Below are 115,343 nucleotides of genomic sequence, written 5' to 3'. Positions count from 1 at the left end.
TTTTTATGTTTCCATTTTCATCTGGAAAAAAATCGTTAAACTGCCCCATATAGCTATATAAACGTGGATTCATACCCGCAGAAAGCACTACAGACGAGTTTAATTTACTTTTGGCAAAACCACGTAAGGCAGCATGAGCATCGTTGTATTCTACAGGTAGTTTTTCGCCTTTTTTGTAATTATCCTTGTCTACCTTGGTCATAATATTTACATCAATTGCACCCATAACTAAATTTTGTGATGCCCAAGTTTTTATTTCAGAAAAACTAAAACCTTTGGAGGTTAATTTCTTAAAATCTGCTTTAAGGTTAGAGTTATCAGGAAGCATTTGTATGTATGCCAAAAGCTCATCACCTTTTTTAGAAGTCATCTGCTTTAAATCTTCAAACTTTTTTTCAGCTAAATCGCTTAATAAATTTAAGTATGAAGTTATTCTTTTAGCTCTAAAATCGTCAATCTTTTCAGTAATTTCTTGGTAAGGTATATCGAATTTTTCGCTGTACATTTTTCTGAGTTTCTCTAGTAAAATATCGTCTACTAAAGAAATAACAGAATCCATACCGTATTGCGCTACTTTTAAAGGCGTGTCTATTGTAAAACCAATTCCCATTACTGGAATGTGAAATGAATGTGTTTTTTTCATGTAACAGTTTATATGTTAATCGGCAAATATACCGTGTAGCAAAACTTTATAACATGACATATATCACATAAGCAGTTATTGATATAACATTAACATCTTTAAAATAAAAATTATAAAGAAATGGGGTTAACGCTAATTTTTTTTAATTATTCTTAACTAAAATTCCTTAATGAACAAATATTGACAAAACTTGAAATAGAGTGGTGGATTCACTAAACCTTTAGTATTTTTATACCTAATTTTTACTAAAGCTGAATTATGTCTGTAGAACCAAAGTTAATTAGATTCAATCAATCCGTATTGTCAAAATACCAAATATACAACAGTATATTTATGACATTACCTTTTGATGCCGTAACAAAAACTGGCGTTTTATTGCCGCTATTTCATGAAACTTGTAAAAAGGGATTTGAAGAAGGAGACGACCCTACTACAATTGTAGAAACATTTTTTACAAAATACCAAGCTAGACGCAATAAACAAAGCCAAATAAACCTACTTTTTAGATTTATTCAATACATAGAACGACAAGTGGTATTATTTGATGCCATTGAAGATGCCGCTTTCCCTATTGTAAACAACATGGAAGGTGTTGGTACCCTTAGAAACTTAAAAGGATCTGCCCAGTCTGAAGGAAAGATGGAAGAACTTAAAGAATTTCTTGAGGAGTTTAAAGTTCGCATTGTTTTAACAGCGCACCCTACCCAATTTTACCCCGGATCTGTTTTGGGCATTATAACCTCCTTAACAAAAGCCATAAAAGAAAACGACCTTTCTGAAATAAACAATTTGTTTGGACAATTAGGAAAAACACCTTTCTTTAAGCATAAAAAGCCAACGCCTTACCAAGAGGCCAAAAGCTTAATTTGGTATCTAGAAAACGTATTCTATAAAACTTTTGGTGAAATTTACAACTATATTCAAACCAGTATTTATGCTGATGACAAAAAGCATAACGACATTATAAATATTGGATTTTGGCCTGGTGGCGACAGAGATGGTAACCCATTTGTAAAACCTGAAACCACATTAAAAGTTGCTAAAAAATTAAAAAAAGCTATTCTAAAAAAATACTATCAAGATTTAAGAGACTTAAGAAAAAAGTTAACGTTTAGAGGGGTTGAAGAGCGTATTATTCGCTTAGAAACCATTATGTACGACTATAGCATAAACCTAAAAACCAAAAAAGCCATAAGTGCCAAAGAACTAAGGGCAGAACTTTTAAGCATTAGAGATCTTATTATTGATCAGCACCAATCGCTGTACGTTAATGAAATTAACAATCTCATAAACAGGGTTCATCTTTTTGATTACAGATTTGCCTCTTTAGATATACGACAAGACAGTAGAATACACCATAATGTATTTACTACGGTAATAGACCATTTAATTTCAACTGGTAACTCTTCTTTCCCAGACAACTATCATGATTTATCTGAAGCCGAACAAATTAAAATACTATCAAAAGCTACAGACGATATTGGAGATTTAGATGCCTTTGAAGATGAAATGGTTAGAAATACTTTAAAAACCATAGCCATTATAAAAGATATTCAAAAAAGCAATGGTGAACGCGGTGCAAATAGATATATTATTAGCAACAACCAAACCGCGCTAAATGTAATGCAGTTATTCGCAATGCTTAAAATGGTTGCTTTTAAAGATAAATTAACCGTAGATGTAGCACCATTATTTGAAACCATACCAGATTTAGAAAATGCACCTGGCGTTATGGAACAATTGTACCAAAACCCAGAATATATTGCACATTTAAGAGCTCGCGGAAACAAACAGCACATAATGTTAGGTTTTTCAGACGGTACTAAAGATGGTGGGTACTTAATGGCCAATTGGGGTATTTACAAAGCCAAAGAAAAGCTAACGAAAATGTCTAGAAAATACGATATTACCGCTATATTTTTCGATGGTCGCGGCGGACCACCAGCTCGTGGTGGTGGAAAAACGCATAATTTTTATTCTTCCCTAGGCCCAACTATAGAGGATAAAGAAGTACAAATAACCATACAGGGACAAACAGTAAGTTCTAACTTTGGCACACACGATTCTTCTCAATTTAACTTAGAGCAATTAATTAGTTCGGGGATTAAGAACAGAATTGATGGCGAAAAAAATCGTTTATCTGACGCCGACAGAGCTGTAATGAACGATTTAGCAGAGACAAGTTACCAAACCTATAAAGACTTTAAAAACCACCCTATGTTCATTCCGTATTTGGAGCGCATGAGTACCTTAAAATACTATGCTAAAACCAATATTGGAAGTAGACCATCAAAACGTGGCACCTCAGATAAACTTGTTTTTTCAGATTTAAGAGCCATACCTTTTGTAGGTTCTTGGAGCCAATTAAAACAAAATGTTCCTGGTTTTTATGGTGTTGGTACTGCATTAAAATTATACGAAGACAGAAACGAATGGAACAAAGTAGAACAATTATACACCAACTCTAAATTCTTTAAAACACTTATAGATAATAGTATGATGTCTTTAACAAAGTCGTTCTTCGATTTAACAAAATACATGTCTAAAGACGAAGAGTTTGGCGACTTTTGGAACATTATTTTTGAAGAATATTTAACAACAAAACGTTTGTTATTAAAACTTTCTGGATACGATGAACTTATGGAGAACGAACCAACAAGTAAAGCATCTATTGAAGTTAGAGAACATATTGTATTGCCGTTGTTAACTATTCAACAATATGCTTTGAAGAAAATTCAAGAACTCGAAAAAGCAGGAGCGCCAAACGACGATCCAGACAAAGTTATTTATGAAAAAATAGTAACACGTTCGTTATTTGGTAATATTAACGCAAGTAGAAACTCTGCGTAAAAAGCCTCCTTTATTTAAAATAAAAAACCTCAATTTTCAATTGAAAATTGAGGTTTTTTGATGTTTATTATCTATTTACAAACAAATATTTCCTAAGAATATTAATTAAACTAAGGTTAGTTGTACAATACTAAAAAATGAAATTGTAGCTACATAAAAAACTAATTCAGGTACGCTTAAAATCTACCTCTTTAACAAACAAAAAAATGCCCCACGAAAATCGTGGGGCATTTTTTTACCAACTAAACTAATACACATTAATGCTCATTCAATCTAAAATCTGGATAAGCATCCATTCCATGTTCGTGGGCATCAAGCCCTTCTAATTCCTCTCTTTCAGAAACTCGTATTCCAACAGTTTTCTTAAGTGTAAATATTATTAAGAACGATGTTGCTAAACAAAAAACCGCATAACACACCACTCCCGTTAATTGTATTAAAAATGTATGCTCTGGATTAGTAGAGAAAATACCAACCGCCAAAGTACCCCAAATACCACATATTAAGTGTACTGCAATAGCACCAACAGGATCGTCTAATTTAATAGCATCAATAAAAGCAACAGCAAACACTATTAATGCTCCTGCTATGGCTCCAATAATAATAGCGCTCTCTGGCGTCATTACATCGGCACCTGCCGTAATACCTACCAAGCCTCCTAAAATACCATTTAAAAACATGGTTAAATCTAAATTCTTATACTTTAAAAATGATACCAAGGCGGCAACCACACCACCTGCTGCAGCAGCTAAACAGGTTGTTACCAAGGTTAAGGATGTTAATTCTGGATCGGCAGAAAGTACAGACCCGCCGTTAAAACCAAACCAACCTAACCAGAGAATTAGCACGCCAGCAGTTGCCATAGGAATACTGTGCCCAGGAATAGCTTGTGGCTTACCGTTTTTAAATTTGCCAATACGCGAACCAAGTAACCAAACTGCAACTAAAGCAGCCCAACCACCAACAGAGTGCACTAGGGTAGATCCTGCAAAATCATAGAATCCCATTTGGTCTAAAAATCCACCACCCCATTTCCATGAACCTGCGATTGGATATACTAACCCAACGTATAATATGGTAAACATCATAAATGGACCAATTTTCATACGTTCGGCAACTGCTCCCGAAACTATTGTAGCGGCAGTAGCAGCAAACATACCTTGAAATAAGAAGTCTGTCCACCATGTATAACCTCCATCGGCATACTCTGGTGTCATCCCATTTTCTGGTGGGGCAATACCAAATCCTGCAAAATCAATTATACCGGCAGCTCCTTCTTCAAAACCAGGATACATAAGGTTAAAGCCTGCGATGTAATATAATAACAACCCTACGGTTATGATAAAAATATTTTTAAATAATATGTTAATTGTATTTTTTTGTCTTGTTAGCCCAATTTCTAAAAATGCAAATCCTGTATGCATGAAAAAAACTAGTGCCGTACAGATCATCATCCATACGTTATTTGCTGTAAATAATCCTTCCATAATATCTTATTTATCTATAATGCTTTTTTGGTTATTATTTTAATGTGTCTCCACCTTTTTCTCCTGTTCTTATTCTGTAACACTCGGTTACATCAGACACGAAAATTTTACCATCTCCAACCTCGCCTGTACTTGCAGATTCTAAAATGGTTTTAATAGTTATTTCTTCAAAGTCGTCGTTTACCACTATGGACAAATGTCTACGTTGTATATCGCTAGTACTGTAAGACACACCTCGGTAAACATGCCCTTCTTTCTCATTACCTAAACCGGTTACATCCCAGTAAGAGAAAAAATTAACACCTACAGCATGCAATGCATCTCTAACAGTGCTGTATTTTGACTTTCTAATAATTGCTTCAATTTTTTTCATTGTTTCTTTAAATTTTTATGGTTAGTTTTCAAAAGTAACTAAATTTAAAAAGGTAAATCTTAGTTGTTTTTTTACAATTTTAAATATTCATTTTTCTTTCAAGAATAAGGATGCCAAAGCAAATAGCTTAAGGCATCCTTTATCAAACTAAACTAAATTTATTTATATATTAAAATTTAAGTACATTATAATTATAGGGTTAAGACCTATTAACTCTCAACCTCTCTTTGTCTCTTACCTGGGTAAGCTAAAGCACCGTGTTCAGAAAGATCTAAACCTTCTATTTCTTCTTGCTCGGTAACTCTTAACCCTAGAGTTTTCTTAAGAATTGATAAGAAAATAAACGATGTAACCACTGCCCAAATCGCATAAGATAGCATACCTATTAATTGTGCTATAAATTGAGAAGAACCGCCACCGTTAAATAAACCAATACCGGTATCGCCATCGATTCCCCAAAGGCCAATAACTAAGGTTCCCCAAGCACCAGCAACACCATGTACTGAAAACGCCCCTACAGCATCATCAATTTTTAACTTTTGCTCTACAAATTCCATAGAAAACACAACTATAATACCGCCAATAAAACCAGCAGCAATAGCTCCAAACTCTCCCATGTTACCACAACCAGCAGTAATACTCACCAAACCAGCTAAGGCTCCATTTAGCGTCATATCTAAATTTGGCTTTTTATATCTTGCCCATGATAAGAAAAGTGCACCAAGAGCACCTGCAGAAGCAGCAAGATTAGTTACAAGAACCACCATAGAAGCACCCACGGCATCGTCTCCACCCCAAGCTAATTGAGAACCACCGTTAAAACCGAACCATCCAAACCAAAGGATGAACACACCTAACGTTCCCATTAATTTGTTATGACCTGGAATATTTACAGCCTTACCATTTACATATTTTCCTAATCTTGGACCTACTAAAATGGCAGCTACCAAAGCAGCCCATCCACCTACAGCATGTACAATTGAAGATCCTGCAAAATCTATAAACTCAGCTGGCATAATACCATCGGTATCATTTAGCCAACCACCGTTCCATTCCCATCCACCTGCAATTGGGTAAATAAAAGCAGTTAAAACAACTGAAAATATAATGTATGTAGTATACTTTGTTCTACCAGCAATGGCTCCAGATACTATTGTAGCAGCTGTAGCGCAGAAAACCGTTTGAAAGAACAAATCGGCTGGACCTTGATTGAACATAAAACCACTCCATCCAATCCATCCGCTAGAAGACTCTCCATACATAAGAGAGTATCCAACAAACCAGAATACTAAGGAACCTACAGCGATATCTAGTACGTTTTTCATGGCGATGTTCACCACATTCTTAGAACGTGTCATCCCAGACTCAACCAATGTAAATCCTGCTTGCATAAAGAATACTAGAATACCAGAAATAAGCATCCATAACATTCCCATGTCGCCTTCAATCGCAGCGGTATCTTGCATTATAAGGGGTATGTTTAATAATGACATAATATTTATTTTTAATGGTTAGTAATTAGATAAAGCAAGTTCTCTTTTTTCATAAAGAACTTGCCTTATTCTTTATTTTTTAAAGTGTGTTTTTCTTTTCTAGTGTTAGAATGAGTAGATAGCTGCTAACACGAAAGATCCTAAGCTCTTAGAACCCGCTAAGTCGTTATCTATGAAAGCCTCTTCACTAGCAGAATCCAATCTTATTTCAGGCTTAATTGTAAGGTTATCAATCTCTAAACTACCTGTTAATGTAAGCGCGAATACAGAGCTATCACCGTCTGCATCACTTGCTCCAATTGCACCAAAAAAGTCAGTTTCTGTAAAATACTCTCCTCTTAAACCAATAGTAAAATTGTCAGAAGTAGCTAACTGTGGGTATAAAGCTGCACCTGCAAAAGAACCACCGTCGTCTTCAACAGTTAAATAAGCAGCGTTAATTCCTAAAAAGAAACTATCAGACACATCAAAACCACCTGTAAAATCAATTTCAGTGAAAGAAGGGTCTAATAAAAAGTTTAAGTACTGACCTGAATACCCTAACTGTGCACCAAATGCATAATCTCCTGTTGGGTTAAATTCAGTTAAATCTGTGTCATTAAAAACACCTAGCATTAAGCTAAAGTCATCGCTTAAAGCTATATCGGCTTTCAAACCAGTATGACTAAATGGCCCGTAAGAGAACAAGTAAGACGTACTGTAGTTAAAGTTTGCCGTTGGAGAAATAACCTCATACCCTAAAAAAGTATTAAAATTACCCATTGTTAGAGTTACAGACTCGCTAACATTCCAGTAAGCATATAATTGGTTAACGATATCTCCAGTAGCAGAGTACATTGGAGAAGCAAAAATTGCATCTGTCCCTCTAGGGCCAAATACTAAATCTGCAACAAAACCAACTTTTTCACCTTCGTAAGACATAATAACATTTGCCATACCTAAAGCAAATCCTGGCAAATTAGCAAATGAAGACCCTGGAGCAATAGCATTCTCATCGTTTGGTGCTGTTAAGTTAGCTCTGTAGTATGCATCTATACTACCGCTAATACTAAACTTTGGCTCTACCGCCTCTTCCTGTGCAAAAATTGCAGTAGCCATAAATAGCATTGTAAGGGTAAGTAATTTTTTCATAATGTTTAAATTTTGGTTATTAATTTTTAAAATTTATTTTCCTTAAGACGTGGCTAAACTATTTAAAAAAGATTTACCCCCATAAAAAAACAGGGGTATTCAATTCATTTTTATCATTTTTTAAATTTTACCCCTGTTTTTTTAGGGGTATACTGTTTTTAACGAAATTTTATGAAATATCTACAACCGTATCTTTTGAATAATCGCTAACTATTGTTTCGTTTTAATGTGTTTTATTCTAATAAAACAACCTACACCTTACGATAATTCACAAATTCTTATTTATCCTTAAATTTTACATATTGAATATTTATTAATATATCTCCTTATTATTGATAGAAACCTATTTAAAAGTTCAGTTCAATTAAAAAATCGAAATAATGAAATAGCCCTCATTGGAAATCAAATTCTAGGGCGTATCTTAGCGTTTCAACTCAAATTTTAAACTAATATTCCGTTGATTATGTTGAAGAAACAAGGTTTATATTCCCCCGAATTTGAACATGAAAACTGTGGTGCGGGTTTTATTTGCAATCTTAAAGGAGAACGAACAAACCAGATTATACACGACGCTCTAGAAATTCTAGTAAAACTAGAACATAGAGGTGGTGTAAGCGCTGATGGAAGAACAGGTGATGGTGCAGGTTTATTAATAGATATTCCTCACGATTATTTTAAGCGTGTTTGTGATTTTGAAATTCCAGAACAAAGAGCATATGCCGTTGGTATGGTGTTCTTGCCAAAAGTTGAAAACCAATACAAATATTGCAAGAACATTTTTGAACAAGAAATAAAAGCGCAAGGGCTTACCGTTTTAGGATGGCGTAAGGTACCTGTAGACTCTACGCAACTAGGGCAAATTGCATTAGCTTCCGAACCTAAAATAGAGCAATTATTTGTAGGCAAAACCGAAGAGATAGACGAGGCTACTTTTAAAGCCAAATTATATGCAGCTCGTAAAATTACCGAGCATACTATAAGAAAATCTAAAATTTCAGAAAGCTCTTATTTTTATGTACCTAGCCTTTCAACTACAACCTTGATATACAAAGGCATTATCATGCCAGAAGATATAGGGCCTTACTATACCGATTTACAACAAGAAGATTTAGTAACTAGGTTAGCCTTAGTACACCAACGCTTCTCTACAAACACAATGCCTACTTGGGAATTAGCTCAACCATTCCGCTTTATGTGTCAGAATGGTGAAATCAATACCCTACGTGGAAACGTTAGTCGCATGCGTGTACGCGAAGAGATTATGAGAAGTGACGTTTTTGGTCCTCAAATAGAAAAACTTTTCCCAATTATACTTCCTGGAAAATCAGATTCTGCATCTATGGATATGGTAGTAGAGCTATTAACGCATACCGACCGCTCTCTTCCAGAAATTATGATGATGATGATTCCTGAAGCATGGGAAAAGCACGCCACCATGAGCCAAGATAAAAAGTCGTTTTACGAATACAACGCCTGTATTATGGAACCTTGGGACGGTCCTGCATCGGTACCATTTACAGATGGCGACTACATTGGTGCTTTATTAGACAGAAACGGATTAAGACCTTCAAGATACACCGTTACAAAAAGCGGAAAATTAATTATGGCTTCCGAAGTTGGCGTGGTAGATATTGCACCAGAAGACATACAATCTCACGGTAGGTTAGAGCCAGGAAAAATGTTCTTGGTAGACATGAACGAAGGACGTATTATTGACGATGAAGAAATAAAAACAAAAATTGTAAACCAACGCCCTTACAAACAATGGTTGGACAAAACACGTTTACATTTAAGAGATGTTCCTTACACCAACGAAACCTGCCCAATTGAAACTATCGATATAAAAACCAGACAACGTTTATTCAACTATACGTTTGAAGATATTCAAGAGGTAATTACCCCAATGGCACAAAAAGGTAAAGAAGCCTTGGGCTCTATGGGTATAGACACACCTTTAGCGGTGTTATCAGACAGACCTCAACTTATCTCTAACTATTTTAAACAGTTATTTGCCCAAGTAACAAATCCACCTTTAGATGGAATTCGCGAAGAAATTGTAACTGATATTAGCTTAAATCTCGGTAAAGACAGAAATATTTTCAGCATTACAGAACGTCAGTGTAGAAAATTAAGGATTCAAAACCCTGTAATTTCTAATGCCGATTTAGAAAAAATTAGAACTATTCAAATTGAAAGTTTTAAAGCAGAAACCATTCATATACTTTACCCAAAAGCACAAGGAATGAACGGTTTAGAAGATGCTTTAGACAATATTATCACTCAAATTGAAAAGGCACTAGAGCGCAAAACCAACATTATAATCTTATCCGATAGAGGTGTGAACGAAGAATTTGCGCCAATTCCTGCTTTATTAGCATGTTCTTATGTAAATCACCAATTAAACCGTTTACGTAAGCGTTCTTATTTTGATATTATTATTGAATCTGCAGAACCAAGAGAACCTCACCATTTTGCCACCTTGTTTGGTTACGGTGCAAGTGCTATTAACCCATATATGGTAAATGAAATTATCAGAATGCAAGTTAAAGAAGGCTTTATTACTGATATGGATGAGCAAAAAGCTGTAGATAACTTTAACAAGGCCATCGGTAAGGGTATACTAAAAATTATGAATAAAATTGGCATCTCTACCTTACATTCCTATAGAGGTTCCCAAATTTTTGAAATCGTTGGTTTCAATTCAGAATTTGTAGAAAAATATTTCCCTTATACCGCATCAAGAATTGAAGGTATAGGACTTTATGAAATAGAAAAAGAAATAAACGAGCGCTACAAGCAAGCTTACCCACAAAAACCAATTGATAAAAAATTAGGATTAAATATTGGAGGCGATTACCGCTGGAGACGTAATGGCGAACGCCATATGTTTAACCCTACTACGGTTGCAAAATTACAGCAAGCAGTTAGGTTAAGCGACCAAGCAAGCTATGACGTATATGCCAAAGCCATCAACGAGCAGTCTGAAAACTTAATGACCATTCGCGGTTTATTTGAGTTTGATAATTTAGACCCTATTCCTATTGAAGAAGTAGAACCTTGGACAGAGATTGTAAAACGTTTTAAAACTGGTGCCATGTCTTACGGATCTATTTCTCGTGAAGCACATGAAAACCTAGCCATAGCCATGAACCGTATTGGAGGAAAATCTAATTCTGGTGAAGGCGGTGAAGACAGGAAACGTTTTCACCCAGACGTTAATGGCGATAGCAGAAACTCTGCAATTAAGCAGGTAGCTTCAGGACGTTTTGGTGTAACATCACACTATTTAACAAACGCCAGAGAAATTCAAATAAAAATGGCTCAAGGTGCTAAACCTGGAGAAGGCGGGCAACTTCCTGGAGAAAAAGTTTTACCATGGATTGCCGCAGCAAGAAACTCAACACCTTTTGTGGGATTAATTTCACCACCTCCACATCACGATATTTATTCTATTGAAGATTTAGCTCAGTTAATTTTCGACTTAAAAAATGCAAATCGCGATGCTAGAATTAATGTAAAATTAGTATCTGAAGTTGGTGTTGGTACCATTGCTGCTGGTGTAGCTAAAGCTAAAGCCGATGTGGTATTAATTTCTGGTTACGATGGTGGCACAGGAGCATCTCCTCTTACCTCATTAAAACATGCAGGTTTACCTTGGGAACTTGGTTTATCAGAAGCACAACAAACTTTAGTACTTAACAATTTAAGGAGTAGAATTGTAGTAGAATGCGACGGCCAATTAAAAACGGGGCGCGATGTTGCTATAGCTGCACTTCTTGGTGCTGAGGAATTTGGTTTTGCCACAGCTCCTCTTGTAGCCTCTGGATGTATTATGATGCGTAAATGCCATTTAAACACCTGTCCGGTTGGTATTGCAACACAAGACAAAGAGTTACGTAAAAACTTTAAAGGCACACCAGAACATGTTATTAATTTCTTCTACTATGTAGCTGAAGAATTAAGAGGAATTATGGCGCAATTAGGGTTTAGAACCATGGCTGAAATGGTTGGACAAACCCACAAAATAAACGCCAACAAAGCCATTAAACATTACAAAGCCAAAGGCTTAGATTTATCTAGTATACTACACAGGCCCGCAGCTTACAATAGTTTAGTTGTAAGAAATACAGAAAAGCAAGACCATAACATAGATAATGTATTAGACTTTACAATTTTAAAAGATTCGCATCGAGCTATGTACCGTAAGGAGAAAATGACCTTGCAGTACCCTATTAGCAACATAAACCGAACTGTAGGTGCTATTGTTAGTAACGAAATTTCTAAAATCTATGGGCACTTAGGTTTACCAGAAGATACACTCAACATAAATTTTACGGGTTCTGCTGGACAAAGTTTTGGCGCTTTTGGGGCCTCGGGCTTAACGTTTACTTTAGAAGGCAACACAAACGATTATTTAGGCAAAGGTTTATCTGGCGCTAAATTAATAGTGAAAAAACCAAAAAATGCCGATTTTAAAGCTAATGAAAACATTATTGTTGGTAATGTTTGTTTATTCGGTGCCGTAAATGGTGAAGCTTACATTAATGGTATTGCTGGCGAACGTTTTGCGGTACGTAATTCTGGAGCCACAGCTGTTGTTGAAGGTGTTGGAGACCATTGTTGTGAGTATATGACTGGTGGCCGCGTAATTGTACTTGGTAAAACAGGACGAAACTTTGCAGCTGGAATGAGCGGAGGAATTGCTTATGTTTACGATCCTGAAAACAAGTTTATAAATGGCTTATGTAATACTGAAACTATAGAATTTGAAGATATTACAAATGAGGACGCAGCAGAATTAAAAACATCTGTAGAAAAACATGCACTTTACACAAATAGCGCAACTGCCAACGAATTACTTTCAAACTGGGACAAGAGTTTAAGTAACTTTGTAAAAGTTATGCCTATTGAATACAAACGTGCCTTAAAGCGTTTAGAGACTGAAGAACAAATGGTAGAAGAATTAACAGCTTAGAATCATGGGAAAAGTAACAGGTTTTAAAGAATTTAAAAGACAAAACGAAACATACACGCCTGTAAAAGACCGTGTAAAACATTATAAGGAATTTACAGTACCACTCTCTAACGAGGAAATCACAAAACAAGGGTCGCGCTGTATGGATTGCGGTATACCGTTTTGCCATAGTGGTTGCCCTTTAGGAAACTTAATTCCAGATTTTAATCACATGGTACACCAAGGTGAATGGCAAAAAGCCTCGTGGATTTTGCACTCAACAAACAATTTTCCTGAGTTTACAGGCAGATTGTGTCCTGCACCTTGTGAACAATCATGTGTTTTAGGACTCATAGAAGATCCTGTATCTATAGAAAATATAGAAAAAATGATTGTTGAGCGCGCATTTAAAGAAGGCTGGATAAAACCACAGCCCCCAAAAACAAGAACCGGTAAAACCATTGCCATTGTTGGATCTGGACCTGCTGGTTTAGCTGCTGCTCAACAATTAAACAGAGCAGGCCATACAGTAACTGTTTTTGAACGCGATGATGAAATTGGCGGGCTACTGCGCTATGGTATTCCTAATTTTAAAATGGAGAAAGAAATTATAGATCGCCGTTTAAGAATTTTAGAAGCAGAAGGCATTACGTTTAAAACTAATGTGAATGTTGGCGTTAATTACGATGTTGAAGAATTAAAGGCTTTTAATGCTGTAGTATTATGCGGTGGCGCTACTGAAAGACGCAGTTTACCAACACCTGGTATTGATGCCGATGGTGTAGTACAAGCTATGGATTTCTTAACCCAACAAACTAAAGTATTATTTGGAAAAAAAGTAGAAAACCAAGTATTGGCTACCGATAAGCATGTAATTGTTATAGGTGGTGGAGATACAGGTTCAGATTGCGTGGGAACCTCTAACCGTCAAGGTGCAAAATCGGTAGTAAATTTTGAAATTATGCCAAAACCACCAGGACACCGTTCACCAACCACACCATGGCCTTTTTGGCCTTTACAGTTAAAAACATCGTCTTCGCATGAAGAAGGCGTAGAACGCAACTGGCTTATTAATACTAAAGAGTTTATTACCGACGAGAACAACAAGCTTACAGCTTTAAAAACTGTAAACGTAGAATGGAAAATGGTACCAGGAGAACGCCCCCAATTAATTGAAATTGAAGGTACCGAAAAAACATGGCCTTGTGATTTGGCATTGTTAGCACTTGGTTTTACAGGTCCAGAAAACACATTGGCCGATAGGCTTGGAATAAAAACCGATGCTCGCTCTAATTATAAAGCGGCATACGGAAAGTACCAAACCAATATTCCTAATATTTTTACTGCGGGAGATATGCGTCGCGGACAATCCTTAATTGTTTGGGCAATTTCCGAAGGTAGAGAAGCTGCAAGACAAGTTGATATTTACTTAATGGGAAAATCTGATTTACCAACTAAGGATGAAGCTGGCGATTTAGTTGCTTTGCACTAATACAACACATGTAATCTTATAAAAATGCGAACTTTTCAGTTCGCATTTTTCTTTATGATAACCTGATAAATTTCCTCATAAATTCATCTTTCCGTCTTATAGATACGTCAATAGTTGTATTATCTTTCATAGTAACATATCCGCCTTTTCCTTTGGTGTACTTTTTTACATAAAACAAATTAACCAGATAAGAATTATGAACTCTATAGAAATGATTATTTAAAAGCATCTTCTCAAAAACCTTAAGTGTTTTTGATGTAGTTATCTTATCGCCCTGCTTGGTATAAATATGTGTATAGTTTACATCTGCATTACAGTATAAAATATCTGAAACCTCAACAAAAACATAGCCATCTGGTGTGGCAATACTAATTCTTTTTAAAGCATTTTCTACCTTTAAATTATGAAGTAAAACATCAATTTTATTTTTTAAATAGGTAGTTTCTACCACATTCTTGAGTTTTAATACCGTTGCATGAAAATCGTCCCTATCAATAGGTTTTAACAAATAATCTAGAGCACTAAAACGAAAAGCTTCTACTGCATAAGTTTCGAAAGCTGTTGTGAAAACAACATTAAAGTTTATATTTTCTATTTGTTTTAAAAAATCAAAACCTGTGAGATGATGTATTTTAACATCTAAAAAAACCAATTCTGGTTGTAATTTTTTAGCACCTTCCAAACCCGTTTCAACTGTATTAAAAGTACCTACAATATTGAAAACGTCTGGATAGTTTGAGGTTAATTTTAAAATAGCATCGGTACAATGCTGCTCGTCATCAATTACTATAGTTTTTATCATGGTTAATAGGCGTGTTTTATAGGTAATTTAACTTCTACTCTTAAACCTTGTTCTTTGTCAATTATTTTTAAACTTCCCTTTGTTCTGTTTTGTGCATTTATGATATCTATCCTATTTCTGGTTAAATTTATGCCCAACGATGTGTTTTGTTTGTTATGTTTTACCACTTTCTGCCTCCCCACACCGTTATCATCTACAGCGCAAAATAGCATGTTTTGCTCTTTTTTATATTCGATAATAATATGTCCAGAGTGTTCCATTTGCGCAATACCATGCCATATACTGTTTTCTATAAAAGGTTGTAAAATTAATGGTGGTATCAACGTATTATTAACATCAATAGTATCGTCGACAATTATGTTGTATGTAAAACTATTTTCAAGTCGTTTTTTTTCTATATCTAAATAATTTTCTAAAATTGCAATGTCGTCCTTTAATAAAACCTCCTTTTCTGTCGAACTTTCTAATGTTGTTCTAATCAGCTTAGAAAATTTAGTTAGGTAATTAGTGGCAGCTTCTGTATCATTCTTAAGAATATAACTGTTAATAGAGTTGAGTGAATTGAATATAAAATGAGGGTTCATTTGCGCTTGTAACGCTTTTAATTCTGTTGCTGAGACCTTAGCTAGAAAATCTGATTTTTGTTTTCTTTTGAAAAACAGAAACCCTATTAAAGCTAAAATTAATAAGACAATTCCTGTTAGTATAGCAATTGTTTTTAGGGTTTTTTGGTGATTAGCTTCATTTTGAGCTAACAGCTTTTCTTTATCTGCTTCAAACTGAATTTGTTTTCTTGACACTTCTAATTTTCTGGTATTATTAACAAGACTATCTTTCAAAAAAACAAATTTTGAATGTGCCTTGAGTGCCTTTTCATAGTCTTTTTGTTTTTTATAAAGTTTATATAAAATATTCCAAACGTCTTTTTCAAGACTTGGGTTTTTAGTAGTTTTGATAGAACTTAAAGCCTTTAGTCCATATTTTTTGGCATTATCCAAATCGTTGTTATTTAAATATGCTTCAGATGCATTAAGATATATTGGTGTTCTAACCATCTCTAAACCATAAAGGTCTAATAAATTTATACTTTCTTCAATAGTTTTAGTGGCCTCTAAAGGCTTTTTTATCCTACTTTGTATGACCGCCAAAGTACTTAATGAGTGCGCCAAATATAAATTGTGATTTTTTTTTCTTTCTAATTCTACAGCTTTTTTCAAATAATAAAGTGCAGAATCATTTTTAACTAATTTACTGTACAAACTCCCCAATTGATCGTAAGCCGCTATACTAGGGTATTGATTTATAACCTTTTTAAAATAAGGAATCGCCTTTTTAAACTCTTCCATCTCTGAGTGAATACTACCTACGTAGGTATTTAACTTTATAGACTCTACTTTTAGCGAAGCTTCTGTATCGGCAACAAGTATTGCTTTTTGATAATAATCAAGTGCTTTATATGGATTATAGGAAACATACTGATAATAAACGCCTATAAACTCATACGACTTTGCGATGCCTTTTTTAAAGTCTAATGCTTTTGAAATTTTTAAAGTTTCCAAATAAAAATCAAGTTGTGCTGTATCACTAGGTTTTAAACCAAACATCCATACTGAATAGTTTATGCGTTTATTAACATATGTAGTATCTATTTTTTTATGGTTTTTAACAACATTTAGTAAAGAGTCCAATTTTTCTTGTTGAGAAAATAATATTGTAGGTATTAAAAAAACATAATAGCATAAATATTTTCTCATAAATGAAAAGTTTTAGGAATAAAGAATAAATTTTTAAGATGCTTAAAGATTTAAAAATACAAATTAGAGACAGAACAGCCTTTATTAAAAAATTAAAATAAATAACGAATAATAACAAAATGCCTACAGATAATAATTTAACATAGCAATCTCTAGCTTTAACTGTTAAATTTATGAAAAGCTATTAATTATTACTCAAATGAAATCCCTCAAACTTAAATTTCTATTCGCCATTATTTTCTTTTGTTTTTTATTGCCTTTACAGAGCATTTCGCAAAATAAGAGACAGTCTAAACCTAAACGTCATTCTAAAATTGAAAGCGCAGATACGTTTGTAGATATTACCTACAAACTATACAACAAAGTTTATGTGCACGATAGCCTTACACAAGTAGGTGTAGAAATACCAGTAGATTTAGAAAACGAACTTATTGAAAGCGCCCAAAACGATGTTGACAGCCTATGGCAGATTTTACCGCACGTAATAGACGATATAGCTAATAGCAAAGCCTCTATTATAAGCAAAGGGCGGGCTACTTTAAATTTAAATAAATCTAAAAAAGCTCTAAAATATTGTGCGCTCTACGTAAAACAAATTGTTGTTGGCACCAAAGAAGATAACGAGTAAAACTTGATAAAATGAAACACCTAATAATTATATCAGCAGTTTTATTATATATAAATAGCTATTCGCAAAACTACCAAGAAAGCTATAAAACAGATATTTGCTCGTGTATAGAGACAAATCGAAAAAAAGATACATTCCTAACGGCAGGCAAGATATATAATACTTGTTTTACTAAGCACATGGTAAAATATGCTGCTTTTATAGACGCCGAAATTAAAGAAGAAGATAGAACCAAAAAGTACATTGTAGGACAAAAAATAAGACGGGAATTACAAGAAAAATTCAAATACGAGCTTGTGTATTCATGCAATGCCTACATTGATATTATTGAGACGAAAAGACAAAGTGTTGTACAGCAGTACCGTTCTAAAAAAATAGATTCTAACCAAATTGATAAATTAAACGAAACCGTTGCAATGCAACCGCTTTGGGCTAATTATTACAACAGAGGGCAGTACTTTTATTATATTGGAGACTTGCAAAAAGCATTGCAGGATGTTAAAAAAAGTATTGAAGATAATCCGCTTTTTGATAATTATTTAGCCACTGCACAACAACATATTTTATTGGCTACAATTTACGAAGAGCAAAAAAAGTACGATAAAGCTATAGCTATTTATGATGCTATAAATTCTAAAATCTCAAATCCGGATATTGCCATACTAAAAGCAATTGTAGCTAGAAAAAGAAACGGTTACCGCTTAGCTTCAGAAGTACAACACACAACCTCAATTTTAAATGCAAAATCCCGCGAACCTAATGACAAAACTCTTATTTCTAAAAGAACGAGAGCAATTCAAACAAATAAAACAGATAAAAAACACCAACAGAACAGCAGTGCAGAAAAGCGTAAAGATTCAACAAAATCTTTACGTAGCCTTTTTAAGATGAAAGAATGACAACCCGTTGTAGATTTTGATGAAATTTGTCAGTTTAAATGAATTTCACGATTTAAAAAAACGTGAGGTTTGTGTCGAAAACAACTCAAACTTTCACTGTAACTGTTTTTAAAAAAGCGACTTACCAATACTTAAAAAAAGAGAACACTAGTTGAATATTAATCAAATCCTTTAAAACTTAAATTATGAAAAAGCTTAATGTATTGCTAATATTAACCTTATTATGTCTGGTAAATTGTTCAAATGATGACGAAAAAAATTCAGAAAGCAATGATGTTTCTGGGACCATCCAACTATCTGGTGAAGATACAGCTACCATAGGTACCACTTTAACAGTAGGTAACATAAATCTAGATGGATTAGCAACTACCGGAACTACAAAATCTGTAACCCTATCAGACGAAAATACATCGATTATAGGAGGTGAAGTAGAATCTACAAATTTTTCAAATGCTTTTATTATAGTAGCTAGCGAATTTACTTTTGAAGACAATACTAGTGCACAAAAAGTAATTTCGATGACTATTGTAAGTAACAGTACAGAATTTAGATATGGCTGCCTTACCCCATCCAACAGTTCAGGATTTATAGATTGTGGTGTGGGACTTAAAGTAGATAAAGAAAAAAAGGAAGTGATTTTTCAAGACACCACTGTTGAAAATACAGAAACGGGTGCGATTTTAACTATGAATGGTACTGTAACTTGGAATTAAAAAAGAGGTTATTTTAATTTAAAATAATCTCTTTTTCATTTCAATTTTTTACTGCGCATTCCTCATAAACTCCTCTGCCTTTTCTACCATGTTTTTACTACCACAAATAAATGGTACACGTTGGTGCAGTTCTGTTGGCTCAACATCTAGGGTTCTTGTAAAACCATCACTAGACTTACCGTTAGCCTGTTCTGCTAAAAATGCTATAGGATTACATTCGTATAACAAACGTAATTTCCCATTAGGATTTTTAGAACTTTGCGGATACAGGTAAATACCACCTTTAATCATATTTCTATGAAAATCAGACACTAAAGACCCTATATATCTAGAAGTGTACGGTCTATCGCCCTCTTCTTCTTGGCAGTATTTAATATAATTTTTTACACCCTTAGGAAAGTGAATATAATTGCCCTCGTTTACAGAATAAATAGTGCCATCTTCTGGAAATTGCATATCGGGGTGAGATAAATAAAACGAGCCTATTGCTGGGTTTAGCGTAAACCCATTTACACCGTCGCCAGTAGTATACACCAACATAGTAGATGTACCATAAACCACATAACCTGCCGCTACCTGCTTACTCCCTTTTTGTAAAAAATCTTCAAGTTGAACTGGAGTTCCTACTGGTGTTACCCGCCTGTAAATTGAAAATATGGTCCCTACAGATACATTTACATCAATGTTCGAAGAACCATCTAGTGGATCTATCAATACTACATATTTATTTTGATGATTTTCATCTTGACTGTTTATCGAAATAAAATCATCTTCCTCTTCACTGGCTATACCACAAACAATATTTCTTTTGGTTAACGTTTGGATAAACTTATCATTTGCATAAACATCTAGTTTTTGCTGGTCTTCCCCTTGCACATTAGTATCACCTGCAGCCCCTATAATATCTACTAATCCTGCTTTATTTACTTCGTGATTTACAACTTTTGCTGCTAAACGTATGGAATTTAACAAACTTGATAGCTCTCCTGAAGAATATTTAAACGATGATTGATTTTCAATAATAAATTCTCCTAAGGTTTGTTTTTTATGCGACATGAAGATGGTATTTTAGTTCATGCAAATATCTATAAATTTTAACAAACTACATCGTTTTCGCTCAATTTAAGCCCTCTCAATATTCAACTTTTAAACTATCTTTGAAACAACTTACTTAAAATTATGATGTTTACAATTAGAAACGCAAAAAAAAGCGATATGTCACAAGTATTAACTTTAATAAAGGAGTTAGCTACTTTTGAAAAAGAACCTGATGCTGTTGAAGTTACCGTAGAAGATTTACAAAAAGATGGTTTTGGCCCTCACCCTGCGTTTCATTGCTTTGTAGCAGAAGTTAACTCTAAAATTGAAGGTATTGCTTTAATATATCACCGTTATTCCTCATGGAAAGGCAAGATTTTACACCTTGAAGATTTAATTGTAAGTGAATCTATGCGAGGTAGCGGATTAGGAACAGCACTATTAGATACAGTGGTTAAACACGGACACGATTTGGGAGTTAAGCGTATTAATTGGGAAGTTATAGATTGGAATGAAAACGCCATTGCCTTTTACGAAAAAAAAGGTGCAAGAGTATTGCGCGATTGGGATGTTGTATGGCTAGATGAAACTGGCATTAATAACTATGTAGCAAATTTATAATTAAAATTATACATGCAACATGTGTAACATCCTTATCATATTAAAAATTACAAATAACTGCCCCCTTAAATACAACTAGAACAATATGCAAGTATTCAAATTTGGAGGTGCTTCTATAAAAGATGCAAACGGCGTTAAAAATTTAGCTACCGTTTTACAAAAAATAGGATACAAAAATACTCTAGTTGTAATTTCGGCAATGGGAAAAACCACTAATGCCCTAGAGCTAGTTATAAAAAACTATTTTGAGAATAAAACAGAATTACAAAGTTCGCTACAAGAGGTTAAAAAGTATCACAACGAAATTTTGCTCAATCTGTTTGAAAACGTAAACCATTCCGCTTTTAAAAAAGTAAATGTTTTGTTTGACGAGTTAAATGGCTTTTTAAAAACCAATAAATCGCCAGATTATAATTTTGTATACGACCAAGTAATAGGTTTTGGCGAACTGGTTTCTACAACAATAGTTAGTGCTTACTTAAACACTATTGGGATAAAAAATAACTGGATAGATGTTAGAACACATATAAAAACCGACAGCTATTATAGGCGCGCCAATGTAAACTGGAACGACACACAGCGCTTAATTTCATCAAACCTTAATACTTCGGTTTTAAATATTACACAAGGCTTTCTAGGAAGTGATGCTAATAACTTTACAACCACATTAGGTAGAGAAGGTAGCGATTACACCGCCGCTATTTACGCCTATTGCTTAAATGCAGAACGTGTTACCATTTGGAAAGATGTTCCCGGAGTGTTAAATGCAGACCCGCGTTACTTTGATAATGCACAACTATTGCATCAAATATCATACGAAGAAGCCATAGAACTGGCTTTTTACGGTGCCTCTGTAATTCACCCCAAAACCCTGCAACCATTACAACGCAAAGAAATCCCGCTTTTTGTAAAATCGTTTGCCAACCCTAATAATAGCGGTACTAGAGTTGGCAAGGGCATTACAATAGCTCCTAATATCCCTTGTTTTATAGTAAAAAAGCAACAGGTGCTTATTTCATTGTCTTCATTAGATTTTTCGTATATAGTAGAAGATAACATCAGCGAAATTTTTGCTTTATTACATGCTTACAAAATGAAGGTAGGCCTTATTCAAAATTCCGCTATTAGTTTTTCTGTATGTATAGACAACATATACAACAACTTAGAGGAATTATTACAACACCTAAAAGCTAAATTTAGGGTTGCCTGTAATGAAAACGTTTCATTATACACCATAAGGCATTACAATAATGAAGCTTTAAATAAGTTAGAAGAAAGCAAAACTGTATTACTAAAACAACTAACACAAGAAACCGTACAAATAGTTACTACATAGTTTTATTTATTACTTTTACGCCTATGGGGAAACAACAAGATACTGGTTTAGTAACCGCAAAAGAAGTCGCAAAAGCTATACAATTAGACAAGTATGGGTTTATAGGCACCTTTATAGGCTGGTTGCTTATGAAGGTGCTTAAAATTTCAACACTCAATAAAATTTACAACCGAAACAAACATTTAAGTGAAGTTGACTTTTTGAATGGCATTTTGGGCGATTTTCAGATAAAATTCGAAATTCCTGAAGAAGATTTAAAACGCCTACCTAAAGACGGAGCTTACATTACCGTTTCTAACCACCCACTTGGAGGAATTGATGGTATTTTACTTTTAAAATTAATGTTAGAACAACGTAAGGATTTTAAAATAATTGCAAATTTTTTGTTGCACCGTATCGCACCGCTAAAACCATATATTATGCCTGTTAACCCCTTTGAAGACAGGAAAGACGCAAAATCTAGTGTTGCAGGTTTTAAAAATGCTATTTTACATCTGCGCGAAGGCCACCCTTTAGGTATTTTTCCTGCGGGCGAAGTATCTACCTATCGCGATGGTAAATTGGTGGTAGACAGACCTTGGGAAGAAGCCGCCATGAAATTGATAAAAAAGGCCGAAGTACCTATAGTTCCCATTTATTTTCATGCAAAAAACAGCAAACTATTTTATAAGTTATCAAAAATTAGCGATACGTTTAGAACCGCAAAATTACCTTCGGAACTATTAACGCAAAAAAAACGCACCATTAAAGTACGCATAGGCAAACCTATTTCCGTTACCGATCAAAAAGAGCATGAATCCTTAGAAAGCTTTTCAGAATTTATAAGAAGAAAAACATACATGCTTTCTAATGCTTTTGAGGACAAACCCAAAAGGCTCGAAAATTTTTCTTCAACCTTAAAAACACCAAGAGCCCCTAAAAGTATTGTTACTCCCGTTGATAGCCAATTAATGGTTAAAGAAGTTGAAGCGCTTAGAACAGACAATTCCCGGCTCTTAGAAAGTAAAAATTACGAAGTGTATTTGGCAGAAGCCAAAAAAATACCAAACATACTTAGGGAAATAGGAAGACTAAGAGAAATTACATTTAGGGAAGTGGGCGAAGGCACCAACGAAGCCATAGATTTAGACGCATTTGATAATTATTACCATCATATGTTTTTATGGGATAACGATAGTAAATTAATAGTTGGCGCCTATAGAATGGGGCTTGGTTCTAAAATCTTTAAAAACTATGGCATTAACGGTTTTTATTTACAAGATTTATTTCGTTTTGAGCCCGAACTTTATAAAATGATGAGCGAATCTATAGAAATGGGGCGCGCTTTTATTATAAAAGAATACCAACAAAAACCAATGCCTTTATTTTTACTATGGAAAGGTATTGTGCATACTACGTTGCGTTATCCAGAACACAATTATTTAATTGGCGGGGTAAGTATTAGCAATCAGTTCTCCAACTTTTCTAAGTCGTTAATGATTGAGTTTATGAAATCGCATTATTACGACCCATACATTGCACAATATGTGCGCCCTAAGAAAGAATTTAAGGTGAAGTTGAAAGACGCCGATAAAGATTTTGTTTTTGATGAAACCGAAGCAGATTTAAATAAATTTGATAAAATTATAGACGAAATAGAACCAGGTGCATTGCGTTTACCTGTGCTTTTAAAAAAATATATAAAGCAAAATGCAAAATTGGTGGCGTTTAATGTAGACCCTTTGTTTAACAATTCTGTAGATGGATTAATGTACATTAAAATTGCCGACTTGCCCGAAAGCACCGTTCGTCCTGTTATGGAAGAGTTTCAAGCAGAATTAGAGCGTAAGTTTACGGAAAATAATGACACCTAAACACCTCCTTTTTTTAAGTGTTTTTTTAATTGGCCTATCCTCTTTTGCACAAACAGTTAGAGGTATAGTTTTAGATGCCAAAACCCAAGCACCTATAGAAACAGCCACTGTTTATTTTGATAATACCACCTTGGGCACAATTACTGATGAACATGGTAAATTTTCAATCGCATATTCAAATGCCATACAATCGCCTTTGGTTATTTCCTTTTTGGGCTACAAAACCCAACTCATAACAGATTATAGAAGAAAAAAAAGCATTGAAGTTTTCTTAATTGAAAACCCAGAAGACTTAGGGGAAGTATATATAAGTACTGATGACGGGATGATCAGAAGGCAAAAACTAAAACTTTTTAGAAGGGAGTTTTTAGGAACTTCTGATTTTGGAAAATCCTGTACCATTCTAAACGAAGATGATATTATTGTACGCTATAATAAAAAAGAAAGGTTACTTACGGCCTACTCTAAAGCGCCATTACAAATTGAGAACAAAGCATTGCAGTATTTAATTAGCTATGATGTTACCGCTTTTAAATTACGGTTATATAACTTTTCATTCAATCCTTTTAAAACAAAATCAGTTGGTTTTTATGGCACCACATTTTATAAAAATTTAACTGTTTTTAACAAAAAGAAAGCCTACAAAAATAGGGCAAAAGCTTACCAAGGCTCTAGGTTACAATTTATGAGAGCGCTATATGCTAATAAATTAGAGGAAAGAGGTTATGAGATATTCAGTAGAAAAACTAAAATTTATCCTCAAAATTATTTTAACTATTTTTATTTAGAAAGCAAAAATAATTCTGATATAAAACGTTTGTTTATAAGGCAACAACTAAATGTTCTATATAAAAAATGGGAACAGTCTTCCATAGAGCTTTTAGTGCCTTCTATTTTCATAGATTATTTTGGAAATTACACCAATGTAGATAAAGTTCGCTTTACAGGAGCTATGGGAGAACAGCGTGTTGGAGAGCTATTACCTTTTAATTATGGGTTGTAAATCTTAAACGTTTCATACTATGTTTCTTATCTAAGAAAAGCACCTTATGAATATCAAAAAAAACTAAAAAAAAGTCCAAAAACAAGTATGCTTTTGGACTTAATCTGTTTCTATCATTTTTTTAAAACCAAGGTTTTTTACCAACCTGATAGGTATTATAGAAGTCGGCATCCGATTTGGTTAAGTAAATAATACCTTCTACCAAACCAATTAAACCTGTAACCCAAACTACTAACACACCAATTCCTACGCAGGACAGCACAATACCAATTATAGATACCCCAAGTAAAATTCCGCCTTCTTTATTATAACCTAATATAAACTTATGAATGCCTAACCATCCTACTAAGATTGCCAAAATACCTGCTAATATTTTTTTATTTTCTCCCGATGCAAATGTTTCCTTGGCTGCCTCACTAAATTCTGAAGCGGTTTCTTTTGCTTCGTTAGCAAATTCTTTGGCTTTTTCTTTTGCGCTTTCTGTGGTTTTTTTAGCACTATCTTTAGCATCGCCTAACATATCATCTAGGTCGTCGCTTAAATTTTTTTCGTCTGACATGATTTTTTAATTTTTGATTAGTATTTAAAAGTAATAAAAATCTAATTACATGTAACCAAATGTGTTTAAAATAAAGATTAGCTATTTAATTTAGCGCAATAACATAATAATACCACCTAACGCAGTTACTATAATTATAAACCTGCGATAGTTTACGTTTGATATTAGTTTTACCAAACGCGCTCCTAGAAAAAAACCGATAACCACGGCAGGAACCAATATTAAGTTTAAAGCTAAACTTTCTTTGGTTACTGTCTTCCAAACAAAAAAGTGAAATGGTAGTTTAAACACATTTATTATAAAAAACAACCATGCAGCTGTACCTATAAATTCGTTTTTAGGCAATCGCATGGCTAAAAAATAAATATTAGAAATTGGGCCTGCTAAATTGCCTATCATAGTAGAAAAACCCGCTAAAAATCCAGCTGAATTTGAAAACACTTTATTTTGTGGAATAGCATTGGTTTTACGCTTTTCAAAAAACCACATAATACCTACAGAACCTATAATGATAATAGCCATAATACGCTTAAATAAAAGCTCTGATATAGCATCGCCTACCCATACGCCCACCAAAACACCAATAACCATAGATGGCATTAGCTTTTTAATAAAACGCCATTGGGTATGCCTATTGTAATAACTTACCGCAATAATGTCGGCCGAAATTAACATGGGCAATAAAATGCCTGTAGATGCTTTTTCCCCAAAAACAAAAGCTAAGATTAATATGATAATGATACCAATACCTTTTATTCCAGACTTTGAAAAACCTAAAATAAATGCAGCCAAAAAAACAGCTACCCATTGAAAGATTGATAAGTTGTGATATTGAAGTAATTCCAAATAAGCCAATATATCTTTTTTTGAAGGCGTGAAATTACAAAAAAGCAGCGTCTATTGGTTCCCAAAGCTCTATTTTATTGCCATCATTATCTAAAACCCATCCAAATTTCCCATAATCATATACTTTCATTTCGCCAATAATTGTAACTCCTTCTTCTTTTAAAACCTTTAATAAGACTTCTAAATTCTCAACACGATAATTGAACATGAAGTCTTTTTTTGAGGGTTCAAAATATGTTGTAGCTTTAGGAAACGGGCTCCATTGTGTAGAACACTTATTTCCATCTTCATCTTTCCACCAAAAGGTGCAACCGTAATCGTCGGTATTAAGCCCTAAATGTTTTTTATACCAATCTTTTGTTGCTTTTGGGTTATCTGTTTTAAAAAACAGTCCGCCAATACCTGTAACTCTATGTTTCATGTTTTATTTTTTTATAGCTTTTTCATAAATATCAATCCACTCGTCGCAAGTCATTTTACTGGTAAGTTCTGCAATCAGTTCAAAAGGAATATCATCTAAATATTTAAAACGAATACAACTTTTACCCATATCTAATTTTCGTTTGCAGTGTTTAGGGTACTCGTTTACAAACCAGTCGTATAATTCCTTCTTTGCATAAATACCACTATGGTATAAGTTTACAGAATTTTTTTGCGATGCAAAACTCATAAAAGGCAAAGGTGTTTTAGGGTCGCAATGGTATCCATCTGGATATACTGAATGAGGCACGTAATACCCTATCATTTTATAAATTATTCCTTCCTCAAATCCTTCAGGCAAGTTGTTATTAATAACCTTTCGGAGTTGTTCTAAAATGTCTTGTCGCTCTTCAGGAACTTGACTGATGTAGTCTTCTGGTGATGTAGCTTCGTATGGCATAGTTTGCTTATTTGCGTTGCAGGATTACCCCTGAAATTATAGTTATTATGAATCCGATAACAATTACTAAAGCCAGCATAAACAATGCCCCCATAGTGCTGGTCATTTCAATAACATCGTCTCCTTTCCCCTCGTTTATTAACATTTGGGAATACTCTTTAAAAAAATCTGGGTTTATGTATGCTGTATAGATAAAGTCTGCAATGGCAATACCTACGCCAACTAATACAGAAATTAAAACACCTATTAAGATTGCTTTTCCCAGAGAAACACTGCCATTATTAATTCTATCTCTATAATGCTTTATACCGAAGTATATGAACGAGAGCGACACAACTATTGATACATAGCCTAAAACCTCTAAAGTCCCATAATCTAAACCTTTTCCTAAAGCAAGATGCAGTATAAAAATTAAAAAACCTGTAATTGCACCATAGCTCCCATATGTAATGACCGTATGTTTCATGTTCGCTTTAGTATTGTTGTAATGTTATACGTGTTGATCTATTAAAATAGTGTTGCCATCAGGGTCATACAGTACAATACTTGCAGGACCAGACGTTGTTTCATCTGCATCTCGTTCTAACTTTATACTTTTATTTTTTAAATGTTTTTGAATGTCCCGCACATCATCGTAATCCTTAAGCGGGTTTGCACTTTCGTCCCAACCTGGATTAAAGGTTAAGATGTTTTGCTCAAACATACCTTGAAACAAACCTAACAAGGCGTTGCCATTTTTCATGATAAGATAATTGCTTTTAATATCTCCCGCAAAAACACTAAAGCCCAGTGTTTCGTAAAACGCTTTGGATTTGTGAATATCTTTTACCGACAAGCTAATAGAAAATGCACCTAATTTCATTCTACTTATTTTTTAGATTAATTAATAGATTACAAAGCTAAATTTAGTGCAGAAATAGGGGTCGTACTAAAGTACCAAATTAGCAGTACTTCTGTTAAATGTATGAATTTTATATGATTTGAAGTGATTTAGCTATTTGAAGCGCTTGGGTTCTACGCTTAGCGTTTAGTTTTAGCAATAGGTTAGATACATGCGTTTTTATGGTACTTTCTGAAAGGTATAACTTATCGCCTATTTCTTTATTTGACAACCCTTCTGAAATGGCCTGAAGCACTTCGTATTCTCGTGAGGTAATTTCTAAATCCTTTATTTTTTTATGATTGATTACTTTAGTGTTTACCTGTTGCTTATGTAAACTTTTTTTATTGATATAGCTACCTGTTATAAAAAAAACAACTGCGATAATAGCTATTACAATTTCGGTGTTTAAACTACCTGAATGAATAAAATAGGCACTTAACTGAAACAGTAGTACTAAGGCTAAAATTAGTCCTGAAAAAACGAGAATGGTTTTTTTCATGTTTAAAACTAATAAAAATCTTTAAATGCTTCTTGATACAATTTCGACAAAAAAGCCAAAATCACTCGAATTAACAAAAGGCTATGTACTAAAAACATAGTTAGTTCCAATGGTGCAACGATAGGTATCTCAAACTTCGGGGTATCGAAAACTAATAAAATTTAGCTTTAATTTTGTTTATAATAGTTTGCGCCAGTTTTTCTTTACTTTCAATAGTCCAACCTGCTACATGGGGCGATAACAAAACATTATCGGCTTTAATTAAATATTTAAAAGCTTCTGGCATATCGTTAGAAAACAAACTCTCGAAAGATTTCTTCTCGTATTCCAAAACATCCAATCCCGCACCTAGAATTTTACCCGATTGTAATGCAGCAACCAAATCTTGGGTAACCACACTTTTTCCTCTAGCCGTATTTAGCAACCAAAACGGTTTCTTAAATTGATTGATGAACCTTGAATTCATCATGTTTACAGTTAAAGGCGTTTGCGGTGTATGCAAACTCACAACCTCAACCTGTTCCTGAAATTCTTTTAACGATACTTGTTTTGCATTAACATCGCCTACATGTTCCTTAATGTCGTAACACAACACGGTAACATCAAAACCTCTAAGTTTTTTCGCAAAGGCTTTCCCCATATTGCCATAGCCAATTAACCCAACTGTTCTCCCATCGAGTTCTATTCCTCGGTTGGCTTCTCTTAGCCATTTACCGTGCCTTACTTCTTTATCGGCCTTATTTAATTTATTAAAAAGCGATAACAACATACCTAAAGTATGTTCGCCAACAGCGTTTCGGTTGCCTTCGGGTGCAGAAATAAGATATACACCTTTTTGTTCGGCATATTCACAATCTATATTCTCTAATCCTGCGCCAACGCGACCAATAAATTTTAGATGGGTAGCCGCATCCAGAAATTGCTTATCTATAGTAAATCGGCTTCTGATGATTACACCGTCGTAATTCGCTATTTTGGCCTCTATTTCAGATTTTGAAGAAGTATAATCTTCATGATTTGTACAGCCTAAATCGTTAAGTTGATTGATTAACAGTTCGTGATTTGAGTCTAAGTGTAATATTTTCATATGAGATGGGATGCTGAGTGAAGTTCAGCACGACAATTAAATTTTTGGGTATTCTGTTTGTGTTAGCTTATGCGCTATATTTCCTGTGTGTGCAGTGGTTAATTTCTCGAACAACAACACATGTACTTCTTCATCATTTTTTGTACAAGGGTTATGCGCTACTCCTTTGGGTACTACAATAATTTCGCCTTCGTTAACCACTTCTGTTCTGTCTCTAAATTGCATGTATAATGTGCCTTTTATTACCTGAAACAGTTCGTCTTCATCATCATGACTGTGCCAAACAAATTCGCCTTTTAGTTTTGCTAGAATAACTTGCATATTATCTACTACTGCAATTTGGTGTGGGTGCCAATTTTTACCGAACTTGGAGAGTTTTTCTTTGATATTAATTTTTTCCATGTTGTAAAATTAAGATGTTTTTATATTCTAGCCATTTTAATTTAAAACGGACGGAATTGCGTTAGGGATTGCAGCGGCATCCTTTTTTAAGGCACGAGAAAAAGATATAGCGGAAAGCCCGACCCTTGTGGTAACGCCCAAATATTACTTTTTAAACCAACTTGCATATTTAATATAAGCATCGGCTATACGGTTTATTTCTCCATGTAGGAGTTCCTCGCTTATATCCTTAACTTTTTTGGCGGGTACGCCTGCATAAATACTGCCTGTTTCTACTCGCGTATTTTTTGTGAGTACAGCACCTGCGGCTATAATAGAGTTAGATTCTACAACACAGCCATCCATAATAATACTACCCATACCTACCAATACATTGTCTTGGATAGTGCACCCGTGCACTAGCGCATTATGGCCAATAGATACGTTATTTCCAATAGTTGTGGGTGCGGTTTTGTAAGTACCGTGTATAACTACACCGTCTTGCACATTTACTTTGTTGCCCATTTTTATGTAATTAACATCGCCACGAACTACGGTGCTAAACCATATGCTGCATTGGTTTCCCATGGTGACATCGCCTACTATTGTTGCATTTTCTGCGATAAAACAATCGTTTGGTATTTCTGGTATTTTTCCTCTTACGGTTTGAATTACTGGCATGGTGTAATGACTATTTACTATTGATTATTTTTTATTTAAGACACTCAGGTGGTTTTGCCCTCTGGATGAAACAAACTTATTTAAAATAAGATAATAAATCTGCTTTTTTGGAGGCAGATACCATTATTTCCTTACCGTTGCTTAATACCACGCTGCCGCCTTTTCCCTTTTGGTATTTTACTACTTCGTTAATGTTGACTAAATACGATTTGTGCACTCGGGCAAAACTAGCATCTCTCAACGCTTCTTCAAAATATTTTAGGGTTTTGCTTACTATTTTTCTTTTGTTGTTGTTTAAATAAATTTCGGTGTAATTGTCGTCTGCCTTACAATATAAAATATCGGCAGTGTTTAAAACCTCAAAACCACTTTGTTGCGGAATGGTAATTTTACCATTTACCCCTGATGTTTTTGCAACTAGAACCTCGTCTTGTAAGGCACTTTCTTTTGTTTTTATATCGGTTACATAGTCTACCGCTTTTATAAGCTCGTCTATAGAAATGGGTTTCATTAAATAATAAGACGCATGGGCATTTAGAGCATCTATTGCGTAATGATTGTAGGCGGTTACAAAAATGGTTTCGAAGTTAATATCACCCACTTTTTCCAACAAATCAAAAGCATTACCATAGGGCATTTCTACGTCTAAAAACACAACATCTAATTGGTTATTACGAATTAAAACCAGTGCCTCTTCTATGTTTGCTGCTTCTCCTAAAACCTCAACATTAGGGCAGTACTTTTGCAAATAGTTTTTTAGTATTTGTCTACTGGTTTCTTCGTCTTCTACGATTATCGCTGTTAGTTTCATATTAATCCTTTTTAAGCGTTACTACCACTTTTGTGCCCGTATCTTCTTCGTCTTTAAAATCATCAATAAACACATTAACCTTATCTTTATACATATCGTTTAAAATAGCTACGCGTTTTTTAATATTACCCATACCCTTGGAATTTTGTTTTTTCTGATTTTTAGTCTTTAAAGCTTTAGATTTTTTTCGACCTATACCATCATCGGCAATAGTTATTTTTATCTCATCTTTATACTCTTGTGAAATATTAATATTTAGGTGTCCTTTCTCTTTTTTATAGCGTAACCCGTGCCATACGGCATTTTCTATATAAGGCTGTAAAAGCATTGGCGGAATTACAAAATCCTTAATATTTATTTTCTCATCTACATGAATGGCGTAATCGAATTTATCTTGAAATCTAAAATGTTCTAATTGGGTGTATAACTGTAATAATTCAATTTCATTTTCTAAAGGAATAAAGTCTTCTTCACTATTTTCTAAAACAGCGCGCATGAGTTTAGAGAAATCGGTTAGATATTTATTTGCTGTTCTTTCATCATTTGAAGCAATAAAGCTGTTTACCGAATTTAACGCATTAAAAATAAAGTGCGGGTTCATTTGGCTTCGCAACGATTTTAGCGCTAATAGATTATTTGCCAACCGCTGCTGACGAATATATTTATACATTAAGAAAGCGGTGAGCAACAATAAAAACAAACCACCAATAAGCGAGTAAATAATAATTTTTTGTCTTTTAGATTGCTCTACGGTTAGTTGGTATTTGCTTTCTGAAAGTTCCCTATCGCTTTCCAAACTTGTTATTCTATTTTGTTTTGTTGATAAATCTTTACGAAAACGGGTGGCTTGCGATATTTCCTGTTCCTTTTTGCGATACAATTTATCTACTACATCTACATACTCTTGGTAGGCCGCAAGTGCTTTTGTAAAGTCTCCAGTAGTTTTATAAACTTCTGAAAGCCTTCTTGTGGCATCTTTTTGTACAATTAAATCTTCCTTGGTTTCGGCTTCCTCTTTACTTTCCTCTAAATAATTAATGGCGTTGCTAAAGTCGTTTTGTTGTGCATAAGCATTACCAATTTTATATTTCTGTTTTTGTGATGTTAAGGCACTTTCGTTGTCAATAATAGAATCTTTTTCGGTTTCTATATTGTTTATATCTTCTAAGGCTTGTTTTCGTAATACAATTTCATCTGTAAAATTGTTTACTGTATTTTGAAAATCTGCAACCTTTACACGTTCTTGTACCGCTCTTTTTATATTTTGATTATCGGCAAGTTTTAGAGATTTGTTATAATAGCCTTGTGCTTCTGCAACTTCACCTTTGTTGCTTAACACCTCTGCTATTTTAGAATTTAAATCGGTGATTTTTGGTGTTATTAAATGGTTTTGAGCTTCTAGTAATCCGTCTCTATAAGCTTTAATAGCATTATCGTATTGGTTAATGTTTTTGTACACATCGCCTAAACCTTCGTAAAGTGTTACCAATTGGTAGTTAGAAAGTTCTGTTTTATTAATTGTACTATACTCTTGAATACTTTCTTGGTAATTTTCGTTTAATCTGTAGGCATTGGCTAGTTTTAATCGGGTTTCATTTACACCTTTATTCTGAAGGCTAATTTGGTAATTAGACACTGCTAAATCGTATTGCTTCCAGTACATATAAATATCGCCCAACACCTCGTAAGCATCGCCAGTTTCTTTTTTAGAGTTGCTTAACTCTAAAGCATCGGCAATAAACTGAATACTTTTTTTGGCATCTTTTTTTAAATATACTTCTGCCGAATCTATAAACCAGTTAAATTGAGGTTGCCTAACTTTTTTAGAACGTTTACTAAAGGTTTTATTTTGAGTGTTTGGTGCCACTTCAACCGTAATACGTTCGTTGCTTAAAATGGTGTAATAAATAGTTTCAAAATCTTTGTGACGTATGGTAAGCTCGTCGCCTTTTCTGGCCTCTACCCTAAACTCTCCAAACATATCTGTAGTTGTGTAAGAACCGCCATTTATTTGAATATTTACATTAGGAATAGGGTTTCGTGTATCCTGCTCTAAAACAGCACCTCTAACCGTAAACCTAGGCGAGTTGTCTAGCATATTAACTTGCGCCACTGCAGTTAAGCTTCCAAACGCTACGTAGAAAAATAATAGGTATTTAAAATAAAAATTCATGCCTTATTTAACAGTAGCTAAACTTACGCACTTTCTCTGGTATAATAAAACGGCAAAAACCAAAAAACAACCATTTTACCATTTAAATTTCCCTGTTTACACATTTAACGGTACACTTTACGCATTCAAACATAGGCTTTACGCATTCAATGTTTTTTATAAAATACTTTAGAAATAGATTTACGGTATTAATTAAAAAACGAATCATCATGAAAACATTATTTAAAACAACATTATTATGTGTGGCTATTTTTTGCTTTACCACTGGCTACGCCAACAACAAAAAACAAAACCTTACCATAAATACCAACCAAAACATAAGCCCTACACCCAATAAGCAATTTATAAAAGTGGCGCTTTTATTAGATACTAGCAATAGTATGGATGGGTTAATAGACCAAGCTAAAGCACAACTTTGGGAGATTGTAAATGAATTGTCTTATGCCAAATGCGGTACCGCTAAACCCAATTTGCAAATTGCATTATACGAATATGGTAACGATAGATTAAACAGCGAAGAAGGGCATATACGCCAAGTTTTAGCTTTTAGCGACGACCTAGACGAAATCTCCAAAGAACTATTCTCGTTAACCACAAACGGTGGTAATGAGTATTGCGGGCAGGTAATACAAACCTCATTAAATCAATTAAACTGGGGTACAAATCCTGATGATTTAAAATTGATATTCATTGCTGGTAATGAACCTTTTACCCAAGGAAAAATTAATTACAAAGATGCCGCTACGAATGCTAAAGAAAAAGATGTTACGGTAAATACTATATTTTGTGGCGATTATAACCAAGGTATTTCTACCTATTGGAAAGATGGTGCAGATTTAACCCAAGGCGACTATATGGCTATAAACCACAACAAAGCCACGGTGCATATTGCATCTCCTTATGATGACCTTATTCTTCAACTAAATATAAAACTGAATAAAACATATGTTGCTTATGGACAAAGAGGTAAAGAAAAACGAATGATACAAGCAGAACAAGATATGAATGCGAGTGGTTATAGTAAAGCCAATGCCGTAAGTAGAACTGTGAGTAAAAGTTCTCATCTATACAAAAACTCTACTTGGGATTTAGTAGATGCTGTTGAAGAGGAAAAAGTAAATATAGAAGACCTAAAAAAAGAAACTCTGCCAGATATATTGAAGAATAAATCTTCTGAAGACATCAAAGCTTATATTTTAAAAATGAAAGAAGAGCGTAAATCTATTCAACAACAAATTCAAGACTTGAATGAAAAACGTAGAATTTATATTTCTGAAAAGCAAAGCGCAAATTCAAATGCATTAGAAAACGCCATGACAAAAGCCATTAAAACCCAAGCTAAAAAGAAGAAATATACATGGTAAATAACACCCGTCATTACGAAGGAAGTATGACTGAAGAATCTGGTTACTTTAATTTATAAGATTGCCACGTCGTACCTCCTCGCAATGACAAATCTAATTTTTTAATTCACCGCAGGGCAGTTACATTCATAACGCTTACGTCTACAACTAAAGTTATAGCCTAGAGTAAGTTGATGAAAGCCACCATTGGTAAACACTACCGAGTTTGATTGATATGTATATGTGTAAGCAAACATAAACTGGTTGTAATTTACGCCCACAATTGGTGTAATTTGTTGTAGTTTCTGGCTTCGTATGGTATTTCCATTGCTTATAAACTGGGCCCCATCTAAACTTTGCCGGTATGATAACCCGCCCCAAAGTGTTCCAAACTCCATTTGTTTGTAAACTTTTGCATTAAAATCTACCATAGATTCTTGAGTACCGTCTCTATATTGAAACATTACAGAAGGCTCGTAGCTCCATTCGCTTCCTAACTTACCAAAAACACCACCTACCGATAGTAGATAACGTCTTAAATTGCTTGTTATTAAAACATCGTTATTAATTCCAGAATTTTTAAGCACATTTTTAATAGTACCATGCGCATAAAAATCTAAGTAATGGTAAGAAAATCCAAAATCTATATTAAAGTTTGTAGCACTTTGCACTACACCTTGTACAATTGGGTCTTGTCCATCAAAAGGAAATGTAGTTTCATCGAGTTGGTATTGTATAAATCCGGCACTTAACCCAAAAGAAAGCATATTTAAATCTAACTCGCTTCTAGAAAACATTAAATGGTGCGCGTAAGTTAAATAAGCGCCTGTTTGCGAGTGGTATCCATTTTTATCGGCATATAAAATTCCACCAATTCCAGAAGGAGAATCTCCAATACGTCCGTTAACGCTCAACGTCATTAATCTCGGTGCATCTTCGTGCCCAAACCATTGTTGTCTTCCTGTTAACCGTACTTTGGCACAATTTGCCGCACCTGCCATAGACGGGTGTATCAAGTAATAATTATCTGTTAAATAGTCGGTGTAGATTGGGAGACCTTCTTGGGCATAAGCATTTGGCAAGCATAACATACCAACCAACAATAAAAAAGTATATTTCAATTTCATAGGTTACAGTATCAAGGTAAACTGGTCTTTAGTAAACGTTTAGTTTATTAAAAAATTTCATAAAGAAAACAGTTAACTAAACTCAAATATATGGATAACTAGGTTTTCTTTTAGTATTTTTGACAAAAAATAGCTAAAATGAATAATTTCAAGGTTTCAGTGCAAGAAACATCAAATAACGCCATAGTAAAATTTGAACTTAATCAGTTTATTACTAAGCATCAAAGTTTTGAATTTAATAATATAGACGACGCCAAAGCATCACCTTTAGCGCAGCAATTATTTTATTTGCCTTTTGTAAAAAAAGTATACATTTCCAGCAACTTTATTGCTGTTGAACGTTATAATATTGTTGAGTGGAACGATGTGCAAGATGAAGTAGCCGAACAGATTGAAGCGTATTTAAACGATGGTGGTGAAGTAATAACAGAAGATGCTGCACCCAAAAAACAAATCCCTGTAACGGTTTATGCCGAAGCTACACCAAACCCAGCGGTAATGAAGTTTGTTGCCAACAAAAAAATAGCAACATCTTTATTTGAGTTTACTTCAATAGACGATGCAAAACTTTCGCCAATGGCATCTGAGTTGTTTCATTTCCCATTCGTTAAAAGCGTGTTTATTGAAGAGAATTACGTGTCTGTTACTAAATACGACATGGCTGAATGGCAAGACATTACAGTAGAATTAAGGGAGTTTATTAGAAATTTCATTGCCGATGGTAAAGAGGTAGTACTTCCTGAAGCTGCTGAAAAAATGGAAAATTCTACACCTCAGTTAGATAAAAAATTTGAAGCCTTAGATGATACATCTAAAGAAATTGTAAACATACTGGAAGAATATGTAAAGCCCGCAGTAGCGAGTGATGGTGGAAACATTCAGTTTATGGGATACGATGCTAACGAAAAAAGTGTAAGTGTTATGCTTCAGGGCGCGTGCAGTGGTTGTCCGTCTTCTACGTTCACATTAAAAAACGGGATAGAAAATATGCTAAAGCAAATGCTCCCTGGTAAAGTAGAAACTGTAGAAGCCATTAATGGGTAATTCATAAAAAAATACATACTAAAATTTGTATCTTTAGGGTGGTTACATTAGTTATTAATCTAAAAATACAATATTATGGCAGTATTAAAAGTTATTGAAGTTTTAGCAAACTCTGACAAAAGTTGGGAAGATGCTACAAAAAAAGCAGTAAAAGAAGCCTCTAAAAGCGTTAAAAACATCCGTTCTGTTTATGTTAAAGAACAAAGCGGTATTGTAAACGACGGAGAAGTCACTGAATTTAGAGTGAATGTAAAAATTACTTTTGAAGTAAAATAAACCATGTAGGTTTAAAAAAATGCGTTCATCCTACAAATATAAGGTGAACGCCTTTTTTATGCCTGACCTTTAACTAAATTTGATAAATCCATATTATTGTTTGTAGTGATAACACAACATGTAAACAATTTTTTTCTACATTAGAAAACCGTTGATTTATTAGGAAAATGAGCACCATAACCATTATTTTAATTGCCTTTATTGCCCTAGAACATTTTTACTTTATGGTATTAGAAATGTTTTTATGGACAACACCAAAGGGTATTAAAACATTTGGTTTAAAATCTAAACAATTTGCCGAAGACACTAAGGTATTAGCTGCAAACCAAGGCTTATATAACGGTTTTTTAGCTGCCGGATTAGTGTTAGCTATACTTACGGAACATAAAAATAGTTTACTATTTTTTTTAATATGTGTGACTATTGCAGGTATTTATGGGTCTTATTCCACAAAGCAGATAAAACTGTTTTTAGTGCAAAGTGTTCCTGCAATTATAGCGCTTGTATTTGTTTTATTTAGAATTTAATTAATCAATTATAACAACTTAAAAATTATGAATTTAGAAAACATTGATACTGAAAAATGGCTTGAATTAGGTTTAGATTACGGACTCAAAATTCTTGGAGCCATTATTATTTGGATTATCGGGTCTTGGGTAATTAAAAACATTATAAAAGGCACCAGAAAAATAATGACAAAAAGAGATTACGACGAGAGTCTCCAAAAGTTTTTATTAAACCTATTTGGATGGATTTTAAAAATTGTTCTAATTATTGTTGTACTTGGTACTGTAGGAGTAGAAACTACATCTTTTGCTGCAATAATAGCTGCTGCTGGTTTAGCCATTGGTTTAGCATTACAAGGTTCGCTAGGTAATTTTGCAGGCGGTGTATTAATTATGATTTTTAAACCTTTTAAAATAGGGGATTTAATTGAAGCCCAAGGTGAAATTGGTGTGGTTAAGGAAATAGAGATTTTTACCACTAAATTAACTGGGCTTTCAAATAGAGAAATTATTATTCCAAACGGATCTTTGTCTAATGGCAATATTATTAACTATACTACCGAAGGAACTCGTCGTGTAGACTTGGTTTTTGGTGTAGGCTACGATTCTGATATTAAGAAAACCAAAGAGGTTTTAATGAATGTTTTAACATCTCATCCTAAAGTGTTAAAAGACCCTGCACCATCTGTAAACGTTATGGAATTAGCAGATAGCTCTATAAACTTTGCAGTAAGGCCATGGAGTACTGCTGATGATTATTGGGATGTTTATTTTGGTATTACTGAAGATGTAAAAGAAGCACTTGATAAAGCAGGTATTGAAATTCCGTATCCACATCAAGTAGAAATACATAAAGAAAGCTAAATTTATTTAACTTCTAAAGATATTGATAGGACCTGTCCATGTTTTAAAAACCAGACAGGTCTTTTTTTTTATGATTTAGTTTATCAGGTTGACTTTGGCTTTAAGGCCACAAAATCTTTTAAATAATAAGGCTCAAAATAAGCAACATCTTCGGTATCGCTTATTTTATATTTATTAAAAGCCAATTGGCCCATTTCGTTTGCAGAAGGCAGTTTATCTTCAATAAAAAAAGTATTTGGGTGCTGAATCATGCTTTTTGTTTTTGTTACCCCATTTCCAATAAAATAAACGTTTCCTTGTTCTAAATATGTACCAAAAGATGTTTCGTCTATAATTTGGGCCTTAGTATCTCTTATTTGATTATATTTTGAATTAAAAACAGCTGAATATACTTCCATGCGTCGAGCATCCAACATAGCAACAATAACACCATCATTACATGAAACTTGGTGTGCCAAAACCTCTAAAGTTGGCACAGAAATAAGGGGTACATCCAAAGCATACGCTAAACCCTTAGCTGCTGATACGCCAATACGCAAACCTGTATAAGAACCAGGGCCTTTACTTACCGCAATGGCATCTATAAGAGCTTTAGAATCTAAATTAGCCTCTCGCAAAACCTCATCTATAAACACATGAAGTTTTTCTGCATGCGAATAACCATTTCTAGCGTCTTCCTTTATAGCAATAGTGTTTCCGTCTTTGGAAAGTGATACGGAACAATTGGTAGTTGCTGTTTCTAAATTAAGTATGTAAGCCAATGTATTGGGTTGAAGATTTAGCTTGTAAAAGTCTAAAACTTTTTAATGAATACAAAACCTTTCTGAAAAATTAGAATCTGAAGTTAAAAATTCTTAGTTCTGGCTTAAGTCTGTAATTGGAATTCCAAAGTAAAACTCTAAAACTTTTAATTTAAAAATATAATCGTATTTAGCCCTAATCACCTCGCTTAATGCTTGCTCGTAGCGTGCTTGCGATTGGCTAAATTCAAAAGAATTAGCCAAACCAATATTATAACGTTCTTTTGCGTAACTAAATGCTTCCTTACGCGCTTCTTCGGTTTTTATAGCTGCTTCGTAAGTTTTTAGTGCACCTTTAGCATCGTTCATTGCTTGGTAAACCTCGGTTTCAAGGTCTAACTTTGCTTGTTCGTATTGGTTTTTAGAACGCTTTAAATTAATACTATTTCGCTGCACATTATTCTTAGCCGAAAAACCATTTAGTATGGGTATATTTAAGCTAATACCAAAGTTGTGCCCATCGTTTAAACTAAATTGATTAAACAATGCATCTGGCCCACCAATAATTCTAGTGGTATTAAAATTGGGTGCAAGTACTGTTTCTCCTGTACCTTCTACAAAACCAATAGGAGAATTTGTTCCATCTGGAGTGGCTTCTACCCCTAAAACCCTATCGCTGTAAGAAGCCCGGGTATTGTACCTGTAAAACCCTGTTACAGATGGCTGTAAGTTACCTTTTGCCAGTTTCAAATCATATTCGGCTAGTTTTACGTTGGCATCTGCAATTTTTAAATCGTATCTGTTTTCCTTGGCTTTTTCAATAATTGCTTCTGGAGACTCATCTAAAATATTGGTTAATGGCACCTCGTATTCCACATCCATAGTATCAAAATTCTCATAATCATCAATTCGCAAAGTTTGTGCTAAACTTATTTTAGATAACAAAAGTGCGTTTTCGGTATTTACTATTTGTTGCACTTGTGAAGCTAGAGTAGCCTTTAACTCTAAAGCATCCCCTCTTGGAAGTACTCCTTCATCAACAAGTTCTTGTGTTCTTATTAAGTCTTGGTTTGTTATTTCGTATTGTGCTTGCTGTATTTTAAGTTGCTCTTTATTAAATAATATTTGTAAGAACGCATTGGCTACAAACAGCGAAATATCATCTTTCATATCTGCGAGTTGATATTGGCTCGCTAAAATTGCCAAATTAGAGCGGTGTAATTGGTTTATATTTCTTAAACCATTATAAATATCAACGTTAGATGACAACCCAAAAGATGTAAACTGAGTAGTGAGGTTTTCAAGCAAACCTGTTGTAATGTTTTGGTTTAAACCAATATTCCAGGAATGGTTTCCGTTGGCATTCATTGTAGGTAAAAAATTTCCAATGGCATCCTTTTTGTTTAACTCATTTTGTTGTACGTCTAACTCACTTTGTTGAATGCTTATGTTATTTTCTAGAGCGTAGTTTACACATTCTAACAGCGTCCATTTTTTTTGTTGTGAAAACCCTAATGCTCCAACAAAACATAGTACTAGTACAATTGTATTATTTATTAACTTATTCATACTTAGTTGTTTTCTTCCTCTTCTTGTTCATCAGAAGCTTTGTTCCAAATTTTTATTTTATCGCCTTCTTTAACGCCATCAAGTATTTCAACATTAATACCATCAGATATACCTATTTTTACATCTTTCTTTTTAAATTTTCCGTTTTCGTCTTGTATTTCTACAAATGGCTCATCGCTAAATCTTTTGTATTGTAATAAGGCTTCTTTAATAGCTAAAACACTGTCTTTTCCTTCTAAATCTATTTCGGCATTTGCGCTATAACCCGCACGAATATTTGTAGTGCTATCTAAAGTAACATTGGCTTTAATAGTAAATTGTACCGCTCCGTTTTCCTCAATACCTTTTGGTGCCACAAAGGTTAATTTTGCTGGGAATTCTTCATCGTTAATAGCTCCTAAAACTACGGTAATATCTTTACCTTCCTTTAGTTTTCCAACTTCGGCTTCATCTACTTTACCTTCAAAAATCATATTACTCATATCTGCAATTGTTGCAATAGTAGTTCCTGCGTTAAAGTTGTTACTTTGTATAACTTGGTCTCCCTCTCGTACAGGAATTTCTAAAATTGTACCTGAAATTTGGGCAATAATATTGGTGTTTGCTGACCCACCGCCCGAGAGAGAACCGCGTTTTATAATTTGATAATCGTTCTGGGCTTGCCTTAATGTTTCTTTTGCTTGGTTATAGCTTAACTCACTATTCTCGAAGTTCTGTATAGAAATCACCCCTTTTTCAAAGAGTTTTTTATCCCGTTGAAATTGTATAGTTGCATTATCAAAAGACAATTGAGCCGTTGCTATTCTACTTTTAGCATTTGCTAAACTCTGTTCATTAGGCACTACCCTAATTTTAGCAATTAAATCGCCTTTTTTAACAACATCGCCTTCTTCTACCACAATTTTATCTACGATACCAGAAATTTGAGGTTTCAATTCAATTTCTTCTTCTGGATTTAATTTTCCTGTGGCAACCGCCTGAGAATTTATAGTTGTGAAAAACGGCTCTTCAACTCCAAATACCTCTATATCTTTTGAATTGGCATCCATAAAATATTTCAAAACAAATATTAGGGCAACTACCGCAACTAGAACTAAAATAATTTTTACTGTTTTATTCATTTTTTTTGATTGTTTATTCTTCTCTTAATGCTTCAATAGGTTTTACACTGGTTGCTTTAAATGCTGGTATTAGGCCTATTAAAGTTCCTAAAATTATTAATAATGTAAGGGCAAAAAGTACCACAGCTATAGAAACCGATGGATTAACTAATGCAGCTGAATCCCCTTGTCCCCACGCATAATTGATGAGAATTAGCACAAAACCACCAAATATAATTCCTATAAAACTCGCAATTAAACACAACACCACAGCTTCCAAGATTATTTGACTTTTAATCTCAAGCGGTGTTGCCCCAATAGCGCGCCTTAAACCTATTTCTTTAGTGCGCTCTTTAACGGTAATTAAAAGTATATTGCCAATGGCAAAAACACCTGCAATTAAAGTAGCAATACCAACAAACCATGTTAAAAACTGCATGCCCGTTAAAAAACCCGTTACTTTTCCAAATTCTTTACCCGCATTTGCGCTCCCAAAAGCTCTTCTATCGTCTGGGTGAATTTTATGAATATTTTTAAGCAATAGTTTACTATCCTTTTCTACTTGTACAATATTAAATTCGGGTTTAGCAGTAATAACCATCCAACCAATTCTTCCTGCTTGATTGTATATTTGCTGAAACGTGGTAAACGGAATATGTAAATTTATTGGTGGCCCCATGTTGATGTTGGACACCTTAAACACACCAACTACCTTAAAGTTTATGTTATTTATAATTATATATTCGCCAATAGCATTTTCATCTTTTTCAAAAAGCTGTTTATATACATCTTCTGAAATTACAGCCACTTTTCGTTTAAGCTGCATATCATTTTGATTAATAAACCGACCGCGAATAAGTTTTTTCTTTTCTACCTCATCTAAAAGCGGGTAATCGCCGCCAATTTGAAAGCTTCCCGATAGAAATCCTCTGTCTACTTTTGATACTTGCTGGCTTCTAGGAACTACAAATTCTACTCCAGGAATATTTTCTTCTACACGTTTCGCGTCCGATAATGTTAAGCGTACCCTTCTGCCTTCTTGAAATCCTTTAAAAGGTTTGCTAGTACTTTGTCCCCAAATAAACACGGTATTTGTTGCGAAATCGCCGAATAGCCTATTAAAGGAATTTTCCATTCCTCTAGCTGAGCCTAAGAGCACTATTAAAAGAAATATACCAAACCCAACGCCAAAAATAGTTACCAATGTGCGCAACTTATTTTTACGAATACTATCGTATAATTCCTGCCAAGTATCTCTATCAAACAAAAATTTTATCATGCTATTCGTCTCTTAAGGCTACAATTGGTTTTATTTTAGATGCTTTATTGGCTGGTAAATAACCTGCCAAAGCTCCAGATATAATTAGTATTATGGTAGCGCCAATTACTACACCACTATTTACGCCTGGGTTGGTAATAAAATAATCTTTTAAACCGGGACCAAATATTTTAAGTACGGTGGCACCTATTAATAATCCAACATATCCTGCTAGTGATGTAATTAAAATAGATTCGAGTAAAATAATGGAAACAATAGATCTAGGCGAAGCGCCCAATGCTTTTCTTACACCAATTTCCTTGGTACGTTCTTTTACGATAAATACCATGATGTTACTAATGCCCATTATGCCTGCTATTAAGGTTCCTGAACCTACAAATAATACAATAAGATTTAGTACAAACATCATTTGGCTTACATTTCTGGTGCCCTCGGCAAAATTTCTTACCCTAATGGCGCGTTGGTCGTCGTTTGCAACATCAAATTTATTCTTAAGTTTCCTAGTGAGTGAATTTCCGAAAGCTATAGCTTGATCGTAGTTTAATTTGGGGTTATAAGTTAAATGAATAAAATCGACATAATCATTATTTCCATATACCCTTTGGGCTGTGGTTATGGGTGTATAAATAACATTTTCTTCGTTATCACCTTCATCATCACTAAAAACACCTACCACTTTATAAGGAATACCGTTTAAATTAATGTATTTGCCTACAGCCTCTTCTCTTATAAATAAATCCTCTTTAATGGCATTGCCAATTACGGCTACTTTTGTTCTATTTTGAAGATCTCTGTTATTAATATAGCGTCCTTTTTCTACTACATTATTTTCAATGTACATATGTTCGGGATGAACCGCTCGTACTTGATACGAATTTTTTTCGCCTTTAAACGATGCTTCCACATTCCTATTAACTTTAGAAGTAATGTATTCCACATTATCGCCAAACTCTTCTAAAATATAATTGTAATCTTCATTTTTAAATCTAATTCTACGTCCAGATTGAAGGCCTTTATGCGCTTTTGTAGTTCTTCCTGGAAAAATTACAATAGAGTTTTTCGCATCTGTTCCAAATAATTCTATAAAGGTGTTTTCTAACCCATTAGCGATACCAAAAAGTATGGTAAATAAAAGTATTGCAAAAGCAATGGTAAACCCAGAAAGTATGCTACGTGTTCTGTTTTTATTAATACTTTGAAATATTTCCCGCCAAAGGTCTATATCAAACATACTGACTTGCTCTTACTTGGGTTACTTTTTTATCTTCCATAATAACACCATCGCGTAGGCGTACAATACGCTTGCACATGTTGGCAATATCTTCTTCGTGAGTAACCATTAAAATGGTTTTACCTTCATCATTTAATTGTTGGATAAATTCCATGATTTCGTAAGACGTTTTGGTATCTAGAGCTCCTGTTGGCTCGTCGGCAAGAAGTAATTTGGGGTTTGCCGCCAATGCTCGGGCAATGGCCACACGCTGTTTTTGTCCCCCAGATAACTCTTTTGGTAGATGATGCGCCCAATCGGTAAGACCTACTTTTCCTAAATGAAACATCCCTAATTCTTGACGTTTTTTTCGTTTTAGCCCTTGGTAGTATAGTGGAAGTGCAACGTTTTCTAACGCATTTTTATAATTAATAAGATTAAAGGACTGGAAAATAAAACCTAAAAATTTATTCCTGTATACTGCTGCTTTTTTTTCGGTTAGATTGTCTATAGGTAAGCCGTCTAATATATATTCGCCAGAATCGGCAACATCTAACATGCCAATAATATTTAATAATGTAGATTTCCCAGAGCCAGATGACCCCATAATGGCCACCATTTCGCCTTCTTCTACAGATAAATCTATACCTTTTAAAACATGTAAACTAGTGTCTCCTATGGCATAGGATTTGTGTAAATCACTGATTTTTAGCATTTTTTGATTGATTAAAGCATTAAAACAGTCGCTATTTATAAAAGTCCTTTAACATTAGACTACCAACGCAAGGAAATGTTACAGTAAAAGATGAAAAACTTCTTTTACTTTTTTAATTTATAAAAACGAAGGTAAATAAAGTAGCCCAAGGCAGCAACAAGTATGTAAGGAATAGCCATTAAATACATAATACCGTTGTTAATGCCCTCTGCTGCAGTTTGTCCTTCCTCAGTTTCTAAGACTGCTCTACACATAGCACATTGAGCGCTACTTTTCATAAGAAAGAGCATAGAAAAAAGAATAAAAACTATTTTATTTTTCATTTTTTATTTTTATGAATCCGCTAAAAAGCGGGATTAATTCAATTTGCTATATTTTGTGCGTTCTGCGAACTTCAAAAAAGTGGCAAAAAAGCTTTATTTAGATCCCGCTAAAAAGCGGGATTAATTCGATTTACTATATTTTGTGCGTTCTGCGAACTTCAAAAAAGTGGCAAAAAAGCTTTATTTAGATCCCGCTAAAAAGCGGGATTAATTCAATTTGCTATATTTTGTGCGTTCTGCGAACTTCAAAAAAGTGGCAAAAAGGCTTTATTTAGATCCCGCTAAAAAGCGGGATTAATTCGATTTACTATATTTTGTGCGTTCAGCGAACTTCAAAATATAGAATCTCATTAATAATAAGGTGAAATCATAATATAAACTACAACTCCTGTTATAGCTACATATAACCATAACGGAAATGTTATTTTGGCTATTTTCTTATGCTTTTCTATATTGTTAGTTATAGCTCTAACATAAGTTATTAAAACAAAAGGTATTACAGCTATAGACATTAAAATATGTGTTATTAATATAAAATAATATACGTATTTAATTACACCTTCCCCTCCAAATTTAGTAGAATCACTCGTCATATGGTACAATACGTACATTACTAAAAATAAAACTGAAAGTATAATGGCAAACTTCATTAACCGTTCGTGCAATTTTACTTTTTTATTTTGAATTGCAATAAATGCTAGTACTAAAATAAAAGCAGTTATTGCATTGGTTGTTGCATAAATAGGCGGTAAAAAAACGGGTAATTCTACATCAATTTTAACACCGAATAAAATAGCAACTACAACGGGTATTGCTATAGAGAGTGCAACTATTAATTTATTATATTTTGTTTCGTTAAGTAATTGGTTAGTATTATTATTCATTTAGCAACTTTTTAATATCTTCTTTTAATATGCTTATTTGTTCCACTTCGCCATTATCATCAGTACGTTCTTCCTCAGAAGTTACACCTCGGTAATAAATAATAGGGTTTCCAAATTTATCTTTTCTAGAACGTATGTATCCGTTTTTATCAATTAAGGCAAAATTTCCTGAATGCTCAAATCCACCTTCTACATCTTTATTTTCTGCTGCATAAATGTAAAATCCTTCGTTAGCGAGCTTATAAATATTTTCCTTTTCTCCAGTAAGCAAATGCCAGTTTGGGTTGGTTATTCCATAAGTTTCTGCATAAGATTTTAGCACTTCTGGAGTGTCGTGTTCTGGATTTATAGTAAAAGATGCTACCCCAAAATCCTCAAAATCTTTAAATGTATTTTGAATTTGTACCAAATTATTATTCATTCTAGGACAAATGGTTGGGCATGTGGTAAAGAAAAATTCCACAACGTACACTTTCCCTTTGTAGTTTGCATTAGTGATTTGCTCGCCATTTTGGTTTGTAAAGCTAAATTCTGGAACACTTCGTTTTTCACCATTATTTTCAATAAAGACCAAATCTGAAGTTTTGCGCCCTTCTTGTTTTAAGTTACTTCTACTTTCTTTTCTAGTAATATCATTATTGGTAATACGATCTACTATTTCTGGCACAAAAAGTATCCCAAACACTAGAATTACAAATGCAATACCTATATAAGAATAATTAGTTTTTTTCATTTTCGCTTTTTAAATCGTCTGCTCTTCTTGTGGTAGAATTAAATTCGCCTTTGCGTTTTTGTCTATATTCTGTAAACAAAATACGTAGGTCTTCACTCATCTTGTTTTTTATGGTTGCCACCTCTATACAATCATAAGAATTTAAACCATATACTGGTGCTTCCTTTTCAACTTCCTTGTCTGTCCTATCATCTATTCGCCCTCGTTGATTCAAATCTTTATCTATTATAAAAACATTATCGGTGGCTAAATTGCTGTCTAGTGGTTCGCTATATTTTAAACTTTTAAATACGTTTGTAATTTGTTTAGGCGTGCCATACACCACATGTAAAAAGCGTAAATCTTCGTAAAGGCTAATTTCTTTTTTTAATTCTTCAGCTGCAGTTTCGTTACCTTTCGAGGCAATTAGTACTATTTGAAATTTTTTAAAGCCCTTAAATTTATCGTAAACTAATTCTTTTAAATTAGAAGCAGCTGTTAAGCGTTCCATAGGTTTATTGCCTAAAAAGCTTAAAACGGTTATGTGGTCTTTTAACATAATATCTTCTTCAGAATTAAAAGAAAAACCATGTATGTCTGCCACATTTTCGTTTATAATATCTAACGGGGTGTAATTATGTGTAGCTGGATATAGAAATAATAAAAAAGTAACGGGGAGGAAGAACAAAATTCCTAGAACTGCATAAATACCTACTTTTTTATAATTCATTGTGTATTGAATTTACCTATGTTTAAATGCTTTAGCAAAAATAAAAAAGGCGGTTATTAAAAACCACCTTCATTATATATTTTAACAAGAAATTGTGTTTGTATTGTGATAAAGCGGTATTAATTAAGCTTATTATGTATGCGCTTAAAAAAACCTCACTAAATAAGCGTTCCTTTAAAAATCTCTTTTTATATAACCATCGCTATATACATCAAATACATAGCCGCCCTCTTGCAGTAAGATAAATATTAAATATAGGATTAAGAAAATGCCTGTCCACACCACCATACGTCTTAAGCCTTTGGTTTCATCACGCATATGCATAAAATCCCAAGTAATGTAGTATGCTTTAACAATGGTTAAAATAATAAATATCCAGTTTAAGAGTTTCATTCCCAAAACAGGAACCATAGACCACTCTGGCTTTAGTATCCCTAAAACAACCTCGATAGCTGTTACTATAGAAAGTAAAATTAAAACACCCCAAATTTTTTGGGTATTGGATTTAAACTTTAATAAGCCTCTAAAAATTTCTAATTTATGTTCGTGTGCCATTTTAAATTTTTATTATTTAGATTCTCGTTTTAAGGAGAATGACAATTTTTGTTTTAATTCCTTCATTAAAGGAAAAGACATCATATTAATTTTAAACTAAGTAGAAGAATGTAAATACAAATACCCATACTAAATCTACAAAGTGCCAATATAATCCAACTTTTTCAACCATTTCGTAGCTACCGCGTCTTTCGTAAGTTCCTAATAATACATTAAAGAAAATAATAATGTTAATTACTACCCCAGAGAAAACGTGGAATCCATGAAATCCTGTAATAAAGAAAAAGAAATCTGCAAATAGTGGAGAGCCATATTCATTTACATGTAGATTAGCACCCTCAACTACAGTTTTACCATTTTTCATGATTTGGTTAATAGATTCTTCTCTTGATAAGACCGTTTTTTCACCTGCCTCATTTATTATTTGGGTTCTTACAAGAACGTCTTTGTTAGCCTGAAGACCATGTATTACTTCGTCCATAGTGTAGGAAGGTAAAGTACCTTCGCTAACGTACCAAAGGCCATTTTTTCTTTCGTGTTGAACTCTTTCTTTACTTGTAGCAGGAATAGCTATATCTCTTACAGCTACTCTTTTAAATACCTGTTCTCCATCTTGTTCAACATATTTTCCAAATTGTAAAATATTTCCACCTTCGGTTTGTATTGCACCATAGTCGCCTTTAATAAAGGTATTCCATTCCCATGCCTGAGACCCAACGAATATTAAGCCACCTATAATAGTTAAAAACATGTACAGTGTTACCTTGGCTTTGTTCATATGATGTCCCGCATCAACTGCCAATACCATAGTTACAGAAGACATGATAAGCACAAACGTCATAAACGCCACATAGTACATTGGTGCGTCTACTCCATGTAAGAACGGAAAGTGAGTAAACACTTCGTCGGCAATTGGCCATGAATCAATAAACTTAAATCTCGAAAATCCGTAGGCTGCTAAAAACCCTGAGAAAGTTAATGCATCAGAGACGATGAAAAACCACATCATCATTTTACCATAACTTGCTTGCAAAGGTTGGTTGCCTCCGCCCCAAGTTTTGCCTTCTGCTACTGCTGTACTCATATTTATAGATAGTTATTTAAAAGTTGCACAAAAATAATCAATTTATTTTTTTAACGAAATATACCTAATTTAATTTTGAAATCTTCTAAAAAAGCCCATTAATTCAGTGTATGTAAGCCTTTTCAAAAACACAAAAACCTTATTTTACGAAATATAAGAACAAAAACAGATAAACCCATAGTATATCTATAAAATGCCAAAATGTTGCTGCCAATTCAAAGCCCAATAAATTCTGTGCATTGTATTTTTGTTTAAAATGATTATAAATTACGACCAATAAACAAATTAACCCAGCAACAACGTGTAAAATATGCACAAATGCTATTAAATAAATGTAAGACATGGTAACATTACTGGTTGGCCCCGTAAAATTATAACCTAAATCTATAATTTGCTGAAAGCCATAAAACTGATTAATTATAAACACAACGCCCAAAACAAGAGTAGCCAACAAGAAAGCACTTGTAGCAGAACGGTTCCCATTTTTTAAGGCACGTTTTGCTAATATAAATGTAACGCTACTTATTATAATTACAACAGTACTTATAATAAAGGCATTGGGCAACTCGAAGTCCTTAACCCAATCTGGTCTAGAACGGCTTACCAAAAAGGCACTCGTCCAACCTCCAAAACTCATAATTAAAGACACAATGCCAAACCAAAGCATCATTTTTTTTGCCCTATTATTTTTTTCTTTTAATGTACCCTGAGTTAAATCCATCTTAACTTAAAAATTTATCAATTACATAAACTATTTGCACTAATGTAATGTACGATACGCTTACCAACATCAGCTGTCTTGCTGCTTTTTCCGTCATTAGTCTAAATAACCTAACAGCATAATATATAAGCCAAAGCCCTAATGCAAAAACAAGTATTGCGGCAATAATAGAGAGTTGTAATTTACCTGTAAAACCAAAAACTGGAATAATGGAAATTAAAACCGTCCATATACAGTACATTATAGTTTGTACCGCAGTACCCCTATCTTGTTTTCCAGTGGGTAACATAAAAAAACCACCTCGTTTATAATCATCATACAAAAACCATCCTATGGCCCAAAAATGCGGAAATTGCCAAAAAAACTGCAATGCAAACAAAGTACCTGGTTCTATACCAAAATTATCCGTTGCGGCAACCCAACCCAACATAAACGGAATAGCTCCAGGAATTGCACCAACAAAAACCGACAATGGTGTTTTGGTTTTTAGCGGGGTATAAACGCAGGTATATAGAAATATTGAAATAGCGCCAAACATGGCGGTTTGCTTATTAATGCTGTATAAAATGGCAATACCCAACAAGGTGAATAGTGATGAAATTATAAACGCTGTGTTAACAGACATGCGTCCTGCTGGAATAGGCCTATTTTTGGTACGCTGCATTAACGCATCAAGATCTTTTTCTATAATTTGATTAAACCCATTGGAAGCTCCAACCATAAAATAGCCTCCAAGCGCCAGTAAAACAAGTACTTTAAAATCTACAACCTCCACACCCAATAAATATCCGGCCAATGAAGAGAATACAACACTTATGGACAGGCGCATTTTAGTAATTTCCTTAAAATCTGAAATTACTGACGGTGCTGCTATCGAAGTTTTTGAATTGCTCAAGGCCAAATTTCTTTATTGCGAGTGCAAAGATACGCCTTAAATGTAATTTGAGCAATGGTACTTAAACTTTTAATATGTATTCTATATAATTAAATAGGTGATAGTTCGAGTAATTTTAAGAAACGAAAATTTGTATCGAGAACCTCTTTTAAATCTAAAATTTTCGTTCTAGATATAAATTTTACATTAATATGAAAGAGATTCCTGCTTTCGCAGGAATTTGTTAATTATCAAAATACCAATTAAACAAATCGGTGCGCAAGCCAAAGTTTAGCCATACTGTATTATTTTTAAACGCTGTTGCAGTAGTTGCTTCTGGGTTAAAATTTCTAACCGTAATATCTGTAAAAAACTTTAAATTACTGGCTGGATTAATTAAGTACCCTGCTTGTAAATTGCCGTAGAAGCTTTTTGTTTTATTACCTTGCCCTACTTCAACACCTGTATCAAAAGGCCTATCGTTATAATTTCTATAAATATCACCACCGTAACTAAAATTATCGCTACCATCGTTAAAATCTAAACCTCTAGTTCCAAAAATAAAGCGTGCATCTGCAAACCAACGGTTATAGCGGTAACGCCCAATTAAGATTAATTCGCTAAAATTAGCACCCCACAAATGCGCCAAGGATTGGTTGTTGTGCGCATAGTTTAAAACAATGGTATTATGCGAATAGGTATAGGGACGTACACGGTTATACTCCAATTGCAGTACTAAATTATCAACTTTAAAAGCATTATAATACTTCAATCCTATTTGATAGCCATACTTGTTTTTCCAGCTTTTTTCTCGGGCTTTTATATCCCCAAGCGAAAATTCGTCTAGAATAAACTGTCCATAGATATTTACATCATCATTCCACTTGTATTTAGCAGTAGCACCTAAAAGTGCATTTCCTGCACCTTGACCCGTAACAAATTCTATGGCGCGATAGAAAATAATGGGATTTAGGTAATTTACATCAAACCCACGATTGTTGCTATTCTCCCAAAGTACAGATTCAAACAAGCCTAAATTAAATCGTTTAGACACGTTCCAACTTAAATAATGGTTAGCAATATATTTGGTTAAAAATGCTTTGTCTTCTACCACGGCATCCCTAACATCTCGCATCCACATAAAGGTATTGGTGTATTTTATTTTCCAAAACTTGGTGTTTAGCTTTAAAAAGGGATACGGACTCGTTACATCGCTAACCAATAAAGAGCGATAGCCATCCCCAATAAAGTTTTTGCCATGGCCAAATTGTACATTTAAAAATTTAGCTGGCGAATACGATAAATAGGCCTCTGCAACTGGATAATCATAACTATCGGTCTTAAAACGTTTGGCAATGCCTCTCCCTGGAATAATGGCGGGATCTGGACCAAACGCCTTTAAACTTTCGGCATACCTGTTAACATAATCTGCGAAACGCCCTTGGCTTTCAAAAATGGTACTGTAAAAATTAAAGTTTTTGCCCAAGCCTCCTTGTATCATAATACCTCTAGTATTGTTATATGTACTGCCGCCTTCAGAATCTGTACCAGCTTGTAAATCGAAAACAGGATCTATTGTAAACCAATAGTCCTTACCCTGTAATTGCACCAAATGCTCATTCCAGAGTTTTTTGCCTGCCCAAGTTTCAGTATTTTTCTTTAATGCATCACGTTCTGCTTCAAAATTATAATATTTAGAAACATCATCGTATAAGAAGGGCTTAGACGCCGTATGGCTGTTGGTGCCAATAACATTCATGGCACGATCAAAACGTGCATAGTCGCTATGTGTGAATTGAATATTTAATTTACTGGTAAGTGCTTTATTTGAATAGGTGGTTAAACCGCTATTTACGGCTTCAAACTCTTGCTTTGCAGCCTCTTCTAATTTATTAATAGCGTTGGATTTTGCCAAATCTTTTGGTGTAGAAAGTGTAAAATCGTCTAAAGGTATTTGTATTGGAATTGAATATTGTTTAAAGGTTTTGCGTCCGCTATAAGTCGCAGGTTCAATTTTAGGAAAAGTTTCAAAAACACGTTTTGCCTCAGCCTTCAATTCATTATACATAGCATCTACGTACATTACTCTAAAACTCCCTGTTGTATCTACTTCAAAAAGCACAATAACTTCACCTTTATAATTATCATTTTTTAGGTTTGAAGGGACTTTAAACTTTTCTTTAATAATGTTGAATACTTGCGCATCAAAACACTCTTGAAGTGCATCTATAGCAACATTAGAACATTCTGGAAAAACAGGAGGTTTTTCGTAAAGATTAGTATCTTGGGAAAAGGTAAAAAATTGAGTAAAAAATAGCAGAAGGGCAACAAATTGCTTCATATACTTCATATAATGGATATGATTACATTTTGGTTTGAAAGATAGCATATTTTATTAAGATAGTTAAACGAAACCCTTCACAATAAAAAAGCCGCCATCTATTTAAGATAACGGCTTACTGCATGCTAAATTGTAATGTTACTGTGCAATGAATGTTATAGGCAAATTATACCTTACTCCAACTGGCTTATCAAACTGTATCCCCGGTTTCATTTTTGGAATTTTATTCACTACGCGTTCTGCTTCATCTTTAAGCTTAGGGTGGGCTGCTTGCGTTTTAACATCTACAACCTTTCCTGTTTTATCAATTTGAAATTGCACATATATTTTTTGCCTTCCAGACAAACCATATTTAGAAGCAATGTCACCACCGTTAAATTTGCTTTGAACTAATCGCGTTATTTTATCAGACATACACTTCTTTCTTGCTTTGTTTCCTTTTTCGTCCTCACAACCTGGATAAATTGGCGCCTCTTCAATAAAAACAAAATCTACTATTGTGGTTTCAATAGGTTTCTCGATATTAAGTGAATTCGGATCAAAAGGCACATCAGAAGTCATGTCGTCAGGTGTTTCAATTTCTAAAATCTTATGCGTTGTATCGTTATTTTCAATAATCTTGGGAGTTTTTATAAGCGATACCTTTTTTTCTAAAACTTTAGGTTTTACTTCGGGTTTTGGAGCTTCGTAGACTCTAAATTTTGGGACTTCTATTTCAAAAGTTTCAACAGTATCACTAAAGTCTTGTCCATAATTAGGAATTCTATTCTCAAATTGCATTTCTAACAACCCCAAAGCCGCTAAAAGACACACTATTAAACCTACCTGAAAATAGAGGATTGAGTTTTTTTGTAAATTTGTATCATGCTTTTGTGATTGTTTCACGATTTGCTCATTTTGCCGAATGAGTTCGTGGGGTGTTTTTGAATTTTTCATGTATTGTGATTTTTTTTAAAACTACAATAAAGTGAAGCTAGCGAAGCTAAGATCCCGCTGGAAAAAGCGGGATTAGTTCAACTAACTATTTTGAATATATTACTACATAATTTTTCAAAATAGAGTTTCACTAATAAAATTCATAAGATTAAGGACTGTTTGCATGCAAAAAACAATAAATAGTTCTTATGTGTTTTAATATCATAGTTAAAATGTTAATATTATGATAAAATCACAATAAGCATACCAAAAAAGAAATCCCGTTACAAATTTATGTAACGGGATTTTATTTTTATTAAATTCTGCGGTTGCAGATATTTTGCTAGTCTTGTACTTGAAATACTATTGGTAAAGAATACGGTACTGTAACTGGCTTACCACGTTGTCTACCTGGTTTCATTTTAGGTAATAAATTAATTACCCTTGCTGCTTCTTTCTCTAATCCTGGGTGTGGTGCTCTAGAGCGTACACCTGTAATGTTTCCATTTTTATCAATCTTAAAGATAACGTTAATACGCTGTCTTCCTGAAAGACCTAAATCTGAAGCTAACTCGGTATTGAACTTTTTCTGTACGAATTTCTGAATTTTTTCAGACATACATTTTTTCTTTGCTGCATTGTTACCTTTTTCACATCCTGGGAAAACTGGAACATTTTCAATAACTGCAAAAGGTACTTCTATATCTTCCTCTACTTCTTCTACTTCAATTTCTTCAACCTCAACAATTTCAGTTTCTTGATCTACCTCGGTAGACTCAATTACAGTTTCTTCCACTTCTTCCTCATCTTCTACAACCTCAATAACTTCAGGTGCTGCTGGTGGTGGCGGTGGCGGTGGTGGCGTTTGTATTTGCTGTGTTAATGGAATTTCCTCTTCTAGCTCTTCTTCTAAATTCAATTGTCCTATATCAATGTCAGCCTTATCATAAGTTTTGTAATTGATAGAGTAATATGCTAAAAATAGCATAAGTGCTAAACCTATAGAGAAAAACAGAGAACTGTTTCTACCTACGTTAGCTTTTGGATTTTTTTTAGGTTCCATAATTTTATTTGTTTTTCCAGATTGCTAAAATAACTACTTATTTGGGAAAAAAACAAGAGTTTGTTAATTTTTAACTTGTATTTTTCCTTTTGCCAATAATAGTACTCCTGTTAACAATGCCCCTAAACTATTTGCTATGGCATCGTAAACATCGAGAGATCTGTACGGAGTTAACGTACCCTGTAATACCTCAAGAATTATACCAAAAATAATTGCTAAAACTACAGCGTGTAAAACAGCTTTTTTTAAGGTGTGTTGCATTCTGTAATAAAAAACTAAATACCACAATAAGCACAAAATAGCATAGGCTAAAAAATGAAAAATCTTGTCGCCATAATTTAGTTCTACTTTAGGCATGCTGTTTAAATTTATTAAACTGGCGGTTGCCAAAGCAATTGTATAGGGTATTGCAAGAAAAGGAGCGGCTTTTTTAAGCACCTATTAATTCTTTATAGGCTTCGCTAGACAGTAAATTATCTATTTGTGAAGCATCAGAATACTTAATTTTTATCATCCATCCATCACCGTAAGGATCAGAATTTACGGTTTCTGGCTCATCTTCCAGAGCTTCGTTAAATGCTACGATTTCGCCTGATAATGGTAGAAACAAATCTGATACTGTTTTAACAGCCTCAACGGTTCCAAAAATTTCGTCGGCATCTAGTGTTTCGTCTAAAGTTTCTACTTCAACGTAAACAATGTCTCCTAATTCGCTTTGTGCAAAATCGGTAATTCCTACCACTGCTGTGTCTCCTTCAATTTTAACCCATTCGTGGTCTTTGGTGTATTTTAATTCTGATGGAATATTCATTATAATGATTTAAAAATATTGTTTTCACAAATGTATCTATTCAAAATTACATTTCAAATAGATATTTGTATCATTAACAATTTAAAAAATAAAGCGTTTTCTAGATGCTTCGGTCGTACCTCCCTTTGAATGACAAAACGCTTAATTCCCAAAATTGTACCTTAGCGTAAACCCAGAGCGTATTGTAGTTTGGGGAAAGGCTGTAGAAATAGCATAGTCTGCAAAGGCATAATCAAAATAGAAAATAGCGGTTAAATTTCTACTAAAGGCATAATCTGCCGAATATTTAAGTCCCCAAATGGTTTGCCCCGAGGTGACCTGATTGTTCTCTAAATCTAAATATCTAACAATGGTTTTATTATCTCTTACTGAAATATCTGCTTTCATATTCAAATCGCTAACTATACGTTTTTTGGGACCAGCCATTTTAGATTTTATGCGTACATCTTTTATGCGATACCCTAAGCCTAAAGCATATTCGTTACCTATAACTTCGGTAAGTAGGTTATTATCAAAACTCAAGGAAAGCAACCTGTCTTTTCTAATTTCGGCTAAGATTTTCATAGAGTTTTTCATCTCCATATCTAGTCGTACTAACGGACTAAACATCTCCATTAGGTTAATATTGCTAAACAACCGTTCGTTTTTATAATTTCCCGATTGGTCTTTGGTATCATTGTTTTCTGGGGCATCATAACCTAACGAATAATTGATATCGTTAAAATCTAAATTTGTTTGAAATTGATTAATATTATAACTAGAACGATAGCCATGAGTTACAGAAAAACGCCTAAAATTCTTTTTAAACCAAGCAAACTTCATAAAGCCAGTATACTTTATATCCCAGTTTGGTATTGGCACGCTTCTAAAAGCGTCTAGCTTTACGTTATTGGGATCTTGACCACTGTAGGCCGCCAAAAATGCTGGTAACAATACCGCTTGACTGTTTTTTCCGAAGCCTCTTGGAAAGCCCTCGGCATCTACATCATTTACATCGGCACCTCTTGCTGCAGCAACACGTCTGGCAACGGTAAGTCTGTTTGCCCTAAAATCGTTAAAGGCATCAGATGTTGTTTCGTCGCTTTTACTAAAGGCTGTTTTTATTAAAACCGTAGAAATATTAAAATTCCCAAAGGTGTTTGGTGTTAAGGCTATATAATCTAAAGTTAAAGGGTCTACCCTGTAATTTTCGGCAAAATTCTCAAAGTAGGTTTTGTTTCCTGTTATATCAATTTTTAAATCTCTAACAGGTTCTAGACTTGCTGAAATATCTAACTGTTCACTATGGGTCTGCGTAAATTGCTGATTAAATTCTTGAAACGTTGTTAACCAACCGCGTCTTGCGGCTTCTTGCCTAATATCGTTTTGTGAACCAAAGGTAAAGCCAAAAGATGGCTTTAACGTACCTACAAAACCTGGGGTTAGCGTGTAACCCGGTAAAAATGTACCATTATTTTCAGAATAGTTTATTTGTACACGCTTAATACTTGTAACAATATCTATACCTGCATTTAGAAGTTTTGTACCTGCTTTAGTGCTGTTTTTAGGTTTTTGGTTGCCTTCTGGTTGCTCTCCTGGAGGGCCGCCAGCACCTCTGGTTCTTGTTCTTACAGTACGTGTTGGCTTTTTTTCTAAACCTATGTACTTATACAAGCGCCTCATATCTAAACTTGTGTTTATATTATGAGTATTAGAGTTTTGTACTGTATGAATATCTTGCCCAAACTCCTGCCCATACAAATCAGAACCTTTTTGCCACTGAAAATCGCCGTTATATTGATACGTGGCATCTATAAAACTAAATGTTGGTATTTTGTTAAGCGGTAGTTGGTAGGTTAACCCTAAACTTTGGGTTTGCCTGTTAGGATCGCCAATATCTAAAAAGCCATCCCAAACATCTAAACGTTGGTCTTGTTCGCCAGCAATAAAATCATCATTTAAAAAATAATTTCTAACAATATTGTTATTGGCTGCTGTAAAATTTAATTGTAAGGCTTGGGTAATATTATAATTGATAGTGTATTGAAAATCGAATGTATAATTTCTTCGGAACAGTTCTTCAATACCAATATTATTGCCTGTTAAATCTATTTCCCTAAATTTTTGGCGGTTAAACTGCCTATTAATATCGGTATTAACAGCAAAACTTGTTGGTAGTAAGTTTACATTAAAATCTTTTAAGAACTTCCAATATTTTCCAGTGAACAGAGAATCGTTTTTCTTGAAGGGTTCAACAGTAATTGGGTTAAAATTAAAGGCATAATTTGCACCAGCTCTTACCGTTTTGTTTACAGAGTTTTCAATTTCGAAATCCCGATGCTCTACCTTGTTATAGGAATAATTAAACGTAAAGTTTTCCACATCATAAAAACGGGGTGTTTTTTCGGTAGTTCTATTTTTCCTAACACCTATTAAATTGATACTTTGACGCCTTGTATAATCTTCCGATTGTTCTTTTACCTCTTGTCGTTCAGCTTCAGAATTTGCAGCATCAATACGGTCTTGTAACTTTAAATCCTTGTAAAACTGATCGAATTTAGGTGTTACCAACTCTTCACTTTGCGCATAATTAAATGGCACTTGCACGCCCCATGTTTTTGGCAACAACTGCCCTACATTTACATTGGTAACCACATCGTATTGCTGTACATCCTCCAGAGCACGCTCGCTTGGGCCTTGTTCTAGAGCACCAAAACCCGAAGTGCTTTGTCTGCCCGTAGCACTAATGTTTGCAAAATCGGCAATATTAGTATCCATACTTACAACTGCGGCCCAACCGCCTTCGTTATCCATATCAGATAATCGTAATTCGTTAAACCAAACATTGGCACAAACATCGCTATTGGTAGCATTCTTAACACCTACCATTAAGGTTCTTACATCTCCAAAGTTTGGATTTCCTTTTATCGCCACACGATGTTGCCCTGTAACATATCCCGAAAATTGGTCGGCAACCGGTATAATATCGTCTCCAACAACATCATAAAATACAGGCTCCCCATTAAGCAACGTACCATCTGAAATACCTTGGGCTTTTATTTTCCCTAAAACATCAATAGCTAAATTAATTTCATTTTCAAAAGGCCACACATCTTCTCTTCGAATGGAACCTGTAGGCGATTTTACTAACGGAATTTCAATTTGGTAATAGTTATCATTTAAATCATTACCAATTCTCATAAACCCAACTAAGCGCTCGGTGTTTGTATCGTTAAATCCGTAATCATCATCTTGTGCGTGTAAAAACATTCTTAAACGTTTAAATTGGCGCATATCTATATTAATATTTTTGAATACAGCTCTAGAATCTTCAGTTTCTAAATTGCAAACATTTACTACTAAGGCCTGCTCATTTTGACGAACTACGGTGTTGTTATTAAACAATTGTTCGGGCTCGATTCCTGGTGGTCTTACATAAGAGCCTTCGTTATCAATAGTTCCAACGATGCCTACTGAAAAATCGGTGCCGTCGTCTGTGGGGTCATCATTATCTTCTGCTAAAGATTGGTTGTAGCGTCTCCAATCACTTCGCACCAAATCTAAAGTACCAAAACGAAATACTGTATTTTGATTAAAATCCTTTAAATATGTTCTTACAAAACGTACCGATCTAAAATCGGTAATACCGCCTATTGCTCTTGTACTTTTAGTTACTGGAATCCTGAACAAATACCATTTTGGATACACCACTTCTCCGTTCTCCAAAACTCGTCTGTTATCTTCACTTTGGGCTTCAACGTTTTTAGTATCTACAATAAACTCATTGTTGATATTTAAAGTAGCAGGTGTAATATCTAATTCGTATTCAAAATAACTATCAATAGTATTCATTGTGTTATCTCTATTGATATCCTCTACATCAGGTTGCGGGTTAGTACCGCGTTGTGTGTCTGTAAACACATCTGGAGTATTACCTTCCACCCCATTGAACTTTTTATAACGCTCAAAAATACCACCTTCAGCATCTAGGAAAAATGTGTAATTATCGTTTGCAGGATCTTCAAGAGCATCAAAACCTCCAGGTATTGTGCTAGCGAATGCGCGTTCGTTTGCATCACTGTACCCATCGTAACCTACATCTTGGTTGGTACGTTCTTCTCCTGTAGTATCAAACGCATACACCAAAGACTGATTAAGCGGCACCACAGAACCCCAAGTTGTTTGAGGCAGTAAACTAATATCGCCATCTTCAGGCAATCCGTTTTCATAGAGTTTTCTACCGTCTTTTATGATGTCTTCTGAAATATTACCCAAATTAAATACTAATTTACCTCCTGGGTTTGCTGGATTTTCTTGAAATGGGTCTTGCAACCAAAACTCAATATATTCTACGTTGGCTTGTTCTAAATCTGTAGATGTTAACTGTCGTGTAATACCTGCCCAACGATTATTAGGCGCTGTACTATTAGCATTTTCGTTAAAATTATAAGGCCCTCTTTCTTCAGGATAATATGCTAGATCTAATGTGAATAATATGGAATTTTGACCTTGTACTAAATCCTGTTCTGGAAATAACTCATTAATAAAAACACGACTAGTATAAAGACTAGATAAATCTTCATCAGACACACCATCGGGTCGTCTTGCGCTGTAGAAAATAGGATCAACGGTATACCAGTTTAGCATTGCTCTACCATAGCCATTTTGGATACCAGGTTGATCGTTTCCTGGAACATTTCCTCCAAGTTCTAAGGGTCTACTCGATAAAAACCAAGACTGTTGTGCTTTTAAATCTATGGCATTTTGTGTGCCTTCAAAATCATCAATATACGATGTTGCCTCTCCGTTTAAATTAGTGCCTTTAGGTGCACCCGGTGCTAAATATGCAAACTCTCCACGAAGTGAGATATTTGATGGTACATCGGTATCTATATTTGGTAATTTGTTTACCATTCTGGTTAAGAAAGGCACTTCAGAAGAGTAATTACCATTAAAACCAAAAATGGTATTGTTTATAGGTTCTGAACCAAAATTTGCTTTTTGTGTAATGGGGCGTTCATTTAAATTTAAAAGCGTACCACCAATTACAAAATTGTCATTGAATTTGTGCTCAATATTAATACCCGTAAAACGTCTGGTTTGTTGCCCAAAAACTGCATTGTTTTCTGTAGAAACCTGTATGGGCGTATTAGATGCTTTTAGAGCTTCGTCTAAAATTTGTACGCGCCCTAATTGATAATTAACAGTATAATCTACACCTTCAATTAAAACACGGCCACCAGCAGTAACCCTTACCGAACCTCTTGGCACGTTAAAAGCCCCTATAGGTATGCCATCTCCACCTCCGCTAGAACTGTAACGCCCTTTTAGTTTAAATTTGTTTTTATCGGCTTCTTCTAAAGCAGCAATCTTTGTGCTTTTATAAAGAATATCGTAAACGTATTTTTCTTGGTTGGGATTGGTAAACGTTTCTTGTTCGTATTCAAAATCGTTGTTATTAGGGTTACCATCATCATCTAAAACATCAAAAAGATAGCGTCCAAAAGGTTCTACTTTAGTGAATATTATTTTTCCGTTTTGTGGTTGTACTGTTATTCCTGGCACAAAATCAAAAAAACCATCGCCATTACCTTGTGGGTCGTTATTAAAATTCAACTTATCTAAATTAAAAAGCCGTAATAACGTAGTTTCCTCTATCTCTTTATCATCACCAGTAATAGTTGGTGTATGGTTATCAAATGCAGGAAAGGTTGTGCCTTCAACAGGTGTTATAAAGTTTAAGGGCGATGCTTCGTTATAAAAAATATTCAATGTAAAATCATCTTGACTTAGGTTGAATGCACCTGTGTCGTAGATGTTTTTCATCATTAAATCCCAAATAGGCTGTTGTACATTGGTTACACTACTTTTTAACATTTTAAGCACTAAAGCCTTATTGGTAACCTGAGTAACCTGCCCTTGGTTATTGGTACTTACCTCGTTAGGGTTAACACCATCATTGGCAAATTCACCCACTTGGTATACATTGCCGCCAACGGTAAATTGATAGGCCACTGCTAAAACCTCGTCTGCATTTAAACGTTGATTTAATGAGATATAACCTAAATCTTTATTAAAAGTATATTCTTGTCCTTCTTGTAATTTTCTAGCATTCTCAATTTTCCCATAATCTGAACCTTCATTAACACTGCCCTGTATAGCTCCAAATCCATTTTGAGCCGTGGCTATATCTCGAATAGCCTCGGTTAACACAGAACCAGATCCAATGGCTGTAGGGTCTAAATTATTGTTACCATTATCAGGAAACGATCCCGGTGGAGCTGACACTGAAATTAAAGTAGAAAACAGCTTATCAGTTTCACCTAAATCCTGTAATGCTACAATATTTCTAACATTGTCTGTTCTATTACTTCTATTAGTTATATAAACCTCAAGTCTTGTGATTTGAAGGCCTTTATTGTTAATAAACGGATAATTTCTTAGTGCTTCATCATAGGTATCCCTAAAATATTGTGCTAAAAAGAAGTGCCTGTTTTCATCATAATCCCAAATAAAAAAGTCAAACTCTTCTAGAGTACCGCCACCTTGCGCTACTACAGTATTTCCTTGCGACTGTTGTTCAGAAAACACACCTGTTACCGTAGTTCTGCCAAATTGCAATTGTGCTTTTACCCCAAATAAACTTTGTGCTCCTGTAATTAAAGAGCTATTTAAGGGCATATTCACATTACCAACTTCTATTTTTTGAATAATATCATCCTCGGTTGGTGTATAATCTAATTTTATGATATTCTGAAAATCAAAAGTGGATTGGGTATCATAATTAGCATTTACTTGAAGTCGCGTTCCCACTTTACCCAACAAACTTAAACTAATTCGTTGGTCAAAATCAAAGGTGAAATTACTACGGTTTCTTGGAGAAAACGATGGATTGTCTTGTCTTGAAAAGAGTACGCCCAAATCCATTTCTACAGAACCTTGCGGCACTACTTCAATAGTATTTCCTCCAAAAATAGTTTCGAAAAAACCTGAGTTTACATAGAATTCTGGCAATAGGTTTTTCTGTTCATCTTCCGCACCTTTCTTTTTGCCATCAAAAGCATCAATTTTTTCTTTGTAATAATTTCTTAGGCTTTCTTTTGCAACAAGGTCTTTGAATTCTTTGGGAGTTAAAATTATAGGGTAATTAATATTGAACTCGCCTATTTTTTCTGTGTAAATATACCTATCGGTAATGGGATCGTACGTGTATTTAGACTCTATACCGTTGGGCTTTGGAAATTTAATGCTCCCCAAACTAAATCCAGTTTTAGTTGAATCTTGTACAGGTTGTTGTGCCCATACCGATACCGACAAAAGCAGGAGGGCAATTAAAGCAACATAGGTTTTTATGGATTTATGACAGCTATGGTTAGTTATGTTCAAAATCTCTTATAAATTTTTTAAGGCTTGTTTTATAATGGTTTCTACTGTTGCATCAGGTTGGGACACCATAATTTTGTCCACAACGCGTTCTGCCTGTTTTTTTGCAAAACCAAGAACTTCTAAAGCAGATAACGCTTCATTTTTATTGGTATTGTCTTTAGAAACCGAAACTTCGTCTATATCGTAAATCTTTAAAATTTTATCTTTTAAATCAATAATTACACGTTGTGCAGTTTTTGCTCCAATTCCTTTTATAGATTGAATTAATGCTACATCACCAGATGCTATACCTTCTCGTACTTGTTTTGGAGTTAAAGACGATAACATTGTTCTTGCAGTACTAGCGCCAATGCCACTTACTGAAAGTAAGAGCCTAAAAATTTCGCGTTCTGCCAAGGATGAAAAACCAAAAAGTGTGTGCGAGTCTTCTTTTACTTGAAGATGCGTATATAGCTTTAACTGCTCTTTATCAGGTATTTGAGAATATGTATGTAAAGAAATATTTAACAAATACCCAACCCCGTTGCAGTCTATAACTACATCGGTTGGATTCTTCTCAATAAGTTTTCCTTGAATATGTGTAATCATGTAAAAATCCCTCTTAACCTGCCAAATGTAATGAAATTATTTACGTTTCAATACTTAAGAAATATCTTTTTCTAGTTCCCACATTTCTCTATTTTGTGCATCAACAACTGCAATTGCAGTCATATTTACAATTTCATCTACACTTGCATCAAGTTGTAGTATATGTACCGGTTTGCGCATACCCATCATAATTGGCCCAATAGAATCGGCTTCGTTAAGTTCTTTTAGCAATTTATAAGTAATGTTTGCAGCATCTAAATTAGGAAACACAAGACCATTTACCTTACGCCCAACTAATTTTGAAAAAGGAAATTGATCCCTTAGCATTTTATCATTTAATGCAAAATCGGTTTGTAGTTCTCCATCTACGACTAATTCTGGATAATTACGATGTAAAATAGATACTGCTTCCCTTACTTTTGAAGCTTTTTCGTTATCGGATGATCCAAAGTTTGAATACGAGGTCATAGCAATTACTGGCTCGAACCCAAAAGTTTTAATCACTTTTGATGTCATAACCGCAATTTTTGCTAAATCTTTTGCCGTAGGATCTATATTGATGGAGGTATCACTCAAAAACATTGGGCCTCTCTTGGTCATCATTATATTGGTAGTTGCAATTCTACTAACGCCTTTAGCCATACCAATTAGCTCTAACATAGGTTTTACTACTGAAGGATAGCTGCGGGAATACCCCGAAATTAAGGCATCTGCATCACCTTCATTCACCATCATAGCCGCAAAATAATTACGTTCGCGCATTAAACGTTGAGCCGCATAAAGGGTAACACCTCTTCGTTTTCTTTGTTCCCAATATACTTTAGCATATCTGTTTTTACGGTTGTTTTCCTCGTCTGTTTTGGGGTCAATAATATCAATATCGCCTTCAAAATCAATCTCTGCCATGAGCGCTTCTATAGTATCTTTTCTCCCTAATAAAACAGGAATAGCAATACCTTCTTCATAAGCAATTTGAGCTGCTTTTAAAACTGCCAACTGATCTGCTTCAGCAAAAACCACGCGTTTAGGACTAAGTTTTGCACGACTTAGCAATAGCCTTACCAATTTGTTATCAGAACCTAAACGCTCACGTAATGTGTCTTTATATTTCTCCCAATCTGTGATAGCCTCTTTAGCAACACCACTTTCCATAGCTGCTTTTGCAACTGCTGGAGGAATTTCAGCTATTAACCTAGGATCGAACGGTTTTGGGATAATGTAATTTCTACCAAACGCCAAACGGGTTTGCCCGTAGGCAACATTTACCTGTTCTGGTACTGGCTCTTTTGCTAAAGCCGCTAAAGCTTTTACTGCGGCCATTTTCATTTCTTCATTAATTTTTGAGGCGCGGACATCTAATGCTCCTCTAAAAATAAAAGGAAACCCTAACACATTATTTACCTGATTAGGGTGATCGCTTCTACCCGTTGCCATAATTATATCCTCGCGAGTATCTACAGCCAATTGGTATTTAATCTCGGGGTCTGGATTGGCCATTGCAAAAACTATAGGATCTTTCGCCATAGCCTTTAGCATCTCTGGTGTTACGATATCTGCCATAGAAAGCCCAATAAACACATCGGCATCTACCATAGCTTCATCTAGCGTGTCTATTTTTCGGTGTGTGGCAAATTCAGCTTTTTGAGATGTTAAATTATCTCTATCGTTACGAATTACACCTTTACTATCTAGCATTACCATGTTTTCGCGTTTCGCACCACAAGACTGGTACAAACGCGAACACGAAATAGCAGCTGCTCCTGCACCGCTAATAACTATTTTTACATCTTCAATTTTTTTATCGGCAAGTTCTAAAGCATTTATTAATGCAGCGGCAGATATTATGGCGGTACCATGCTGGTCGTCGTGCATTACTGGTATATCCAGTTCTTCTTTTAGGCGTCTTTCAATTTCAAAAGCTTCCGGCGCTTTTATATCTTCAAGGTTAATACCACCAAAGGTTGGTGCTATATTTTTTACGGTTTCAATAAAAGCATCAACATTTTCTGTATCAACTTCAATATCAAACACATCTATATCTGCGAAAATTTTAAAGAGCAACCCTTTACCTTCCATTACTGGTTTTGAGGCTTCGGGACCAATATTCCCTAAACCTAAAACCGCTGTTCCGTTAGAGATTACAGCTACTAAATTTCCTTTAGCAGTATATTTATAAGCATTATTTTTATTCTTTTCAATCTCCAAACAAGGCTCAGCTACACCTGGAGAATATGCCAATGATAAATCTCTTTGACTTGCGTATTTTTTTGTTGGCACTACCTTAATTTTACCAGGAGTGGGTTTTGCGTGGTATATTAGCGCCTCTCTACGTTTACTTTCTTCGCTCATAGGATAATTTGGTTATAAACTTCAAATATAAGAATCCTATTGATGCAACGCCTATTCTTTTAGAAATTTGATATTTCGTTTTAAGCCAGAAAACTTAGTACGTTTTACAGCAGATTTTTTAAACACCTTTTTAAATGTATCCTCTGTAATCTCTTCCCAGTCTTTTTTTGTCAAGGCCAACAATTCTGGGTGCGGATTAAACAACGGTTCTGCATGCGATTTTGAAAAGCGATTCCATGGGCATACGTCTTGACAGATATCGCAACCAAACATCCAATCGTTAAATTGCCCTTTAAATTCCGAAGGTATATTTTCTTTGAGTTCTATGGTAAAATATGAGATACATTTGCTGCCATCTACCACGTAAGGCTCTGTTATGGCTTCTGTAGGGCAGGAGTCGATACAGGCTGTACAAGTACCACAATGGTCTGTAACAGGCGTATCGTATTCTAGTTCTAAATCTATAATTAATTCTGCTATAAAATAAAACGAGCCTACTTGTTGGGTGAGTAGGTTACTGTGTTTCCCAATCCAACCTAAACCCGATTTTGCTGCCCAAGCTTTATCTAAAACTGGTGCAGAATCTACAAATGCCCTACCGTTTACTTCACCTATTTCCTCTTGGATAAAATGCAACAGGGATTTAAGCTTATCCTTTATTACGAAATGATAATCTGTTCCATAGGCATATTTAGAAATTTTATAACTCTCTGAATTTTGAACTTCCGAAGGAAAATAATTAAGCAGTAGCGATACCACACTTTTAGAACCTTCTACTAATTTTGTTGGATCTAGCCGTTTATCAAAATGGTTTTCCATATAGCGCATTTCTCCATGCATATTTTGGTTTAACCATTTTTCTAGCCTTGGCGCTTCGTCTTCAAGAAATGCTGCCCTACTAATACCACAAGACAAAAAACCGAGGCGTTTTGCTTCGTTTTTAATTTTTAAGGCATATTTAGCGGTATTGTTTATCACCTTTCTTCAAATCTTAAATTTGCATTTTTAGGTTTTAAGGTAATTAGTGGCGTAATTCCTATAGTTTTAAAATGTGGATATATTTTAAATTTTGAAACAAGTTGATTGATTGCAACAATCATTTCAAACATAGCAAAGTTATTACCTATACATTTTCTTGGACCTGCCCCAAAAGGGAAGTACTGTGATGAAAATTTTTGACTTCCGTCTAAAAATCGTTGTGGTAAAAATGCGTTGGGTTGTTCCCATAACTCTGGATGTCTATGTATTTCGTAAACCGAAAATAGCAAGTTGCTATCGGGTTCAAAATGCATACCATCAAAAGTATCAGCTTCTATATTAACGCGGTCTATAAAATATGCTGGTGGATATAAACGCATAGATTCTTCTATAACTGCTTTACATAGTTTTGATGCTGAAAGGGTTGTCATTAAATCGTCTCCTTGATTTTTATTACTCGTAACTTCATCAAAAATTTTATCTTGCCACTCTGGGTGTTGGGCTAATAATTGGCACGTAAATGTTAAAGCATTTGCTGTAGTTTCATGACCCGCAGTGAATAATATTAAAATTTCATCTAAAAGTTGTGCTTCTTGCATTGCACTGCCATCATCGTATTTAGCGTCTAGCAACATATCTAACAAATCGTCAGCCCTTTTGCCAGACGATTTTCTTTCGTTAACAATTGTTTTTAGTATTTGTCGGGCTTCAATGGTTAAATCTATATGTTTTTTTATTTTACCACTAGCTGTAAACCACCAGCCTAAATAGGGCTGTCGTAATTCTTTTACCATCATACGTTGTGCTGCTTCGGTAATGTATTGTAATCTATTTATAGAGTTTTGGTCTACAGCACTACTAAATAAGGATTTTACTACGGTTTGAAACGCCAAATCGTTAAATACAGGAAACACATTAACAACTGTATGCGGTGTGATTTTGGAGTATTCTTCTGAAATAGCATTATTAATGGATTCTGTGAGTTTATTTAACTGCTTTTTATGAAATGCTGGCTGAATAAGTCGTCTTTGTGTACGCCAATGCTCGCCTTCTGCGGTGAGTAAGCCTGTACCAACATATTTTGCTAAATCCTGAGTTTGAATTTTAGACTTTTTATAGTTTTTCTGATTTTTTTGTAACACATATTCGGCCAAAGCCGCATTCCGAGAAAAAAATACGCTGTTAGTTAACCCAATTTTTAATCGAAAAATATCGCCTAATTTTTCAAAATTTTGAAGATGAAATGGTAGTGGGTTTTGAAGAATTTCTAAAGAGTGCTTTATAAATGCTTTTAAAGGAACTGTAGGTATGTTGTTTTGTTTTGGCATATATAGGCTATCCTTAGGGTTTATATTAATAACATTAAAAATTAATCTGTTAAAACAAACCGCCTTGAATTGGCCCTTTAACTTTTCCTAAATGCTTATAGGCTTGTTCCGTCACTTCACGCCCGCGTGGTGTTCTCATAATAAACCCTTGTTGAATTAAAAAAGGTTCGTAAACCTCTTCAATAGTTTCGGGACTTTCGCTTACTGCTGTAGCAATTGTGGTGATACCAACAGGACCTCCTTTAAATTTATCGATAATGGTAGATAATATTTTGTTATCCATTTCATCTAAACCATGCGCATCTACATTTAAAGCCTCCAAAGCAAATTTTGCGATTTTTATGTCTATGCTTCCGTTGCCTTTTATTTGAGCAAAGTCGCGAACACGTCGTAGAAGCGCATTGGCTATTCTTGGTGTACCACGGCTTCGTCCTGCAATTTCAACTGCAGCTTCCATAGTTATTGGCACATCTAAAATCATGGCACTTCGCTGTACAATGGTAGTTAGTAAATCGGTTTTATAATATTGTAACCTACTTTGAATACCAAAACGTGCTCGCATTGGCGAGGTTAGCAATCCTGAACGCGTTGTAGCGCCTACTAAAGTAAATGGGCTTAAATTGATTTGAACGGTACGCGCATTTGGGCCCGTTTCAATCATAATATCAATTTTATAATCTTCCATAGCTGAATACAAATACTCCTCTACTATGGGACTTAAGCGATGAATTTCATCAATAAACAACACATCGCGTTCGTCTAGGTTGGTTAACAAACCTGCTAAATCGCCCGGTTTATCTAATACTGGACCAGAAGTTACTTTAATGCCTACATCCAATTCGTTAGCCAAAATATGGGCCAAAGTTGTTTTACCTAACCCTGGAGGACCATGAAACAATGTATGGTCTAAGGCTTCGCCTCTTAAGTTGGCTGCTTTTACAAATATTTGTAAGTTTTCCAACACTTGGTCTTGACCTGTAAAATCATCAAATTCTAAAGGTCTTAACTTTTTTTCTACATCTAATTCTTCAGGTGAAAAATTGTCGTTTGTTGGATCTAGGTTTTCGTTCATTTTTACAGTGTGGCTTAACCCGATTGGTTATTCGGAGTTATAAAACATTTAAAAAGTTAAAACATTCGAGGCTTTAAGAATGTAAACAAGTACAAGAACAATTACAGCACTTAACCCAAGAACACCTTCCCAATGATAGATACTCCAAAATTCTCTTCTAGTTGGTGTTCTACCATTTATTTTTTTAAATCTTTTGTAAGCTAATTTATGGATAATATAACCTACTAATAAAAACAAAAGTATTGCAGCTATGTAATATACCATATACTTACTAATTTAATAGGATAAAAATAAGTAAAACAAATGACTTACTTGGAAAGTATTGAATGATAAATATGTATAAAAAAAAGCCTTTCAACCACTAACAATGTTAGGTGAAAGGCTCTTTCGGCTTTTGGCTGATTTATTTCCTATTAAGGCTGAAAAAAATTATTTTAAAATTGTAAACTCACAACGCCTGTTAATATCGTACTCTTCGTCATCACAAATACCTTCTTTTACGCACTTATTAAGTGGTTGCATTTCGCCGTAACCAATACTTTTTAATCGGTTACGTTCAATGCCTTGGCTTACTAAATATTCTAATGTTGAAGCTGCTCTTCGTTTAGACAGCTCTAAATTGTATTGGTCTGGTCCGCGAGCATCGGTATGTGCAGATACTTCAACTTCCATAGACGGGTATTTTTTCATTAAATCTACCAATACATTAAGTGTAGTTGCCGCATCTTCTCGAATATCAGACTTATCAAAATCGAAGAAAATCTTATCTAACTCTACTTGTACATTGCCGTCTTCTTTTTCTTTTACGCGCTCTTCGGCATCTGCAAAAGATTCTAAACTCAGGTAAATATTATGTTGTACTTTACCCTTACTATCGGTTGAGAATTCTACATCTTGAGGAATATATGCTTTACGTGTTCCTCTTACTTTATATTTTTTGTTTGGTTCAATTTTGAAAATGTAATACGCATCATCGCCTACAATAGTATCTTGAATTACGGTATCAGATTCATCAAATAAGGTTACTAAAGATCCTGCTAAAAGTGCTTTACTATTTAAATCTTCTACAACACCTTCAACTTGATACATTGTTAATGGATTTTGTGCTCTTGCAAAACCATATAACCTATCGTATCCACTTTTGTTGGAAGACACAAAACCTTTATTGTCTTTCTCTCTTACCACATAGGCAAAGTCGTCTAATGGACTATTAATAGTGCTTCCAAGATTTACAGGTTTATCAAATTCACCATTTACTAAATTACTTCTAAATACATCTAATCCGCCATAACCTAAATGTCCAATAGATGAGAAATACAATACATTGTATTTACTCATAAATGGAAACTGTTCTCTATGTTTTGTGTTAATGGTTTCTCCTAAATTTTCAGGTTCGCCATACGTACCATCATCATTAATAGCTACTTTATAAATATCAAAACTACCGTACGTCCCTGGCATATCACTAGCAAAATATAGCGTCTTCTCATCGGTACTCAAAGCAGGATGCTCTGTACTATAAGCGTTTGACGTGAATGGCAATGCGGTAACATTTGTCCATTCGCCATCTACCAATTCAGCTTTGTATATTTTAATATGTGCAATACGCTCTTCGTCTGTTTTTTTACGAGTTGTATTAGTTCTATTGAAATACATAGTCTTACCATCTTTAGTAAATACAGCGTTACTTTCGTGAGATTCTGTATTTATAGATTCTGAAAATGGCTGAACATTTTCAAGAATATTTTGACTATTTAAAGTACCGCTATACAAATCTAAATACGGTAAATTATTCCAAGAGTATGCTGGGTTTTCAGAATTTCTAGCAGAAGCAAATGCTACTTTATCGTCACCATAAAACGATAAACCAAAATCGCTAATTGAATTTTTGTTTTCAATTTGTTGTAATTTGAATGTGTGCGGTGTAGTTTTATCGGTTGTTTCAATAAAGGCCAAGGTATTTATTGGTTTATTGTAGTAGCGTGTTAAATGCTTATCGGCTTCCTTGTACTCCTTTACACCTTTAAGTGCTTGCGCAAACCTAAAGTGATATTCTATATCAATAGAATCTCCGTATTGCACGAATAACTCTCTGTAGGTTTTAATAGCCTTTTGCAAACTTGCATTGTAATAATAACTATCTGCCAAATTCTGAAGCACTTCTTGATTGCGCTCTTTGGTTTCGTAAATTTCAGCTGCGTCTTTGTAAGCTCTCATTTCAAAAAGCTTATTCACGCGTTTTAAATTTTTCTTTTGAGCAAAGCCTGTTCCACTAACTAATAAAAGGCTTGCGAATATGTATATAAATTTTTTCATGTTTCCTTGTATTATAATGTTAGAAGAATCTTGGTGATCGATCATATCCGTTTTTGAAACCGAATAAATCCACATCAAACAAAATGAATATTTCGTGAGAGCCTGAATTGAAATCGCCTAAATTGTTGGTTGTATAATCGTAGGCATATCCAATTCGTAAATCTGGAGTTACTCTAAAATTCACTAAAGCACTCATGGCATCTCCCAAACGATAGCCTAAACCAGCTTCTAACTTTTCATTAATCAATACATTGGCAGTAATATCTAAAGCTAAAGGCGCACCCTTGACTGATCTAGCCATAAATGCAGGTTTTAGTTTTAATTTTGAATTAAGATCAAAAACATAACCTCCTGTAAAGAAATAATGCACATTTTCTACTCCAGTGGCTTTTATACCGTTTTCATTCTCCAAATGTTTAGTGGACAACATATTAGGTGCTGAAACACCCAAATAATAATTATCTGTGAAAAAGAAAGCACCAATTCCTAAATTTGGAAATGCTCTATTGATGTTTTCGTTAAACGCTATATCAGTATTTGTACCACCAGATTGTAATTGCAATCCATTAAAATTGGTATCAAACATTCTAACACCAGCCTTTAATCCGAAGGATATTTTTGTTTCAATACCAACAGGTAATACATAAGCGAAATCTGCAAATATGTTATTCTCATTTACAATATCACCAATATTATCGTTTGTGAAAGAGATACCCATTTCTATTTTATCATTAATAGGTGTATGGGCAAAAAAGGTACCTGTTGAAGGCGCACCTTCTAATCCAACCCATTGGGTTCTGTATAGTCCACCAAGATTTAAAATACCTTCTTCTGCTGTTGCATAGGCGGGGTTAATTACACTCATATTATACATATACTGTGTGAATTGTGGGTCTTGTTGGGCAAAACTTTGTAATGACAGGAACGTCAGACTTAACAAAGCAGCTATTTTATGATATATATTTAATGTTTTCATTGTCTTAAATTTTGCTGTATCTATAAATTATCTGCTTAAGTATAAGCGTCCTTGTTCTGGTGCATCAACTCCGTTATTAAATCTAAAGATGTAGAAGTACACACCTACTGGCAAATCGCCTTTTACAACAACTCGTCCTTGGTTTGATGTGCCATCAAATCGTGGTGTGCTTGCATTACCCTTGTACACTAAATTTCCGTTTCTATTGAAAATCTCAAGTTCGAAGTTTGGATATAAAATATCTAGATTGTCAATATCATAAGTATCATTAGTACCATCTCCGTTTGGTGAAAAGCCATCGGGTAAACTTATCTTACCACAGGCCGTAATATCTGGAGTTACCGCTAACCGTACTGAGCTTTCACAACCTGTAGTTTGATCGATTAATGCCGCGTAGTAAGTACTGTTGTTTCCTAATGCAGCATCCTCAGGAATTACTGTTCCTCCTGTCGGGACATCATACCATACTATATTATTCAATGCTGAGTTGTACTCTACAATATTATCAGATAATGTCCTTAGCGTTGGACCATCATTAATACAGTAATCTTCACCAGCGTCAGCAAGTGTTGGCGTTGGCGCATCATTTACTGTTGCATCAATTTGAACAGCTACCGAAGATTCACAACCCGTACTATTGGTTTGAGTTGCGTAATAATCTTCACCGTCAACTAACGTTTCTGTTCCTGATAGTGGTAAGGTTAAAGCAGCATCTTCATACCAATTAACCGTCCCTGTAAATCTTATACTATTGTTTAAATCAGTTACAGTAGGGCTATCTGCTAAACAAAATGTGGGGTTAGGATCTAAAACTACCACTGGCAAGCTATCATCAATGGTTACTGTTACTTCTGCTGTTGCATCAGGTGCACATGGTGCAACGGCCACAACTGTATAAATGTATGTTCCTGCGTTATCTACAGCTGGGTCAAAAACTCCAGTACCGCTAGCTAAAGCAGGAGACCAAGTTCCTCCAGTTTGTGCGTCAGTTCCTAAAAGTGTAAACAAATCAGTTGTTGCATCTCCAGCACATGCTGCTAGTGTCGCATTTGCTCCAGCATTTGGTGCTTCTATAACTGTAACCACCACTTCGCTACTTACTGTACCACAAGCATTAGTTATTGTATATGTGTATGTTCCTGATGCATCAGCAGCTGGATCAAAATCACCCGTTCCGCTAGTTAAAGCTGGTGACCAGGCACCGCCTATATCAGCAGCTCCTAAAAGTGTAAATAAATCTGTTACAGCGTCTGTACTACAAATATCTAGAGTTGTATCTGCTCCAGCACTCTGAGGTGCTTCAATAGTTACAGTTATTGTTGTACTATCATCCACACAAGGCGCTGCACCTGTTACTGTATATGTAAAATCGTATGTTCCAGCAGCTAGTCCTGTAGCATCAAGGCTATTTCCTGTTAATGCGCCTGTAGCATCGTCATCATTCCATGAACCTCCTGTATCTTCTGTACCATCTAATCCATCGAATAAATCAATATTGTTATTATCATTACACGCTATAATTGCTGAAGTGTTAGCATTTCCTGCATCTGGAGATTGATAAATGGTAACATCTACTAGAGTTCTAATTGAAGACTCACAATTTATTGTACCATCTGTTTGGGTAGCGTAATAGTCTTCTCCATCTACTAAGGCAGTGGTTGCATCTAAAGGAGAACCACCAGTTGCAGCATCATACCATTGAATTGTTGTTCCTGTTGCTACTAAATCGGCTACTGTCGCACTATCACAAAATTCTTGTGAAGCAGAAGCTGTTGGTGCTGGTGTGTCATTAATTACAACACTTACAGTAACATTAACATCATCACAACTTCCTATGGCATCAACATCGTATGTAAAATTATAGGTTCCAGCGGCAAGTCCATCAATAGTTAAAGTGTTTCCAGACAAAGCTCCTGAAGCATTATCATCGCTCCAAGTTCCTGCTTGATCTTCGCCTTCTAATAAATTAAATAAATTATAGGTTTGCGCAGCAGTGATTTCAGCTATACAAAACTCAATTGGCGTATTTACTGTTCCTGATTCTGGCGCATCTTCTACAGTAACAGTTACGGTTGAACTATTGGTACAATTATTTGCATCTGTGATTGTATACGTAAAATTATAACTTCCAATGGTAAGCGCTGTTAAATCTACATCACTACCAGTTAAAGCGCCTGAAGTATTATCATCACTCCAACTTCCGCCTGTATCTTCTCCTGATAATTGTCCGAATAAATCTAGTGGCGAATTTGCCGCTAAATCATTTTCACAAAACGTAGCTGATGATGGCGTACCCGTATTTGGCAACGGATTAATGATGACTTGAACTGTTACTAATGGGTCATCACAACTGCCAATAGCATCTACGTCAAATGTAAAATCATAGGTTCCGGCGGTGAATCCTGATAAATCGATTGGGTTGGTTGCGGTTGCCCCTAAATTGTCTGTTCCAACAAACCATGTTCCTGTTTGGTCTTCGCCATCTAACAAATCGAATAAATTATAACTTGCTGGTGCTGAACCTTCACAATATTCTACTGGCGTATTTACCGTTCCTGATTCTGGCGCATCTTCTACGGTAATAGTTACTGTTGAACTATTTGAACAGTTATTTGCGTCCGTAATTGTATACGTAAAATTATAACTTCCAATGGTAAGCAATGTTAAATCTACATCACTACCCATTAAAGCGCCTGAAGTATTATCATCACTCCAACTTCCGCCTGTATCTTCTCCTGATAACTGTTCGAATAAATCTAGTGGCGAATTTGCCGCTAAATCATTCTCACAAAATGTAGCCGATGATGGCGTACCCGTATTTGGCAACGAATTAATGATGACTTGAATTGTTACTAATGGATCATCACAACTTCCGATAGCATCTACATCAAATGTAAAATCATAAGTTCCTGCCGTGAATCCTGATAAATCGATGGGATTCGTTGCTGTTGCTCCTAAATTGTCTGTTCCAACAAACCATGTTCCTGTTTGATCTTCACCTTCTAACAAATCAAATAAGTTATAACCTGTAGGTGCTGTACCCTCACAAAATTCTACTGGTGCGTTGGCTGTTCCCGATTCTGGTGCGTCTTCAATAGTGATTGAAATTTGTTCAGAATCTGAGCATGTACCATTATCAATTGTATAGGTAAAAAGGTAAGGGCTTCCAGCAACAGTAAAACTAGTAATATCTAAAGAATTCGAAATAGTAGTATTACTTGTATCGGTCCAAGTTCCTAAGTTATTATCCTGTGAACCATCTAAAGCATCAAATAAATTAAATGGTGAATTCGCAGCCAAATCATTTTCACAAAAGGTTTGGTTTACTGCAACTCCTGCATTTGGATCAGCTAGTATGATAACTTGTACTGTAGTTGATTCCTCTGGACAAGGATTAGGTAATAAATTTTGAGTATAAGTGAAATTATATGTTCCTGGTGTAAACCCTGTAAAGTCTACTGGAGAGGTAATTACAGGATCTGTACTTAGAGTACCTTGAGTCCATTGTCCGTTAGGGTCTTCATTATTCAATAAAGACGATAAATCAAAGCTAGTAGGGAGACCAGACTCACAGAAAGATGCTGGATTTATAGCAGAAGGAACACCAGAAGTAAGGGTTTCATAAACCTCAATAGACACAGTAGCAACAGCATCAGGACAAACACCTGTGCTAGGAATCGTATATGTAAATGTATATGTTCCTGCTGTTGTTAATGTTGAAATATTAACGGTGCCTCTAAAGCCATTTGATGTTGCTAGTGGACCTGTCCATGTTCCTGTATTATCTGGAGTCCCGCCTAATTCATTAAATAAATCAAAATCTGCGGCAGGTAAACTATCATCGCAGAATTCTAAATTAGCTGAATTTCCAGCTTCAGTAGGCGTATCAATACTCACCGATACAGCAACAGCATTACTTACACAAAAAATATCATCTATTTGTACATAATACGTATTACCATCTACTAAGGGTGTAGTAGGTGATAAAGCTGGTGGGATTGGATTTCCAGATCCATCCACATTACTATACCATGCAAAATTGGTTACTGCTGTTCCTGGATCTAAATTTCCAACAACAGGATTGCTATCTGAACAAAACTCTTGCGGTGTTGCGGGGGTTGGGTCGGTTGGAGCAGTAAACACTCCTACTTGACCAATCTCAATTTGACTTTTACAGCCTCCATTATCTACAAAAACAATATAATAATTTGATGCACCAATAGGAATCGTATCGATTGGATTTGCCTGATTGGTTAAATCGAAATCATTGTATATTTCAACTGAACCACCAGAAGGAATGCTTCCCTGGAGCACATCATCAATATAGGTTTGAATTGTAGCGCTCTCGTTACTACAATAAATACGATCTAAGTTTTCTCCTGAAGGATCAACTTGGATATCTATTGTAACAGACGGCCTAACTCCACATGTACCTGAGCTATCATCTGCATAATATGTGCCTTCTACTACAAGTTCGTTACTATTGAATGGCACTCCGCCTGAAGGGGCGTTGTACCACACAATACCATTACCATTATCGGTAGCAAATGCATTTAAATCATTAAAAGTGTAGCCTGAAGCATCACAAATTGGAGGAGGGTTTGAATTGCTTATTGTTGGACATTGCGCTATCGCTGTAAGCGACAGTAACAAAAACAATAAACTAAAGGAAGTACTTAAGTACGAGCTCCTTGAGGTAGTTTTGTTTTTCATTTTTTGAATGGTTAAAAATCATACTTAATAGCAATAGGAAAGGGTAAGCACTATTTCTTTTATTAAAAACGTGACTTAATATTTTTCCGACTGCAATTTAACTGATTTTTTTGTATTTCATCGGTTTTTTTGTAAAAATTTTACTTTTCACCGAAAAAAAAGGTCTTTAAACAGAAAAACCCGTCCAATAGGACGGGTTTTTAACGTAAGATATATATTATTAAAAATTAATGCTGTAATTCTTCCTCTCCTTCTTTTAGAGGTACATTTTGAGGCACAAAATCTACATCATGTCCTGGCTTGCTATAATCATAAGCCCAACGGTGTACATGAGGAATTTCTCCCGGCCAGTTACCATGAATATGTTTTACTGGTGTAGTCCATTCTAAAGTTGTAGATTTCCAAGGGTTTTGGGTAGCTTTTTTTCCAAAGAATATGCTTCCAAAGAAATTGTATAAATACACCAACTGAAACGCACCTCCTATTAATGCAAATATGGTAATAATTACATTTACATTAGCTATATCATCGAATAGAGGGAAATTAGTATTTGTATAATAACGTCTAGGTAAACCTGCCATTCCTATAAAATGCATAGGAAAGAATACGCCATAGGCACAAACCGCTGTTACCCAAAAATGTAAGTAGCCCAGGTTTTTATTAATCATTCTTCCAAACATCTTAGGATACCAATGATAGATACCTGCAAACATTCCATATAGTGCAGATATACCCATAACTAAATGAAAGTGAGCTACCACAAAATAGGTATCGTGAACATTAATATCTAAAGCTGAATCTCCTAAAATAATCCCTGTTAACCCTCCTGTGATAAATGTTGAAACAAAACCAATAGAGAATAACATTGCTGGATTCATTTGCAGGTTACCCTTCCATATGGTAGTTATCCAGTTAAATGCTTTTACTGCTGATGGTATTGCAATAAGTAATGTTGTGAAAGTAAATACCGAACCTAAAAATGGATTCATACCAGATACGAACATATGGTGTCCCCAAACTATAGTTGATAAAAATGCTATAGCCAAAATTGAAGCAATCATAGCACGGTAGCCAAAAATAGGTTTTCTAGAATTAGCTGCTAGTATTTCAGATACAATTCCCATTGCTGGAAGTATAATGATATAAACTTCTGGGTGACCTAAAAACCAAAACAAGTGTTCGAATAATACAGGAGATCCTCCTTGGTAATGTAAAACTTCGCCTTGTATGAATATATCAGACAAAAAGAATGATGTACCAAAGCTTCTATCCATTATTAACAATAAAGCTGCAGATAATAATACTGGGAAGGAAATAACACCAATAACAGCAGTTATAAAAAACGCCCATATTGTTAACGGCAGTCTAGTCATAGACATACCTTTTGTTCTAAGGTTAATTACTGTAACAATATAATTTAAAGATCCTAACAATGATGATGCTATGAAAATAGCCATAGATACCAACCATAAAGTCATACCTGTTCCAGAACCACCTTGAGCCATTGGTAAAGCACTTAGAGGAGGATAAATTGTCCATCCTGCTGCTGCTGGTCCTGCTTCAACAAATAGAGAGATTACCATGATAACGCTTGATAAGAAAAACAACCAATACGATACCATATTTAAAAACCCTGATGCCATATCGCGAGCACCAATTTGAAGCGGAATAAGAAGGTTGCTAAATGTTCCACTTAAACCAGCTGTAAGTACAAAAAATACCATTATAGTACCATGAATGGTTACAAGGGCTAAGTAAATATCTGCATCCATAACACCTTCTGGTGCCCATTTACCTAACAAAGCTTGAAAAATCACATTTGGCTCTTCTGGCCATGCGAGTTGGATGCGGAATATTAAAGACATTAATATTCCTATAACTCCCATAATAGTACCTGTTATAAGATACTGTTTGGCAATCATTTTATGGTCTTGACTAAATATATATTTAGTTATAAACGTTTCTTTATGATGATGTCCGTGGTCGTCGTGAGCGTGAGTATCTGCGTGTGCTGACATAATCTATTATCGTTTTTCTTTTTTGTATTAATTAATTAGAGAGTTCTTGAATTCTTTTTGTTCTGCGATCCAAGCATTATATTCTTCTTCTGTTTCTACTACAATCTTCATTTGCATGTTGTAGTGGGATGTACCACAAATTTTATTACAAAGTAAAAGGTAATCAAATTCATAAGGTTCTAAGGCATCACCTCCCTCATCTATCAATTTTTTACTTTTTTCTACTCTAATCTCGTTAATATTTTTAACCTTATCTTGTATTTCAGTTCTTTGTCTCATTTCAGCAGTTGTAACTGTAGGCGTAAATCCAAATTGGGTAATCATCCCAGGAACACAGTTCATTTGTGCTCTAAAATGCGGCATATATGCAGAATGTAATACGTCTTGAGAACGCATTTTAAATAAAACTGGTCGTCCTACAGGCAAATGTAATTCTGTTGTAATAATATCATCTTGAGCATTAGGGTCAGATTCATCTAAACCTAAAATATTTGCACGATCTATATCTATTAAACGTACGTTAGCTTTACCTAGAGTATTATCGGCTCCTCCGTAGCGAGCTTTCCAGTTAAATTGTTGTGCATATAGTTCTACTACCAAAGGGTCTTCACTTTCGTCTACACCCATAATATTAATCCAGGTGTTTAGCCCCCATATTACTAATCCTGCTAAAACAATAACAGGGATAATTGTCCAGATAAACTCTAATTTATTATTATCGGCAAAAAACAAAGCTTTTTTCCCTTTTTCGCCTTTGTATTTAAAAGCATAATAATGCAATAGAAATTGTGTAACCGTTTGCACGAAAAAGATAACAATTAAGGTTACAATCATTAAATTATCAATTGTTGGACCATGCTCTGAAGCCGAATTGGAAATTAAAGGTAAATCTCCCCATTTAACAATAGATATAATGGTAATTGCATAAATGAATATTAAAAACCCCATCATGAGATAACCATTTACGGTATTATCTTTATCAGTGGCTACTCCCGAAGCATCCGTTTCGTTTTTAGCTTGTGCCAAATCGAAAATTTTAACCATTTGCCAAATGGCTATTAGAATAAATACTAAAACTATAATTGTTAATAAAGCAGTCATTGTTATCAGTCGTCTTTATTTAAATCTTAATTAATAATGAAATTCTTCACTTTCCTTTCTAAAAGGATAGCCTTTCACCAACAAAGGTGCTTTTGTTAACGCCGTAAATACTATAAAAATAAATAAGCCAGCAAATAATAATATTGAGCTAATTTCTGGAATACCAATAAACCATCTATCTCCAACGGTTGCAGGCATAATCATATTAAAAATATCAATGTAGTGACCGAATAAAATCACTAAACCAGTCATTACCACAAACCAAGGTATACGTTTATAATCTGCATTCATTAACATTAAGATAGGGAACACAAAATTTAAAACTACCATACCTAAAAATGGTAATTTATAATCTTCAAAACGTGTTACAAAATACGTTACCTCTTCTGGAATATTAGAATACCATATAAGCATGAATTGAGAGAACCATAGGTATGTCCAGAAGATACTCATGGCAAACATAAACTTAGCAACGTCGTGCAGGTGGTTTTCATTTACAAATTCTAAATATCCTCGAGATTTTAAATATATTGAAATTAATGCTATAACTGTAATACCGCTTACAAACATACTTGCAAACACATACCAACCAAATAAGGTAGAGAACCAATGAGGATCTACACTCATTATCCAATCCCAAGACATAATAGACTCTGTGTATATGAAAAACACTAAGAATGCCGCAGAAATACGGAATGATTTCTTAAAGTTACTTTTATCTTCAGCGGTGTCTTGAGCTATTGAAAATTTACGTGAAAAATGACGATATAACCACCACCCTAAAATAAATATAATACCTCTAACTGAAAACCAAGTAAGACTCAACCAACCAGATTTACCTTGTATTAACTTATCGTGTGCCACCACTTCTGGATCCATCCAAATAAATAAATTATAATGGCCTATAGTGCCTGATGCAATTGCTATTAATAATACAATTACAGCACCAGGTAGCAAGTAGGCTGTAATACCTTCCATTACTCTAAAAAGTACTGGAGACCAACCCGCTTGAGATGCAATTTGTATTGCGTAGAATGCTAACACGCCAAGTGCAATCATCATAAAGAAAAATGCAGCAACGTATAAGGCAGCCCAAGGTCTGTTGTGTATTTGGTGCATTACATGTTCAGCATGCTCATCGCCATGATGATCTACATCAGCTAAAGCACCATGAGCGTTTTCTTCGTGTGCATTGTTTGAATGATCCTCTACTCCTGCCACAACATGTGCTTTAGTGGTAGTTTCGTGTTCACCTCCATGATGCGAAGCTTCCTCAGCAAGCATTTCTTTTACGTCTTCTAAAGATTTATGAGATGTCATAAAACCATATCCTACACCTAATACTCCTAAAACTATTAGAGCGATAGAAAATGTCTTTAATTTATTTGAAAATGTATACATATCTATATAATCTTATCTTCTTACTTTTCTAAATCTGCTTTTAACTTTAATACGTAAGACACCACCTGCCAGCGTTCTTCTTCGTTTAATTGGTTTGCATAACTCCCCATAGCATTCTTTCCATAATAAATAGTATGGTAAATGCTACCTTCGTTGATTGCCCTTCCTGCATCATCATAACTTGGAATACCTAATATTTTTTCTCGTTGTACTAGCTTACCTTGTCCTTTACCTTTATTACCGTGGCATATACCACAGTAAATATCATATAGTTCCTTACCTCTTTCTAAATCTATTTGAGTAGAATCTAACGGACTTTTTAAAGTTGATTTAGCTAATTCGTAACCTTCTGTTGAGTTTTCTATATCAAACGGGACAAAACCTCTTGGTATACTTCCGCTTGCAGGAGTTCTGGCTTGCATACCGTTTTCAAACATTTCATTTTCACCGTAGGTTTCATATCCAACAGATTCGTACATATTTGGCATGAACTGATAATTTGGTGCTGTATCTTTTCTACAAGATACTGCTACAAATACAATTGCTACTAGTGCTATTTTAACTAAGCTTTTCATACTGTTATTAATGGGCTTTATCAACTAAATTAATTTCTACTGCTCCAGTTTCTGCAAGTAGGCGCTGTAACTCATTTTCGTTACCATGAACTGTTACTTCCATTAAAAAATGGTCGTCAGTTGTTCTAGGGTCAGGGTTTTCAGCTTTTTTAAATGGCCACATTCTACTACGCAAATAAAATGTAATTACCATTAAGTGTGCAGCAAAAAACACAGTAAGCTCAAACATTATAGGTACAAATGCTGGCATATTTTCTAAATAGCTAAAGCTTGGTTTACCGCCAATGTCTTGGGGCCAATCTTCAATCATAATAAAATTCATCATTACAATTGCTACTGTTAAACCTACTAGGCCATATAAAAATGCCGTAATGGCTATACGAGTAGGCGCTAGACCCATAGCTTTATCTAATCCATGTACTGGAAAAGGAGTGTATATTTCTTCAATGTGATGTCTTTCTGCCTTTACTTTTTTAACGGCAGACATTAATACATCATCATCAGTATAGATAGCGTGAATAACTTTTGAAGCTTCCATTGACTATGTTTAGTTTATTAATTTTTTAGCTTGTCCAGACCAATCATCACGTTCAGCTCTTCCTGGGAAGGAGCCCGTAATACTATCTAGCAAGTCGTATTCTTTTTTGGTCATTTTACTTACCTGCAGGAAGGTATAAATACCAATACTGTTTAATACCTCTTCCATTTTTGGTCCAACACCACTTATTTTCTTGAGGTCATCTGCTGTTTGGGTAGATGGATCAAAGGTGCCTATACTTTCAAGCAAGGAATTAGTCATTTCAGATTTGTCTCCCTTAATTACTACTGGTTCTGGTTCTGTAGCAATTACATGAGCTACCTTACCAGATGTTCTTTCGTCTGCGCCTGTACCTACTAAACTTTTACCAGATTCTCTTAAGTTTTTATATTTTTCGCCTGATGATTTTAAAATTGTTTTTACCTCTGCCTGAGCTATTACAGGGAATGTTCTAGAGTATAATAAGAACAATACAAAGAAGAATCCTATGGTACCAATAAATATTCCTATATCTACATAAGTTGGTGAGAACATTGTCCATGAAGATGGTAAGTAATCTCTATGTAATGATGTTACAATAATTACAAAACGCTCAAACCACATCCCTACGTTCACTACGATAGAGATAAAGAAAGAGAACATAATACTTGTTCTTAATTTCTTAAACCACATAAATTGTGGAGAGAACACATTACAAGACATCATCATCCAATACGCCCAAGCATAAGGGCCTGTTGCTCTGTTTAAGAATGCGTACTGCTCGTATTCAACACCCGAATACCACGCAATGAACAGTTCTGTAATGTAAGCTACACCTACTATGGAACCTGTAATCATAATTACAATATTCATTAGCTCGATGTGCTGTATTGTAATGTAGTCTTCTAGATTACACACTTTTCTCATTATAATGAGAAGTGTGTTTACCATAGCAAATCCTGAGAATACCGCACCCGCAACGAAGTATGGCGGGAATATCGTGGTATGCCACCCAGGAATTACCGATGTTGCGAAATCGAACGATACAATGGTGTGTACAGAAAGTACAAGTGGTGTTGCTAAACCTGCGAGCACTAAAGATACTTCTTCAAATCGCTGCCAATCTTTAGCACGTCCAGACCATCCAAAACTTAATAATGCATATATTTTCTTTTGAAACGGTTTAATTGCTCTATCTCTTAACATTGCAAAATCTGGTAATAAACCTGTCCACCAGAACACTAACGATACAGATAAATATGTTGAAATTGCAAATACGTCCCATAGTAATGGCGAGTTAAAGTTTACCCATAAGGATCCAAATTGATTTGGAATAGGTAATACCCAATACGCTAGCCAAGGACGACCCATGTGGATGATAGGGAATAACCCTGCTTGAACGACCGAAAAAATCGTCATTGCTTCAGCAGAACGGTTAATCGCCATTCTCCATTTCTGACGGAATAATAATAGTACCGCAGAAATTAGTGTTCCTGCATGACCAATACCTACCCACCAAACAAAATTTGTAATATCCCAAGCCCAACCTACGGTTTTATTCAAACCCCAAGTACCGACACCTGTTGATATGGTATAAATAATACATCCAATTCCCCAAAGAAAAGCTGCTAGTGATATACCAAAAACTATCCACCACTGCTTATTGGCTTTTCCTTCAACAGGTTTTGCAACATCCACAGTAACATCGTGGTATGATTTTTCACCTGTAACTAAAGGTCTTCTAATAGGTGCTTCGTAATGAGACGCCATAATTATATAATTGATTCTTTAATTAGATTTATGCTTCAGTTGTATTTCTCACTTTTGTTTGATACATCACGTTTGGTTTTGTGCCTACGTGCTCTAACAAGTGATACATACGGTTATCTTTTTTAAGTTTTGCAACTTTACTTTCCTTATCGTTAATGTCTCCAAATACCATTGCGCCGTTGCTACATGCAGCAGAACACGCTGTTTGAAACTCTCCGTCTTTAATTTCACGACCATCACGCTTTGCATCCAAAATTGTTTTTTGTGTTTTTTGAATACACATCGAACATTTTTCCATCACTCCACGAGATCTTACGGTAACATCTGGGTTTAATACCATACGTCCTAAATCATCGTTCATATGATAATCAAACTCATCATTTTCGCTATATAAGAACCAGTTAAAACGACGTACTTTATAAGGACAGTTATTTGCACAATATCTTGTACCAACACATCGGTTATATGCCATGTGATTTTGGCCTTGGCGACTGTGTGATGTTGCTGCCACTGGACAAACTGTTTCACATGGTGCATGATTACAATGCTGGCACATTACTGGCTGGAATGCTACTTGAGGATTTTCAGATGGATCTTCCATTTCTCCAAATCCACCTAATGAACCTTTATCACCCCATAAACCAGAAAACTCCTCTTTCTTAGTATCATCAGCTTCAAATGTTTCATCTGAAGAATAATACCTGTCTATTCGTAACCAATGCATATCGCGACTACGACGTACCTCGGTTTTTCCAACCACAGGCACATTATTTTCAGAATGACATGCAATTACACATGCTCCACAACCTGTACAAGCATTTAGATCTATAGATAAGTTAAAATGATGCCCTATTGAACGATCAAACTCATCCCATAAATCAACTTCAGGAGATGTTACTGGAGTCTCAACGTGGTTTAAAGATACTTTAGGAATTGCGTTCCAGTATTCTTTGTCTTTTGTGTTGAAGATTTCTAAGGTAGTTTCCTTAACAATATCGCCACGTCCCATTAATGTGTTATGCAACTGTACACATGCAAATTCGTGTATGCCTGCAACAGCTTCTATAGTTACATCTTGTACTGTATTAAAGTTTTGGTATAAAGGGTATGCATTTACACCTGTTTGCATTTCTTCTTTTAAACCAAGCGTTTTACCGTAACCTAAAGCAAGACCCAAAGAACCTTTTGCTTGACCAGGCTGAATGATTACAGGAGCAGTAACAGACACTCCATTTACAGTAATTTTTGCAAAATTACTATTTAGTGCACCATTTGCTACATTTTCGTTGGTTAAGCCTAAAGCTTCAGCATCTGCTTTTGAAACTGTTAAGTAGTTATCCCATGATGTTCTAGTAATAGGATCTGGGAATTCTTGTAACCATGGGTTATTGGCCTGTTGCCCGTCGCCCATACCCACTTTGGTATATAATGTTAGTTCAAGCCCGTTTGACTTTACAGAAGCAGCTAATGCTCTTGCTGCATTTCCAGAAGGCGCTTCAACATTTTCCTCACTCACTTTTTCTACCTCAACTTCATCGGCTAATGTTCCAACGTAAACACCGTCATGTAGTGCTTTATTAAAAGAACTTCCTCCTAAAATATTAGTACCCCAGATTGTTTTAATGTAATCGTGATAAGAACTATCATTTCCAGTCCATTTTAAAAGGGCTTCTTGAAATTGTCTTGTATCAAATAAAGGGCGTATAGTTGGTTGTGTTAAACCATAATGTCCTTTTTTAAGTTCCACATCGCCCCAAGATTCTAAATAATGAGGCGCTGCAGCAATATATTGACATTCTGTTGATGTTTCATCTTCTTTCATTGAAAAAGCAACAGAAAGTTTTGTTTTCTTTAATCCTTCAAGGAAATCTGCAGCATTAGGCAATGTATAAAGTGGGTTAACACCGCTCATAATAATAGCTCCTACATTACCCGCTTTCATATCGGCAATTAATTGCATTACTGCCTTGTCACTACCTTGCCTTGTTTTTATAGGTGTTTTAGGATTGAACGCCTTACTAGATAAGGCCTCATTGATTTCTAAAACTACAGTTTGTGCATTTATATCTTTAATTCCTGTAACTACTACACCTTTGCTTCCCGCTCTTTTTAATTCTGAAGCAGCTTTTGCTACAGCATTATTAATGTGCTCTGGCAAATCAGTTGAAACGGATCCTCCAACAATTAAGCTGTAAAGTTTTGCTAAAGCTTGTTTTTGTTGTGTTGGTGTTAATGGCACTCGCTTATCGGCATTAGCACCAGAAAGGCTCATATTAGATTCGAACTGAATATGGCGTGACATTTTGCCATGATCTGGAATTCGGTTTTTAGAGTATCCAGAATCGAATCCACCACCTTGCCAATCCCCAAGAAAGTCTGCACCGACAGACACAATAGTCATCGCTTTAGAAAAATCATAATTCGCTAAACCTCTCTCTCCATATTTTGCCTGAAACGCATCAAGTGCAGTAGATTCTGAAACAGCGTCATATTGCACATGTCTAACATTACCATATTTTTCAGAAAATTCGGCAACTAATTTATTTGTAGATGGGCTCGCATAGGTTTGTGTTAGTAACACAATAGTTTTATTTGCAGCAGCCACGTCGGTTAATGCTTTTGAAGTTTCAGCATCAAAGTCACTCCAAGAAATAGCCTCACCGTCTTTTTTAGGTCCTGTAACCCTTAAACTATCATATAACCCTAAAACAGAAGCGTGTACTCTAGCGTTTGCACTACCATTGGTAGCCGCCATAGTATTATTTTCTATTTTAATAGGGCGCCCTTCGCGAGTTTTAACTAAAACACTTGCAAAATCAAAACCATCAGCAATAGTAGTTGCGTAATAGTTGGCTACCCCAGGAATAATTTCTGTTGGCTGCACTACGTATGGAATTGATTTTTTAACAGGGCCTTCACACGCTGCTAAAGAAGCAGCAGCCGTTGTAAAACCAACATACTTTAAGAAATCACGACGTGATGTAGATGTAGCCTCTAATGTATCTTTATCTCCTAAAAATTCATCGGTAGGAATTTCCTCTACAAATTCGTTTTGTTTTAGCGTCTCAACAATAGAGCTATTTTCGTTTAGCTCTTCAACACTTTTCCAGTATTTCTTGTTTGATGACATATTGTTTACTAGTTATTAGTTGTTAGTTATTAGTTATTCGAATTACTTCTAAACTAAAACTGTTTTTTTTGTTAATAATGACACTTACCACACTCTAAACCACCCATTTGAGCAGCGGTTAAATTATCTACACCATATTTCTTAGACAATTCTTCGTGAATTTTCTCGTAGTAGGCGTTGTCTTTCACAGCTACGTTTGTTTCTCTATGACAGTTGATACACCATCCCATGGTTAATGGTGAATGTTGGTACATGACTTCCATCTCTTCAACAGGCCCATGACATGTTTGACATTCTACACCAGCAACAGTTACGTGTTGTGAGTGGTTAAAATATGCAAAATCTGGTAAATTATGAATTCTAATCCATTTTACAGGTTTAGTTTCTCCTGTATACTTCTGGTTTTCATCATCCCATCCTACAGCAGCATACAGTTTTTTTATTTCGGCATTATAATCAACACCATACTCACGCAAACCTTCTTGCTGTGTCTCTTCAGCAACTTGGTATATAGATTTATGACAGTTCATACACACATTTAGCGAAGGTATTCCAGAATGCTTACTTACTCTAGCTGAAGAGTGACAGTATTTACAATCTATACCATTTTCACCTGCATGGATTCTGTGGGAATAATGAATTGGCTGTACTGGCTCATATCCTTGATCCACGCCTATTTGAGACAAATACCCATACACAAAATAAGCACTAGACAACAAGAAGAATATAGCAACAACAATCATTAAAAATTGGTTTTGTACAAACGCTTTCCACAATGGAGTTCTTGTCGTTTGAGGAATTTCAATATTTTGAACTTGCGCAAAACGTCGCAGTGTTTTATTTACTAGATACAGCCCTAAAGCTAATAATACAAATAAAATTGCAAGAGCTCCAAGAATAATTTCATTTGAGATACCGCCTGAATTTGCAGTTGCAGTTTCACCAGCAACCGGAGCTGCAGCAGCTGCAGGCGCTTTCTTTTCTTCTGCTGTATATGCTAAAATATTGTTTAAATCCTCATCGGATAATTGAGGGAAAGCTGTCATTGCAGCACCACCATATTCATTATAAATCTTGTTTGCATAAGCATCGCCAGATTTAATAAGTCCAGCACTGTTACGAATCCAAGCATATAACCATTCTCTATCTAGACCTTCTTCCTCTGCTAAACGCGTTTCAACATTACGTAATGCAGGCCCCGTCATCTTTTTATCTAATTGGTGACAAGCCGCACAATTGGCATTAAATAAAGATTTTCCTTTTGCTGGATCTCCGTCTTGAGCCGAAATCGATGTAGTAAACGCTAATAATACAATTAAGCCTAAATGAAGAATAGAATTGCTTAATCTGCGGTGTATCACCTGTTTCATATTGTTGGTTATATTAACTTCTAAACTTTGGTATGATTTTTTCATAAATATACAGAAAAAACACAGTTATAAAATCTCAGGCAAAAGTAATACTTAAAGTCGATTTGCGAAATGTTAGTGAACTGTTAATTGCTAATTTAGAGGGATTCTAAATAATAAAATGACCAATGTTTTAGTTTATGTCGTATATATTTGTATAAAGTTATTTAAAACAGCAACAATGAACCTAAAAAACAGCTTTCTATCTGTAATTCTTATTGTACTTTCATTTACTTTTGGGTATTCCCAAGAAGGCAAAGTAACTATTAATCAAGACGATAGAATTAAGGAACTTCTTGAATTAAAAAAAGAAATGAACCGTAACGAAACTGATTCTAAACGTTACAAAATACAAGTGTACTCTGGAAATAGAGGGGGTGCACAAGATGCCCAAAAAGATTTTGCCGATACTTTTGCACAATGGCGCCCTGTTATGCATTACGAAACACCAAACTTTAAGGTTTGGGCGGGCAACTTTAGCACACGTTTAGAGGCCGACAGAGCCTTAAAAAAAATAAAACGTAAGTTTCCTGCTGCATTTATATTTAAACCAAAAAAATAAAATATTATATAGTGTTAAAAAAATAAAAAGAGAGCTAATTTTAAAATTAGCTCTCTTTTTATTTATGGATAAGTTTGTTTATTTCAACTTCTTTTTCACCTCAACTTCGTGGAAAGCCTCAATAATATCACCTTCTTTTATGTCGTTATAATTTTTTATTTGCATACCACAATCATAGCCTTTAGATACTTCTTTAACATCATCCTTAAATCGTTTTAACGATGCCAATTCTCCGGTATGTACTACTACACCGTCTCTAATTAGGCGTACTCCAGAGCTTCTAAATATTTTACCATTAGTAACCATACATCCTGCAATGCTACCAATTTTAGATACTTTAAAAATTTCTCTAATTTCAGCAGTACCGGTAACCTCTTCTTTTACTTCAGGAGACAGCATACCTTCCATAGCATCTTTAAGATCGTTAATGGCATCGTAAATAATAGAGTAAGTTCTAATATCTATTTCTTCCTTATCAGCGATATCTCTAGCGTTTCCTACTGGGCGTACGTTGAATCCAACAATAATAGCATCAGAAGCAGAGGCCAACAACACATCACTTTCGGTAATAGCACCAACGCCTTTATGAAGTATATTTACCTGAATTTCTTCAGTAGATAACTTTTGGAAAGAATCGGTTAATGCCTCCACAGAACCATCAACATCACCTTTTAAGATAATATTTAATTCTTGGAAATCTCCAAGAGCAATTCGGCGACCTATTTCATCTAGTGTTATATGGCGTTGCGTTCTAACTGATTGTTCGCGTTGTAACTGAGATCGTTTTGCTGCAATTTGTTTTGCTTCGCGTTCGTCTTCAAACACATTAAACTTATCTCCTGCTTGTGGGGCACCGTCTAGACCAAGGATAGAAACCGGTGTTGATGGTCCTGCCTCTTTAACATCGTTACCCCTTTCATCGTGCATTGCCTTTACTTTACCACTGTGCTGTCCTGCCAATACGTAATCGCCAACACGTAGTGTACCAGCCTGAACTAATATGGTAGACACATAACCGCGGCCTTTATCTAAAAATGCCTCAACCACTGTACCTACGGCAGGCTTATCTGGATTAGCCTTTAGCTCTAACAATTCTGCTTCAAGCAAGACTTTTTCTAATAATTCTTTAACACCAGTACCAAATTTAGCTGAAATATCGTGTGATTGTATTTTTCCACCCCAGTCTTCAACTAGTAAATTCATATTAGCCAACCCTTCCTTAATCTTATCAGGATTAGCATCTGGTTTGTCTATTTTATTAATTGCAAATACTATAGGCACTCCCGCAGCTTGTGCATGCGAAATGGCCTCTTTTGTTTGTGGCATTATATCATCATCTGCAGCTGCAACTATAATAGCTATATCGGTAACTTGCGCACCACGTGCACGCATTGCGGTAAACGCTTCGTGACCTGGCGTATCTAGAAATGCTATCTTTTGCCCATTTTCTAACTGCACACCATAAGCACCAATGTGTTGTGTGATTCCTCCAGACTCTCCTGCAATTACATTTTCTTCGCGGATATAATCTAATAAGGATGTTTTTCCATGGTCTACGTGCCCCATTACTGTAACAATTGGTGCGCGAGATTTTAAATCTTCAGGGTTATCTTCAACCTCTTCGATAGATTCTTCAATATCTGTAGTTACAAATTCAACCTCGTATCCAAATTCTTCTGCAACTATAGATAAAGTTTCTGCATCTAAACGTTGATTCATTGTTACCATCATACCTAGAGACATACACGCCGAAATAATTTCGGTAACGCCTACATCCATCATAGTAGCTACTTCGCTAGCTGTAACAAATTCTGTTACTTTAAGCACTTTACTTTCTGCTGCTTCAGCTTGTAATTCTTTTTCTGTTTGGTCTCTATGGTGGTCTCTTTTCTCTCTTCGATATTTGGCACCTTTACCTTTTGAAGATTTACCTTGTAGTTTTTCAAGTGTTTCTCGTACCTGTTTTTTTACATCCTCTTCACTAGGCTCTTCCTTAACAACATTGCGGCGTCCTTTGCCTTTAAACCTATCGTTACGGTTACCACCAGTTTTTTGGTTGTTGCCACCTTGTCCTGGACCAACCTTACTGATACGTCTACGCTTCTTTTTATTAGCATTAGCATCAGATGTTCCAGGTTTTTTCTCTTCTTTTTTCTTTTTGGGCTTATTGAATTGTGTTAAATCAATTTTATCACCTGCAATCTTAGGCCCCGTTAGTTTTTGGTATTGGGTTTTAACTTTTTCTTCTGGAGTTATCAACTCCCCATCTACCACAATTTTTTTAGGGGTTTCTTTAACTTCTTCTTGCTTTTTGGCTACTTCGGGAGTTTTTTCAACTGTTTTTTCTTGAACAGGCTTTTCTTTGGTTTTTGGAGTTTCTGCCTTTTCAGGTTTGGCGGTCTCTTTTTTAACTTCTTTTACCTCATCAACTTTTTTAACCTCTTTGGGAGCTGGCATTTCTTGTACCTTCTTTTTTGGCTCTAAATCTATTTTACCAACGGTTTTAGGACCTGAAAGTGTTTTAGAAGCCTTAACCACTTCTTCTTGTTGTGCTTTTTCTATGGCTTCTTTAGCTTTTTGCTTTTCCTCTAGTTCTTTTTCACGTTTAATACGTAAATCTTCCTTTTCTTTTAGCTTAGCTTCACTAACTTCTTGCGACCTCATTTTCTTGTTAGCGTCCGTCTCGAATTCGTCTGAAAGAATATTGTAAGTTTCTTCAGAGATTTTCGTAGTTGGTCGCTTCTCTATTTCTATGCCTTTAGAATCTAAAAATTCCACAGCACGGTCTAAAGAAATGTTGAGTTCACGTAAAACTTTATTTAATCTAATTGTGTCAGCCATAAATTGCCTTTAAAATCTCAAATATATTATTAATACCGCTTTTGTTAAAACTTATTTAAACTAAGTTGGTATTAGTCTTCGAATTCTTCCTTAAGAATTCTAATAACATCATTTATTGTTTCTTCTTCTAAATCGGTTCGCTTCACTAAATCATCTACATCTTGTTCTAGAATACTTTTTGCAGTGTCTAATCCTGCTTTACTGAATTCTTGAATAATCCAACCTTCTATTTCATCTGAGAATTCGCTTAATTCTACATCTTCTTCAGCGCCTTCTCTAAATACATCAATTTCGTAACCTGTTAATTGGCCAGCTAAACGAATATTGTGACCGCCTCTACCAATAGCTTTACTTACTTCTTCTGGTTTTAAAATTACCTCAGCGCGTTTAGTTTCTTCATCTAGTTTAATTGAAGTTACTCTTGCTGGACTTAAAGCTCTTGTTACAAATAATTGAATATTGTTGGTGTAATTAATCACATCAATATTTTCGTTGCCTAGTTCTCGTACAATACTATGTATTCTAGAGCCTTTCATTCCCACACATGCGCCCACGGGATCTATTCTATCGTCATAAGAATCTACAGCTACTTTTGCTTTCTCGCCTGGTATTCTTACTACTTTTTTTATGGTAATTAAACCATCGAACACTTCTGGTATTTCTTGCTCGAACAACTTCTCCAAAAATACTGGGGAGCTCCTAGACATTATAATGGTGGGTTTAGCCCCTTTAAGCTCTACACTGTCTATTACACCTTTTACATTATCGCCTTTTCTAAAAAAGTCTGAAGGTATTTGTTTGTCTTTTGGCAATACAATTTCATTGCCTTCATCGTCTAATAAAATAACGGCTCTATGACGAATATGGTGCACTTCCGCAGTATATATTTCGCCTACTAAATCTTTAAATTGCTTGTAGATTATAGTGTTATCGTGCTCGTGAATTTTTGAAATTAAATTTTGGCGTAATGCTAATATAGCACGTCTTCCTAAATCTACCAATTTTACTTCTTCTGATACATCTTCACCTACCTCGAAATCGGGCTCAATTTTTCTAGCTTCACTAAGAGAAATTTCTTGATTTTCGTCTTCTACTTCGCCATCGGCAACCACTACACGGTTTCTCCAAATCTCTAAATCCCCTTTATCAGGATTCACAATAATATCAAAATTATCGTCATCTCCAAATTTCTTTTTTAGGGCACTTCTAAAAACATCTTCTAAAATCGCCATTAGCGTAACACGATCTATTAACTTATCGTCTTTGAATTCTGAAAAAGATTCAATTAACGCAACATTCTCCATAACTCTACTTGAATTAAAATTTAATCATAACTTTTGCTTCTACAATATCCTGATAAGCCACATTGGCTTGCTTTTTTACAGTAACCTTACCTTTGCCAACAGGTTTAGGCTCCCTGGTTTTCCATTCTAATAGAATATAATCCTCGGTAGCCTCTGCCAAAACACCTTCTAATTGTTCTGAAGCTGTTTTTACTTTTAAGGTTCTGTTTATATGTCTTCTATACTGTCTTTTGTTTACTAATGGCGATGCAGCTCCTGCCGACATAACTTCTAGTGAAAAATCCTGTTCTTCCCTATCTAAATTATGTTCTATGGCCCTGCTTAAAAACATACAATCTTCAACCAAAACGCCATTATCACCATCAACTATTACCTTAATATGATTAGCCTCATTGACATCAAAATCTATTAAAAATAAATCTTGACGTTCTGTTAGTGCAGCATCCAATAAATCTTTTACCGTATCTTTAAACATTTTAGTATAAAAAGAGGGGACTTTCCGTCCCCTCATAATTAATTTCGCCGTTCAACGCCGCAAATATAATATATTAAATTGATTTTTAAATAATTTATACCTATTTTTATATAGCTAACACCTCCCTATCATGAAAAAAATACTTGTTCCCACTGATTTTTCTGAACAAGCCGAAAAGGCCCTAGAAGTCGCCGCCCAATTAGCCAAACAATATAATGGTGAAATTTACCTGTTGAACGTGCTGGATTTACCACTACATGAAGTAGACCCTTTAAAAGGCTACAACGACTTACCAGAAGCTGTTTTCTTTATGAAATTAGCGCACAAAAAGTTTAAGAAATTAATAAAGAAAGATTATTTAGAAGGGATTAAAGTATACGAAAATGTAGAATTTCATGACGTGTACAAGGCCATAAACCATGTGTGCAAAAAACACACAATCGATTTAATTATTATGGGCTCTCATGGTGCTAGTGGCTTTAAAGAATTGCTTATAGGGTCTAACACCGAAAAAGTAGTACGCACTTCTACAACGCCTGTTTTGGTAGTTAAAAAAGCTCATACAGAATTTAAAGTTAAAAATTTTGTATTTGCCTCTGATTTTAAGGAAGAAGCTAAAGTTCCATTTCTTAAAGCTTTAAAATTTGCTGAATTATTTAAAGCCGAAATGCATTTGCTTATGGTAATTACTGCCAATAAATTTGTAACTACCGCTAATGCAAAAGCACGTATACAAGGGTTTCTAGACGCCGTAACCCATAGTTTTTGCACCATACACATTTACAATGATGAAACCATTGAGAAGGGCATCATGAATTTTTCGCAATCTATTGATGCCGATTTAATTGGTATGAGCACCCACGGGCGCCAGGGATTATCGCATTTTTTTAATGGTAGTATTAGTGAGGATTTAGTGAATCATGCAAAGCGTCCTGTGATTACTTTTAGGATTTGAATAAAAAGTAAAAAACCCTAACTACTTTCGTAATCAGGGTTTAAATTACCGTTGGCCTACTAGGGCTCGAACCTAGACTCTTCTGGACCAAAACCAGACGTGTTGCCAGTTACACCATAGGCCAAAATGTAAATTGCATATGCCTGTCGGCAAAGGCAGGTGCAAATTTAGTACAAAGTTTTATTTGTACAAGATTTTTTTAAAAAAAATCCCCTATTTATTACGCTACAGCAAAATCCATGCTCTAAGTTACAATATATATACCCGTAAAGTGTTAATGTTAACGGGAGTATAATATTTATTCTCGTTTCATATTTATTGTTAAATTCGCCACAGCTAACAAACACAAATTTTTAGATGATGGATTTTAATTTTAAAAAATGGAACACCCTTTTAGGTTGGTTCTCTTTTTTAATTGCTTTAATTACCTATAGCTTAACGGTTGAACCAACAGTTAGTTTTTGGGATGCTGGGGAATATATTTTAACCTCGTCGAAACTTCAAGTAGGGCATCCTCCGGGGGCACCGCTATTTCAAATGCTTGGTGCTTTTTTCTCAACCTTTACGTTTGGAAACAACGAAAGTATTGGTTGGATGATGAATATGATGAGTGCCGTTGCTAGTGCTTTTACCATATTATTTATGTTCTGGACCATTACATTATTGCTTACCAAGTTAGTAAAGCATTTAAATTCTGAAAAAGACAAAGAAAACAATGGTTCCATAACTAAGCCCCAATACACAGCTATTTTAGGAAGCGGTTTAGTTGGTAGTTTAGCTTTTGCCTTTACAGATTCGTTTTGGTTTAATGCTGTAGAAACCGAAGTGTATGCCATGGCCACCTTAATCATGTCCGTTTTATTTTGGTTAGCGCTACGTTGGGAACAAGATATGCACAAACCCCGTGGTAATCGTTGGATAATTCTTATAGCGTTTTTAATAGGCTTATCGTTTGGTGTACATTTTATGGGCTTGCTAACTATTCCTGTAATAGGGCTTATATACTATTTTAAAAACTATAAAACGGTTACAGTTCAAAATTTCATTATAGCCAATGTAATTTCAGTAGCTGTTTTATTATTTGTGTTTAAGCTGTTAGCACCTAACATACTAAAGATTTTTAGTGCTTTTGAAATTTTCTTTGTAAACAGTATAGGTTTACCTTTTAACTCAGGCTCTATTATAGCAGGCCTACTCCTAGTTGCAGTTATATTATACGCCTTGCGTTATACCAGACAAAAAAACTACGTACATTTAAATACTGGTGTGCTTTGTTTAACATTCATAATAATAGGATTTTCAACTTGGTTAATGCTACCTATTCGTGCTAATGCTAATGTTGTTGTTAACGAAAACAACCCTTCTAGTGCTAGAGAACTTTTAGCGTATTATAATTTAGAGCAATATCCTGAAACACATTTGTTTTTTGGCCCACAGTTTACCGATATGTATGCTTATTTAGACGAAAATGAACCTTACATAGACGATAAACCCAAATACGAAAAAGACGAAGAAAAAGGTGAATATGTAATTGTTAACGATTACAAAAACGCAAAACAAAATTACAACGCTAAACACGCTTCCATCTTACCACGTATGTGGAGTAGCGAACACGCCGAAAACTATATGATGTTCACTGGCTTTTTAAATTTTAATTTAAAGCCAGAATATCAAATGGAAAACAAATTACGCAAGCTAGTATCAGACTTTAGGAGGGAAGTGTCTCAAGGTAATGTAGATTATGAAGATTACAATAGTTTTTTAAAACAATACCAAAGTTACCTTGATATTGAAAAACCAGACCTAGCCAGCAATATTAGGTATTTATTAGAATATCAACTGGGATATATGTATTGGCGCTACTTTATGTGGAACTTTACTGGAAGACAAGACGATATTCAAGGAAATTACGACAATCATGGAAATTGGATTAGTGGTATAAAACCTATAGATGAATGGCATTTAGGATACTCACAAGACAATTTACCTAGCGATGTAAAAAACAACAAGGCTAGAAACACCTATTACTTTCTCCCACTTATCTTGGGGCTTATAGGCATGTTTTTTATCTTAAATACTGATAGGAAACGCTTTTGGGTAATGTTGGTCTTCTTCCTATTTACAGGACTAGCCATTCAGGTATACACCAACGTACGCCCTTTTGAACCTCGCGAACGCGATTATTCTGTAGTAGGTTCGTTTTATGTATTTGCTTTATGGATTGGTATTGGTGTTTATGCAATTTACCATACATTAAAAAACAAACTACCTAAAACACTTGCAGCGCCAATAATAACTATAGTTTGCTTAATACTAGTTCCAGGAATTTTGGTAGCCAACAACTGGGACGACCACGACCGCTCAGGAAAATATACCGCACAAGCTATGGCTAGAAAATATTTAGATTCCTGCGCCGAAAACGCCATACTTTTCACCATTGGAGATAACGATACATTTGCGCTTTGGTATGCCCAGGAAATAGAAGGCTACAGAACCGATGTTCGTATTGTTAATACCAGCCTGTTCCAAACCGATTGGTATATAGACCAAATGAAACGGAAAGCTTACGAGAGCGACCCCATACCCTCGCAACTAAACCACGAAGATTACCAATACGGCACCAACGATTACGTAAGAATAGAGGCACTTACCAAAGACACCATTAGCATAAATTCTGCCTTAGATTTTATACAGAGCGATAAGCCTAAAACTAAGTACAAATATTTAATGCAACAGCAAGGGTACGATATCTCTGGTATTAGAAACCAAGACCTCAATGCCAACTTTTTATTTACGCGAAACATTCGTATACCTGTAAACAAAGAAAATGCAATACAAAGTGGCATTGTAAAACCTGAAGACGCTGATAAAATTGTACCGCATATTGATATAGAAATTAAAGGAGGTGCTATTTACAAAAACCGTTTGTTAATGCTAGATGTTGTTGCCAATAACCAATGGAAACGTCCTATTTATTTTACTGGTGGAAGTTTTGGGGACGACGATTATATTTGGATGAAAGACTACCTGCAACTCGATGGCATGTGCTATAAGTTAGTACCTATAAAAACCGAAGTAGATAGAGCTAACCCTTTTGATATGGGGCGTATTGATACAGATTTAATGTATGAAAAAGTAAAAACATGGAATTGGGGCAACAGTGGTAGCCCACATATCTATCACGATCCTGAAACACGTAAAAACTCCATAACCTACAGAGGCAATTTAGCGCGCTTAGTTGAAGAATTAATTAATGAAGATAAGCTAGAAAAAGCCGAGGAAATTGCCGACATCGCTATGACCAATATGCCTGTTGAATATTTTGGATATTACACCCTACTAGAGCCCTACATAGGCGCTTATTACGAAGTTGAAGCCAAAGAAAAAGCACGCGATTTATATTTTAAAGTGAGTAAAAAATACCAGGAAAACCTAACATATTACAGCGGATTAACACGCGAAAACCAAGAGCGTTTATTTGAAGATATTTATGTTGATATTCAACGTTATAAAGGACTTATTGATGTATTGGTACGTTACGACACAGAGCTTGCAGAAAAAGAAGGAGACATTTTTAATAATTATTTAAGGCTGTTTAAATACTTTTATGGAGAAGACGATACCGAAACCGAAAACAGAACAGATATAGATATTCCAGCAGATAGTAACACTATAGAAGCAAACGATTAAATACTGGCAAAATGCCATTAATACCAGTAAAAACACCAAAAGTTATAAAATCAATATTCCCCAATTATGTTTGGAATATTGATACTACTGAAAAAGTAATCTATTTAACTTTTGATGATGGCCCAACACCACAAATAACAAACTGGATTTTAAACATTTTAAATCAATACAATGCTAAGGCTACCTTTTTCTGTATTGGTGCAAATGTGGAAAAATACCCCGATGTTTTTCAAGGTATTTTAAATGAAAACCATAGGGTTGGTAACCACACACAACATCATATTAAGGGTTGGAAAACCAAAAATAAAGCCTATATAAAAAATGTTGAGAAAGCTCAAAAAGTATTTGAATTAAATGTTCTGAATTCAGAATTAAGAATTCAGAACTTATTTCGTCCGCCCTACGGAAAAATAACATTCAAACAAGGTAAAACATTAATGGCTTTAGGCTATAAAATTATAATGTGGGACGTATTGTCTTTTGATTGGGATAAGTCTATAACACAAGAGCGTTGTTTCAATAATGTAACTTCAAAAGCAAAACCTGGAAGTATTGTTGTATTTCATGACAGTGTAAAAGCATCAAAACACATGATGCATACATTACCCAAAGTTTTAGAGCACTTCAGTAAAAAGGGATACAGCTTTAAAGCTTTAGAATTTTAAAGATATTCTTGTACAATATTTATTATGGTGCTAGCATCCTGCTCCCCACTTTGTCGCCATTTCATCTCACCATCTTTATAAATAATTAATGTTGGCAAACCCTTTACACGAAGTGCATCGGCAAGTTCTTGGTTTTTCTCCACATCAATTTTAATAACTTTGGCTTTATCGCCAAGGGCTGCTGCTACATCTCGTAATACGGAATGCATTGCGGTAGATTGCTCATTCCATTCTGCATAAAAATCAAACAGAACTGGAACCTCAACATCTATTAGTTCCCCAAATTTTGACATACTCTTTAATGTTTTAGTTAAAACACCTCTTACAAACCTACGTAAATTTTTAACAACACTTAAAAACTAAATTTATGGCAGGTTTAATGCAACTTATTTATAAAAATAACAAATTTTCAGAGTAAATATAACATTTCCATGCAATTACGCACTATGTGTACCTTTTTTAAGCTCTATTACTGTTATTTCTGGCCAAATACCAACACGACCAGGATAACCTAAATAGCCAAAACCCCTATTTACATTTATGTATTGTCCTAATTCTTTATATATACCTGCCCAGTATTTATACCTCCATTTTACCGGGCTCCATTTAATCCAACCGGGTATTTCTATGCCAAATTGCATGCCATGTGTATGGCCGCTTAAAGTTAGGTGATAATGGTATTTATCTTTAATAACCTCGTTTTCCCAATGTGACGGATCGTGGCTTAAGAGTATTTTAAAATCGTTTTCATCAACTTTTTCTGAGGCTTTTTTAAGATCGCCCGCTTTTTTAAAACCACCGGCACCCCAATTTTCAACGCCAATTAATGCAATACGCGCTCCGTTTTTTTCTATAAATCTACTTTCATTAAGTAGCACATCGTAGCCCATTTCTTTTTGAAGGCTTATTAAATCTTGAAGGTTTTGCGCCTTAGCCTCATCTGATGGCCAACGTACATAATCGCCATAATCATGGTTTCCTAATACCGAGAACACACCATCTTTAGCATTTAGAGTACTAAACAAATCCTTCCAAGGTATCATTTCAGAACTTTTGTTATTAACCATATCGCCCGTAAAAACAATCGCATCAGATTGTTGCTTGTTAATTAGGTCTACGCCATACTCTATTTTTTCTCTATTATCAAAGCTACCCGAGTGTATGTCGCTTATCTGGGTAATCTTATAGCCATCAAAAGCTTCTGGTAAATCTTCAAAATGCAATGTGTAATTTAACACTCTAAACCTATATTTACCACGATACATACCATACAGTAGTGAAGCAAAAGGAACCGCAGCCAACCCCAGAGCTATTTGACTAATAAATTTTCGTCTAGATGGCATGTAAAAGCCTTCGTTTTTATTTACCATCTTGTCATAAAGCCCATAAATAAAACGAATGATATCTTCTCCCAAAAGCATAGGAATTATAATAAACCCTAAAGAGATAAAAGCCAACAAAAACCCAAAAGCATAACTCTTAGCAGGATTTAACACGCGACCTTCTGAGTACACCGTAAATTGAATGATAAAATTACTAGCAACAACTATAGCAACAGCAATAAACAAATAATGTAACCATATATTTTTGGTTACCGATTTTATAGCTTGTAACCCATAAAAACTAATGAAAAAGTAAATAAGGATAAACAATATCCAACGTAGCATAATTTTCTTTTTTTGTCCTCAAAGATAACGATAATAAGTGCCTTAAATTCTTATAATTGTGTTAATAGATACACTTAAAACTACCCATTGTACATTTTTACAGAATTCTATCTATTCTATTAAGTTTCACGATTAAAATGAGCATCAAGAACCTGTCGGCAGGCAGGTAGTATTTTCACTTAAAAATTAGTTCTCTATACAATTTTACTCCCTAAAGCTTTCGGGATCAAAAATCACTCGAACTTATGTATTGCAATCATTTTAATTCAATATGCACAACAGGTTTATAGCTTATTAAATTTAAACCTACAAAAACCTTAATTCTCCATTAAAACTTAAAGATATTACATTTTTATTCTCAAAAAAAATAGCTCGCATTTTAGTATCTTAGATGCTTCAACTTTTATTAAAAAAATAACTTCACTACTAAGATGACCAACCAAAACAACAAATCTGCATTAGCAACCCTAGTTACAGTATTTTTTTTCTGGGGATTCATAGCCGCTTCAAACGGTGTGTTTATACCGTTCTGTAAAACTTATTTTAGTATAGATCAATTTCAATCTCAACTAGTAGATTTTGCATTTTACGGGGCATATTACATTGGCGCATTATTGCTGTTTGTTCTATCAGGTTCCTTAAAAAAGGACATTTATAATAACTGGGGCTATAAAAACGGTATTATTTACGGCTTACTACTATCAGCTATTGGTGCATTTTTAATGTACCCAGCTACAGTAGGTGCAGAACAAGGGCAAACAGGTGTTTTCTATTTTGTTTTAATAGCACTATTTATTGTTGGCTTAGGGTTTTCATTGCAGCAAACTGGCGCAAACCCGTTTGCAATTGCATTAGGTGATCCAAAAACAGGCTCACATCGCCTTAATTTGGCAGGTGGTGTTAATTCTTTTGGCACCACTATTGGTCCTGTTGTAGTTAGCCTTGTAATATTTGGTGCTGCCTCTTGGAGTACTGATGAGTTAGCTAAAATGATTTCCAATAATGAAATTACATTAGTTACCGTACAAAGTCTTTACCTAGGTGTTGGTGCTTTATTTTTGCTTGCTGCAGCTCTGTTTCATTTTTCAAAAAAATTACCGGCACTAAAATCAGATACCGCTTTTGAGCCTGCCAATAAAGCTAGAAACTTACTAATTATACTAACCTTAGTTATAGTAGGCTGTTTTGGCTATATTTTTAGTACGTATTCTGGAAACAAAGCCGCTGGGGAAGATTTAGAACAAACAAGGCTAATTATACTTTTTATTGCTCTTTTTGCTGTGGTTGTAGCTGTATTTGTAGCCTATACTAGCGCCTCTAAAAAGCCTAACGGTTGGGGAGCTATGAAATACCCCCAATTGGTTTTGGGCATGTTAGCCATATTTACCTATGTAGGTGTAGAAGTTACTATTGGAAGCAACCTGGGCGAACTCTTAAAAAAAGGTATAGGGGATTCTGGCTTAAATGCCTTAGGATTGCCTGTTTTAAACGATTCTGAATTGGGCTCATATATTTCACTCTACTGGGGCGGATTAATGATTGGCCGTTGGGTTGGTGCCATTACTGTTTTTAATCCTAGTAAAGGCCTAAAAAAAGCATTACTTATTACTGTTCCCTACATAGCTTTTGGTATAATAATTTTAGTAAATTCCATAAAGTATAGTTTCACTGCAAACGAAATTATATTTTTCTCCATTTGTATTGCAATCCAAATTTTTGGGTTTTTCCTAGCCAAAGACAATCCTGTTGCTACCTTAAAAATATTTAGTTTATTTGGTGTGTTGGGCATGTTAATAGGTCTGTTCTCTTCCGGAAATATAGCATTGTTTGCATTTTTATCAGGAGGATTATTCTGCTCAATTATGTGGCCTTGTATATTTACATTAAGTATTGCTGGATTGGGGAAATATACCTCCCAAGGCTCTGCATTTTTAATTATGATGATTCTTGGTGGTGCTATTATACCTCCTGTACAAGGCAAAATAGCCGATGTTTTTAACATTCAATCATCCTACTGGATAGCTGTAGCATGCTTTGGGTATTTGTTATTTTATGCCTTTAGAACTAAAACGGTGCTAGACAAGCAAAATGTAACCTACTAAAATGTATTACGCAAGCTTAATTAAGCTTAACTTTTTGTAGCTTTGGTTTTCTATCAAATCAATTAACATGTCAGACCAAAAACGCCTTTTCTTAGTAGATGCTTACGCTTTAATTTTTCGTGGCTATTACGCTTTTATAAAAAATCCCAGAATAAATTCAAAAGGAGAAGATACCTCAGCCATTATGGGGTTTATGAACTCACTTTTAGATGTAATAAAACGCGAGCGTCCAGACCATTTAGCGGTGTGTTTCGATAAAGGTGGTAGTGCAGATCGTGTAGAATTATTTGAAGCCTACAAAGCCAATAGAGACGAAACTCCAGAAGGCATACGTACTGCAATCCCCCATATTTGTAACATTTTAGAGGCAATGCACATTCCCATAATGGTGAAGGAAGGTTATGAGGCCGATGATGTTATTGGAACCCTGTCTCGACAAGCAGAAAAGGAAGGCTACAAAACCTATATGGTAACGCCCGACAAGGATTTTGCACAGTTAGTTACTGAAAACATTTTTATGTACCGCCCCGTTTTTGGTGGTGGTTATGAAACTTGGGGCATTCCCGAGGTTAAGAAAAAATTTGAGGTTGAAGACCCAATGCAAGTTATTGACTTTTTAGGTATGATGGGCGATTCCAGTGATAATATCCCCGGACTGCCAGGTGTTGGCGAAAAAACCGCCAAAAAATTTATTAAGGAATTTGGCAGTATGGAAGGGCTATTAGCCAATACCGACAAGTTAAAAGGTAAAATGAAGGAAAAAGTGGAAGCCAATGGCGAGTTAGGATTGCTCTCTAAAAAGTTAGCTACCATTATGCTAGATGTTCCAGTAGATTTTAACGCAAAGGATTTTGAGCTGGATCATCCTGACGTTGAAAAAGTAAAAGAGATATTTCAAGAATTAGAGTTTAGAAGACTTACCGATAATTTTTTAAAGACGTTTGCTGCTGAACCTAATGAAAACCCCGATTCTAAAAACGCCCCAGAAAACCCAAAAACCGAAACTAAATCTACACCAAAAGAAATAAAATCGGCTGGCGAAGGACAATTTTCGTTATTTAGCGCAGATCCTTCAAATGGAGCAAATACTGAAAAAAGTTCTGCTTCCTCAAGACAAACGGCCGAAACCACCTCACATTTTTACCAAAGTGTCGCCTCTGGAATGGCCACCAAATTATTTATAAAAAACCTAATGCAACAAACTTCGGTGTGTTTTGATACGGAAACTACAGGGTTAAATCCGCTAACTGCCGAATTGGTTGGTATTGCATTTTCATGGGAAGTTGGCAAAGGGTTTTATTTACCATTTCCCGAAAATAAAACAGAGGCGCAAGAACTAATTGAACAATTACGCCCGTTTTTTGAAAGCGAAAGCATAGAAAAAGTAGGGCAGAATTTAAAATACGATATTAAGGTTTTAGCAAAATATAATGTAGAAGTAAAAGGTAAATTGTTTGACACTATGTTAGCGCATTACCTCATAAATCCAGATATGCGACATAACATGGATGTTTTAGCTGAAACTTATTTGAATTACACCCCTATTTCCATAACTGAATTAATTGGCAAAAAAGGAAAAAATCAACTCTCAATGCGCGATGTTCCTTTAGAAAAACTAACAGAATACGCCGTTGAAGATGCTGATGTAACGCTACAATTAAAAGAGCATTTTAAAAATGAATTAGGTGAAGCCAACACACAAAAGTTATTTGATGAGATAGAAATTCCGTTACTACGTGTTCTGGCGGCTATGGAATTGGAAGGTATTAATCTAGATAAAGACTTTTTAAACGGATTATCTGAGCAATTAGATAAGGATATAAAAGCTTTAGAAAGTAAAATTTACGCTGAAGCTGGCGAAGAATTTAACATAGCCTCACCAAAACAACTAGGCATTATTTTATTTGAAAAATTAAAATTAGTAGACAAGCCTAAAAAGACAAAATCTGGACAATATTCAACAGCAGAGGATGTACTCAGCTATTTGGCAAAAGACCACGATATTATTAAAAACATATTAGAGTTTAGAGGCTTATCTAAGTTAAAAAGCACATATGTAGATGCCTTACCAAATCAAGTTGAAGATATCACAGGGCGAGTACATACCGATTATATGCAAACCGTTGCCGCCACAGGACGTTTAAGCAGCAACAACCCAAACTTGCAAAACATTCCTATTAGAACAGAACGCGGACGGCAAGTGCGTAAAGCCTTTATTCCGCGAAGCGAAGAGTACACCCTATTAGCTGCCGATTATTCACAAATAGAACTACGCATTATAGCTGCGTTAAGTAAAGAAGAAACTATGATTGAAGCATTTAAAAATGGGGAGGACATTCATGCTTCAACCGCTTCAAAAGTATTTAATGTGCCAATAGATGAAGTAACTCGCGAACAACGCAGTAATGCAAAAACAGTAAACTTCGGGATTATTTATGGGGTTTCGGCTTTTGGATTAAGTAATCAAACTAATTTATCGAGAGCAGAATCAAAAGAATTAATAGACACCTATTATACGACTTACCCAAAACTAAGAAGCTTTATACATGAGCAAGTAGATTTTGCTAGAGATAACGGTTATGTACAAACCGTTTTAGGGCGTCGTCGTTATTTAAAGGATATTAATTCTAGAAACGCTGTAGTTCGTGGTGCTGCAGAACGTAATGCGGTAAATGCTCCAATACAAGGTAGTGCCGCTGATATTATTAAAATAGCCATGATTAATATTTACAACAAACTTCAAGAAGGCAATTTTAAAACTAAAATGCTACTACAGGTACATGATGAATTGGTGTTTGATGTGTACAAACCAGAATTGGAAAATGTTAAAACACTTGTAAAAACTGAAATGGAAAGTGCTTTTACACTAGAAGTACCACTTGATGTAGATCTTGATACTGGTGATAATTGGCTAGAGGCGCATTAAACTACAACATTTAACAAACCTAAACGTGTTTTCATTTTTTAAGGTAAATTTAGAGTTATTGATTTTACCCTTTTTCAAACAGTTATGTTCAAGTGCATTCTTTTGTGCTATTGGGTTATAAATTTCAAAGAAAAAAGAAAATAACCTCCTTAATTATTCAAATGAATTGAAACCTCATAACGTTTTCTATCTCCTAATAATCAAGATGAGTTTATTATATTTGAACTCATCTTGACTTTTGTTTTTAACCGAAAATCAGAACGAATTTATTTAGATAAAACTATTTTTGAAAATTATAGCCTTAATACTTCTTAAAAATAGCTGAAATATGAATAAGTTATGGTGATTTTTTAGGGACTAGAAAAAATAGAGATGACTTCTTTATCTAATTTTTAAATTCTCGTTTATGCGATTCACATTGGTATTTCTGCTTCTATTTCTCTCATTAACTTCCACAGCGCAAAAAAAAGTGTTAGACCACCAAGATGTGGCACTTTGGAAATCTATTAAAAACGATAAAATTTCGCCCAATGGCGAATTTGTTGTTTACGATTTAGCACAAGAAAACTCTGATAGCTATGTAATTCTAAAATCTAAACAAGGAGAAACCTTATTGAAATACTACAGCGCTTCTAACGGGAAATTTACATACGATTCTAAATTTCTAACCTTTACCATAAAACCTTTAAAAGAAACGGTTGACGACATGAAACGTAAAAAGGTTAAAAAAAATAAGTTTCCAAAAGACACTTTGGCCATATACAACCTTAATACCAAAGCGCTAACTAAAATTCCTAATGTAAAATCGTATAGTTTGCCAGAAAAATGGTCGGGATACATTGCTTATTTTTTGGAGGACTTAAAAACAAATGAAAACTTAAAAACGACAGACAGTTCTAAAACTAGTGCAAAAGAAAAAAAGGTAAGCGATAAAAATGGATTTCATTTAGTTACCCGAAATTTAAACACAAAAGCTCAAGACACTTTTAAATACGTTACCAAATATACCTTTGCTAAAAAAGCAGAACGATTAGCATTTGCAAGTACTGGCGAAAAAGATCATGCTAACGAGGGTGTATTTATTTACAATTTCGCGAATAGTAAATTAATAAAACCTTTTACATCGGTAAAAGCAAAATATTCACAACTGCAATTCAGCGAAACGGGCAAAAGGTTTGCGTTTGTAGTAGATACCGATACTACCAAAACACAAGTAAGACCCAACGCGTTGTACACATGGGAAGAAGGTAAGGATGTAGCTGTACAACTTCACAGCAACACGTCTACGCCTAAAGGTTATTTAGTATCGCCCCATGGTACATTACAGTTTTCAGAAGACGACTCTAAATTATACTTTGGGTTAAGAACACCTCCAATTTTAAAGGATACAACATTGCTTAAAGATGAGATTGTTAATGTTGAAGTTTGGACATATAACGAACCCAGACTTTATACCGTTCAAGAATTACAGGTAAAAAATGATACCATAAAATCGTATCAAACAGTTTACGATTTTAACGCCAACAAAACCATACAAATTGAAACCAAGGAATTTCCAGATGCTAAAACAACAAAAAAAGGTAATGCCAATATAGCATTGGTAAGTACTAAAACACCTTATGAGTTAGAAAGCCAATGGAGCGGTATGAGACTACGAGATTTTGCAACCGTTAATATAAAAACTGGCCAACAACAAATGGCATTTAAAGCAGTTGCAAATGCAAACCTTAGTCCAAAAGCAAAATATGCATATGGTTACAAGGCAATTGATAGCTCTTGGTTTACCTATAATATTGAAACAAAAACATACAATACCATTACCAAAGGCAAACTGTTTTATGATGAGTTAAACGACTCCCCAAAACATCCAAGTTCTTATGGATTAGCTGGTTGGACGGAATCGGACAAATCTATACTATTATACGATCGTTACGACATTTGGAAATACAACCCAGATACCGGTACATCGGTTAACCTAACAAATGGTAGAGACTCAAAAACAGTGTATCGTTACATAAAGTTAGATAACGATGTAGATTTTATTAGTACCAATTCCAATTGGCTTTTATCAACATTTAACGAAGACACCAAAGAAGCTGGTTTTGCCGAGTTTAATCCAAAAAACAACAAATTAAAACAGCTTGTAAAAGGGCCATATACATATAAAATATCTGCTAAGGCAGAACGCGCAAATTCACTTTTATTTACTAGAGAATCCTTTGAAGAATTCCCTAATTTAAGGTTGAGCAATCTAGATTTTAAAAAACAAACTATTTTAAGCGATGCAAACCCACAACAAAAGGATTTTAATTGGGGCACTATAGAACTTATTGAATGGACCTCGCTAGATGGGAAACAACTAAAAGGTTTATTGGCAAAACCCGAAAATTTCAATCCGAATAAAAAGTACCCAATGATTGTTAATTTTTACGAGCGTTATTCTGATAGGCTACACAACCATCGTGCGCCTTCCTTTGGAAGATCTACTATAAATTACAGCTTTTATACAAGTCGTGGTTATGTAATTTTTAATCCAGATATAGAATATCGCATTGGCTACCCTGGGGAGAGTGCCTATAATTGTGTTATACCTGGTGTTACAAATTTAATTGATAAAGGATTTATTGATAAAGATAATATAGGTGTACAAGGTCACAGCTGGGGAGGATATCAAATAGCATATTTGGTGACTAAAACAGATATTTTTAAAGCTGCTGAAAGTGGTGCTCCTGTACCAAATATGATTAGTGCTTATGGCGGCATACGATGGTGGACGGGGTTAAGCAGGCAGTTTCAATACGAACATACACAAAGTAGAATTGGAGGAACACCATGGGAATACCCTATGCGATATATAGAAAACTCACCAATTTTTAATATCGATAAAATTAATACACCCTTACTAATTATGAATAATGATGCCGATGGACATGTACCATGGTATCAGGGCATTGAATTTTTTGTAAGCTTAAGGCGTCTTGGGAAACCCTCGTGGTTTTTAAATTATAATGAAGAACCTCACTGGCCATTAAAATATCAAAACAGAAAAGATTTTAATATAAGGATGGCCCAATTTTTCGATTATTATTTAAAAGGAGCTCCAAAACCTGTGTGGATGGAACGCGGTGTTCCTGCAGTTGAAAAAGGCATCAACCAAGGCTATGAACTGTTGGAGCGAAATTAGAGCTTTGGTTAAAAAAAGTTATTCAGAAGTTTTTATAATGAATGTGTTGTAACTTTTTATTGTTAACCAAAAATTTATCTACGCTTCTTCTTACTCTTAAACTTAGCCTTATTTTTACGTTGATTGAAAGGTACTGCATCATCAAAAGTATGCTTGGGTTTTCCGGGTTTGTTTTTACGCCACTTTTCGTCTTTTTTAGGAAGCAAAACGTCTAACAAATCTTTACGCCCCAATTTATTCAAGGTATTTTTTATCCATGCTTTGTTTTCATCTTTATACCAAAAGAAAAAACGATGTTGCTCATCTTTCTCTTTTCGTGTTTTAGGCGTATTTACCTTTTTAAGTGTGTACGGATGGTAACCACTGTAATAAATAACCGTAGCCACCGTCATAGGTGTAGGCGTAAACCCTTGTACTTGCTCTAACTGAAAGCCCATATCTTTGGTTTCGGCTGCTAAATTTGCCATATCTTCTACTTCACAAGCTGGGTGATTTGAAATGAAATAAGGAATTAATTGTAACTTCAGCCCCTTCTTAATATTAATCTTATCAAAACGCTCTTTAAACTTATGAAAATAGCTAAACGATGGTTTTCGCATTAATTTCAAAACCGGATCGCTAGTATGTTCTGGTGCCACTTTTAAACGCCCAGAAACGTGTTTGGTCATTACCTCTTCGGTATAATCGTCTAGCTCTTTAGGGTCGGCATTTTTATTAAACTCTGGCACTAACATATCGTGGCGAATACCACTACCAATAAAAGATTTTTTAATTTTTGGATGACTATCAACCGCCTGATATAATTCTGTTAACGGCTTATGAGAGGTATCTAAATTACTACAAATTACAGGCGAAATACAAGACGGCGCCACACACTTGTCGCAAATTTCTTGTACCTTACCTTTCATTTTATACATATTGGCACTAGGGCCACCAATATCGCTCAAATATCCTTTAAAATCTGGCATATTAGCTACAGTATCTACTTCACGCAGAACAGACTCCTGACTACGAGACGCAATAAACTTACCTTGATGCGCAGAAATGGTACAAAAACTACAGCCTCCAAAACATCCACGGTGTATATTAATGGAAAACTTAATCATTTCGTAAGCAGGAATAGGGCCTCGTTTATTGTATTTTGGATGTGGTAACCGTGTGTATGGCAACTCAAAAGAGGCATCAATCTCCGCTTCTGTCATTGTAGGATATGGCGGATTAATCATTAACGTTTTGTTGCCTACCTTCTGAAAAATACGTCGTGCCGCCAGTTTATTACTTTCCTGCTCTATTATTTTAAAGTTAGAAGCATAGGCTTTTTTATCCTTTAAGCATCGCTCGTGCGATACAATTTCAACATCTTCCCAATTACTGTTTTTAGGTATTTTAGCATTCGTATCCAATAAAACCGCAGTTTGTTTAACGGTTGTTATACTAGAAAATGGCACACCTTTTTGTAGTAACCGCACCACTTCGCGCAGCGGTTGCTCGCCCATGCCATACACCAGCATATCTGCTTTAGAGGTTTCTAAAATTGTAGGCATAAGTTTATCGCTCCAATAATCGTAGTGTGTAACACGACGTAACGATGCTTCAATACCACCAATTAAAATAGGAACATTTGGCCATTTTTCTTTTAAAATATTAGAATATACCGTAGTAGCATAATCGGGCCGAAACCCAATATCACCATTTGGTGTGTAGGCGTCTTTATCGCGTCGTTTTTTACTGGCCGTGTAATTACTAATCATAGGATCCATACAACCGCCCGTAACACCAAAAAACAATTTTGGAGCTCCTAATTTTACAAAATCCTGAAGATTATCGTTTACATTGGGTTGCGGCACAATGGCAACACGCAAGCCATAGCTTTCTAAAATACGACCAATTACTGCAGGCCCAAACGAAGGATGATCTACATAGGCATCGCCACTAAACAGAATAACGTCTAGCGCATCCCATCCGCGTATTTTCACCTCTTTGTTTGTGGTAGGCAACCAACTGGAAAGTTTTAACTCTTGCATAGCGCTGCAAAAATACACAAAAAATACAGCACCTACATTTTAAGATTATTATTTTGGGCGTTACACCTTACCTTCGTTAGCCTCAGGGTAAGTCCTCGCGCCTCCTTCCTCGGGCTATGGGCTTTCCACTGCAATCCCTAACGCGGGCCTATTTGCCAGCATTCTGTTTTTCAAACTAAAATCACATTATTTTTTTAACTAGTTTTGCAAACTATTTATCGCTAATGGGTATCATTTCAAAAGACATAAAAAAAGCCGTAGCTTTATTGCAAAACGAAGAATTGGTTGCTATACCTACCGAAACCGTATACGGTCTCGCCGGAAATATTTATAGCGAGAAAGCAATTAAGGCTATTTTTAATACTAAACAACGCCCTTTTTTTAACCCGCTAATTGTACATATTCAGTCTCCCGAATATTTAGCCACTATTGTTAGCCACATTCCTAAAAAAGCACAACAACTAGCTAATGCTTTTTGGCCAGGACCTTTAACTTTGGTATTACCAAAAAAAGATACCATTCCCGATGTAATAACCGCTGGAAAAAATACGGTTGCGGTACGTGTGCCAAATCACCCCATTACTTTAGAACTTTTAAAGCAATTGCCGTTTCCTTTAGCAGCACCAAGCGCAAATCCTTTTAATAGAATTAGTCCTACCACAGCGCAACATGTAGAAAACTATTTTAGAGATACTATACAAATGGTTTTAGAAGGTGGCGCCTGCAAAAATGGTATTGAATCTACCATTATTGGTTTTGAAAATAACGATCCAATAATTTACCGTTTGGGCTCAATTTCTGTTGAAGATATTAAAGCCGTTATTGGCGAAATAGCAATTAAAAACAAAAAGGAAATTAATCCTGATGCTCCTGGAATGTTGGAGAAACACTATGCGCCTTCAACCCTAACCGTATTGTCTAGCAATATTGTTAAAGATCTTGAAAAGTACCGCAACAAACGTATTGGTGTTTTATCATTCAAAAACCGTATTGATAATATTGCTATTAAACATCAAATTGTATTATCTGAAACTGGTGATATGACAGAAGCAACTTCAAAACTATATGACGCCCTTCACCAATTAGACTCATTGCATTTAGATATTATTATTGCTGAAATTTTCCCAGATTACGGTTTAGGCACATCTGTAAACGACAGGTTGCAGCGTGCAGCACATACAATATAAAAAAAAGTAAACGCTCTGTATTTTTAGTTACACTTACCATACCATTAAAATTTACAGAAAAAAGAAGATTTATTTTACAAAATAATAGTTGATTTTTATTTCATTTTAAAAATATTTTTATCTTAAAGGTTTTTTTAGAAGTATTGCAATGACTACTATTACCTTAGAACCTTTATGGCATAAACAAAAAAAGCATATTGCTATAAAATTTGAATATAATGTGGCTGTAAAAGATGTTGTAAAGTCTTATAACAACGTAAGATGGAGTAAAACCTACAGAACTTTTTATATACCATATAGTACAGAGGAAATACACAATTTATTCCTTTATTTTAGAAAACAAAATTGGTTTGTTGATTATAGTGCTTTTAAAAAGGTAGGTAAAACGGAAGATTTGAGTACTAAAACACCTGAATTAATAAGTAAACTACCACAACCCGCTAACGAACAAATTGAAGAATTGCAACAGTTTAAACGCTGGTTGGAGCAAAAACGCTTTAGTGCAAATACTGTACTTACCTATACTGAAGTAACTAAACTTTTTTTACGATATATGATTTATAAGGATTTGGAAACTATTACTTCTAGAACCATAGAGCAGTTTAACTACGATTTTATTTTTAATGCTAAAAAATCGGTTTCTTACCAAAACCAATGTATTAGTGGTATTAAGCATTTTATGGATTTTAAGGGCATTATGGTTGACGAGCTAGATATAAAACGCCCTAATAAGGACAAAAAACTACCTACGGTTTTTACTAAGGAAGAAGTTAAACGCTTAATAGACGTTACAAAGAATTTAAAACACAAAGTATTGCTAGTTCTTGTGTATTCGGCTGGATTGCGTATAGGTGAGGCTTTGCAATTAAAAATTAACGATATAGACTATGAGCGTTCTTTAATTCATATAAAATCGGCTAAGGGTAGGAAGGATCGTTATACACTTTTGTCTAAAAACTTATTCCCTTTAATAGATACTTATTTAAGACACTACAGTCCGGATTTTTACTTATTTGAAGGACGTTCTGGCAAGCCATATACACAGGTTAGTGCACGTGAGGTTTTTAGAAAATCTTTACGTCAATCGGGTATACAGAAGCAAGGTACGTTGCATACGCTGCGGCATAGTTTTGCAACACATTTATTAGAAAGTGGTACAGATATAAGGTATATACAGGAGCTTTTAGGACACAGTAGCCCCAAAACTACTATGATTTACACGCATGTTTCTACTACAAATTTAAAAGAAATTAAGAATCCGTTTGATAGTATGTAAGAAAGGATGTATATTTATATTATGGTTTTAGAAATCTTGAATTAATAACGATGATAAAAACAACAAAAAACCATCGTTATCCTTCCCAAATGACAGGATATAGGGTTTTCAACCATTTATATAATTAAGTTGGCAATAATAATGAAACAAACTTTTAGCATATTAATAATCTTTCTGATTTCAGTCAATGGATTTGCTCAATGTAATGATATTGATAAACTGG

At 34.9% G+C, this 115,343-nt stretch carries 88 protein-coding genes and 1 tRNA gene (1 of these 89 running past the window's edge); 24 read left to right on the top strand and 65 right to left on the bottom strand.

What is annotated here, in order from left to right; genetic code table 11:
• Positions 1-643 carry the 5' portion of a hypothetical protein gene (locus CLV33_RS15350; RefSeq protein ID WP_105474641.1) on the bottom strand. It extends 1,166 nt beyond the left edge of the window, so only the first 643 of its 1,809 coding nucleotides appear in the window; it begins with the start codon at positions 641-643; its stop codon lies off the left edge, out of view.
• 258 nt (positions 644-901) lie between these two features.
• On the opposite strand from CLV33_RS15350, the gene CLV33_RS15345 reads away from it, so the two are divergent.
• A complete protein-coding gene (locus tag CLV33_RS15345) occupies positions 902-3,493 on the top strand; it encodes a phosphoenolpyruvate carboxylase (protein WP_105474640.1) in 2,592 nt (863 codons plus the stop codon).
• Between the two features lie 257 nt (positions 3,494-3,750).
• On the opposite strand, the gene CLV33_RS15340 is transcribed toward CLV33_RS15345, so the two are convergent.
• The 4 genes from CLV33_RS15340 to CLV33_RS15325 all read right to left on the bottom strand — a co-directional run bounded on the left by CLV33_RS15340 (position 3,751) and on the right by CLV33_RS15325 (position 7,977).
• Positions 3,751-4,980, bottom strand: a complete 1,230-nt coding sequence (locus tag CLV33_RS15340; RefSeq protein ID WP_105474639.1) for an ammonium transporter — start codon at positions 4,978-4,980, stop codon at positions 3,751-3,753.
• 34 nt (positions 4,981-5,014) lie between these two features.
• Positions 5,015-5,353 carry a P-II family nitrogen regulator gene (locus CLV33_RS15335; RefSeq protein ID WP_042241513.1) on the bottom strand — a complete coding sequence of 113 codons (339 nt, stop codon included), beginning with the start codon at positions 5,351-5,353 and terminating at the stop codon, positions 5,015-5,017.
• Positions 5,354-5,562: 209 nt separating this feature from the next.
• Positions 5,563-6,846 (bottom strand): ammonium transporter, encoded by a 1,284-nt coding sequence (locus tag CLV33_RS15330; RefSeq protein WP_105474638.1) that lies wholly within the window; start codon positions 6,844-6,846, stop codon positions 5,563-5,565.
• Between the two features lie 105 nt (positions 6,847-6,951).
• Positions 6,952-7,977: a porin gene (locus tag CLV33_RS15325; RefSeq protein WP_042241510.1), complete on the bottom strand. Its 1,026-nt coding sequence runs from the start codon at positions 7,975-7,977 to the stop codon at positions 6,952-6,954.
• 463 nt (positions 7,978-8,440) lie between these two features.
• Between CLV33_RS15325 and gltB the strand changes: the two genes are divergently transcribed.
• Entirely contained in the window at positions 8,441-12,952 is a 4,512-nt protein-coding gene (gltB, locus tag CLV33_RS15320; protein WP_235420480.1) for a glutamate synthase large subunit, read from the top strand.
• Positions 12,953-12,956: 4 nt separating this feature from the next.
• Positions 12,957-14,423 carry a glutamate synthase subunit beta gene (locus CLV33_RS15315; RefSeq protein WP_105474637.1) on the top strand — a complete coding sequence of 489 codons (1,467 nt, stop codon included), beginning with the start codon at positions 12,957-12,959 and terminating at the stop codon, positions 14,421-14,423.
• Positions 14,424-14,475: 52 nt separating this feature from the next.
• On the opposite strand, the gene CLV33_RS15310 is transcribed toward CLV33_RS15315, so the two are convergent.
• Positions 14,476-15,225 (bottom strand): LytR/AlgR family response regulator transcription factor, encoded by a 750-nt coding sequence (locus CLV33_RS15310; protein WP_105474636.1) that lies wholly within the window; start codon positions 15,223-15,225, stop codon positions 14,476-14,478.
• 2 nt (positions 15,226-15,227) lie between these two features.
• Entirely contained in the window at positions 15,228-16,979 is a 1,752-nt protein-coding gene (locus tag CLV33_RS15305; protein ID WP_105474635.1) for a tetratricopeptide repeat-containing sensor histidine kinase, read from the bottom strand.
• Between the two features lie 199 nt (positions 16,980-17,178).
• On the opposite strand from CLV33_RS15305, the gene CLV33_RS15300 reads away from it, so the two are divergent.
• From CLV33_RS15300 to CLV33_RS15290, 3 genes are all read left to right on the top strand, one after another.
• Positions 17,179-17,607 carry a hypothetical protein gene (locus tag CLV33_RS15300; protein ID WP_146109754.1) on the top strand — a complete coding sequence of 143 codons (429 nt, stop codon included), beginning with the start codon at positions 17,179-17,181 and terminating at the stop codon, positions 17,605-17,607.
• 11 nt (positions 17,608-17,618) lie between these two features.
• Complete coding sequence (locus tag CLV33_RS15295; RefSeq protein ID WP_105474633.1) at positions 17,619-18,506, top strand: tetratricopeptide repeat protein; 888 nt, start codon at positions 17,619-17,621, stop codon at positions 18,504-18,506.
• Between the two features lie 185 nt (positions 18,507-18,691).
• Positions 18,692-19,219 (top strand): hypothetical protein, encoded by a 528-nt coding sequence (locus CLV33_RS15290; protein ID WP_105474632.1) that lies wholly within the window; start codon positions 18,692-18,694, stop codon positions 19,217-19,219.
• 48 nt (positions 19,220-19,267) lie between these two features.
• Here the strand turns inward: CLV33_RS15290 and fbp are convergent, their stop codons facing one another.
• Positions 19,268-20,275: a class 1 fructose-bisphosphatase gene (gene fbp / locus CLV33_RS15285; protein WP_042241505.1), complete on the bottom strand. Its 1,008-nt coding sequence runs from the start codon at positions 20,273-20,275 to the stop codon at positions 19,268-19,270.
• 123 nt (positions 20,276-20,398) lie between these two features.
• Between fbp and CLV33_RS15280 the strand changes: the two genes are divergently transcribed.
• The 4 genes from CLV33_RS15280 (at position 20,399) to CLV33_RS15265 (ending at position 25,070) form a co-directional block, all read left to right on the top strand.
• A complete protein-coding gene (locus tag CLV33_RS15280) occupies positions 20,399-20,878 on the top strand; it encodes a GNAT family N-acetyltransferase (protein WP_042248160.1) in 480 nt (159 codons plus the stop codon).
• Positions 20,879-20,963: 85 nt separating this feature from the next.
• Positions 20,964-22,214 carry an aspartate kinase gene (locus tag CLV33_RS15275; RefSeq protein ID WP_105474631.1) on the top strand — a complete coding sequence of 417 codons (1,251 nt, stop codon included), beginning with the start codon at positions 20,964-20,966 and terminating at the stop codon, positions 22,212-22,214.
• Between the two features lie 23 nt (positions 22,215-22,237).
• The gene (locus CLV33_RS15270) at positions 22,238-24,067 is read left to right on the top strand and encodes a GNAT family N-acyltransferase (RefSeq protein WP_105474630.1); all 1,830 of its coding nucleotides are present in this window, start codon (positions 22,238-22,240) and stop codon (positions 24,065-24,067) included.
• Positions 24,057-25,070 (top strand): carboxypeptidase-like regulatory domain-containing protein, encoded by a 1,014-nt coding sequence (locus CLV33_RS15265; protein ID WP_105474629.1) that lies wholly within the window; start codon positions 24,057-24,059, stop codon positions 25,068-25,070. The genes CLV33_RS15270 and CLV33_RS15265 overlap by 11 nt, the downstream gene beginning before the upstream one ends.
• Before the next feature lie 121 nt (positions 25,071-25,191).
• Here the strand turns inward: CLV33_RS15265 and CLV33_RS15260 are convergent, their stop codons facing one another.
• The 12 genes from CLV33_RS15260 to CLV33_RS15205 form a co-directional block, all read right to left on the bottom strand.
• The gene (locus CLV33_RS15260) at positions 25,192-25,629 is read right to left on the bottom strand and encodes an NINE protein (RefSeq protein WP_045370990.1); all 438 of its coding nucleotides are present in this window, start codon (positions 25,627-25,629) and stop codon (positions 25,192-25,194) included.
• A gap of 90 nt (positions 25,630-25,719) precedes the next feature.
• Positions 25,720-26,484: a sulfite exporter TauE/SafE family protein gene (locus CLV33_RS15255; protein WP_105474628.1), complete on the bottom strand. Its 765-nt coding sequence runs from the start codon at positions 26,482-26,484 to the stop codon at positions 25,720-25,722.
• Positions 26,485-26,509: 25 nt separating this feature from the next.
• Positions 26,510-26,896 (bottom strand): VOC family protein, encoded by a 387-nt coding sequence (locus CLV33_RS15250; protein WP_105474627.1) that lies wholly within the window; start codon positions 26,894-26,896, stop codon positions 26,510-26,512.
• Between the two features lie 3 nt (positions 26,897-26,899).
• Positions 26,900-27,355 carry a DUF1801 domain-containing protein gene (locus tag CLV33_RS15245; RefSeq protein ID WP_105474626.1) on the bottom strand — a complete coding sequence of 152 codons (456 nt, stop codon included), beginning with the start codon at positions 27,353-27,355 and terminating at the stop codon, positions 26,900-26,902.
• Between the two features lie 7 nt (positions 27,356-27,362).
• Positions 27,363-27,821 (bottom strand): DUF4199 domain-containing protein, encoded by a 459-nt coding sequence (locus CLV33_RS15240; RefSeq protein ID WP_105474625.1) that lies wholly within the window; start codon positions 27,819-27,821, stop codon positions 27,363-27,365.
• 24 nt (positions 27,822-27,845) lie between these two features.
• Complete coding sequence (locus CLV33_RS15235; protein ID WP_042241487.1) at positions 27,846-28,217, bottom strand: VOC family protein; 372 nt, start codon at positions 28,215-28,217, stop codon at positions 27,846-27,848.
• Between the two features lie 109 nt (positions 28,218-28,326).
• Positions 28,327-28,737, bottom strand: a complete 411-nt coding sequence (locus tag CLV33_RS15230; protein ID WP_105474624.1) for a response regulator transcription factor — start codon at positions 28,735-28,737, stop codon at positions 28,327-28,329.
• A 151-nt stretch (positions 28,738-28,888) separates the two neighbouring features.
• Complete coding sequence (locus CLV33_RS15225; RefSeq protein ID WP_105474623.1) at positions 28,889-29,824, bottom strand: 2-hydroxyacid dehydrogenase; 936 nt, start codon at positions 29,822-29,824, stop codon at positions 28,889-28,891.
• Positions 29,825-29,860: 36 nt separating this feature from the next.
• Positions 29,861-30,226 carry a cupin domain-containing protein gene (locus CLV33_RS15220; RefSeq protein ID WP_105474622.1) on the bottom strand — a complete coding sequence of 122 codons (366 nt, stop codon included), beginning with the start codon at positions 30,224-30,226 and terminating at the stop codon, positions 29,861-29,863.
• A gap of 144 nt (positions 30,227-30,370) precedes the next feature.
• Positions 30,371-30,886, bottom strand: a complete 516-nt coding sequence (locus CLV33_RS15215; protein ID WP_105474621.1) for a gamma carbonic anhydrase family protein — start codon at positions 30,884-30,886, stop codon at positions 30,371-30,373.
• 76 nt (positions 30,887-30,962) lie between these two features.
• Positions 30,963-31,697, bottom strand: coding sequence for a LytR/AlgR family response regulator transcription factor (locus CLV33_RS15210; RefSeq protein ID WP_105474620.1), 735 nt, complete (start codon positions 31,695-31,697; stop codon positions 30,963-30,965).
• A 1-nt stretch (position 31,698) separates the two neighbouring features.
• The gene (locus tag CLV33_RS15205) at positions 31,699-33,870 is read right to left on the bottom strand and encodes a histidine kinase (RefSeq protein WP_105474619.1); all 2,172 of its coding nucleotides are present in this window, start codon (positions 33,868-33,870) and stop codon (positions 31,699-31,701) included.
• Between the two features lie 209 nt (positions 33,871-34,079).
• On the opposite strand from CLV33_RS15205, the gene CLV33_RS15200 reads away from it, so the two are divergent.
• Entirely contained in the window at positions 34,080-35,234 is a 1,155-nt protein-coding gene (locus tag CLV33_RS15200) for a vWA domain-containing protein (protein WP_105474647.1), read from the top strand.
• Positions 35,235-35,335: 101 nt separating this feature from the next.
• On the opposite strand, the gene CLV33_RS15195 is transcribed toward CLV33_RS15200, so the two are convergent.
• Positions 35,336-36,340 carry a PorP/SprF family type IX secretion system membrane protein gene (locus CLV33_RS15195; RefSeq protein WP_042241466.1) on the bottom strand — a complete coding sequence of 335 codons (1,005 nt, stop codon included), beginning with the start codon at positions 36,338-36,340 and terminating at the stop codon, positions 35,336-35,338.
• A 138-nt stretch (positions 36,341-36,478) separates the two neighbouring features.
• On the opposite strand from CLV33_RS15195, the gene CLV33_RS15190 reads away from it, so the two are divergent.
• The 4 genes from CLV33_RS15190 to CLV33_RS15175 all read left to right on the top strand — a co-directional run bounded on the left by CLV33_RS15190 (position 36,479) and on the right by CLV33_RS15175 (position 39,030).
• Positions 36,479-37,384, top strand: coding sequence for a NifU family protein (locus CLV33_RS15190; RefSeq protein ID WP_105474618.1), 906 nt, complete (start codon positions 36,479-36,481; stop codon positions 37,382-37,384).
• A 75-nt stretch (positions 37,385-37,459) separates the two neighbouring features.
• Positions 37,460-37,660: a dodecin family protein gene (locus CLV33_RS15185; RefSeq protein WP_042241460.1), complete on the top strand. Its 201-nt coding sequence runs from the start codon at positions 37,460-37,462 to the stop codon at positions 37,658-37,660.
• Between the two features lie 167 nt (positions 37,661-37,827).
• Entirely contained in the window at positions 37,828-38,187 is a 360-nt protein-coding gene (locus CLV33_RS15180) for a DUF1304 domain-containing protein (RefSeq protein WP_105474617.1), read from the top strand.
• 27 nt (positions 38,188-38,214) lie between these two features.
• Positions 38,215-39,030 (top strand): mechanosensitive ion channel family protein, encoded by an 816-nt coding sequence (locus tag CLV33_RS15175; protein WP_042241457.1) that lies wholly within the window; start codon positions 38,215-38,217, stop codon positions 39,028-39,030.
• An 83-nt stretch (positions 39,031-39,113) separates the two neighbouring features.
• On the opposite strand, the gene tsaB is transcribed toward CLV33_RS15175, so the two are convergent.
• The 37 genes from tsaB to CLV33_RS14990 form a co-directional block, all read right to left on the bottom strand.
• A complete protein-coding gene (gene tsaB, locus CLV33_RS15170) occupies positions 39,114-39,791 on the bottom strand; it encodes a tRNA (adenosine(37)-N6)-threonylcarbamoyltransferase complex dimerization subunit type 1 TsaB (RefSeq protein WP_105474616.1) in 678 nt (225 codons plus the stop codon).
• Positions 39,792-39,884: 93 nt separating this feature from the next.
• Positions 39,885-41,339, bottom strand: a complete 1,455-nt coding sequence (locus CLV33_RS15165) for a TolC family protein (RefSeq protein ID WP_105474615.1) — start codon at positions 41,337-41,339, stop codon at positions 39,885-39,887.
• A 2-nt stretch (positions 41,340-41,341) separates the two neighbouring features.
• Positions 41,342-42,460, bottom strand: coding sequence for an efflux RND transporter periplasmic adaptor subunit (locus tag CLV33_RS15160; protein ID WP_042241449.1), 1,119 nt, complete (start codon positions 42,458-42,460; stop codon positions 41,342-41,344).
• A gap of 13 nt (positions 42,461-42,473) precedes the next feature.
• Positions 42,474-43,718, bottom strand: a complete 1,245-nt coding sequence (locus CLV33_RS15155) for an ABC transporter permease (protein ID WP_193744428.1) — start codon at positions 43,716-43,718, stop codon at positions 42,474-42,476.
• Between the two features lies 1 nt (position 43,719).
• On the bottom strand, positions 43,720-44,949 hold the full coding sequence (locus CLV33_RS15150; RefSeq protein ID WP_045370979.1) for an ABC transporter permease: 1,230 nt from the start codon (positions 44,947-44,949) through the stop codon (positions 43,720-43,722).
• Positions 44,942-45,643 carry an ABC transporter ATP-binding protein gene (locus CLV33_RS15145; protein WP_105474614.1) on the bottom strand — a complete coding sequence of 234 codons (702 nt, stop codon included), beginning with the start codon at positions 45,641-45,643 and terminating at the stop codon, positions 44,942-44,944. The genes CLV33_RS15150 and CLV33_RS15145 overlap by 8 nt, the downstream gene beginning before the upstream one ends.
• Before the next feature lie 104 nt (positions 45,644-45,747).
• A complete protein-coding gene (locus CLV33_RS15140) occupies positions 45,748-45,966 on the bottom strand; it encodes a hypothetical protein (RefSeq protein ID WP_105474613.1) in 219 nt (72 codons plus the stop codon).
• Positions 45,967-46,316: 350 nt separating this feature from the next.
• Positions 46,317-46,850 (bottom strand): DUF420 domain-containing protein, encoded by a 534-nt coding sequence (locus CLV33_RS15135; RefSeq protein ID WP_042241441.1) that lies wholly within the window; start codon positions 46,848-46,850, stop codon positions 46,317-46,319.
• Positions 46,843-47,583, bottom strand: a complete 741-nt coding sequence (locus CLV33_RS15130) for an SCO family protein (RefSeq protein ID WP_105474612.1) — start codon at positions 47,581-47,583, stop codon at positions 46,843-46,845. Before CLV33_RS15130 ends, CLV33_RS15135 begins: the two co-directional genes overlap by 8 nt.
• Complete coding sequence (locus tag CLV33_RS15125) at positions 47,570-48,292, bottom strand: hypothetical protein (RefSeq protein WP_042241436.1); 723 nt, start codon at positions 48,290-48,292, stop codon at positions 47,570-47,572. Before CLV33_RS15125 ends, CLV33_RS15130 begins: the two co-directional genes overlap by 14 nt.
• A 174-nt stretch (positions 48,293-48,466) precedes the next feature.
• Positions 48,467-48,847 (bottom strand): cytochrome C oxidase subunit IV family protein, encoded by a 381-nt coding sequence (locus CLV33_RS15120; protein WP_042241433.1) that lies wholly within the window; start codon positions 48,845-48,847, stop codon positions 48,467-48,469.
• Between the two features lie 91 nt (positions 48,848-48,938).
• Positions 48,939-49,931: a cytochrome c oxidase subunit 3 gene (locus CLV33_RS15115; protein WP_105474611.1), complete on the bottom strand. Its 993-nt coding sequence runs from the start codon at positions 49,929-49,931 to the stop codon at positions 48,939-48,941.
• Positions 49,932-50,070: 139 nt separating this feature from the next.
• Positions 50,071-50,652, bottom strand: a complete 582-nt coding sequence (locus CLV33_RS15110) for a cytochrome c oxidase subunit 3 (RefSeq protein ID WP_105474610.1) — start codon at positions 50,650-50,652, stop codon at positions 50,071-50,073.
• Position 50,653: 1 nt separating this feature from the next.
• Entirely contained in the window at positions 50,654-51,547 is an 894-nt protein-coding gene (gene cyoE, locus CLV33_RS15105) for a heme o synthase (RefSeq protein WP_105474646.1), read from the bottom strand.
• 223 nt (positions 51,548-51,770) lie between these two features.
• Positions 51,771-53,867, bottom strand: a complete 2,097-nt coding sequence (locus CLV33_RS15100; RefSeq protein ID WP_105474609.1) for a gliding motility protein RemB — start codon at positions 53,865-53,867, stop codon at positions 51,771-51,773.
• 138 nt (positions 53,868-54,005) lie between these two features.
• Positions 54,006-54,803, bottom strand: a complete 798-nt coding sequence (locus CLV33_RS15095; protein ID WP_105474608.1) for an energy transducer TonB — start codon at positions 54,801-54,803, stop codon at positions 54,006-54,008.
• A 322-nt stretch (positions 54,804-55,125) separates the two neighbouring features.
• Positions 55,126-55,845, bottom strand: a complete 720-nt coding sequence (locus CLV33_RS15090) for an energy transducer TonB (protein ID WP_042241420.1) — start codon at positions 55,843-55,845, stop codon at positions 55,126-55,128.
• Between the two features lie 63 nt (positions 55,846-55,908).
• The gene (locus CLV33_RS15085) at positions 55,909-56,202 is read right to left on the bottom strand and encodes a VanZ family protein (RefSeq protein ID WP_146109753.1); all 294 of its coding nucleotides are present in this window, start codon (positions 56,200-56,202) and stop codon (positions 55,909-55,911) included.
• A gap of 73 nt (positions 56,203-56,275) precedes the next feature.
• Positions 56,276-56,656 (bottom strand): glycine cleavage system protein GcvH, encoded by a 381-nt coding sequence (gcvH, locus tag CLV33_RS15080; protein WP_042241417.1) that lies wholly within the window; start codon positions 56,654-56,656, stop codon positions 56,276-56,278.
• A gap of 141 nt (positions 56,657-56,797) precedes the next feature.
• On the bottom strand, positions 56,798-64,021 hold the full coding sequence (gene sov, locus CLV33_RS15075; protein ID WP_105474606.1) for a T9SS outer membrane translocon Sov/SprA: 7,224 nt from the start codon (positions 64,019-64,021) through the stop codon (positions 56,798-56,800).
• A gap of 6 nt (positions 64,022-64,027) precedes the next feature.
• Entirely contained in the window at positions 64,028-64,609 is a 582-nt protein-coding gene (gene ruvA, locus CLV33_RS15070; RefSeq protein WP_042241413.1) for a Holliday junction branch migration protein RuvA, read from the bottom strand.
• Positions 64,610-64,663: 54 nt separating this feature from the next.
• Positions 64,664-66,958: an NADP-dependent malic enzyme gene (locus CLV33_RS15065; RefSeq protein ID WP_105474605.1), complete on the bottom strand. Its 2,295-nt coding sequence runs from the start codon at positions 66,956-66,958 to the stop codon at positions 64,664-64,666.
• A 51-nt stretch (positions 66,959-67,009) separates the two neighbouring features.
• On the bottom strand, positions 67,010-67,936 hold the full coding sequence (gene queG / locus CLV33_RS15060) for a tRNA epoxyqueuosine(34) reductase QueG (RefSeq protein WP_105474604.1): 927 nt from the start codon (positions 67,934-67,936) through the stop codon (positions 67,010-67,012).
• The gene (locus CLV33_RS15055; protein ID WP_105474603.1) at positions 67,933-69,264 is read right to left on the bottom strand and encodes a cytochrome P450; all 1,332 of its coding nucleotides are present in this window, start codon (positions 69,262-69,264) and stop codon (positions 67,933-67,935) included. Before CLV33_RS15055 ends, queG begins: the two co-directional genes overlap by 4 nt.
• A 49-nt stretch (positions 69,265-69,313) precedes the next feature.
• Complete coding sequence (gene ruvB, locus CLV33_RS15050) at positions 69,314-70,336, bottom strand: Holliday junction branch migration DNA helicase RuvB (RefSeq protein WP_105474602.1); 1,023 nt, start codon at positions 70,334-70,336, stop codon at positions 69,314-69,316.
• 48 nt (positions 70,337-70,384) lie between these two features.
• Positions 70,385-70,600 carry a hypothetical protein gene (locus CLV33_RS15045; protein ID WP_105474601.1) on the bottom strand — a complete coding sequence of 72 codons (216 nt, stop codon included), beginning with the start codon at positions 70,598-70,600 and terminating at the stop codon, positions 70,385-70,387.
• A gap of 165 nt (positions 70,601-70,765) precedes the next feature.
• Positions 70,766-72,652, bottom strand: a complete 1,887-nt coding sequence (locus CLV33_RS15040) for an OmpA family protein (RefSeq protein ID WP_105474645.1) — start codon at positions 72,650-72,652, stop codon at positions 70,766-70,768.
• Between the two features lie 19 nt (positions 72,653-72,671).
• On the bottom strand, positions 72,672-73,628 hold the full coding sequence (locus tag CLV33_RS15035) for a PorP/SprF family type IX secretion system membrane protein (protein WP_105474600.1): 957 nt from the start codon (positions 73,626-73,628) through the stop codon (positions 72,672-72,674).
• A 27-nt stretch (positions 73,629-73,655) separates the two neighbouring features.
• Positions 73,656-78,341: a gliding motility-associated C-terminal domain-containing protein gene (locus CLV33_RS15030; RefSeq protein ID WP_105474599.1), complete on the bottom strand. Its 4,686-nt coding sequence runs from the start codon at positions 78,339-78,341 to the stop codon at positions 73,656-73,658.
• A gap of 227 nt (positions 78,342-78,568) precedes the next feature.
• Positions 78,569-80,359, bottom strand: coding sequence for a cytochrome c oxidase subunit I (locus CLV33_RS15025; RefSeq protein WP_105474598.1), 1,791 nt, complete (start codon positions 80,357-80,359; stop codon positions 78,569-78,571).
• 27 nt (positions 80,360-80,386) lie between these two features.
• Positions 80,387-81,460: a cytochrome c oxidase subunit II gene (locus CLV33_RS15020; RefSeq protein ID WP_042241965.1), complete on the bottom strand. Its 1,074-nt coding sequence runs from the start codon at positions 81,458-81,460 to the stop codon at positions 80,387-80,389.
• Between the two features lie 30 nt (positions 81,461-81,490).
• The gene (locus tag CLV33_RS15015) at positions 81,491-82,861 is read right to left on the bottom strand and encodes a hypothetical protein (protein ID WP_042247708.1); all 1,371 of its coding nucleotides are present in this window, start codon (positions 82,859-82,861) and stop codon (positions 81,491-81,493) included.
• A gap of 20 nt (positions 82,862-82,881) precedes the next feature.
• The gene (locus CLV33_RS15010) at positions 82,882-83,436 is read right to left on the bottom strand and encodes a c-type cytochrome (protein ID WP_170064030.1); all 555 of its coding nucleotides are present in this window, start codon (positions 83,434-83,436) and stop codon (positions 82,882-82,884) included.
• A gap of 7 nt (positions 83,437-83,443) precedes the next feature.
• Positions 83,444-83,974, bottom strand: a complete 531-nt coding sequence (locus tag CLV33_RS15005) for a DUF3341 domain-containing protein (protein ID WP_042241971.1) — start codon at positions 83,972-83,974, stop codon at positions 83,444-83,446.
• A gap of 9 nt (positions 83,975-83,983) precedes the next feature.
• Positions 83,984-85,723 carry an NrfD/PsrC family molybdoenzyme membrane anchor subunit gene (nrfD, locus tag CLV33_RS15000; RefSeq protein ID WP_081956194.1) on the bottom strand — a complete coding sequence of 580 codons (1,740 nt, stop codon included), beginning with the start codon at positions 85,721-85,723 and terminating at the stop codon, positions 83,984-83,986.
• Positions 85,724-85,751: 28 nt separating this feature from the next.
• Positions 85,752-88,853 (bottom strand): TAT-variant-translocated molybdopterin oxidoreductase, encoded by a 3,102-nt coding sequence (locus CLV33_RS14995; protein WP_105474597.1) that lies wholly within the window; start codon positions 88,851-88,853, stop codon positions 85,752-85,754.
• Between the two features lie 71 nt (positions 88,854-88,924).
• Positions 88,925-90,223 carry a c-type cytochrome gene (locus tag CLV33_RS14990; RefSeq protein ID WP_105474644.1) on the bottom strand — a complete coding sequence of 433 codons (1,299 nt, stop codon included), beginning with the start codon at positions 90,221-90,223 and terminating at the stop codon, positions 88,925-88,927.
• Positions 90,224-90,443: 220 nt separating this feature from the next.
• Here CLV33_RS14990 and CLV33_RS14985 point away from each other — a divergent pair, with 220 nt between their 5' ends.
• The gene (locus CLV33_RS14985; RefSeq protein ID WP_105474596.1) at positions 90,444-90,824 is read left to right on the top strand and encodes an SPOR domain-containing protein; all 381 of its coding nucleotides are present in this window, start codon (positions 90,444-90,446) and stop codon (positions 90,822-90,824) included.
• 78 nt (positions 90,825-90,902) lie between these two features.
• On the opposite strand, the gene infB is transcribed toward CLV33_RS14985, so the two are convergent.
• The 3 genes from infB to rimP form a co-directional block, all read right to left on the bottom strand.
• Positions 90,903-93,665, bottom strand: a complete 2,763-nt coding sequence (infB, locus tag CLV33_RS14980; RefSeq protein WP_105474595.1) for a translation initiation factor IF-2 — start codon at positions 93,663-93,665, stop codon at positions 90,903-90,905.
• A 71-nt stretch (positions 93,666-93,736) separates the two neighbouring features.
• Entirely contained in the window at positions 93,737-94,969 is a 1,233-nt protein-coding gene (gene nusA, locus CLV33_RS14975; RefSeq protein ID WP_042241977.1) for a transcription termination factor NusA, read from the bottom strand.
• Between the two features lie 13 nt (positions 94,970-94,982).
• Complete coding sequence (rimP, locus tag CLV33_RS14970; RefSeq protein ID WP_042241980.1) at positions 94,983-95,444, bottom strand: ribosome assembly cofactor RimP; 462 nt, start codon at positions 95,442-95,444, stop codon at positions 94,983-94,985.
• A gap of 130 nt (positions 95,445-95,574) precedes the next feature.
• On the opposite strand from rimP, the gene CLV33_RS14965 reads away from it, so the two are divergent.
• A complete protein-coding gene (locus CLV33_RS14965; protein WP_105474594.1) occupies positions 95,575-96,399 on the top strand; it encodes a universal stress protein in 825 nt (274 codons plus the stop codon).
• Positions 96,400-96,450: 51 nt separating this feature from the next.
• Here CLV33_RS14965 and CLV33_RS14960 read toward each other — a convergent pair.
• Positions 96,451-96,523, bottom strand: a tRNA-Gln gene (locus tag CLV33_RS14960).
• A 233-nt stretch (positions 96,524-96,756) separates the two neighbouring features.
• Between CLV33_RS14960 and CLV33_RS14955 the strand changes: the two genes are divergently transcribed.
• Both CLV33_RS14955 and CLV33_RS14950 read left to right on the top strand, forming a co-directional pair.
• Positions 96,757-100,089: a DUF2723 domain-containing protein gene (locus tag CLV33_RS14955; RefSeq protein WP_105474593.1), complete on the top strand. Its 3,333-nt coding sequence runs from the start codon at positions 96,757-96,759 to the stop codon at positions 100,087-100,089.
• 11 nt (positions 100,090-100,100) lie between these two features.
• Complete coding sequence (locus CLV33_RS14950; protein WP_105474592.1) at positions 100,101-100,754, top strand: polysaccharide deacetylase family protein; 654 nt, start codon at positions 100,101-100,103, stop codon at positions 100,752-100,754.
• Here the strand turns inward: CLV33_RS14950 and CLV33_RS14945 are convergent.
• On the bottom strand, positions 100,751-101,047 hold the full coding sequence (locus CLV33_RS14945; RefSeq protein WP_045370960.1) for a thioredoxin family protein: 297 nt from the start codon (positions 101,045-101,047) through the stop codon (positions 100,751-100,753). The two genes, CLV33_RS14950 and CLV33_RS14945, sit on opposite strands and share 4 nt — an antisense overlap.
• 144 nt (positions 101,048-101,191) lie before the next feature.
• The gene (locus CLV33_RS14940) at positions 101,192-102,421 is read right to left on the bottom strand and encodes a metallophosphoesterase (protein WP_105474591.1); all 1,230 of its coding nucleotides are present in this window, start codon (positions 102,419-102,421) and stop codon (positions 101,192-101,194) included.
• A gap of 431 nt (positions 102,422-102,852) precedes the next feature.
• On the opposite strand from CLV33_RS14940, the gene CLV33_RS14935 reads away from it, so the two are divergent.
• From CLV33_RS14935 to CLV33_RS14925, 3 genes are all read left to right on the top strand, one after another.
• On the top strand, positions 102,853-104,523 hold the full coding sequence (locus CLV33_RS14935; protein WP_105474590.1) for an MFS transporter: 1,671 nt from the start codon (positions 102,853-102,855) through the stop codon (positions 104,521-104,523).
• A 67-nt stretch (positions 104,524-104,590) separates the two neighbouring features.
• Complete coding sequence (polA, locus tag CLV33_RS14930; RefSeq protein ID WP_105474589.1) at positions 104,591-107,449, top strand: DNA polymerase I; 2,859 nt, start codon at positions 104,591-104,593, stop codon at positions 107,447-107,449.
• Between the two features lie 406 nt (positions 107,450-107,855).
• Positions 107,856-110,633 carry an alpha/beta hydrolase family protein gene (locus CLV33_RS14925; RefSeq protein ID WP_105474588.1) on the top strand — a complete coding sequence of 926 codons (2,778 nt, stop codon included), beginning with the start codon at positions 107,856-107,858 and terminating at the stop codon, positions 110,631-110,633.
• Between the two features lie 74 nt (positions 110,634-110,707).
• Here the strand turns inward: CLV33_RS14925 and CLV33_RS14920 are convergent, their stop codons facing one another.
• Positions 110,708-112,657, bottom strand: coding sequence for a YgiQ family radical SAM protein (locus CLV33_RS14920; protein ID WP_105474587.1), 1,950 nt, complete (start codon positions 112,655-112,657; stop codon positions 110,708-110,710).
• A gap of 224 nt (positions 112,658-112,881) precedes the next feature.
• Here CLV33_RS14920 and CLV33_RS14915 point away from each other — a divergent pair, with 224 nt between their 5' ends.
• A complete protein-coding gene (locus tag CLV33_RS14915; RefSeq protein WP_105474586.1) occupies positions 112,882-113,844 on the top strand; it encodes an L-threonylcarbamoyladenylate synthase in 963 nt (320 codons plus the stop codon).
• A 148-nt stretch (positions 113,845-113,992) separates the two neighbouring features.
• On the top strand, positions 113,993-115,120 hold the full coding sequence (locus CLV33_RS14910; protein WP_244906444.1) for a tyrosine-type recombinase/integrase: 1,128 nt from the start codon (positions 113,993-113,995) through the stop codon (positions 115,118-115,120).
• The last annotated feature ends 223 nt before the right edge of the window (positions 115,121-115,343 follow it).

The sequence above is a fragment of the Jejuia pallidilutea genome, from assembly GCF_002973595.1.
Classification (GTDB): Bacteria; Bacteroidota; Bacteroidia; order Flavobacteriales; family Flavobacteriaceae; genus Jejuia; species Jejuia pallidilutea.
This window is presented reverse-complemented; position numbering and strand designations above follow the sequence as displayed.

What these genes read in the sequence shown, in the direction of transcription:
- CLV33_RS15345 (WP_105474640.1), top strand. Translation starts at nt 902, where the DNA reads ATGTCTGTAGAACCAAAGTTAATTAGATTCAATCAATCCGTATTGTCA.
- CLV33_RS15340 (WP_105474639.1), bottom strand. Translation starts at nt 4,980, where the DNA reads ATGGAAGGATTATTTACAGCAAATAACGTATGGATGATGATCTGTACG.
- CLV33_RS15335 (WP_042241513.1), bottom strand. Translation starts at nt 5,353, where the DNA reads ATGAAAAAAATTGAAGCAATTATTAGAAAGTCAAAATACAGCACTGTT.
- CLV33_RS15330 (WP_105474638.1), bottom strand. Translation starts at nt 6,846, where the DNA reads ATGTCATTATTAAACATACCCCTTATAATGCAAGATACCGCTGCGATT.
- CLV33_RS15325 (WP_042241510.1), bottom strand. Translation starts at nt 7,977, where the DNA reads ATGAAAAAATTACTTACCCTTACAATGCTATTTATGGCTACTGCAATT.
- gltB (WP_235420480.1), top strand. Translation starts at nt 8,441, where the DNA reads ATGTTGAAGAAACAAGGTTTATATTCCCCCGAATTTGAACATGAAAAC.
- CLV33_RS15315 (WP_105474637.1), top strand. Translation starts at nt 12,957, where the DNA reads ATGGGAAAAGTAACAGGTTTTAAAGAATTTAAAAGACAAAACGAAACA.
- CLV33_RS15310 (WP_105474636.1), bottom strand. Translation starts at nt 15,225, where the DNA reads ATGATAAAAACTATAGTAATTGATGACGAGCAGCATTGTACCGATGCT.
- CLV33_RS15305 (WP_105474635.1), bottom strand. Translation starts at nt 16,979, where the DNA reads ATGAGAAAATATTTATGCTATTATGTTTTTTTAATACCTACAATATTA.
- CLV33_RS15300 (WP_146109754.1), top strand. Translation starts at nt 17,179, where the DNA reads ATGAAATCCCTCAAACTTAAATTTCTATTCGCCATTATTTTCTTTTGT.
- CLV33_RS15295 (WP_105474633.1), top strand. Translation starts at nt 17,619, where the DNA reads ATGAAACACCTAATAATTATATCAGCAGTTTTATTATATATAAATAGC.
- CLV33_RS15290 (WP_105474632.1), top strand. Translation starts at nt 18,692, where the DNA reads ATGAAAAAGCTTAATGTATTGCTAATATTAACCTTATTATGTCTGGTA.
- fbp (WP_042241505.1), bottom strand. Translation starts at nt 20,275, where the DNA reads ATGTCGCATAAAAAACAAACCTTAGGAGAATTTATTATTGAAAATCAA.
- CLV33_RS15280 (WP_042248160.1), top strand. Translation starts at nt 20,399, where the DNA reads ATGATGTTTACAATTAGAAACGCAAAAAAAAGCGATATGTCACAAGTA.
- CLV33_RS15275 (WP_105474631.1), top strand. Translation starts at nt 20,964, where the DNA reads ATGCAAGTATTCAAATTTGGAGGTGCTTCTATAAAAGATGCAAACGGC.
- CLV33_RS15270 (WP_105474630.1), top strand. Translation starts at nt 22,238, where the DNA reads ATGGGGAAACAACAAGATACTGGTTTAGTAACCGCAAAAGAAGTCGCA.
- CLV33_RS15265 (WP_105474629.1), top strand. Translation starts at nt 24,057, where the DNA reads ATGACACCTAAACACCTCCTTTTTTTAAGTGTTTTTTTAATTGGCCTA.
- CLV33_RS15260 (WP_045370990.1), bottom strand. Translation starts at nt 25,629, where the DNA reads ATGTCAGACGAAAAAAATTTAAGCGACGACCTAGATGATATGTTAGGC.
- CLV33_RS15250 (WP_105474627.1), bottom strand. Translation starts at nt 26,896, where the DNA reads ATGAAACATAGAGTTACAGGTATTGGCGGACTGTTTTTTAAAACAGAT.
- CLV33_RS15245 (WP_105474626.1), bottom strand. Translation starts at nt 27,355, where the DNA reads ATGCCATACGAAGCTACATCACCAGAAGACTACATCAGTCAAGTTCCT.
- CLV33_RS15240 (WP_105474625.1), bottom strand. Translation starts at nt 27,821, where the DNA reads ATGAAACATACGGTCATTACATATGGGAGCTATGGTGCAATTACAGGT.
- CLV33_RS15235 (WP_042241487.1), bottom strand. Translation starts at nt 28,217, where the DNA reads ATGAAATTAGGTGCATTTTCTATTAGCTTGTCGGTAAAAGATATTCAC.
- CLV33_RS15230 (WP_105474624.1), bottom strand. Translation starts at nt 28,737, where the DNA reads ATGAAAAAAACCATTCTCGTTTTTTCAGGACTAATTTTAGCCTTAGTA.
- CLV33_RS15225 (WP_105474623.1), bottom strand. Translation starts at nt 29,824, where the DNA reads ATGAAAATATTACACTTAGACTCAAATCACGAACTGTTAATCAATCAA.
- CLV33_RS15220 (WP_105474622.1), bottom strand. Translation starts at nt 30,226, where the DNA reads ATGGAAAAAATTAATATCAAAGAAAAACTCTCCAAGTTCGGTAAAAAT.
- CLV33_RS15215 (WP_105474621.1), bottom strand. Translation starts at nt 30,886, where the DNA reads ATGCCAGTAATTCAAACCGTAAGAGGAAAAATACCAGAAATACCAAAC.
- CLV33_RS15210 (WP_105474620.1), bottom strand. Translation starts at nt 31,697, where the DNA reads ATGAAACTAACAGCGATAATCGTAGAAGACGAAGAAACCAGTAGACAA.
- CLV33_RS15205 (WP_105474619.1), bottom strand. Translation starts at nt 33,870, where the DNA reads ATGAATTTTTATTTTAAATACCTATTATTTTTCTACGTAGCGTTTGGA.
- CLV33_RS15200 (WP_105474647.1), top strand. Translation starts at nt 34,080, where the DNA reads ATGAAAACATTATTTAAAACAACATTATTATGTGTGGCTATTTTTTGC.
- CLV33_RS15195 (WP_042241466.1), bottom strand. Translation starts at nt 36,340, where the DNA reads ATGAAATTGAAATATACTTTTTTATTGTTGGTTGGTATGTTATGCTTG.
- CLV33_RS15190 (WP_105474618.1), top strand. Translation starts at nt 36,479, where the DNA reads ATGAATAATTTCAAGGTTTCAGTGCAAGAAACATCAAATAACGCCATA.
- CLV33_RS15185 (WP_042241460.1), top strand. Translation starts at nt 37,460, where the DNA reads ATGGCAGTATTAAAAGTTATTGAAGTTTTAGCAAACTCTGACAAAAGT.
- CLV33_RS15180 (WP_105474617.1), top strand. Translation starts at nt 37,828, where the DNA reads ATGAGCACCATAACCATTATTTTAATTGCCTTTATTGCCCTAGAACAT.
- CLV33_RS15175 (WP_042241457.1), top strand. Translation starts at nt 38,215, where the DNA reads ATGAATTTAGAAAACATTGATACTGAAAAATGGCTTGAATTAGGTTTA.
- CLV33_RS15165 (WP_105474615.1), bottom strand. Translation starts at nt 41,339, where the DNA reads ATGAATAAGTTAATAAATAATACAATTGTACTAGTACTATGTTTTGTT.
- CLV33_RS15160 (WP_042241449.1), bottom strand. Translation starts at nt 42,460, where the DNA reads ATGAATAAAACAGTAAAAATTATTTTAGTTCTAGTTGCGGTAGTTGCC.
- CLV33_RS15155 (WP_193744428.1), bottom strand. Translation starts at nt 43,718, where the DNA reads ATGATAAAATTTTTGTTTGATAGAGATACTTGGCAGGAATTATACGAT.
- CLV33_RS15150 (WP_045370979.1), bottom strand. Translation starts at nt 44,949, where the DNA reads ATGTTTGATATAGACCTTTGGCGGGAAATATTTCAAAGTATTAATAAA.
- CLV33_RS15145 (WP_105474614.1), bottom strand. Translation starts at nt 45,643, where the DNA reads ATGCTAAAAATCAGTGATTTACACAAATCCTATGCCATAGGAGACACT.
- CLV33_RS15140 (WP_105474613.1), bottom strand. Translation starts at nt 45,966, where the DNA reads ATGAAAAATAAAATAGTTTTTATTCTTTTTTCTATGCTCTTTCTTATG.
- CLV33_RS15135 (WP_042241441.1), bottom strand. Translation starts at nt 46,850, where the DNA reads ATGAATAATAATACTAACCAATTACTTAACGAAACAAAATATAATAAA.
- CLV33_RS15130 (WP_105474612.1), bottom strand. Translation starts at nt 47,583, where the DNA reads ATGAAAAAAACTAATTATTCTTATATAGGTATTGCATTTGTAATTCTA.
- CLV33_RS15125 (WP_042241436.1), bottom strand. Translation starts at nt 48,292, where the DNA reads ATGAATTATAAAAAAGTAGGTATTTATGCAGTTCTAGGAATTTTGTTC.
- CLV33_RS15120 (WP_042241433.1), bottom strand. Translation starts at nt 48,847, where the DNA reads ATGGCACACGAACATAAATTAGAAATTTTTAGAGGCTTATTAAAGTTT.
- CLV33_RS15115 (WP_105474611.1), bottom strand. Translation starts at nt 49,931, where the DNA reads ATGAGTACAGCAGTAGCAGAAGGCAAAACTTGGGGCGGAGGCAACCAA.
- CLV33_RS15110 (WP_105474610.1), bottom strand. Translation starts at nt 50,652, where the DNA reads ATGGATTTAACTCAGGGTACATTAAAAGAAAAAAATAATAGGGCAAAA.
- CLV33_RS15100 (WP_105474609.1), bottom strand. Translation starts at nt 53,867, where the DNA reads ATGAAGCAATTTGTTGCCCTTCTGCTATTTTTTACTCAATTTTTTACC.
- CLV33_RS15095 (WP_105474608.1), bottom strand. Translation starts at nt 54,803, where the DNA reads ATGAAAAATTCAAAAACACCCCACGAACTCATTCGGCAAAATGAGCAA.
- CLV33_RS15090 (WP_042241420.1), bottom strand. Translation starts at nt 55,845, where the DNA reads ATGGAACCTAAAAAAAATCCAAAAGCTAACGTAGGTAGAAACAGTTCT.
- CLV33_RS15085 (WP_146109753.1), bottom strand. Translation starts at nt 56,202, where the DNA reads ATGCCTAAAGTAGAACTAAATTATGGCGACAAGATTTTTCATTTTTTA.
- gcvH (WP_042241417.1), bottom strand. Translation starts at nt 56,656, where the DNA reads ATGAATATTCCATCAGAATTAAAATACACCAAAGACCACGAATGGGTT.
- ruvA (WP_042241413.1), bottom strand. Translation starts at nt 64,609, where the DNA reads ATGATTACACATATTCAAGGAAAACTTATTGAGAAGAATCCAACCGAT.
- CLV33_RS15065 (WP_105474605.1), bottom strand. Translation starts at nt 66,958, where the DNA reads ATGAGCGAAGAAAGTAAACGTAGAGAGGCGCTAATATACCACGCAAAA.
- CLV33_RS15055 (WP_105474603.1), bottom strand. Translation starts at nt 69,264, where the DNA reads ATGCCAAAACAAAACAACATACCTACAGTTCCTTTAAAAGCATTTATA.
- ruvB (WP_105474602.1), bottom strand. Translation starts at nt 70,336, where the DNA reads ATGAACGAAAACCTAGATCCAACAAACGACAATTTTTCACCTGAAGAA.
- CLV33_RS15045 (WP_105474601.1), bottom strand. Translation starts at nt 70,600, where the DNA reads ATGGTATATTACATAGCTGCAATACTTTTGTTTTTATTAGTAGGTTAT.
- CLV33_RS15040 (WP_105474645.1), bottom strand. Translation starts at nt 72,652, where the DNA reads ATGAAAAAATTTATATACATATTCGCAAGCCTTTTATTAGTTAGTGGA.
- CLV33_RS15035 (WP_105474600.1), bottom strand. Translation starts at nt 73,628, where the DNA reads ATGAAAACATTAAATATATATCATAAAATAGCTGCTTTGTTAAGTCTG.
- CLV33_RS15030 (WP_105474599.1), bottom strand. Translation starts at nt 78,341, where the DNA reads ATGAAAAACAAAACTACCTCAAGGAGCTCGTACTTAAGTACTTCCTTT.
- CLV33_RS15025 (WP_105474598.1), bottom strand. Translation starts at nt 80,359, where the DNA reads ATGTCAGCACACGCAGATACTCACGCTCACGACGACCACGGACATCAT.
- CLV33_RS15020 (WP_042241965.1), bottom strand. Translation starts at nt 81,460, where the DNA reads ATGACTGCTTTATTAACAATTATAGTTTTAGTATTTATTCTAATAGCC.
- CLV33_RS15015 (WP_042247708.1), bottom strand. Translation starts at nt 82,861, where the DNA reads ATGTATACATTTTCAAATAAATTAAAGACATTTTCTATCGCTCTAATA.
- CLV33_RS15010 (WP_170064030.1), bottom strand. Translation starts at nt 83,436, where the DNA reads ATGAAAAGCTTAGTTAAAATAGCACTAGTAGCAATTGTATTTGTAGCA.
- CLV33_RS15005 (WP_042241971.1), bottom strand. Translation starts at nt 83,974, where the DNA reads ATGGAAGCTTCAAAAGTTATTCACGCTATCTATACTGATGATGATGTA.
- nrfD (WP_081956194.1), bottom strand. Translation starts at nt 85,723, where the DNA reads ATGGCGTCTCATTACGAAGCACCTATTAGAAGACCTTTAGTTACAGGT.
- CLV33_RS14995 (WP_105474597.1), bottom strand. Translation starts at nt 88,853, where the DNA reads ATGTCATCAAACAAGAAATACTGGAAAAGTGTTGAAGAGCTAAACGAA.
- CLV33_RS14990 (WP_105474644.1), bottom strand. Translation starts at nt 90,223, where the DNA reads ATGAAACAGGTGATACACCGCAGATTAAGCAATTCTATTCTTCATTTA.
- CLV33_RS14985 (WP_105474596.1), top strand. Translation starts at nt 90,444, where the DNA reads ATGAACCTAAAAAACAGCTTTCTATCTGTAATTCTTATTGTACTTTCA.
- infB (WP_105474595.1), bottom strand. Translation starts at nt 93,665, where the DNA reads ATGGCTGACACAATTAGATTAAATAAAGTTTTACGTGAACTCAACATT.
- nusA (WP_042241977.1), bottom strand. Translation starts at nt 94,969, where the DNA reads ATGGAGAATGTTGCGTTAATTGAATCTTTTTCAGAATTCAAAGACGAT.
- rimP (WP_042241980.1), bottom strand. Translation starts at nt 95,444, where the DNA reads ATGTTTAAAGATACGGTAAAAGATTTATTGGATGCTGCACTAACAGAA.
- CLV33_RS14965 (WP_105474594.1), top strand. Translation starts at nt 95,575, where the DNA reads ATGAAAAAAATACTTGTTCCCACTGATTTTTCTGAACAAGCCGAAAAG.
- CLV33_RS14955 (WP_105474593.1), top strand. Translation starts at nt 96,757, where the DNA reads ATGATGGATTTTAATTTTAAAAAATGGAACACCCTTTTAGGTTGGTTC.
- CLV33_RS14950 (WP_105474592.1), top strand. Translation starts at nt 100,101, where the DNA reads ATGCCATTAATACCAGTAAAAACACCAAAAGTTATAAAATCAATATTC.
- CLV33_RS14945 (WP_045370960.1), bottom strand. Translation starts at nt 101,047, where the DNA reads ATGTCAAAATTTGGGGAACTAATAGATGTTGAGGTTCCAGTTCTGTTT.
- CLV33_RS14940 (WP_105474591.1), bottom strand. Translation starts at nt 102,421, where the DNA reads ATGCTACGTTGGATATTGTTTATCCTTATTTACTTTTTCATTAGTTTT.
- CLV33_RS14935 (WP_105474590.1), top strand. Translation starts at nt 102,853, where the DNA reads ATGACCAACCAAAACAACAAATCTGCATTAGCAACCCTAGTTACAGTA.
- polA (WP_105474589.1), top strand. Translation starts at nt 104,591, where the DNA reads ATGTCAGACCAAAAACGCCTTTTCTTAGTAGATGCTTACGCTTTAATT.
- CLV33_RS14925 (WP_105474588.1), top strand. Translation starts at nt 107,856, where the DNA reads ATGCGATTCACATTGGTATTTCTGCTTCTATTTCTCTCATTAACTTCC.
- CLV33_RS14920 (WP_105474587.1), bottom strand. Translation starts at nt 112,657, where the DNA reads ATGCAAGAGTTAAAACTTTCCAGTTGGTTGCCTACCACAAACAAAGAG.
- CLV33_RS14915 (WP_105474586.1), top strand. Translation starts at nt 112,882, where the DNA reads ATGGGTATCATTTCAAAAGACATAAAAAAAGCCGTAGCTTTATTGCAA.
- CLV33_RS14910 (WP_244906444.1), top strand. Translation starts at nt 113,993, where the DNA reads ATGACTACTATTACCTTAGAACCTTTATGGCATAAACAAAAAAAGCAT.